Raw genomic sequence first — 115343 nt, 5'->3', positions numbered from 1 at the left:
GCGCCGACGTGTGCCGCCGTTTCCCATTGATTAACACCAGAATCTGATTGGGAGCCATGTTCCGCAACTGAACCGGGTCAACGTGCGAATCAAGGTCACCGCCCTGCGACCGAACGGCGTTAAAACTGGGCGCTACATAAGCCAGAATCTGGGCAAGGTCCATCTGTGGCAGTTCGCCCATCATGTCTTTGATGGAAATCACATCAACGGGCACCGGTGTTTCCAGAATGGTACGTCCGGTATTACGTGTTCCCGTTACTATTAGCTCGGTTAGCTGAGTGGCGTCTTCATCGAGCGATACGGAAAAATTGCTTTCGTTGCCAACAGTGATTTCCTTTGACTTGAAGCCTATGAAGCTGAAAACCAGTACGTCACTTGGCGATGCTTCCAGCGAAAACATGCCTTTGTCATCGGTAATGGCCCCTTTGCGTGAGTTCCCTTTTACCAGTACGTTAACTCCCTGGATCACTTCAGCGTTAACAGCCGTTACGACTTTCCCGGTGATTTTTTTGGCTTGTGCCAGAGCGGTCAGTGGCGATAAAGCTATACATACGCAAAAGTAAAGGCATAGGAATACCGCATTACGAGTCCGTAATCTTTTTTTCATGGTTGTATTATGGAGTTAAGTTGGAAGCTTGTTAGTTGCGTCGTGCACGCGTACTAGCTGCGATGCTGTTCTCTCTTCGAATGATATTGGATACCCGTTTGTTGCTGACGCTGTTCGCTGCGTGTCCCAAATGGGTTAACGACCGGAGAGGTCGGGGAAGAATACTGCATAATGCCGGGCGTGTAGCTTCGGCGACCTGAAAACGTACCTGTAGCGTTGTATCGTCTCATGATGCTGATGAATTAGGTTGAATAATTTTAAAAAAGGTAATAGATTATCTATCAGGCATTTATGGGCCTGCTCATGAACGTAATACATAAACTGAAAACGGGTAATCAGCCAGCCTGTTGACTGGAAAATGGTGACTGCAAATGCCCTGAATAGCGAAACTCTCCGTAGCGCTCAAATTAATGAGAGGAGAATACTATTTTGTTGTACTTAATCAAATATGCCAATTAAAATTATGTTTGTCAAGTAATAGTCAATATAAAATATTGCATTGTTTGAATAGTGCAATAGAAAAATATATATAGTCTATTTTCCGGCGAATTTTCGGGGCTTTATATTATTTTGTAGATACTTTTCCTGGTGCTTTGGTAAGTAAATAACTACTGAGAAGAGCTGTCATTCCCAGTAGTTATTTACTAATCAAATTCATTTCAACTGATTCGTACCCCTGAAGCCCACACATTTTTGGTATTAAGCAACTTATCTACATGAAGCAGATTTGCTACGTATCCCGTCTGAATTTTCCCTAATTGATCGCCCATGCTAATAATTTCGGCCGGAATTACCGACGCCATACGTAGTGCGTTCGTTAGCGGAATTCCTGCCTGCTCCACCGCAATGCGAACGCAGTCGATCAACGTAATGGCTGAGCCCGCCAAATTTCCTTCGTCATTAACGTAGCGGCCGGGGCCACCGGCAGGGTCAGACTCGAAATGTACCACGAACTGTCCTAGCTCAAACGTAGGCCGGGGTGGGTTGGCAAACAAAGCGTCTGAAATCAGAAAAAGCCGTTCGCCCATAAGCCGATAAGCAATCCGTATCGTAGTTGGATTGCAATGATAACTGTCGGCGATGATGCTAGCACGTACCGACGGATGATCGAATACCGAGCCCACTACGCCCGGTTCGCGACTTTCGAAACCACGCATGGCGTTGTAGAGGTGCGTAGCCAGCGGAAAACCGTCGTTGAATGCCGACGTAGCCTGCTGATACGTAGCATTACTGTGCCCAAGCGATAGCAACGTAGTACTGGCTTTCAGTTGTTTAAGAGTTGCCAACTGCTCAGGTGTAAGTATTTCAGGAGCCAGTGTCAGAATACGTATTACGTCGGCGTTGGTGCTGAATAAGGCTTCCAGTTCACCTTCAGCGGGTGTGCGAACGTAAGCCATGCTGTGAGCCCCCCGTTTAATCGGATTAAAATACGGTCCTTCGGCGTGAAGGCCGGGCACGCCAAATGGATTTTCGTCACGTACCACTGCTACAGCCGCCATCGACTGCTGCATGATTTCGAGGGACGTAGAATGTATCGTGGGCAGTAACGTAGTGGTGCCGTTGCGGGCGTGTGAGTTGTAAATATGCCGGACGGTGTCGGGCGTAGGAACATCGTTCAGGAACAAATCGGAGCCGCCGTACAATTGCAGATCGATCAGGCCCGGAACAAGGTAATCACCGTTGAGGTCGATAGTATCTTCGCCAGATGAATCTGGAGATACGCTAACTTCCTGAATACGACCGTTGTCGACACGGACGGATGCGCTGGTCAGCCATTCGTCGCCGGTAAAGACGGTGGCATTAATAAACTGAGTCATGGGATAAAACGGGTTGCCTATGATTAGACAGGAGAATAATGGCCGGAATCTACCCGAATTTTCGTTTTTTTGCGAACAAATTTGTTTCAGTACCAATCTGTTTTGCCTTTGAACGCTGCCCGTTTATCTCCTCTCGCTACGTTGACGAACCCTGGTTTAGTCCAGGCTACTATTCCGCTGGCTTCCTCGAAAAGTGAAAGTAACCGCGCCCTGATTATTGATGCCCTGACGAGTTTTCAGTGTGACCTTACCAACCTATCAACCGCCCGCGATACGCAGACGATGATACGTTTGCTGAAGTCAGACGTTGCAACCGCCGACGTACTGGACGCGGGCACAACCATGCGTTTTCTAACGGCCTATTTTGCCGTTACAGGCAAACAGAAAACCATGACCGGCACCCCGCGCATGTGCGAGCGACCCATCGGTATTTTAGTCGATGCGCTACGTTCGCTAGGTGCCGACATTACGTACCTGAAAAACGAGGGCTATCCACCGCTACAACTGAACGGGTTTACGCCTTCGACCACGAATCGACTAAGCATTCGAGGGGATGTGAGCAGTCAATATATTTCGGCGCTGTTAATGATTGCCCCCATGCTGCCCAATGGCTTAACGCTGGCGCTAACTGGCGCTATTGGTTCGCGGCCATATATGGAGATGACCATCGAGCAGATGATTTATTTCGGGGCAGACGTGCAGGCTGATTGGGACGCAAAAACCATTACAGTAGCGCCAAAACCATACATCCCAAAACCTTACGCCATTGAATCCGACTGGTCGGGCGCGAGTTATTGGTACAGCGTAGCGGCTCTGGCAAAAGATGAGACGGCCGTAGTTAATCTGTTGGGGCTCAAACCAAAATCGTTGCAGGGCGATAGCGCCATCGTAGATATTATGCGTTCCCTTGGGGTCGAAAGTACGTTTACTGAAACGGGGGTTAAACTGACTAAAGGAACTAATAGCGATTCGCTGGCGTGGGATTTTACGGACTGTCCGGATTTGGCGCAGACGGTTGCGGTTTGTGCAGCTGTCAAAGGTGTTACGTTACATTTAACAGGTATCGAAAGTTTGAAAATTAAGGAAACAGATCGAGTAGCGGCACTACAGGCAGAATTACAAAAAATTGGGGCTGAACTCGTTGAACTTGAGCCAAATCATCGGTATGAAGTACATCGGCTTACGGGCGAACATTCAGTTCCGGCAACTATCAAAACCTACGACGACCACCGCATGGCGATGGCGTTTGCTCCCGTGGCCATGCGCGAGGAAATTATTATTGACGAACCTCGTGTAGTTGATAAATCGTACCCAAGTTTCTGGGACGATCTGGCGCAAGTGGCCAAAGTTGAGTTTACCGATTCAGTGAATTAAATTGCTTTAGAGAACCTTACGGCTATGACAAGACGGGACCAATTTGAACAACAAGGCTATTTAATCGTCCGTAACGTATTTACGCCAGATGAAGTAGACCAACTGCGTAAGTCGGCCTATACGTATCGTGATCAGCAGCAGAAGCTTGGTCTGGTGAAGCAGGTGAAACAGGCGGCTTCCGTAAAAGGTGATCTGCTAAGCAAAGAAGGATTGGGCTGGGTGATTTACGATCCACGTATTGTCAGTATTGCTACCGAACTTCTGGGCGATACGCCCGTTTATTTCTCCGATAGTACGTATCAGATTGGCACCGGAACCCGTGGTTTCCACCGGGATAACATTGACCGTTACCAGTTTGGGCAAGGCGCTGATTGGGATGGAAATTATCCACTGATTCGTTTCGGTATTTATTTGCAGGATCACGATACGTATAGTGGTGGCATCCGGTTTAAATCCGGTAGCCACAACGCAGCCGATGGTGCCGATGTGTTTGCCGATACTCGTGCGGGCGATATTGTAGTCTGGAATATGCGTACTTTACACAGCGGCAACGCCCGTCGACTGAAAGTTTTGACTAGCTTACCGTTGCATATAGGTCTGGAAAACCGCCTTCCTGATTTTCTTTTCCGTGAGCAGCAGGGGGAACGCGTATCGATGTTTTTTAGCTACGGGCTTGAAGGCAAACATCTTGACCATTATCTGGAAAACCACATCCAGAAACGGGCTGACATGCAGGAAAATGTGCGCTTATCCAATTACTCACCCGAAACGCTGAAAAAAGCCGATCAGAATAAAATAAAAGTATTGGATGTGAAGAAATTGGTTGGTTAACGTTCTTTGAATTCGTGCTCGCGTTCGAGGATGAAACGTAGCGCGACGCCAAAACCCCAGCCAGATCCATCAGACTTAATCAACGACTGCTGCTCTGTCACATTGTTTACTTTGTACGTAATTGTTGATTGGAGGGCATTGCCAATTCCCCAATACTTGCGCGCGTAAAAGCCCATTTCTACCGAAGAAGCAATCCGGACGGTATACTCAGCGCCCAATTCCGCCATCCCTGTGAACCGATTGGCAATGGACGTAGTAATGTCGAGCTGGAGCGTATCGGCAGCTTGATTCCGCCGTGGAGTGCTACGTCCTGTTAAACGCAATGGATCAATCTGGCCACTGCCGTTAGGAATCAGCCAGGCCCCTCCTGTTAGCCAAAATCCGGTATTATTTAAGGAACGTTTGCCAGAGCCAATACGTCGTTTCATACGTACCGTAGCGCCATTACTACTATTTTGATAATTATAAGCGAGTGGTCTGGAACCATTGGCGACAGTGACATTCAGACGAATAGGCAGGTAACCGTAACCGGCCTCAATCGCCCAGTTGTTTTGAAAACTATACCCTAGTAAAACGCTCCAGTTAGTTTTCATAGGTAAGTTGCTGATGATCAATCCATTCAATGAGCTGCTTAACGTACTGACTTCGTTTCGAAGTCCGCCTTCTACGTTTATCGAAAGCGTACGTATTTCTTTTAATCGTTGTGATTGTAGATAATCAGCTCGTTTGTCATCAGCAGTACGAAGTTTGCCGTATCGCAAATCGTCGACCCGATCATTTGGATCAGCAGTCAGGCGTCCGTGAACGCGCACTGGTGGAGGGGCAACATCACTCGTATCGATGACGACCTCCTGCGCTTGTGCGGAAAGGAATGAGCCCAGAAAAAGAAAGATAAAGAAAATGTGTTTCATCGTAATCGCTTGGTTAACAGGAAAGATCAATCATAGAGTGAGTTCTATGATGATTACGCTTTTTCTGTTTCCAGTGTTGCGAGTAGCGAAAAATACGGGTAATTGTGCTTCACTTTTTCGCAATCCGTCAGTCTGTTTTCATGTTTCGTCAGCGACCACCTGATCTTTGCGCATGACCTTTGTGATGTACTAATTGACTCGCAAACATCATGAAAACGCTTTTAAAATCGGAAGAACTAATTCAATTTCTGGGGGCTATCTACCTGTTTTCTCAACTGAATTTCGCATGGTGGTGGTTTCCGGCACTGATTCTACTACCCGACATCAGCATGATTGGTTATCTGATAAATCCGGCAGTAGGCGCAGTATTGTATAACGTAGTGCACCACAAAGGGTTAGGCGTTGTTATCGGTTTGTTGGGCTTAGCAGCGGGGAATCAATATCTCATGCTGGCGGGTGTAATACTTTTCGCCCATTCAACTATGGATCGCACAATGGGATACGGCTTAAAATACTTCGACAGTTTCAAACACACGAGTTTAGAAAGTCTATAGCGTGGCCATTCGGTAAGCACCCGGTGTTTGTCCTGTCCATTTTTTAAACGACCGGAAAAATACACTTGGTTCCGCAAAACCAAGCAGATAGGCAATATCGGTAGTACTGAGGTTAGGCTCACGTAAATGACTGACGGCAAGTTCTTTGCGAGTTTCATCGAGCAACTGCTGATACGTAGTACCGGCTTCTTTCAAGTGAAGTTGAAGCGTACGCATTCCCATCGCCAAACGGTCGGCAATGGCGGCTAATGTGGGCTCTTCGCCTTTCATCATGGCAACGATTTCTGTTTTGACCCGTTTGCTCAATGTGGGCGTTTTAAGTCGGTCCAGACTAGCGGCTGCGTGTTTTTCGAAAAGGTCCAACAACGTAGCACTGGCATTCAGAATAGGCAGATCGAGTAACGTAGCATCGAGCACCATAGCCGTTACGTTGGCGTCGAAAATCAAACGGGCAGGGGCAAATACCCGCTCATACACACGCGTGTCAATTGGACATGGATGGACAAAATGGACTTCACGCGGTACTACGTCCTGGCCGGTCAACGCACGCATTGCCGAAAGATAAATTGATAGCTCAGAGTTAAGCGTGTGCTGAGGATAAATAATCGAATCACTAGTGATCTGAAGCGATAGAACGTATTGCTTTTCGCCGGTCGCCGACGTAGTGAACTGCCCCGTTGTGCGAACTCCTTCGCAGGCAATATCCTGATACTTACAGAGCTTTTCCAACGCTTTTCCTAACGTAGGCGCGTGCATCATTACGTAGGCCAGCACGCCAAGAGTTAACGGATTTACCAATTCGCCGAGTTTCAGCGCTATGTCAGCATCACCAGTCGCGTTCACAATTTCATGCCAGAGCGATTGAACTTTTGAAATTGACACGCGTCCGTCTGGATCGCGAAGTTGCTCTGACGTAATGCCAATCGTGCGAGCCAGCTTATCGGCGTCAGCTCCGCATCGTTTGGCCGCATACAAAATCAGGTTGATCGAGCCAATAGAAAGCGTATCAGTAGTAGCTGGCATCTAACGGAAAATGCGTTCGTGCGAAACAATCAGGTCGGGAAAAATACGACTCGGAATTTCACCCGATTCATAAACATCGACCAGCGCGTACTTACCATCCTCAAGTACATAGACGTTCACCGTCTTTTCTTTAGGCTGTACAATCCAGTATTCCCGCACGCCCGACTCTTCATAAAGATTGAATTTCTCATTAAAATCGTTTTTTGTCGTTCGGGGCGACGTAATTTCAATAATCCAATCTGGAGCACCTAAACACCCTGCGTCATCTAGTTTGGACGTATCGCAAATCACACAAAGATCAGGTTGAACGACGGTATGTAGTTGATCAGGTTTACGTTCGTTACGTACAGGCAACCGCACATCGAACGGGGCAGTATAAATTTCACATCTTTTGTCGCCGAAAAAACTACCAATGTCAATTAGTAAATGGCTGACTGCTGACTGATGTGCACGCCGGGGTGCCGGCGATATCCGGTATATTTTCCCTTTAATCAATTCGACACTTTCGTCGAACTGCCATTTCAGGTAGTCGGCGTAAGTGTAGGTGCCGTTAGGGTCGAGTTGCGAGATATCGGTAATCATACGCGTAGATTGTCGATTTCGTTACGCAAGTTCCTAAAATAGTCCGACGACCGCAACAATCGACTTCCGTACCACGAAAACAACTCACCATCTACCAACATCACCCGCGCCGATGGGCACATTGCCTGAAATTCTGCTACGTGTTTTTCGGCAAAGGGATAGGGTTCGGAGGATAGAAAAATAAGGTCGGGCTGGGCAGTTTGAATGTCTTCAACTGTCACTTCTGGATAGCGGGTTTGATGGACAAACGCATTTTCGAAGCCCGCTACGTTCAGCATGGCGTCAATGAACGTATCACTGGCGGCCACCATGTACGGATTTCGCCAGATGAAATAAGCAACGCGTTGGCGAAGGGAAATGGGTGTGGGACGTAGCGTTTTTTCAAGTTGCTTCGCGATAGCTTCGGCTTCCTCATTTTTTCCAACCGACGTACCGACTTCACGGATCATTGCAACCGCATCTCCAAGCGTTGTTACGTCAGTCAGGTGAACAACGTAGTGACGTTGTAGTTCTTCAATCTGTTCGCGGGTATTTTCTTCTTTGTTGGCTATAATCAAATCGGGACGTAGCGCCTGTATTTCGTTGAATTTTAATGTCTTAGTGCCACCTACGATGGCCTTATGCGTAACTTTATCAGTCGGGTAAATGCAAAATTTTGTGAGGCCAACGATCTCGTCGTCCAGACCTAATTCGAAGAGGAGTTCTGTGATGGATGGAACCAGAGAAATAATGCGTTTGGGCTGCATAGCGTAGCATTTAGCGGGCAAAATAACCGACTCGGAACCGATTTAGCTGCTTTTAACAAGATTTTCGTCCTCAGTTAAAAAAAATGTGCAACGTTTACACTAAGAATCTCTCATTTCGCTATGAAACAATTCATTTTTGCCTGTTTATCAGCCGGGCTTTTTAGCGTATCAGCGCTGGCGCAGACCAGCGTATCCGGCAAAATTACGTATGAAGGTATGCGCCAGATCGACCGGTCGCAGATGCGCATGGTTATCAATGGCCAGGAAGTTCGGTCGGATAGGCCGGGTGCCCCTGATGCGCCCGAAGGTATGCCTGACGTAATATCATTCACGCAGAAATTGGTCTTCTCCGGCACGATGGCTAAAGAAGAAACCGACCGTCCGGGTGGAAATATGATGTTTCGTCGTCAAATGGATGGTGGTCAGGGAGGATCGGGTGGACAGGGTAATCGGCCACGCGAGATGCGGATGACCCCGCCACTTGAGCAACAGTCGTATCTTGATTTAGCGAATCGGCAGCGAATCGACGTTGTGACCATAACCAAAGATTCGGTAAAACAGGTATATCGGACAGAGCATCCGCTAGCTAAATCCGAAGGATGGCAATTGTCGGACAAGACCAAAAAAATTGCCGGTTACGTTTGCCACAAAGCTACGGTCGCTTATACTCCACAACGCCGGATGAACCGTGAACGGAACGGGGCAAATGGAGGCAGTGGTACTGCTGATGCCAGCGCCAATGCGCAAGCTCAGGCACCTCAGGCACCCGCTGAAAACTATACAATCTGGTACACAACCGACCTGCCTTTTACCTATTCGCCAGTGGCGGCCCTGACGCCGGAAAAAGGGGTTGTATTGCAGATTGAATCTGATAGTCAGTCGTTTAAAGCAACGAACGTATCGATGGAGGCCGTAATTGAAGCCTCTGTTCAACCGCCTAAGGATGCAAAAGCCATCTCAGAAGATGAAATGAATCAGATACGTCGAAAAGCAATGGCCGATTTTCGTCAGCGAATGATGCAGAACAACCCGTTCCCGAGAAATTAATTAGGCACCGACAGGCTCTGGCTGTCGGTTGTAGTTACAATTAGCCGCTATCGCGTCTCCAACAGCCAGAGTCTGTCGGCGCCGGTCAATCAATGAATAACGAATGTAAAATGAACACTTCCCTATTTATATCGAAGCGATTTCTGATTGGCACATTTGTCATCATCCATTTTGCATTATTCATGAATACCGCCTTTGCTCAGTCATCGGGCGTTATTCGGGGGGCAGTGGTCGATTCGGTGAGCCGGAAGCCGTTGCTTGAAGCGTCGGTGTCGTTACTGTCGGCACGCGACTCGTCGCTGGTGTCGTTTGGGATTACGGACGGCGACGGCAAATTCGAATTTCCGAAAGTGGCTGAAGGTCAATACCGCGTGCTGGTTTCGTATCTGGGGTATCGGAGTCGGGCGAAACGCGTGTCAATCACAAAAACCGATTTGACTGCCGACGCCGGAACGCTTGAACTCGTAGGCGAATCGCAGACGCTGAACGAAGTGTCGGTGCAGGGCGAACGCGCGCCCGTAGCCGTGAAAGGTGACACGCTGGAATTTAACGCGGGTTCGTTCAAAACCCGCCCGAATGCGCAGGTCGAGGAATTGCTCAAAAAACTCCCCGGTGTTGAAGTCGACCGCGACGGTGCTATTAAAGCGCAGGGGCAAACGGTAACAAAGGTGATGGTCGATGGAAAACCATTCTTCGGGAATGATCCCAAAATGGCGACCCGGAATCTTCCCGCCGATATCATTGACAAAGTACAGCTTTTCGACCAGGCATCTGAACAGTCGGCCTTTTCGGGCGTAGATGATGGCGACCGCGAGAAAACAATCAACATCACCACTAAAAAAGACAAGAAGAAAGGCTCCTTTGGGCAGCAGTCGCTCGCTGTGGGACCCAAGCCCGGCGATAATGCCCGTTATTCGGGTCGGGTGAGCTTCAATCAGTTCAATAATGGCCGCCAGATTTCGATGCTGGGGATGGCTAACAACATTAATCAGCAGGGCTTTACCGCGCAGGATTTAGGTCTCGGCAGCAATTTTGGCGGTGCTGGTCAGGGTATGGGCGGTGGTGGCGGTAGCAACATGGTTCGGGGTGGCGCTGGTGGCGGTAGTTTTGGCGGGGGCGGTCAGGTGGGTAGTAATGCCATTACGCAGTCGTGGGCGGGAGGCATCAACTACCGCGACGGCTGGGGCAAGAAAATCGACGTAGTGAGCAGCTATAACGTCAGCAATACCAATACATTGACCGACCAGAAAAGCCACCGTGAGAACGTAGTGCCAACGGGTACGACAGGGCCAACGCGGGCCGATGCGGGTTTTATTCGTGACCAGGTCAACGGTTCCGACAATACCAATACGAATCATCGGTTTAACCTCCGGTTCGATTACCGACTTGATACGTTGACAACCATTCGGGTAATTCCAAATTTATCATGGCTCAACTCCAATTATAATAACCAGAGTTCGGCTACTACGTTGACCCGAGAGGGGGTGCTGGCCAACTCAAGCCAGACGAATTACGTATCGGATGGCGATGGTTTTAACGGGAACAATTCGCTGTTGTTATTCCGTAAATTCCGGAAAAAAGGCCGGACGTTTTCGGTAAACTGGAACATCGCCTTCAACAACCAGGACAACGAAGGCATCAACCGGTCATTGAATCGGTATAATGGTTCATCGACTACGCTGACATCGGGCGTAATTACAAAAGATACGTTGACCGGAATCACGACTCAGGCGATTAACCAACGTAACAATCAGATAACCCGCTCGATGACGAACTCGGTGAATGTGAGTTACACAGAACCGCTTTCGCTGCGCCAGACGCTGGAATTTCACTACAACCTGTCGAACAACCACAATACATCGAACCGGGCGGTGAATGATTTCAACGCACTCACGAACCAGTACGATTTGCTGAACGGACAGTTGAGCAACAATTTTATCAACGACTACGTAACGAATCGGGGCGGGCTGACCTGGCAGACGAAACGGCTGAAATACACCTATGCACTGGGCGTTGATGCGCAGCAGGCCAGTCTGAATTCGGATAACCTGAGTCGCGAAACGCATCTGAACCGGTCGTTTACGAATATTCTCCCGAATGCGTTATTTACCTACAATTTCGGGAAACAGCGCACACTACGTCTCAATTACCGGACACGTATCAATGCACCTTCAGTGAATCAGTTGCAGCCCGTTCCGAACAACACCAATCCGCTGAATATACAACTGGGAAATCCGAATCTGCAACCTGAATACAGTCATACTATATCATTGAATTTCAACCGGTTTAATTCCGCTACGTACCGTAATATGTTTGCATCCGTGAACCTGAGCCGGACTGATAACAAAATCGTAAACGCGACCAATTTCACATCGTCAGGTGCGCAGACGACGCAGCCGGTTAACACAAATGGCTATTATACGCTGAATGGGTCTCTGGTATTCGGGCAGCCTGTTACAATTGGTTCGCAGAAAACGAACATCAATTTAACAACCAACGTAACGCACAATCGCGGGCAGAGCTTTGTGAATAATCAGCCCAACGAAGCCAAAAACTGGCTGGTTGGTCAGGGCGTACGGATCAGCTCGAATTTCTCGGAAAAACTGGATTTGAACCTGGGTGGTAATGTCAACCTGCAATCGGCGAAGTATTCACTGCAACCACAGCAGAATACTACGTTCCTGAATCAGACTGTTACGTTGGATTTATACTACCAACTGCCGCTTAAGTTTACCTTCTCGACCGATGTGTATTACAATAACTATAGCGGTAGTGCGGGCTCTTATAATCAGAAGTTTACGCTCTGGAATGCTACGTTGTCGCGGCAGTTATTTAAACAGAATCAGGGTGAAATCCGGTTTCAGGCGTTCGACTTGCTAAATCAGAACCGCAGCATCGTTCGGAACGTAACGGATACCTATACTGAAGAAGTGCAGAGCCGCGTGCTGAACCGGTATTTCATGATCAGCTTCGTGTATAACCTGCGCAAGTTCGGGGCGGGCGTTACGGCCCCGCGTGATCCGTTCCAGCAGCGTGAACGTGGCGGTAATCGTGGTCAAGGTGGCGGTTTCCGCCGGAATGGGTAATCAATGAAATCACTGACTAAAATCTATTCGAATAGCTTCTTGGCTAATTCTTCTTTGGTCAAATTAAAATGCGCTGAGATATTTTTGAGGATGTTATTCAGGGTGCCAATTTTGATTGGGTCATGTCGAGGGATGGTTTCACAGTGCTGACCATTTTGCATGGTTTCAATCCTGATATGGCTCCCTGTTTGACGAGTGACTTCGTAACCCAATGCCTTTAACAACTTTATTAATTCAAGACCAGTCAGATTGCGCGGTATTCTCATAGCGCGAACACTTCGTCTTTTACGAAATGCAGCCGTACAAGTTGTGGCCACTGAGATGGGTTATCATAGTGGCAATCAATGGCATCCCGAATCATTGTTTTTAATTCAGCCATTGATTCTCCCTGCGTAAAAATATTTTCGCCAACAGCCTGCGCTGTATAACCGCCCTCTGGGTCTTCTTCAACTAAAAAGATTAGTTCTTTCATATTGATAAGACAATTGATAGTCTACAAGGTAACAAAAGAAGCCGGAAATTTATCCGGCTTCTTTTTCATTTCATTTGATATATCGGAAATCTTCGTTGCCTTTCAACGCCAGCAGGGTTTCGTACATGAGTTTAATGACGTTCTGTACGTCGTCCATGTGAACCGTTTCTACGGTCGTGTGCATGTACTTGAGGGGCAGCGAAATCAGGGCTGAGGCAATGCCTTCCGTGGCGTAGGCAAAGGCATCGGTATCGGTGCCGGTCGAGCGGCTCACGGCTTGCCGTTGGAAAGCGATTTCTTTCATTTCGGCCACAGCAATCATAAAATCCAGTACGTTGTTCTGCACCGCCGGACCGTAGCATAAAACAGGACCATCGCCACATTTCAGATCGCCCTGTTCTTTTTTGTCGTACTTCGGCGATTGCGTATCGTGCGTTACGTCGGTACAGATAGCGAGGTCGGGTTTTAGGCGACGGGCGATCATTTCGGCACCGCGCAGGCCGATTTCTTCCTGAACTGCATTCACTACGTAGAGCGTGAACGGCAGCGTTACGTTGTTTTCTTTCAACAAACGAGCCACTTCGGCAATCATGAATCCGCCCATGCGGTTGTCCAGCGCCCGACCAACGTAGTAGCGATTGTTCATTTCCGTCAGGCCATCCACAAACGTGCAGACTGTACCGACGTGAATTCCCATGTTCAGCACTTCCTCTTTAGTTGCAGCGCCCACGTCGATGAACAGGTCGGTTACTTTCGGAGCGGTGTCTTTAGCCAAGTCGCGAACGTGAATGGCTGGCCAGCCAAAAACACCTTCCACTGTGCCTTTTTTGGTGTGCAGATTTACACGCATTGAGGGCGCAATGAGGGCATCGGAACCGCCGTTACGCCGGACGAAAATATAGCCATCATCGGAAATGTAATTGACGAACCACGAAATCTCATCGGAGTGAGCTTCGATGACTACTTTGTAATCTTTACCAGAACCAATTACGCCAACAGCCGTGCCATACGTATCGACAATATATTCGTCGGTGTAGGGTTTAATGTAATCCAGCCAAATCTGCTGTCCCGACGATTCAAAACCGGTGGGGGAGGCATTATTGAGGTACTTATACAGAAATTCTTTACTGTGTTCGTTCATGAAAACTAGGAGCTAATTGCGGATTTAAGTAAACGGCGTTTCATTCACGTACTACGCCGTTCAAGATTCAATAATAAAGCAAAAGAGCCAAACGACATGCCCTTTTTTGTAATTCAATGATTGCGTTTTCTTGACTGATGGGACTACAGATTTATTTACCGCTTTGCTTCTTCGACGGTAGGTACAAAATTCACCTGAGTGCCTTTGTTGCTTTCAAAAATGAAATCGCGCAGACTTTTGCTTGTGTACGACGAGAAGTCGCCAACGATAGCCAGCCGAACGCGATACGTTGAAAACTTTTGAAGAATATCGCCCGCAAGCCGGGTCTTTAAGTCGAAAAAGTCAGGGGCAAGATTGCGCTGATGGAGAATTATTTTATCGGCTCCCTGATAGGCACAGTTTGCCAGTATGTCCAGCGCGTCATCCGTAGACTGGATAAGTACGTCATCTGACTTGACTTCAGCGATGGTTGTACCCTGAATAGTTGCTAACTCTATCTGCATGCTGATTTAGAACCCGATACGTTCCCGTTTTTCTTCCATACCCATCGAACGTAGCAAATCAAACGCCACTCGCTCGTCGTATTTGCGTTTCCAGTAGTCGGCTTCCAGACGAAGCTTGTCCAGTTCAATTTGCTGTTTTTCAACCAGTAGACGTAGCGTTTCCAATTCGTGGTGAACCACTACGTTCGGTTTTTCTTCAATAACTTGTGCGGGAATGGCCTCGTCGGTCAGTAAGGTTAAGGGCGATACGTCGAGAGCCTGCGCAATCTGAGTCAGGCGGGAGAGCGTCAGGTCGGTTTTACCACGCTCAATGTCGCCGTAAGCCGTAGTCGACAGGTTAAGTAAATCGGCCATGTTTTCCTGCGATAAACCGCGCTGGAGCCGCTGTAAACGTATTTTTTCGCCGATGGAATTTTTCATATCAAGTAACAACGATAAAATCTAAACCAAAACCGACAGGGTTTTTCGGTTTCATAACGCAAATTTGTAACGAAACGATTCTCGAACTTACACCAGCTATTTCTGGTTTTCAAATTAACGGATAGAAACCTAATTATGAATTACGAAAAAGAATTCCGCAAATTCGCCGTACACCACATGGGTCTTAACGGACTGACGGTGGATGGCTACATGAACCATACGGTAAACAACCTACAAGTTGAAAACATGACTCGGTCGGTCATTGAAGAACGGCCGATGAATTTCCGTGAAGTTGACGTGTTCTCGCGCCTTATGGCCGACCGCATCATCTTCATGGGCTTACCTGTCGATGACAATATCGCCAACATTATTGTGGCGCAATTGCTTTTCCTCGAATCGGCTGATCCGAAGAAAGATATTCTGATGTACCTGAACAGCCCCGGCGGCTCGGTTTACGCTGGTCTGGGTATTTACGATACCATGCAATACGTTCGCCCGGACGTAGCGACGGTTTGCACGAGCTTGGCGGCTTCGATGGGTGCTGTGTTGCTGGCTGGTGGTGCTGCCGGAAAACGGTCGGCTCTGCCCCACGCACGTATCATGATTCACCAGCCATCGGGTGGCGCACAGGGTCAGTCGGTTGACATCGAAATCACCGCTCGCGAGATTGTAAAACTTCGTGAAGAGTTGTACCAGATTCTGGCTGATCATTCTGGTAAATCGGTTGAACAAATCGAAAAAGATTCGGATCGTGACAAATGGATGCGGGCCGATGAAGCGAAAGAGTACGGTTTGATCGACGAAGTACTACGTCGCGAAAAAGCGTAAGCAAAATCTGCTCATAACCAGAGCGATACGTATAAAAAAGGCAGGCGTTACGAATTGTAATTCCTGCCTTTTTTTGTGTATATAGCGGAGGGTATATAACTCTTTCCTGATGGTGTGGTTATATAATCCCAGCGTGAAAACGCGCTAACTACCCATAACGATGAAACGTACCGCCCCATTTTGCTGGCTTATTGGCCTGATGATGCCCTTTTTTTGGGCGGGTTGCTCAAAGCCAGCCGAGGTTGACGGTCCTGTTACGCCGACACCAACTACCCCTGATCCTGCTACGTCTGTACGGCTGAAACAACTTCAGATTATTAACCGGGTTGCCTCGTTTGTCGATTATACGTACGATGCTCAGGGACGTCAGGAAACGGTGCAGACTTACAGCCAACGTAGTGGCGAAAGTAAAGACGAAAGCCCGACCACGCTTGTTACGTATGATTCCCAAAATCGTCTCTTAAAAACAGAAGACGGCTGGTTCACTCTTGATGCCAATAGTCACAGTGTCACGAAGAAACTGATAACTCAGTGGCAGGAATTTGCGCATCAGGGGGGTGTTATGTCGATAAAAACATTTCTGGTTGATCCGGCAGCTTATAACAACAATCCGGAAATGATAATTGAGTCGAACGCGCAGGGGCAGATTGTGAAACAGGTGCAGCAAAAAGCCGACGGTTCGACCATCGAAACTACCTTTCGGTATGAGCGTGAGAACGTAGCACAGTGCGAACAAGTAGTACGTAGCAAATCGGGAGATGTGAAAAGCCGGTCGCGCAGCCTATACGTGTATGACACCAATCCGAATCCGTTACGTGGTTTATTAGGGCCGTTTGGCGGACTGAATGTGCAGTCCTGTGCCAGTAAAAACAACGTAACAAAATGGACATCACAGAGCCTTTCACCCGATACGGGTTCAGTGCTTTCGGAAGTCAGTACGTATTACGATTTCAATTATTCCGAAAAAGGCTGGCCCATTAGCTACGAAACGCCTACGGCCAAAATGACCTATATTTATTACTAAACGTAGTGAAACAGCTAGTAGACTTGGCTGTTTGCCGCCAGATTGATAACTTTGTTTATTCCAGTTTGCTCAGACATATCGGGCTTTTTTTGCCGACTCGTAAAATTGATTGCCTGCCATCGCCGTAACGTACTGGTTATCCGTTAAATATACTTATTTACACTGCAAACGTTCATGCCACAAATAAGTTGCTCGTTCTGTGGACGACGCAAAAATGAAGTGATGGTGCTGTTGTCGGGTATCGACGCGCACATCTGCAACTACTGCATTGAGCAGGGGCATCAGGTTGTACTCGAAGAAATGCGCCCCCGAAAAAGCGAACCTTCTGAAATCCACATCAACCTCATCAAACCCATTGAGATGAAGCGCCACCTCGACCAATACGTTATTGGTCAGGATGATGCCAAGAAAGCCATTACCGTAGCTGTTTACAATCACTATAAACGGTTGATGCAGCCCAAAACCAATGACGACGTAACGATTGAGAAATCGAACATCATCATGGTGGGCGAAACGGGAACCGGCAAAACGTATCTGGCGCGTTCGATTGCAAAAATTCTCGAAGTGCCGTTCTGTATTGCTGATGCTACGGTGATTACCGAAGCCGGCTACGTAGGTGAAGACGTAGAAACGATTCTGACACGCTTGCTGCAAGCGGCTGATTACAACGTAGAAGCGGCCGAACGCGGAATTGTCTACATTGACGAAATTGATAAAATCGCCCGCAAATCGGATAACCCAAGCATCACGCGCGATGTAAGTGGCGAAGGTGTGCAGCAGGCGTTGTTGAAACTGCTTGAAGGATCAGTTGTGAACGTACCACCGCAGGGCGGGCGCAAACATCCCGACCAGCGACTCATTGCGCTGAATACTGAAAACATATTGTTTATATGCGGGGGCGCTTTCGATGGTATCGAACGACACATTACAAAGCGCGTAAATACCCGGCCCATTGGCTTCTCGGGCGACCGCCGATTAAACGATACGTTCGAGCGGGGGCATTTGATGCGGTATATTTCGGCACTTGATCTGAAATCGTTTGGTTTGATTCCCGAGTTGATCGGCCGTTTGCCTGTACTCACCCACCTCGAACCCCTCGATCGGAAGGCATTGATGCAGATTCTGACGGAGCCGAAAAATGCCATCACGAAGCAGTACGACAAACTGTTTCGCATGGAAGGTATTACGCTGCACTGGGACGATAGTGCGTTGAATTACATTGTCGATCAGGCGCTTCTCTATGGGTTAGGCGCTCGCGGGCTGAGGTCTATCTGCGAATCGATTATCACCGATGCCATGTTCGAAATGCCGTCCCAGACCGGCGTTACCGAACTTACCGTGAGCCTGGAATATGCCCAGGAAAAATTCGGAAAATCCACTACGTATCAACTACGATCAGTAGCGTAAGGAGTAGCGATAAGGCATACCTTGTCTCAGTAACAACCCTATAACATCTAAAAAAATCCCGCCGGTTGCACGTAGCAGAACCGGCGGGATTTTTTGTGTCGTTTATTTTTTTGTGTCGGCGTTAACAAATAAAGGCTTCGGCGGTTTTACCCATTGAAACTTTATTCGTTACACTTAAAACCAAATTTGTTATGAAAAAGAACTCCAGTCAATTACTGGCCAGCCTGTTCATGATTGCTGTATTTGCTGCCTGCAGCCGACCAGTCGCTTATTTTCAGCCCTCTGCCCGCGAACATTACACCCAAGCTCCCGCAAAATCTGAAGTCGTAAGGCCTATTGAAGTGACTGCACCAGCTGTTGCTGCTCCTGTCGCTACTCCTGCTGAGCAAGTGGCTCAAGCCAATGCTCAACTTGATAAAGTTGATGCACTGGTACGTAACGACAGCAAATTGGCAGCTGACAAAACAGTACAAAAACGACTGAATCGTATTCGGGCATTGGTGGCGTCAACTTCGGCTAAAGCCAGCGTAGCATCGGTAGAAAGTGGTTCGACCAAAAAAATGAATCTGATGGAGCGCATGATGCTCAAGAAGATGAACAAGAAAATCAGCAAACAACTGGCACCAGCTAATCCTGAAAAAACCATGATTAGCTCTGGTACCTTGGCTACAGGCGCCGTGCTTGTGCTGATCGGCTTGTTACTGCTGCTGCTCACCACCGGAACCGGCGCAACTCTTGGTTTAATTGCGTTGATAGTTGGTGCGGTCTTACTGCTGGTTGGTTTGTTATAACATTTAAATCCCCATCAGTTTCTATTTACCGATACCTGGTTAGAAACGTATATCCTCATCAGTTCACACTCGATTTGTAAACCATGGTTTGGAATACGGTGCCTAATTATTTTGCTCGATACTGGACTGGTGGGGATTTTTCTTTATAATTTGAGACCGTTTTTAAATTTTTTTTAATCTCAACCCAACAAACTTGCAACCTTGCAGTTGTTGTGAGAGAAAATCAATCATTCACATTAAAACGTACTTTATGAGAACGCTTACTAAGCATCTCCTTGCTGCTTTAGCAGGTCTTACATTCATGGCTTCATGCAGCCGTCCTGTAGCTTATTTTCAACCCAGTGCACGGGAAAACTTCAAATCTACTCCTGCAGCAACGGTTGCCGTAGCTACGCCGAGTGAAACAGAAGCCTTGCAACCCGCCGTCGAAAGTGTTTCTGCACAACCTGCTGAATCAGCAACGCAGGTGGCTCAGGTGAAGGAAGCGGTAAATCAGGTAGAAGCCTACGTACGTAACGATAACAAACTGGCTTCTAATAAAAAACTCACCAAGCGTATGGCGCGTTTGAATGAGGTGCTGACCGAGGCTAGCAGCAAAGCAATTGTAGCGACTAATTCTGCTACGTCGACCAAAAAGCTGTCGCTGGTGGAGCGGACGTTCCTGAAAAAAATTGATAAAAAAATCAAAAAGCACGTTGCTCCATCCGAAACGAAGGTCATGAACAGCAATGTACGGCTAGGTCTGATCATCGGTCTGATTGGCTTAGTGCTGTGGCTGTTAGGAGGAGGTAGTGTTCTGTCACTCATTGGTCTGATCGGATTCGTAGTTGGTCTGGTACTCGTTCTGATCGGTGTTATTAATTCCTAATCAACGGAATATAAGTTATTGATAATGAATCAATTAGAGGCTATTTGTCTGATTCATGGTCACGGCGTAGATGCCTCCATCTGGGATGGCATCTACGCCGATTTGGCTTCTAATGCCCTCGTTCTGAAACCCGATTTCTCCCGACTCACCAGCCACGTCTCCATCGAAGCATATGCCGAAGATCTTTTTGCTCGATTGCAGGCAACGCAGGCGCAGAAGGTGATTCTGGTGGGTCATTCGATGGGAGGGTACATTGCGCTGGCTTTTGCTGAGCAACATCCCGAGATGGTAGCGGGGCTGGTTCTTTATCATTCCACAGCTACTGCCGATGATGAAAAGAAACTGGAAGCCCGTCGGCAGACCATAGAGAGCTTGAAAACCGAAGGAACAGCGCCATTTATTCAGCAGCAGCTGCCAAAAATGGTCGCTGCTACGTATCCGTCCGATAAAACGCAGGCATTGATTGACCGTTTTCTCAACTTACCGGCCGATGCACTTGTGGCGGGTATGAAAGCCATTGCGGGCCGCCCCGACCGGACGCACGTACTACGTAATGCTACGTATCCTGTGCTTCTGCTGTTAGGTAAAGACGATCAATTAATTCCGTACGAAAAAACGGCACAACTGGCTGATTTATCACCCCAAATTCAAGTTGCTGCTATTGAGAATGCAGGGCATCTGAGCATGATTGAACGACCAGAAGAATCACTTCAGACGCTACGTTCGTTTCTGGATAAGCTTTAATTTTAGCCTACGATGTAAAAAAGGGGGAGCTTGATAGCTTCCTTTTTGCGTTTTAACCCCATTTTCAACAGATTATCCGTAAACTTGCAGCCTTATTTTATGAACAACACCGGTAGGCAACAGCGCCGGTTTATGGTTTACGCAAATGGCTGAGTTATTTAACGTTTATCCGCTTTACGACATTGAGCCCGTGCGCGCACAGGGCAGCTACCTTTGGGATGTCGATGGCACCCGCTACCTCGACCTTTATGGTGGGCATGCGGTTATCTCGGTTGGGCATACGCACCCGCGCTACGTACAGGCGCTTACCGACCAGTTAAACAAGATCTCGTTTTATTCGAACTCAGTCAGGATACCGAAGCAGCAGGAATTGGCCGACAAATTAGGTGCTCTCTCGGAGCATCCTGACTATGCACTGTTTCTGTGTAACTCAGGTGCCGAAGCGAATGAAAATGCGCTGAAACTGGCATCTTTCCACAACGGTCGGACGAAGGTAGTTGCGTTCAGAAAGAGCTTTCATGGACGTACCGCCGGAGCCGTAGCTGTAACTGATAATCCAGCTATCGTGGCGCCGGTCAATTATAATCAGCACGTTACGTTCTTGCCTTACAACGACGTAGAGGCCGCTTTAGCTGGTATTACGTCGGATACGTGCGCCGTTATTATCGAAGGCATTCAAGGCGTTGGTGGGATTCAGGTCGCTACGGATACGTTCCTACAAACGCTACGTCGTCGCTGCGATGAAACAGGTGCGGTGCTGATTCTGGATGGTGTGCAATGCGGTTATGGCCGTTCAGGAAAGTTTTTCTCGCATCAGTTTAGCGGAATCAAAGCTGATATTATTTCTATGGCCAAAGGCATGGGTAACGGTTTCCCGATTGGCGGCATCCTGATTTCACCGGATTTCAAAGCCAGCTACGGATTGCTCGGCACTACGTTCGGGGGAAATCACCTGGCCTGTACGGCGGCCGTTGCCGTGCTGGACATCATGAAAGAAGAAGGCTTGATGGAAAATGCCGCCAAGATGGGTGACTACTTCATGGATGGTATTCGCCAGATTGGCGGCTACAAAGAGTTGCGTGGGCGTGGACTGATGATTGGTATCGAATACGATTTCCCGGTTGATACGTTGCGGAAGAACCTTTTGTTCGATCATAAGCAGTTTACGGGAGTAGCCGGAAAAACAATTATTCGTCTGTTGCCTTCGCTGGCCGTTGGCGTTGATGAAGCCGATCAGTTTCTGGAAGCGATGGAAGCGTGTCTTAAGACTGTGGCTGTTTAGTTTATTTCCTGCGCGATACGTTGTTTATATACACCAATGACCAATTTTATTTCTCTTGCCGACGTAACCAATATTGATGCCCTCATTCAATCTGGTCTAGATGCCAAAGCTAATCCGTTTGCCGATCAGCATCTTGGTAAAAACAAAACCATCGGCCTGATTTTCTTTAATTCTAGTCTCCGTACTCGGCTCAGTACGCAAAAAGCTGCTCAGAACCTTGGTATGAATGTCATTACCATGAATGTCGGGCAGGATAGCTGGGGCCTGGAAATGGAAGAAGGTGTGCTGATGAATGCTGATAAAGCGGAACACGTTCGGGAAGCGGCCGCCGTAATTGGTCGTTACTGTGATGTGATTGGTATTCGGGCGTTTGCCGAATTGCAGGATCGCGACAAAGACTATCGTGAGCAGGTTATGCATCAGTTTGCCAAATATGCAGGTGTTCCGATTGTCAATCTCGAATCGGCAACGCGCCACCCCCTGCAATCGCTGGCCGACTGTATTACGATAGAAGAAGCCAAAATTGTGAAACGGCCTAAGGTTGTGCTGACCTGGCTTCCCCATTTCAAACCGTTGCCCCAGGCTGTTGCCAACTCATTTTGTGAATGGATGAACGTTCGGGCGGCAGCGGGTGAGGTTGAGTTTGTAGTAACGCACCCGGAAGGATATGAACTAGCTCCTGAATTTGTGGGCAATGCACACGTAACACATAATCAGGACGAAGCCTTCGCCGGGGCCGATTTTATCTACGGTAAAAACTGGTCTTCTTATACGCACTATGGGCAGGTACTTACACAAGATTCATCGTGGGCGGTAACCATGAACGATCTGAAACTGACCAATAACGGGCGGTTTATGCACTGCTTACCTGTGCGTCGAAATTTGAAAGTATCGGATGAAGTGCTGGATAGCCCCTACTCGCTTGTGATTGAGCAGGCAGCCAACCGGGAATGGTCGGCGCAGGCAGTATTAAAAGAAATCCTGAGTAATATTTGATGTAGGAGGTAAGATAACGACCAGACAGGAAAGTAGCCTGTTGCATATATTATACCTCCTACATCATATCACTTGCATCATACATTTAATAAAATGCCCAATACCCTTACCGTTGTTAAAATAGGTGGTAACGTAATCGACGATGCCACGGCTTTAAAACGTTTCCTGACTGCTTTCGCTAGCTTACGTGGAGCAAAAATTCTTATTCACGGTGGTGGCAAAATTGCGACGCAAGTAGCTGATAAGTTAGGTATCCAGACTACTATGGTCGATGGGCGACGTATCACCGACCAACCCATGCTCGACGTAGTGACAATGGTGTATGGCGGCTTGGTTAATAAGCAGATTGTCGCTAAACTTCAGGCGCTGGATACGAACGCCATTGGTTTGACAGGCGCCGACGGCAGCACTGTGCTGGCCAGAAAACGCCTGGTAAAAGATATTGATTACGGGATGGTAGGTGATATTGAAGAAGTGGATTCGGGCCAGATTCAGTTTTTTTTACGTCAGGATTTAACGCCCGTTTTCGCGCCGATCACCTATAACAAATCTGGCGATTTACTAAATACCAATGCCGACACAATGGCTTCCGCAGTTGCTGTCGACATGACGAAACATAACGACGTAACGCTGGTGTATTGCTTCGAGAAAAAAGGCGTGCTGAAAGATCCTGCCGATGATAACAGTGTTATCAATGAATTGACACCTTCGCTCTATGCCGATTACAAAGCTGCTGGAGCTATCAATAAAGGTATGATTCCTAAACTGGATAATGCCTTTAAGGCACTAGAAAACGGGGTGTCAAAAGTGATTATTTGCCACGCCGATGAACTGACAACCGCCCTGGAGCAGGGAGCCGGAACGACTCTCAAAAAGTAGGCCATACGTGAGTGCGTTGATCGTAATCGCACTATTTTTCTGCTAACATATGAGCAACACGCCGGATGCCCATAAAGCGCCGTTGGTAATAACTGGCGTGAAGATAATCGTAGCGGACACCGCCGTTCCAGGCCGAGTGAATGAATTTTATCTGGTCGCCAATCACTTCCGTGATTAGCCCAACATGACCAATGTGGCTGCCTTTAGCACTATGTCCTTTGAAAAGGATCAAGTCGCCGGGTTGAGCCTGCTCTTGGTTGATGGCTTCACCGACATTGCCTTGCGCTGCGCTGGAATGAGGCAGTAATAAACCAAAGTGATTGAAACAGAAGCGGGTAAAACCTGAACAATCAAATCCGCGTGTACTAGTACCACCAGACCGATATCGAGTGGATAAGTGTTCTTTGGCGAAGCTAATTACATCCTTTACGAGCGGAAGTTGTTCATAAAAAGGAGTTTCAGTTACGGTAGGTACGTTGGCTTCAGTTACGGTGGGTACACTATTTAAAGCGGTGGGTACGGATTGTGCTTTAACAATGCCAAACGAGACAGTACAAAATACTGCCAGGAGCATCTTTTTCGTCATAGAGTTACGGTTAAATGCAGGCTAAGTGTTATAAAAGTAGGCAATTTAGATAGGCGAGCCAATTTTTATGAGGAAAATTTTCTACACTTTTTTAACAAATAGCCAAAAATGAAAAAATAATTTATTGATTATCAGTAATATATATCTATGGGTCTTATACCAAATTTTCTTAGAAAAAATTATGCCAATCCATTACGATTATTTCTTGTTTTTATTAATTGGCAATAAAATGTTACTAAAAAAGGCTACTCTGCCAATTATCGCAATAGCAGAATAGCCTTTAGTTAGAATTACGCCTGGATAACTGGTTTAAAACCAGCCAGCCTCCGGAATGCGGAATGGCCAGGGTATAGATGCCAGAATTAGCAGAAGACCAATTCCATAAAAAATACCGATCAACCGATGTTTGACGATTGGTTGACTAGCTCGTTTAGAGCGCGAGTATCCAATAGTAATCAAAATGATGGCCAGCAACATACCTGTTGTATGTTCAACACTATAGAACCGGTATAATTTTTCACTCAGCATGCTGAAATTGACTTTCGGGCTAATAAAGAGGAGCACTAGTCCCAACAGAAGCTGCGTATGTACTGAAATCAGCGTAAAGAGATATAATTTACGATTGCCTTCGGTATAACCGCTCTGACTTTGCCACCGGCTGATAGCGGTTACGGTAGCAGCCAGTAACAGAACAAAGGCGATCCAGCGAAGCCCTGAGTGGGCATGTACTAATCCAGAATACATAGGTCGATTGGTTAATAGACGAAATGGTTAGGCAAATAAACAACCAAATGGTCAACTTCCACCACTGATTCGGGGTTAAAAGGTATATGATTGTTTATAATACGACCTACAGCGTAGCAACCGAAGTAGCCGACGATTGGCTGCGATGGATGAAACGATTCTACGTACCTGCCGCCCTTGCTACCGAACTCCCTCTGAGTCATCGGATTTTTCGCTTATTGACCGAACTGGATAATGGTGGAGTAACGTACTCTGTTCAGTTAGATTTTAATACGTTGGACCATTATAATACGTATCTGGAACAACACGCCGACGCGCTACGGCAACGTATTCAACACCGTTTTGGCGGACAGTACGTATCGTTTGATACGTTGCTGGAAGAACAGTAAAATACAGTTCTGCTACGTAGCGGCACAAGCCGTTAGTACTTCTTCATTATCTTCACTAGTTGCTTGGTAATCAGTTCGTAACCTTTGTCGGAGGGGTGTAACCCATCATACGTTCGGTCGATGGCTTCGATGGGGTAGGGGTATTCATCCGTTTCTGGAGAGAACGGAATATCAATGAATTTCGGGTAGCGATAATTAGCGTAAATACCTGTTTTTGGGTCTTTCAAACGCTTGAATTTGACCAGTTTCTTATGGGCCAAACTTTTCATGTGGTAGAGATCAACCACAGGTAATTTTTCATACTGCCCAATGGAGTCGATGGCGTTGGCGAATGCTTCGAGCAACTGGCCATTTTTAGCTTTGTAAGAGCCGTAAGCGTTGTTTTTGAAATTGGCTATATAGACAAAATCAACTCGCTGCATAGGTGTAATAAATACGATAGGTGCCTCTGGGTTCAAGCTGCGAAGTTTGTTCACAATTGTGCGGAACGCGCCATAGACCGTACCATTTCCTGTGTTTTGTTTGTAGTCCTCAAAACGCCCTAGCGGGCGTCCTGACCACCAGTCATTAGTGCCCAGAAAAATCGAATAAACGTCGGCTTTGGTGATCCCTAATTTTTCAATTTCCTGCGCGATTTTGACGGCAGTCCAGCCATTATGTCCCTGGTTCGTATAATGTATATACGGCAATTTTTCCGTCACACGGGTCATGTAGCCTTTGGTAATCCGGTCGCCAGTTTCGTTCCGGTGATCGTTCAGGTACGTAATGGAATCGCCAATGGCAACCCAATTCAACTTTTTGTGACTGAATGAACTGAGTAGACAAATTAGAAGGGCGAATACGGCGAGTTTTTTCATTGCTTGAATAGTACTACGTTGCAGCAGTAGTTCTCAAGAAAAGCAAAAGAACGTAGCATTCTCACATTGCCGTGGGCAACTTTTGGGCTTTTTGCCGTTTTTTATCCACTGTGAGCAGGAAGGCCGGCAGCAGAATCAAGTTCGACGCCATGCCCATCAGCAACGTAATGGATACCAGAATCCCCAGCGCCACTGTTCCCTGGAACGTAGAAGCCGTAAAAATGGCAAAGCCCGCAAACAGAATGATGGCTGTATAGAACATACTGATACCCGTGTAACGGATGGTTTCGGAAACGGCGCGGTCCAGACTAAGTTTCTGATTACGAAGCTCGTCGCGGTATTTCGTGATGAAATAAATGGTGCCATCCGACGAAATGCCGAACGCAATACTGAAAATCAGAATAGTCGATGGTTTCAAATGGATGCCGCAGAACCCCATAATACCCGCTGTTACGATGAGTGGCACCACGCTTGGCAGAATGGCGATCAGGCTCAGACGGACGTCACGTAGCAGAATGACCAGAATAATCGATACCAGCACAACGGCCCATACAGTGCTTTCGGCCAGGTTTTTCAGCAGGTAATCGTTCCCCCGTGTGAACACTACGCTGTTGCCCGTGATACTCACATCATATTGCTCGTCGGGCGAAACACGTTTGCCGGTGCTGCGGTCGATATTAAAAATAGAATCAGCTTTGGGCTGGAGTTCGCTCAGGAGCTGCTTGGTACGTACCGTGCCGACATCGGGCATTTGAAAACTGATGCGTGTGTACCGTCGGGTACTGTCTAGATACGCTTTGAAGCGATTTTCGGAGCCTTTCAGTTGAGGAACGTAGCTGGCTAACTGACTCAGTTCGAGAGCACCCGGTAAGGCAAAATATTTTGGGTCGCCACCGCGATAGGACTGATAGAAAAACTTAATCGCTTCCACCAGCGAGAGTGGCCGGGTAAACTCGCCGTATTTGCTGAATTCGCGCTCCAGTAGTTTGATTTTCGTGAGTGTCTGCGGAGTCAATACCCGGCCTGATCGTTTGGTATCAATACTCACTTCAAACGGCATGACACCCTTGAACCGGCTTTCAATGAATTTCAGATCAGTATAAATCGGGTCGTTTTTGGGAAGATCATCAACAACGAAGCCAATCGGATTGATACGTAGTGCACCCACAATCGCAGTCAACGTAACAATGGCGATGAACGTATAGATAGCCGTGCGTCGATGGTGCACCAATTGATTTACCCAATTCAGAAAACCACTGATCTGCCGACGTTCGAGGTGGCCGCGTTGCTTTACAGAAGGCTCTGGTAAGTAGCTGAATATGATGGGAATCAGCACCAGCGACACTACGTAGGTAGTCATGATACCACAGGCTGCTACCAGCCCAAATTCGAGCAAAAGCGGGCTGCCAGTGAAGTAGAAAACAAAGAACCCGATGCTGGTCGTTACGTTGGCGAAGAACGTCGTTTCGCCCACTTTTTCGGTGGCGATACGTAGGGCGTCGGTTTTGCTACGTTGGCGATTGAGTTCTTCGTGATACCGATTCAAGAGGAAAATAGCGTTCGGTACGCCAATAACAATGATTAGGGGCGGAATCAGGCCCGTCAGCAACGTAATGTCATACCCAAACAGCTTGATATAGCCCGTGGCCCAAACTACGCCGATACCAACTACTGCTAAAGCTGTGAGAACCACTGTTGGTGAGCGGAAAAAATAAAGGAGAATGAGTGCCGTAACCAGAAACGCCAACCCCATAAAGAGCGTCATTTCTTTACTGACTTTCGCTGAAAACTCAGTACGGATATAGGGCATCCCCGACATATGCACGGTATTGTCCAGCAACTTATGTTGTCGACCAAACGAATCGGCCACGGCTTCCACTTTGCGCACAACTCCAATTCGATTTTTGCTGTTAATCAGCTTCGACTCGAACGAAATGGCCATCAGGTGAGTGCGTCCGGTGCTATCCGTAACCAATCCCCGATAAAACGGTAATCGACTGATACGTTCTCGCAAACTGTCGACTCCTGCCTGCGTCGTGAGCGGTCGCGCTACCAGCGGACGAATCCGAAACGTATGCGCCGAATCGTCACGGAGAATGCTATACAGATTGGCATTCGACACTACGTCTTTTATGCCTTCAATGCGTTTGATTTTCTGGCTCAGCGCATACCAGTCGTTAAAAAAACGGAGCTGGTACATACTGTCGGTTTCAATGCCCAGTACCATTACGTTGCCGTCCTGACCAAACTGGGTTTTGAACGTTTCGTAGCGCTGAAAGTCGGGGTCGGAAGGGGGAAGGATTTTCGCGATTTCGTAGGAGAGTCTGACTTGGCTGGCCTGGTAGCCCATGAATGCTGTACCGAGGAGTACGATGACTACCAACGTAATCCGATTCTGAAAAATAAACGACGAAATACGCTGCCAAATCATGCTTTACTAACGCAAAGTAAGGCCGCAAGGTACGCAAAAACGGTCGTGTTTAAGAAAATTAAGGCTAATCGTAAACCATTCTGGTACTCTGAAATCAAGTAGCCGGCTTATATTTTCCTAAGGGCGTATTCTCAAAAAAAGGAAAAATTGGATAATAGGTGGATAATGACCAATTCCTTACTTTTTAGCGATAAACTGAGCCGTTAGCCTAAACAAAATCCTATTTCTGTTGATTATACTAATTAAGATAAATACAGTTAATCCATCTCTAAATATGAACCCATATAGCCTCCGTACCGAAACGGCCACCAATCTACATACCGGGCACCCAGGGTCGGATGCGTCATTTGAGTACAACCCAAAGAACGTAGCGTTTATTGGTGATTACCTCCCTCGCCAGTGCGGAATTGCTACGTTTACATCTGATCTTTATAAATCCTACGACTCATTTATTCCGGATGCGAAGGCGCTTGTTGTTTCGGTTAACGATACACCTGAAGGATACAATTACCCCAGCGAAGTACGCTACGATTTTTACCAGCACGATCAGGACGCGTATCAAAAAGCCGCTGAGTTCCTGAATGCGAAATCTGTAGACGTAGTATGCCTGCAGCATGAATATGGTATTTTCGGTGGACCTGCCGGGAGTTACATCCTGACGCTGCTCCGGAACCTGACCATGCCCATTGTTACTACGTTCCATACCATTCTTAAAAACCCCGACAAAGATCAATTGGTAGTTCTGAAAACCATTGCTGATTTATCGTCGCGGGTGGTTTGTATGTCGGAGAAAGGGCGTGATTTTTTGATCAATATTTACGAAATTCCTGAAGAAAAAATCGATCTGATCGCCCACGGTATTCCCGATATGCCCTTCGTCGATCCGCATTTTTACAAGGATAAATTCGGCATGGAAGGCAAACAGACGCTTCTTACGTTTGGTCTGTTATCGCCCAACAAAGGCATTGAAAACGTAATCAAAGCGCTTCCACGTATCGTTGAGCAGCATCCGAACGTAGTGTATATGGTGTTGGGAGCTACGCACCCGCATCTCATCAAGCACGAAGGCGAAGTGTATCGCGACAGTTTGAAAAAACTAGCCGCTGATCTAGGCGTTCGCGATAATATCCGGTTCTATAATCAATTTGTGGAACTGGATGATTTACTGGAATATCTTGGTTCGGCCGACATTTATATAACGCCTTACCTCAATCCGGCGCAAATTACGTCTGGTACGTTATCGTATGCGTTTGGTTGCGGGAAAGCGGTTGTTTCGACGCCTTACTGGCATGCCGAAGAGTTATTGGCCGATGGTCGGGGTGTATTGGTGCCCTTTGGCGATCCAGAAGCTATTGCCACTGAAATATCCCGTTTGTTGACCGACGAGCCTACTCGTCATGCTATGCGGAAAAAAGGCTATCTGATGGGCCGCGAGATGATTTGGGAACAGGTCATCAAAGCATACAACCGCTCATTTGGGAGAGCCCGCCAGGAGCGCATGAGCATTGTTGGCAATCAGGCACCTTACACAATGGGAGCGCACAGCAGCTCCGTTTTTAAACTTCCCGCCCTTCGGCTTGATCATTTATTCCGGTTGACGGACTCAACCGGTATTGTGCAGCATGCGCGTCATCACCTGCCCTTTTACGACGAAGGTTACTGTACCGATGATAACGCACGGGCTCTGATTTTGGCGCTTAACCTGCAAAGCATTGGCATTACAGATACTCGTCTGGCGCAGGTTGTCGATACGTACTGCGCATTCCTGAATCATGCGTATGCCGATGATCATCGCCGGTTCCGGAACTTTATGAGCTACGACCGGCGCTGGCTGGAGGAGTTTGGCTCGGACGACAGTACAGGTCGGGCCATATGGGCGCTAGGTTGCTGCATTGGCCGGGCTTCCGATCTGAATTCGGTAAGCTGGGCAATGAATCTGTTTGAGAAGGTATTGCCTAGCATTAGCGAGATGACTTCGCCCCGGTCGTGGGCTTTTGCGCTGCTGGGTATTTACAATTATCAGCAACGGTTTAACGACGATCGGCTGGCCAAAACGATTCAGCGACGATTACTCGATAGATTAGTGTTCCGTTACACTGAAACGGCTACCGACGAATGGCCCTGGTTCGAGAATACGCTTTCGTACGATAACGCGTTGCTAGCCCACGTGATGATTCGTTCGGGTGAGGAACGGCTCGTTGCGATTGGACTGAATTCGCTACGTTGGCTGATCGACCTTCAGACAGCGAAGCAAGGCCATTTTCAGCCGATAGGTTCCAATGGCTTCTATACGAAAGGCAAACCTCGCGCTTATTTCGATCAGCAACCTCTTGAAGCACAGAGCACGTTATCGGCTTGCCTGGCGGCTTTCGACGTAACAGGAGATGAAGAATGGCACCGTACCGCCATCCGAATCTTTACCTGGTTCACTGGCCTCAACGATCTGGGATTGCCACTTTATGATCAGCAAACAGGTGGTTGCCGCGATGGGCTGCACATCGACCGGGTGAATCAGAATCAGGGCGCTGAATCGACGTTGTCGTATCTGCTGGCGCTGGCTGAACTTTATTACGTTCAGAAACAACGTACTACGTTAAAGCCAGTAGCTGCTACGTCGTCTACGTTGGTGAACGCGTAATTTTATAAACGTAGTGACCACTACTGGGGCCAGGACGTCGGAACAAAATGTCGTTATTTGTTAGCGGCTATCTTGATTTCGGCGTCTTTGTCGTTCTATTTTGTGTTCAGAAACACCTGATTTTTGCCAAATGAGTATAAAAGCCACGCGAACTGGTATTGTGCTTCAACCGGACCCTACCCGAGTTCTGTTTCGTCCGTTTGAGCTGGGTAGTACGACCCGAACCCTGAAAATTATTGCCCGTGTGGGTAGTATGACTGATGAAGAAGTTGATAGTAAGTTGGATGAAGTCGTTCGGGAGTTTGGAGGGCGGCATTATAAACATGAGCGGTTTCTGCTTCAGCGCTTCGAACAGATAAAAGCTCATCTGCTCACCGACGAACCGCTCACTGAAGACCGCAAATTGTTGCTGGGTGCGTATTTCACGATGGAATATTCGTTGGAGTCGGCAGCTTTGTTTAACCCATCCATGATCTGGCACCCCGACCAGACGAACCTGCCGCCAGGTTACAAGCGATTTATTCTGAGCCTCCGGGCAACGGGCGAAGGGCACGTATCGTCTATCTCGTTCCGAACGGGCTACATCGATGAATCGGGGAAAATCATTGTCCGAAAGCCGTCGCGGTACGTTACGTCTCCGGAAATTGTTCCCAACCACCGATTCAAGCGTTCTCTTTTCGAACGGAAACTTTATGAGCTTCGGCTGGAGAACAGCATTCAGGAAAAAATGATGGCGGGCCTGGGTGACGAATTTAGTCTCACTGAACTGGATGCACAGGTTAAACGGGTGTTGGCGCAGTACCGATACAACGCTGAATATGAGACTATTGCGGGTGGTCTGCTAGCACTGGCCAAATCGAACTACGAAATTCACTTCGAGGAAGACCAGAGTCTGGACGAGCGGTGTATTTTCCCGACTTCGCCCAACGAAACAAACGGTATCGAAGATGCTCGTTTTGTGGCATTTACAGATGATGATGGAGACGTAACGTATTATGCTACGTATACGGCCTATAATGGTCGTGTTACGTTCCCGCAACTGCTCGAAACCAAAGATTTCTCCAATTTCAGCGTCAGTACCCTTAACGGGGCTGAGGTTTCGAACAAAGGGATGGCTTTGTTTCCACGTAAAATTAATGGCAAATACGCCATGATTTCGCGGCAGGACGGCGAGAATATCTACCTGATGTATTCCGACGACCTATACTTCTGGCAAACGAAGGAAATGCTCTTGAAACCAACGTATCACTGGGAATACGTGCAACTTGGCAACTGCGGATCGCCGATTGAAACAGAAGCGGGCTGGCTGGTGCTTAGTCATGGCGTAGGCCCCATGCGGAAATATGCGATTGGCGCTTTCTTGCTTGATCTGGAAGATCCCAGCAAAGTGATTGGCCGCACGGTTGAGCCATTATTAAGTCCAGACGAAAACGAACGCGAAGGCTACGTACCGAACGTGGTGTATAGTTGCGGGGGCCTCATCAACAACGGCGAACTCATTATTCCCTACGCCATGGCCGATTACGCAAGCAGTTTTGCTACCGTAAATGTGAAAGAATTACTGGCTGAACTCACCGGCCAGAAAGCTTTGGAACTGGCTCAGATTCAACAATTGGAACAGACCATTGAGAATAAGTGACGCGATGTCAACCCGAAGTTGGTGATTCCTGACTTCGGGTTGACATCCGTATCATTCTTCTAGATAATCAAGATCTTTTTTGAACGTTTCGTCGAGAGAAGAGAGAGCTATTATCGCCAGTACCATCGTCAGCAAACCGACCGCCAGCGCACTGTAAATTGTGCCCAGTGATGGCTTCAGGAGGACGAAAAGCGAACTTAATGGAATGGTAGCACCACGGACAAAATTGGGTACAGTGGTTGCTACCGTGGCACGGAGATTAGTACCAAATAGCTCGGCGGCTATCGTAACGAACAATGTCCAGTAGCCATTGGCGAATCCTAAGCAGACGCAAACAGCATAAAAAACGGTAAGATCGCTCAAGGGGGCTAGCAGATAGACCAGCATGAACACGAGCGAAAGCAGCATAAACAAGCGAATGACCCGCTTGCGGCTCTGCATCGACTGACTCATGAAACCGCTGACGATATCACCCAGCACCTGTCCCGAAAAACTGAGCATCACCGCCTTACCAGCTACTACAGGAGCGCTCAGCCCCAACGCTTTACCTAACTCCGGTGAAAATGTAATCAGAATACCCACCACAAACCAGATGGGCAGCCCAACGAGGATGCATTGAACGTAGCGTTTCAGCCGATTGCCATTGGTAAAAAGCATACCCAGACTTCCGCGAGCGATGGCCCTTTGTTTGGTTTTCACGTAAAGTCCCGATTCCATTACGTTGATACGTAGTATCAGCAGCAGAAGACCCATTCCTCCACCAATAAAATACGAAATGCGCCAGTCGAAAAGGTCGGCCATAAAGTACGCCAGAATTGCCCCAATGACACCCATCGTAGCAACCAACGTAGTACCATAGCCACGAATTTCTTTCGGTAACGTTTCGGTAACCAACGTAATACCTGCGCCCAGCTCGCCCGCCAGCCCAACGCCCGCAATGAATCGAAGAATGACGTACTGATTCAGCGACGTAACAAAACCGTTGGCTATATTGGCCAGTGAATACAGTAGAATCGAGCCGAACAGTACGGAAAGTCGTCCGCGTCGGTCGCCCAGAATACCCCAGAAAATACCGCCAACCAGCATACCCGCCATCTGACTGTTCAGCAGAAGGATTCCCTCGCTCAAGAGTCGGTCTCCGTCGATGCCAAGGGCTTTCAGGCTCGGGACACGTACCACGCTGAATAAAAATAAATCGTACATGTCGACCAGATAACCGAGGGCGGCCACCAGCACAGGAAGTTGTAAAAGATGGCCGATAACAGACTTGTCTGTCGGTTCGGGAGTGGTAATTGGTTTCATCAGGTTGTAGGAATTTCGGGCAAGAGAAGAGGTTATAAAGTTATAGAGTTGTAAGGTTATAGAGTTAGCTGCCTTATGGGGATGACTCCTGCGTCAGCCAACTTTATAACTCTACAACTCTATAACTTTACAACTCAAACAATTACACTTTTTCAGGCACCAAAAACGGCGCACGGTATTTCCGGGTGAGCATCTGATTGGCTTCCTTATCACCAACAAATACTTCGTTTTTGGGATCAAAATGAAGCGTACGTCCTAGTCGATATGCAATGTTGCCCAGATGCGCAATGCCTGAGGCTAGGTGCGCCGTTTCGACGGGACCATTCTGCTTCGATTTATCGCGCGACCGTACGCAGTCGATGAAATTGGCGTAGTGATCGCCCCCTTCGTTGCGCGCCGGACCGGGTGTCCGTTCTTTACCCAGGAAGGTTTTGTAATCCGAGTAGCCATTGATAACCATATAGCCTTTGTCGCCGTAGAACAGGTTACCGATTTCGACTCCATCTTCCTTGTTGGTCATCCACGGGCGAACCTCAAACTGAATGACTTTGCCCTCTTTTGGGTATTTATAAACAGACGTGAGCGTTTCGGGCGTTTCCTTACAGTCTTTCCACAAAAATTTGCCTCCCGCCGATGTGATTTCTTCGGGCAAACCTACGTCTAAGCCCCACATACAAAGGTCGGTTTCGTGAATGCCCTGGTTGCCAATGTCACCATTGCCATAGTCCCAGAACCAGTGCCAGTTGTAATGAACGTAGTTTTTGCTGAACTCCTTTTCCTGGGCGGGTCCTTGCCACATATTCCAGTTGAGTTCGGATGGAACGGGCGATTTACCCTGATCGCCAATGTCGGGACGCCATTTATACACCAGACCACGCGCCATATAAACCTTTCCAATCAGACCGTCGCGCAGGTGCTTGATGGCTTCCTGAATGGCGACCGAGCTACGTAGCTGAACCCCGTGCTGAACAATCCGATTGTATCTATGGGCCGCTTCGACCAGTTTCCGGCCTTCGTAAAGGTTGTGCGCGCCCGGTTTTTCGACGTACACATCTTTTCCCGCCTGACACGCCCAGATAGCCGCCAGTGCGTGCCAGTGGTTTGGCGTCGCAATGCTGACGGCGTCGATGTTTTTGTCCTCATACACCTGTCGCAGATCAGCCATTGTCTGAACTTTGCGGTTGTACTTCTTTTCAAACTCAGCTGCCCGCTGCTGCAATACGTTGCTGTCAACATCGCAAAGGGTTACCACTTCTACGTCTTTCAATCGCGAAAAACCCTGAATATGGTCTTTCCCGCGACCGTTTACGCCAATTACGGCCACCCGAACGCGATCATTGGCCCCAAAAGCGCGGGCTGGAATAATGGTGGGAATGCTCATCACAGCCAGCGAACCTACGGCTGCGGATTTAATAAACGCTCTACGAGACTCGGTCTGGCTATTCATGTTAGTTCAATGAATAATGGTTAAGGAGTGAAGGCCCCGACAGGCTGAGCCTGTCGGAGTTGCGTCAGCGACTAACTATAAACTATCCGGCAACTCCGACAGCCGGAGCCTGTCGGGGCCTTCACTCCAATAAAGGTTTGGAACGGGTAAAACTAATCGGGGATGCTCAACTGATTATCAAAATCTTATAAACGTGGTATGGTCATGCCTCCATCAACCATAATCACCTGGCCAGTAGAGTAGGGGAAGTCGCCCCGCGCCAGAGATGTTACGACTCGTCCAACATCGTCGGGTTGTCCCCAGCGTTTTTGTACGGTAAGTCCATTGGCAATCAACGTATCATATTTAGACGTAACGCCCGCCGTCATATCGGTCTGGATAATACCTGGCCGAACTTCATACACTGGAATGTTAAACTCGCCAAGCCGGGCTGCAAAAAGTTGTGTTGCCATACTTAGCCCTGCTTTCGCTACGCAGTATTCACCTCGATTAACCGACGCAACCGTAGCCGAAACCGACGATACGTTGATAATGCATCCTGCGAACGTAGCGTCGTTACGTTGCTGCTCAATCATCCAGTTGGCAGCTGATTGTGTCAGAAAATAAGCGCCTTGCAGATTGGTCGAGAGAACGTAGTGAAAACTTTCTTCGGTGGCTTCCAGAATATCGCGCCGTTCTTTGGGCGCTACGCCAGCATTGTTCACCAGTACGTTTAGCCGCCCAAAATGGGCCTTTGTTTTTTCTAGCATGGTAAGCCGATCTTCCGGTGAAGCAATGTCTCCGGGACAGTAAATGACTTCGGCACCTAACGTCCGCAAGCCTTCCAATGCTTCCGTTACGGCTTCTTCAGGCCGAACGCCGTTGATGGCAAGATCGAAACCGGCTTTTGCCAGATGCTCAGCAATGCTGTACCCAATCCCCCGACTCCCGCCGGTTATCAATGCTACGTGTTTCATTAGCTATCTTTATAAGCTTTGAGCTGCTCAGCTTCCGGGCTCTTTTTATACAGTGGGTCCAGCGGGTAGCAGCCCGAAATCAAACCGTTACGTGGCGCGGTTGTGCAGTCAGAAAATGTACGACAGATGAGGTTTCGAACCAGTGTTTTACCAATTGTCATGTCGGCGGGCATGGTTGGATAGGAGAGTACCATCCGACCAAAACCGATGCTGTCGGCCATGGAGTTACGTAGTGCGTACTGTGCTACGTTAGGCAGCCACTCCTGCAAATACGAATAGCCGGACCCGATAATAACCAGTTCGGGAAATGTCTGCTTCAGTTCGTTTGTTATATCGAGATGACGTTTTACGCCGATAAGCGGGTCTTCGGGTGGAAGGTAACCGTCAGATGGCGGGAACAGCGCTGGGCGTGTCAGGTGAGGGTTGTAATATGGACTGCCTGCTGTAATGCAAATGATCTGAATACCAAGCGATTCGGCCAACGCTAAAAATGCTTTCGTTTCTGTGAGATCAAAACTCAGCCCGTTCGGTTGACCGCCGAATGCAAAACGATACTGATCCGCTTCTTCGGGAACGCCCGTGCTGGTTGGTCCTTTTTTGAACGGAAGCATATCGACCGCACTCAGCCGGATACCCATTTCTAGCCCTGGAGCGGCCTCTCGGATGCCCGCCACGATGTTACGTAGGTAGCGTGTACGGTTTTCAAAGGAACCACCATATTTTCCCTCCCGACTGACCGCACTCAAAAACTCGTGCCCCAAATACCCGTGGCAATGCTTTACATCCACAAAATCAAAACCAGCCTTCTGCGCCAGCACAGCTGCATCGACGTAGTGTTGAATAATTTGGTCGATGTCGTCGTCCGTAAGTGTTGGGTAATCGGCCGGCATGCCGAATTTGCCGTTCAGAATCGGGTGGCTATACAGAATTTTCGACTCAAATTTTTTGTGGCTATTCGGTTTGCAGAATCGTCCGGAGTGAGTGAGTTGTAGGCCAATCACCAACCCGTCCGTATTGCCGAACGCCTGTGTATGTTCGTCCAGAATTAATTGCCGCAATGCGACAAAATCATCAAACGTATCCTCATTGAGTACCAACTGATTCGGGTTGGCTTTGCCTGAGTGACAAACGGCTACAGCTTCGCAACCGAACAGCAGTTTAGCTCCACTAATGGCAAATTTCTTCCACCGATTCCGGGTAAAATCCGTCGGCCTACCGTCGGTAGTTCCATCCCAACCTTCCATCGGTAAAATGCAGAGGCTGTTTCCAACCGTTTTGCCCGATTTTAACTGAATTGGTTTGTTGAATGGACTTTCATCTGGAGGCAACAACGTATCATCAAATGGTAGGTCGATTTGATGCGTTGTCAGGTAATTTCGCAGATCGGTCGCCGTTTTCATCTGCGCCATCCGCGGAAACTGGGGTTTATATTTCTCGCTCATTTTATTGGCAGACATGGTCCGGCAATCCGGTTGAAAAAGGTATAGTAGGGTTCGTTACGGATGATACGTTGCACATACAGCGCGACTTCGCGAATGTGATAATCACCCCACATGCTCGATTCGCCATTGGCGATTTTGCTGCCCGGCGGTACGTAGTCCCAGCCATTCGGTTGATGGTAAATCGAATGCAGAAGCAAACCCTGATGCGTCGGCGATGTACTGAGATAAGGCTCTTTCAGCAACGTATCAAGTGCTGTCAGCCCTGCCTGAACGTAGCGCTGGCCCGACGTAGCATCGCCTTTCTCCGTTAAATAGTTGCCCAAACGTAGCAAGCCCTGCACACCAATGGCCGCAGCTGTACTGTCTACCGGCTCAAACTCGTTATAGGGATCAGCTGGGCGGTTAAGGTAATCGCCTAATTTGTACAGATTTGGCGCTCCCGCATCCCAGTACGGAATGCCGTCGGTTGGGGTATTTTCGATGAAGAAATCACACGTTGCAGTGGCCGCTTTGAGCATGTAAGATTCAATAGTACTACGTCCGCCGAATGGCTCTAATTCGGCGTCGGAACACGTAGCGAGCCATTCGAGTTGTTCGGTGAAACCGCACATGGCCCAGGCTAAACCGCGCGTCCACGTAGTGAAACCCGAATATCCCTGCTGCGAATTCGGACACCGAAAATTGCCATCCTTCACGTTAAAAACGCTTTCGTGGGCGGTACGTCCCCACATATCGTATGAATCGCGGCCTTCCCCGTAAAATACAGAGTAATCGGCGGTGGCTTTGATGTGCTGCAACGCACGTTCAAGCAGACTGATTTTTACATCGCCTTCGCCCTGAAAAACATGGCCTAACGCATGACTCAGTACCAGCGCTCTGCAAGAACGTATCGTGTCGACAAACAGCGAATGGGGACCGTTGAACGAGCTGATGAAGCCACCGCTTTTAATGGTTGTCCAGCGGCTGGCCTGTACGGCACCGGAGATTTTTAGCGCCAGTTCGTAAAAATTGGCTTCCCAATCATTCGTCGGAATCCGGCCTTCGCGCATGAGACGTAGCAGATTTCCATACGTACTGACGTTGTTGAAGCCGTGGTCATGCACGCCGATATGGCTCACGTGTGGAGCCATGACACGTAGTGTCTGCTCACGACCCATCTCCAGAAAACGCGTATCGTTAGTAGCGTCGAACTGCAAAATGGCCGACCCAAACTGAAAACCCTGCGTCCATTCTGTCCAGCCGCGCGTACTGTATTTTCCGGCCACCGTAAACACCGGTGACCCTTTTGTTACGTCGTATTCCTGATCAATAAGGTCTATTTTCTGACCGGAGAGTTCCCAGAAACGGGCAAGCTTAGAGGTGAGGTCGGTGGGTTGAATCGAGTGGTTAATCTGCATACAAGAAAGGTAGCTGTTGGGCAACAAAGCCAAAAACTGCCTAAACCTTACTCACTACCGACGTTCATACGTAACGAAATCGAAGGAAACGGCGTGTCGTTCGTCTGCGGGGTGGGTGATACGTTCCATTTCCTGCCACACGCTTTTGTCAAATTTGGGGAAATACGCATCTCCCTCGTAAGCCTGATGAATTTCAGTTAAATACAACGTAGTAGCGATGGGAAGCGCCATTTTATAAATCTCAGCTCCGCCAATCACGAAAATTTCGCTGTTGTTAATTTGTTTCGCTACGTTAACCGCTTCCTCAAGCGTATGCACCACCGTTACGTTTTCAGTCTTAAAGTCCTGATTACGTGTTAAAACGATATTCGTCCGGTTTTTTAAAGGCTTACCCAGCGATTCCAATGATTTACGGCCCATTATTATGGGGTGATGGCTGGTTTTTCGCTTGAAAAACGCAAAATCGTCGGGCAGATGCCAGGGTAATTCGTTGTTACGTCCGATGACGCCGTTCTCAGCCACTGCCGAAATGAGACTAATTTTCATGATTTATAATGAGCGAAAGAGCGAATGAGTGAAACCGGGCCGCCGGAGCGAAAACCATCCGACGCTAGTACCATTCGGCAGAATCGCTCTTTCACTCATTCGCTCTTTCACAATTTTTTACGTCTTTCCATCAACTCCCGCCAGGTAGTGACGATGATGCCTTCTTTATCTATATATGCTTTTAGCGCCGGGTCCATCATGCCGAGCATATCGCCTTTGCGGCTTTGGCCTGTACTGCTAATCAAGTCAAAAGTGGGCGTTGGGGCGGTGCAGTGCATAATGATGTACGTTAAACCGGGTTTTGCTGAGTTTAACAGTTCGATGAACTTCCCGGTTTTGAATTTTTGTAATGCATCGTCGCTGGCTCCGGCGGGTAGGTTATTGCTGGTAATACTCCCGTCGAGATCGTCCAGAACCGGCAAACCAGCATCCCAAAGCTGCTTCCCGACCTGTTGGATGATTGGCTGCATATTGGCGGCTACTTTGTTAGTTTTGGTAATCAACGTAGCGTGCCCACCCGGAAACAGAATCGGGACTTTTTCCTCAATCGCCACCTTAACGTAGCGCGGTAAAAATTTCGGTTCGAATAACGTACCCATGTGCGAATCCATATGGGTTGGCTGAAGACCAAACGCCCGGTACTGAGCCAGTTGTGCACGAACTTCTGCTTCTACTTCATCGGCCGATGCGTGTTCCACTACCTGTGCCACGGCGGGCCAGAAATTGCCCTGTTCGTCGTACAAACCGGGTGCTTTTTCTTTCTCGACCAGCGGGTGCCAGCGGTAATTTTTCCATTCCGACGTTAGTGTCAAATGAACGCCAACATCCAGATTTGGTTTTTTCTTGAGGTAATCAAAGAAATGAGGAACCCAGCCGCAGGGCATCATCACGCTAGCCGAACTGGCGATACCTTTATCGAACGCATTAATGGTTCCCATGTTCGACTCGTAGCTCATACCAGCGTCGTCGACATGGAAAATGACTACTTTTTTGCCTTTGGGAAAGCCTAACTTCTCGGCATACGTTTGAGTATCCTGAGCGAACGTAGTAAAATGTGTGATGGTGCTAAGTAATATGCAAATGAAGAGTTTTTTCATTTCTGAACCGGGATTTAGCAGATTTAAGGATTTATAGGATTTTGTTTTTCGCTTCGAAGAAGCGCATCAATCTAATGAAAACAAAATCCTATAAATCCTTAAATCTGCTAAATCCTGGTTCATAACTTATTCCCTCGCAAAAACTCCTCTGCAGTCATGCGTCGTTTGCCTTCCGCCTGTAGGGAGTCGATCTGGAGCCAGCCATCGACGGCACGTATCAGAATTTTGGTTTTATTGTCGCTATAAGCCTCGCCCGGTTCGGCGGCAAAGGGCGACTCGTTGGCCAACGTAGCACCGAAAATTTTGAAAACTTTGTCGTTGATGAGTGTCCAGGCGCTCGGGTAAGGCGACAAGCCTCGTATAAAATTTCGGATGGCAATTGACGGTTGATTCCAGTTGATTTCGGTGGTTTCGCGGCTCAATTTAGGAGCCGGACGTAAGTTATCAGCGTTAGTTTGAGTATTGCGTGGATACTCGCCTGATTCGATAGCCTGGACTGTTTTCAAAACCAGATTGGCCCCACGTTCCATGAGTCGGTCGTGCAACAAACCCGCCGTGTCGTCGGGATAAATGGGTTCAGAATCCTGAAAAATCAGTTGGCCGGTGTCAATTTCTTTTTCGATGAAGAACGTAGTGACGCCCGTTTCGGTCTCGCCGTTGATGATCGCCCAGTTGATGGGAGCCGCACCTCGGTAGTTTGGCAACAGCGACGCGTGCAGGTTGAACGTACCGATCGTAGGCATTGACCAAACGACTTCGGGTAACATTCTAAAGGCAACAACCACTTGAATGTCAGCTCGATAACTAGCTAGTTGTTCCAGGAAAGCTGGCTCGCGCAGTTTTTCTGGCTGGAGTACCGGTAAGTTGGCGGCTTCAGCAGCTTTTTTAACGGCTGATTTCGTCAACTGCAAACCACGGCCGGATGGGCGGTCGGGGGCCGTAACGACGGCTACTACGTGGCAACCGGCACCTAACAAACGTTGTAGACTGGGTACGGCAAAATCGGGGGTACCCATGAAGATAATGCGAAGCGGCTGCGGCATGAAGCAATAAATTAGATTTTAGCGCGTAGACTACTTACGTATTGAAATAGCCGGGAAGTCTTTCTATTTTTGTCGAACGGATGCGAAAAGGTTTACGTATCCCGTCCGAAAAAGACTGGCCCACAATGGCCTTGCCTATGCGACGAGACATTGATTATATTCCTAAACCCCTCGCTTCGAGTATTCGACGGCGATACTGACGCGACTGCAAAGAAAACCAATTTGGTTGCAGAACGGTCGGTGTACCGTTTTTTTGTTTTTAAGAGCCATCCCAAATATTGAGAATCACAGAGTAAGTTAATGTAGTTATGGGAAAAATTTCATATTATACCGAAGAAGGTCTAACGCGGCTAAAAGCCGAATTAAATGACCTGAAAACAAAGGGCCGGGCCGAAATTGCCCGTCAGATTGCGGAAGCCCGCGATAAAGGTGACCTCAGCGAAAATGCCGAATATGACGCAGCCAAAGATGCTCAGGGTTTACACGAACTAAAAATATCGAAACTCGAAGAAGTGGTTGCCAATGCCCGGATTCTGGATGAATCGACCATTGATACGTCACAGATTTCGGTGCTGTCGAAAGTGAAAATCAAGAACAAGAAAAATGGCGCCGAAATGAATTATACCCTTGTTTCGGAAGAAGAAGCCGACCTGAAAACGGGCCGTATTTCAGTCAGTTCACCCATCGGTAAAGGGCTTCTGGGTAAAAAAGTTGGCGATACTGCCGAAATCAAAGTGCCCGCCGGTGTATTAGAATTTGAAGTAGTCGAAATTTCACGATAGGCTAATGAATGGTTAATGAATCATGCCGAATGAACAATGAGCTTTGGGCTCAATTCGTGCATGATTCATCATCCATTTTACACTATTCATAATTTATGCCTTCTATTTTCTCACGTATTGTGGCTGGAGAAATTCCGGCGCATAAAATTGCAGAAACCGACGATTATCTGGCTTTTCTGGATGTTATGCCGACCGCAACTGGACATACGCTCGTTATCCCAAAACAGGAAATCGACTATTTGTTTGATCTTGACGATGAGCTATATACCGGCCTAATGGCATTTGCTAAAAAAATTGCACCTGCCATTGAGAAAGCGATTCCCTGCAAACGTATCGGTGTGGCTGTAGTCGGTTTGGAAGTGCCTCACGCACACGTCCATTTAATTCCGCTTAATTCCATGTCCGATATGAATTTCAGCCATAAACTGAAGCCGACTCAGGAGGAGTTAGCAGCTACTGCCGAAAAGATTCGGAGCTTTTTGTAAGCCGCTTTAACTTTTTTATCATTCTGAGCCGGGCGCCCGGCTCAGAATGATAAAAAATACTACATCAAAATATTATTGACCGGTTGAAGAGCAGTCGGAATCTCCTTTTCATCAAGCATTTCGCGCAGGTCGATTTCAATACCGCGACTCATACCTGTAATTGGTACGTCGTTCGGGCCACCTTCAAATGGGTTTTCAGTGCTTTCGCCCACACGTTCCATCGAGTTGAAAACCCACGACACCAGTACGCTGAACGGAATGGTGAGCCAGACGAAATGCCCTCCCAATTTTGCGAATTCCTGCAGCAGGCCAAACGGAACAAGCAGCACAAAAAGCCGAATAAAAAACAGGTTGATGCTGGCAAACTGGCGGGGGTAGGGAAAGTTCTTGATACGTTCGCACTTGCCCTGCTGGTCATATAAATCTTTCAGTAGTTGAGCCATTTCTATGTGCCGTAAGTCGGTTAATAGCCCTTGGTCAACTAATTCGCCTAGCTGCTTCGATTGCAGACTGATCAGATGAACGGCGCGGTTTTTCTTGCTCAGAACGTATTCCGAATCCTGAACCCAAAGCAGCGGCTTTAGCTCTTCTGCCAGATTGCTTTCCTTTTCCGGAATTTTATAAAATCGCTGATATTCTTCATTATAGATCTGGTGGGTATTTTCCCAGGTACGTTCTTCCCGCAATTGGAAACGTAGCGCCGTGAGCCAGGCAACATGACGCAGTATGAGTTGTTGATGGATCGAATGAAGATCTTGACCGGGAGTCGATACGTTAGCAGGGTTGTTTCGGACAAAATCTTTGACCATAATTCCCCAGGTTCGGCTGAGGTTCACAATGCCACCGTAAATCTGACGGGCCTCCCATAGGCGGCTATACGTAGCGTTATTTTTAAAACCCACAATAAAAGCCGCAGCCGTACCGATCATAGCAATCGGCACCCACGGTATGGCAAGCCACTTCCAGCCGAGAACCTGATAAAGAACAGTAGGTATGGTGGCCAATCCAATGAGCCAATAAATATCTCGCCGTGTCCAGACGATAAACTCAAATAGACTGTATTTTCTTCCTGCGTGCATACGTAGTGAATGGTAATTTTCTGAAGCTGAAGCAAAGTACAACTGAATATATAAATGCTGGGTTTTAACCAGCTATTTTCTCACTGCTGACCCATCGATGCTATGAAGTTGCGGGCATCAAAAGGGCTAATTTATTAAATTATATACCTTTAAGTAGAATGGCGTTTACAAATTGCCAATACTTTTATCTGGCTTAAAAACATAGTTATATTTAAGAGCACTTACTTAATACACCAAATGAAAAAACTTGTACTTGTACTATGCGCCCTATGGGTTGCAACCGCATCATTATCATTTGCTCAAAAGAGCGCAGAACAGGCGATAATAGACTCTATCAATCACACATTTTCGTATCAGACAGGAACTATCCAACTTAACGATGGCAAAGCAAAGTTGACCGTGCCAAAAGGATTTAAATACCTGGATGCTGAGCAAAGTAAACGTGTTCTGGTGGACATTTGGGGAAACCCGGCCGACATTGCTGCTTCTACCCAAGGCATGTTATTTCCAGTTGCCGGAGGGCCGTTGGCTGATAAATCCTGGGCGTTTAACGTTACGTATGATGAAATGGGGTACGTCAAAGATGAAGATGCGGATGACATCAATTACAATGACCTCCTAGGGGATATGAAAGAAGGAACCGAAGAGGCCAGTAAAGAACGCGTGAAAAATGGTTACGAGTCGATTGCGTTAGTCGGATGGGCATCAGCGCCTTATTACGATAAGACAAATAAAGTACTTCACTGGGCCAAAGAAATCAAATTTGGCGACAGTGCTACGGTTAATACGTTGAATTATGATGTGCGAATTTTGGGCCGTAAAGGCGTTATGAGCCTCAATGCGATTGCCAGCATGGATGAACTCCCCTTAGTAAAGCAGCAGATTCCAGGTGTGATTGGCAGCGTTACGTTTGAGTCGGGGAATAAATATACCGATTTTGATCCAAAAATGGACGAGGTGGCCGCCGTTGGTATTGGGGGACTGGTCGCCGGGAAATTATTAGCTAAAGCCGGTTTTTTTGCTCTGATTCTTAAATTCTGGAAAGTACTTATCATGGCTGTAGCGGGCGGTTTTGCCGCACTACGTCGAATGTTGGGTGGTAGAAAAGTTATTGATGAACCAGCAGGGGAAGCTTCCTGAATTTTATGGCGGTGGACACTCTGCTTGAATGTCCACCGCCATAAAAAGCACATTACCCCAGCCGGTTCGCCTTCCACTTGCTCGACGTAGTGGTTCTGGTAGCTGTTCCCAATGACTTTGGTTTAGTTGTTTCCAGCAGATAAGCTGCCAGCACAGCTGCTAATTCAGTTTCTTCAGCATCGACTTCCGGGATGAGTTTATCGGGCGTGAAATACGTAGCGACAAAACCCGTATCGAACTGACCGGAGCGAAAGGCTTCGTGCTCCATGACGTAGCGGCAAAACGCCAGCGTAGTCTGGACACCCGAAATCTGGTATTCATCTATGGCACGTATCATTTTCTGAATGGCCTCCTCACGACTGTCGCCATACGTAATGAGCTTGGCAATCATGGGGTCGTAATAGATCGGGATGGCCATGCCCTGTTCGAATCCATCATCGACCCGGACACCGTTTCCCTGCGGCCGTACATACGTATCGAGCGTACCGACGTCGGGCAGAAAATTGTTGGCCGGATCTTCGGCATAGACGCGGATTTCAACCGCGTGCCCTTTTATCTGTAAATCTTCCTGCTTGATGGTAAGCGGTTTCCCTTCGGCGATGTAAATCATCTGCTTCACCAGATCGACGCCCGTAATCTGCTCTGTAACGGGGTGTTCTACCTGAAGCCGGGTGTTCATTTCCAGGAAATAAAAATCGAGTTTATCGTTCACAATAAACTCTACCGTTCCGGCGCCGTAGTAGCCACAGGCCCGTGCTACGTCGACGGCAGCCCGCCCCATTGCCTCGCGAATTTCGGGCGTAAGAATGGCCGAAGGTGCTTCTTCCACGACTTTCTGATGCCGACGCTGAATGGAACATTCTCTCTCAAACAGGTGAATAATGTTACCGTGCTGGTCGCCCAAAACCTGAATTTCTACGTGCCGGGGCGACGTTACGTACTTCTCAATGAATACCGACCCATCGCCAAACGCCGACAGTGCTTCGCTAACAGCACGATCCATTTGTTCATCGAAATCGGCTTCCTGCTCCACAATACGCATGCCTTTACCACCGCCACCGGCGCTGGCTTTTATTAAAATCGGATATCCAATTTGGGCAGAAATCGCTTTGGCTTCGGCCCGATCGGTGATAGCAGAAGGCGTACCGGGCACCATCGGAATGTTGTAGTTGGCAACCGCAGCTTTAGCCGCCAGTTTGCTGCCCATAACTTCAATACTTTCGGGCGAGGGGCCGACGAAAACCAGTCCGGCATCACGTACCTGTTGGGCGAAATTGGCATTTTCAGACAGAAACCCGTAGCCGGGATGAATGGCATCGACGTTAAGTTTTCGGCATATATCGATGATAACGTCGGCTTTTAGGTAGGATTCCGACGAAGGAGCTGGCCCTACACAAACGGCTTCGTCGGCGTAGCGAACGTGGAGCGCGTGGCGGTCGGCTTCGGAATAAATAGCAACGGTACGTATGCCCATCTCACGGGCGGTACGCATGATACGCAAGGCAATTTCGCCCCGATTGGCAATTAGGAGTTTCTTTATAGTCATCAGCTGGCTATTCAAAGTCAGATTTAGTCAATTATTGATGTTGGATAGCCCTTACTACCAAATCGTATTCATTGTATTAATAACAATAAATGGCTGTCTATTACCAATAGTATGACAATTGACAGTCAATAATACAAAATGATTATCGAATTGAATTTTAGAGGTAGCCTTTGCGCTACCAAAAGATAACCGTATTTTTGCACTTACCTTATAAACAAACAAGGCTTTTGCCTGATAAACACCAGTATAAAGTGGATTTATTTGAGAAACTACGTAACAACTTAGGACCTATCGGTTCGCCAGCGCGTGATTTTAACGGACACCATTATTTCGCGTTCCCAAAACTAGAAGGCGAACTAGGTCCGCGTATGCGTTTCCGGGGGAAAGAAGTGCTGAACTGGAGTCTGAATAATTACCTGGGTCTGGCGAATCACCCTGAAATCCGGAAAGCAGATGCGGAAGCTGCTGAACAGTGGGGTTTAGCCTATCCGATGGGTGCCCGTATGATGTCGGGAAATAGCGACCTGCATGAGCAGTTTGAGAAAGAACTGGCCGAGTTTGTAGGTAAAGAAGATGCATTTCTGCTAAACTACGGCTATCAGGGCGTTATGTCGGCCATTGAAGCGGTGGTTGACCATCGCGATGTAATTGTGTACGATGCAGAGTGCCACGCCTGCCTTATCGATGGTATCCGGCTTCATAAAGCCAAGATGGGTGAATATTACAAATTCAACCATAACGATATTCCTAGTCTCGAAAAGAATCTGCAACGAGCCACCAAACTTGCCGCCGAAAAAGGTGGTAGTATTTTGGTGATTACCGAAGGCGTATTCGGGATGTCGGGTAAAGTAGGTAGCCTCGACAAGATTGTTGCGCTGAAAGAAAAGTACGAATTCCGGTTGCTGGTTGATGATGCGCACGGCTTTGGTACGATGGGCGATACGGGCGCTGGTGTAGGCGAAATGCTTGGCTGCCAGAACGGAATCGATTTGTATTTCTCGACCTTCGCTAAGTCAATGGCTGCGATTGGTGCCTTCATTGCCGCCGACCACGACATTATTATGTACCTAAAGTATAATATGCGGTCGCAGACGTACGCGAAAGCCCTACCAATGCCCTACGTAGTGGGCGGTCTGAAACGGCTCGAAATGATTCGCAACTCGTCGACTTTCCGCGATAAGCTGTGGGAAAATGTGCGTGCATTGCAGAGTGGTTTGCGGGAACGTGGCTTTGATATTGGCGATACGCAGTCGCCGGTAACACCAGTATTCCTGCATAATCTGGATGGTGGTGTAGCTGAAGTTGCTACGTTGACTAAGGACTTACGGGAAAATATGGGTGTGTTCTGTTCCATTGTAGTGTACCCTGTTGTGCCAAAAGGGACCATTATGCTACGTATCATTCCAACGGCTGCGCATACGCTTGAGGATGTGGAATATACGCTCAATGCTTTCTCTTTAGTAGGCGATAGACTGTCAAAAGGTTACTACAAGCAAAATATGGCCTTTTCAGCCCCAAAAACGCTGGAAGTGTCTGCCGAAGCATCCGCTGAATAGACTTTTTACAGAAAAGTTGCATTTTTCGACTATTTTTTTGGCTTGGCTATTGCGCTGTATGAGAGAATGACTAAATTTCAGCCGAAAACCGCGTTTTTAGCGGAATTTGGGCATTTTTCACAAACTTAAACCCATACGTATCGCTATGGCACGATTCGATGAAGTAAAAAATTTGGTTATGTCGCTGGAAGGTGATTTCGAGAAATTCTACGAAAAAAATAACCAAGCTGCCGGTACCCGCGTTCGGAAAGGAATGCAGGACTTGAAAACTCTGGCACAGGAAATTCGTTCAGAGGTGCAAAATACCAAGAACACCAAACCAGCTTAAGTAACAATCAGGCTGAAAAACAAAAACTCCCTCGCTAGGCAAGACCTCGGCGGGGGAGTTTTCTTTTTGGGATGTTGTATCGAAAAGACATGCCTTGTTTATACTGCTATATCTTTTCCCGGTGCATCAACGTAGCAACGCCACGAGTTGTCACTTTGCCGGTTTGCACATCCCGAACTTCGCCCAGAATTTGTGCGGTATGCCTGGCTTCGTCAATAGACTGCACCGTGAACGTAGCTTCGTAATCAGTATCGACAAACATGGGCCGCAGGAACTCCAGCGTCTGACCCAAGTATACCGAACCATAGCCTGGAAATTCCGTGCCTAGTACTTTCGTGAATACGCTGGCTCCCAGCATACCGTGAATGATTGGTCGCTTAAAGGGGGTCTGAGCTGCAAAGTCGGGATCGAGATGCAACGGATTATTGTCGCCAGTGACCTGCGCAAAAGCAGCTACGTCGGCCTGCGAAAACCGAAACGTGTACCGATGAACGGCATTAAGTCCAAATTCCATAAACGAGTGATAAACGATATATGATGAGCGATGAATGTGCTGCAAATAAAATTACTTTCCGTTGATTTCGATTAAACTCATCACGCATCGTTCATCACTCATCACGTATCTTCGTAGCCAATTATGGTTAAAGAACTGCTTTCGCTTGATACGGCGGCTACGAAGCGCGTATTTGGATTAGATGTGATGCGGGCAGCCGCTATCCTGATGGTAGTGGATTCCCATGCGACCATTGCCCTGAAAGAATATTATAGTGGGTTGTTCATCCATCATCTGCTCCCCGACGGCGTCGAATTGTTTTTCGTGCTGAGTGGCTTCTTAATCGGGGGTATTCTGATACGTTCGTACGAGAAAAAAGGCTTTTTCGATGGGCAACTGCTGCTCAATTTCTGGACGCGCCGGTGGTTTCGCACCTTGCCCAATTACTATCTGGTGTTGACGGGGATAATCGTAGTGGCTCTGCTACGTGCCTGGCGTAGCGGTCTTCAACCCATGCTTCCCAGTCAGGGTACATTGCTAAAATATTATCTTTTCGTACAGAATTTCGCTACGTATATTCCCAATTTTTTCGAAGAAACGTGGAGTTTAGCTATTGAGGAGTGGTCGTACCTTACGTTGCCGCTGCTACTCTGGGTAATGCACCGACTGCTGGTCAATCGGATTCCCCGGCAACGTATCGTTTTCTTCACCATTCTATTCGTTATAGTCGGCACTAATTTATACCGGCTTGTTTTGGCGCTTCAGGTGCCTATTTCAGAAGGCGAATTAGGGTTTCGGGGTATTGTAACGACGCGCCTTGATGCGATTTCCTACGGCGTTCTGGCGGCTTATGCTAAACACTACTTTCCCGCAACCTGGACCAATCCGGTGCTACGTGGTCGTTTGTTGATAATTGGGTTATTGCTGACAGTACTGGCCGCTTTCTCAGCCTCAATTTTCATTATTTCGTTTTACTATCAGATCGGTATTGGCGACGCTTACACATTTTATAAACGCACTTTCTATTTCCCGTTCATTGGCTTGAGCATGGCGCTGCTGGTACCCTATATGGATGGCTGGCGTACTGCAAAAGGCGGCTGGGCACGATTTGGGATTAGCCGGGCTATTACGCATATCAGCCTGATTTCCTATTCGATGTATCTGCTCAACCTAACGCCTATTATGCAGCACATCATCGAACGTATTCCTACTACGTCTCTGGCAACTGGCTGGCTGAAAGTGGGTCTATTCTGGGGGCTTGTGCTTCTTTTATCCACGCTGCTCTACAAATATTTCGAGAAACCCGCTACCGAACTCCGCGAACGTATATCTGCCAAGGAGCCAACGGAGCTTAAAGAGCGAAAGAGCGAAAGCGTGAAAGAGTAAAAGATTTAAAGAGCGAAAGAATGAAAGAGCGAATGAGCGAAAAATCGTCCAGAAGATTCGCCATTCGCTCTTTCATTCTTTCGCTCTTTAACTAGAATGGTCACTCACGATAACCCAGCGGTTTTTGATTTTGCGCCAGAGGAGCGTGAAATGCCCCTCAGCGTCGCCAACCTTTGGGCGAGTGAGGTGGAATCGTCCGATGACATACGCTACGTTAGGTGCATGAAAATCCAGTTGCAGAATATCAAATTTGAGGGTGCCCATGGAGGCCCGGTCAGGATACCGCTTTTTGTAATTGGCCAACGTGGCCTGATAGCCATACGTAACGCCCGCTTTGCCAATAAACGTGAGCGAATCGGAAGGCCAGTAGCCAACCATAAATTTATCGACTTTACCAGCGTTCCAATCCTGAGTTTGCCGTTTCAGAATGGCAAGAATAGCTCGTCGGTCGTGGTTGGCTGGGTCGGTAGTGGAAGCCTGTTGACCAAAAGCAGGTTGAATAAACAGGCCCAGCAAAGCAAGGAGAAGAAGACGGTTCATGGATTTGGGATTTTAATTAGGCGAAGGTACGTATTAAACCGTGCCGGGGTTGACCCATCTCAGGATTTCTGAAAACAGATGTTACTTCGATACGTCTTATCTTTACAGCCAAATTGCTGACAGACGATTTATGAATAAGATTCAGAAATTTTACAATGAGTACAAGCCGTATATTTTTTCGGATGGCTGGTACTACGTCTTTATCGTCGTCTTCATCATCTTTCTGTTCATTTTCTTCTCCTGATTCAAGGGAAATTTATCTCAGCACGTGGCGAATCGTTCATCTGTTCTGGCCATTATCAACCCCAATTCCGGTACTACGTCGGCCGAGCAGAAAGCGTTACTACGCGATGCTTTTCTGCGACAGGCCGATGCGTTCGGCTTTAACCCCGACGTAGTACAAACAACGCATCCCGGACACGCTACCGAAATTGCGAGTCAGGCGGTAGCGCAGGGCGTTAATCGAGTTATTGCCATCGGTGGCGATGGTACGATCAACGAAACTGCAACTGGCTTACGAAAGTCTGCTACGTCGTTGGGTATTGTTCCTATTGGATCGGGCAATGGACTGGCCCGGCATTTAGGTATTCCGCTTAAACCAATGCAGGCAATCGAACGGGCACTGAAAGGTCGGCCCGTCATTATTGACAGTGGCGAAATCAACGAATATCCATTTTTCTGTACGGCCGGAATGGGCTTTGAAGCTTACGTAGCCCATGAGTTTGCGAAGGAGCCAGTACGGGGTTTGCCTACGTATATACGTACCGCCTTTCGTTCGTTCTGGGGTTACAAGCCCCAACGATTTAACGTAGCAGGGCAGGAAAAAGAACTGTTTTCGATGACATTCGCCAATGCAGGGCAGTTTGGTAACAATGCCTGGATGGCTCCTACCGCCAATATTTCTGATGGGAAACTCGAGCAATGCGAAGTCAGGCCCTTTCCGACTCAGGCTGCGGGTATGCTTACCTGGCAACTGTTCAACAAATCTCTGAATAGATCAACGTATTGGCGCGGGCATTCCATCACCAAATCGACAGTTGAGGTAGATGGTCCGTTGTTGATCCACGCGGATGGTGAACCGTTGATTTTACCCTCTGGGAAAGCTGAGATACGTATATTGCCGGGAAGTTTACTCGTATTGTTATAAGTCTATCAATATGCCTGCTGCTAAACGTAAAGTTGTTGTTTCGCTCGATACGTATCTGAGTATTCTGGCGGTTGTGTCCAGCTTTTGCGCCATTGGTATTACGTTCTACCAGGCATATTTGCAACGGACGCAGCAATATGCGTCGGTCATGCCGATAATGGATAGTTATCTGAATGAAGACGATAGTAATAATTCTTTTCATTTAGAATATGTGTTCATCAACAATGGTGTAGGACCAGCCATTATCCAACGAACGTTAATTACCTATAAAAAGAAGGAGTATAAAAATCTGCGCGATATTGCCAGGGTTATTGTCGAGGACAAGTTAGCAGCGAAAGAAATTAAACCCGAAGACGTAGAAGATTATACCGTGACAAAAAGCGATCTCTGGCCTAAGCGTGTAATTGCTCCTGGGCAAACTGTTGTGCTTTGTAATATCGACCATAAATACGTAGCACGCTGGATGGATGAAGCCATTGGAGCAGGAGATATTCGAGTGAACGTTTTATATGAATCAATTTACGGCGAACAATGGCGCTTTGATCCTGCTACTGAACGAATTGAATTGAGAAATGAGAAGGTGAATTAATGGTAAGTTTGATTAACCAGCCTACTGATTAAGTAAAGTCGTCTAAAACGTTGACACACAGTAACTGGAAATAGTAGAAAGCAAATTGCCCCAAAAGTTCATGAAAATTAGTTTACTCGCTCTACTCACTATTCTTTCCTACGTTGCTTCTGGTCAGGTACCAACTACACATACGCTTCGCGTTCAGGGCGATACGGTCCGGTGGGAGTTTAACGCTACCAATTCCACAGAGGTGATTCGCTTCTCGAAGATGGATTCTGTGGACAATTACAATTCTCCTCAAAAGTATGAGGGTAAGCTATGTTCATGGGTATTTGCGACCGGTAACCAACGTATCACAGTTGGGCATAACGATGGTAAATTAGTGGCTCAGCGTATTGCGCTAACTGACGGTATTACGACGAAATACATTCAGGTTAACTTTTTTGGCGATTTGTCGGCTCATTTTCCAGAGTCTTATCAACGTCGATTTCGAGGAACGGTTACGTACGAAATTCCTGAAGCATACGAACTCGCTAATGTGGCGATGGCATTGACTGAAGCAGGTCAGGCCGATGCGAACATGATTCAAAAAGAGGGAAATTACTTTTCACGAGTGAAGCAGTACTTCGCAGCATTCGTCAAGCACCCGCTTATTCTGCGGTTAAATGAGCGCTTGAAAAGCGATGGCGGCAATTTTTATTATGGTGTTCGTGAAAATGCCTACGCCATGGAATTGAGTAAAGACAATTTCCCAGTTAATCGGGGAGTATACAAGGCAATCTGGCCAAGGCTTAACGATATGGCTCAATATCCTGACCAGTGGGCCGACTTCGTTCGGAAGTCAGGGTTTCGCAGGTTCTACAGTAATAATCAAACGTTTTACAAAGACGACATTGCTGATGTGACACGATTGTTGCCGGTTAAACGCATGCAATTCTGGTTAGAGGCTCAGTTTCCGGGTATACGCTATGATGGTATGCGGGTCGTATTTTCGCCACTTATCAATGGCTCTCATTCCGCTCAGAAGTTTACCGATCAGGGCTATCGGGAAAGCCTGATGTTTATATGTGATGCCAAAGGATTCAATCGGAGCCAGTATACCGAGCCACAAATTGAAGGCATTTATTCGGGTGTAGTCTTTACAGAAATTGACCACAATTTTGTTAACCCTGTCAGCGACAAGCATTTACAGGCTATTAATGAAGTGTTTAGTAATCGTGATAAGTGGACAAAAAAAGGGGATACCGATCATTACGGAGGGGCTTATGAGGTATTTAACGAGTACATGACCCATGCTGTGCACGTGCTTTACATTAAAGACCAATACCCACCTGACGTATACCAGTTAGTTCGTCAACGTCGCGTCAGACTTAATGGGGAACAACGCGGATTTTATCGTTTTGAATCCTTTCTGAACGAACTGCAACGACTTTACGACAGCAGAAAACCAGGGCAAACTGTCTCAGATTTATTTCCGGCCATATTGAAATGGGCAGAGGATGTCTAATCAAGGGAAGATCGATTTGCTGGCTTAACTTATAAAATGTGTTGAATAGGATAAAAACGAGAGTTTGACCATAGTACATTGGCAGGATGAAGCCAAGCCGTCAGGTGCGGTGATATTCGGGTGAAAAATTTTATATGAATCGATTTACAGCGAACAATGGCGCTTTGATCCGGCTTCCGAACGTATTGAATTAAGAAATGAGAAAATAGAATAAGCAGAAATTAGTGCGTTTTTAGGCTTTTCATAGCCTCCATTAATGTGCTGTATATGTCGCTGGGTTTTGAATTATGCCAGTCCGTATTGGCTTCATTTTTAGCTTGTTCACTCTCCTTAATTCTCTCATACAACCACCAAATATTTCCAAACGGGTCTTTAAATCTGGCTAAATTAAGACCATTATAAAATGGACTGACTTTTGTAACAATTGTGCCACCAGCTTGCTCGGCCCTATCTAATGTTTCCTGCGCATTATCTACATAAACTTGTAAAAAAGCGGGCGTAAATGGCCAGTCTTCTTTCGAGTCTGCCAGTAAAATCATAGCGTCTCCAATTTGAATTTCTGCGTGTATAAGCGAGCCATCTTTATCCGGTGTACGTATTGATTTATTTTCTTTAGCTGAAAAAACGCTTTCCACAAATTCAATAAATTTTACCGCTCCGCCTTTTACAAGTACAAACGGATTGACTGTATTATAATGTGGTTGCTTTTGTTGTGAAGATTCTGAAGTCATGTTTATACCTATTTAGATGTCAATTTGGTTTTTAGTCAATTGCCACTGACATTCAACGTATTGACGTAGCAGATAACTTAAATAGTATTACTCGATAGCTCTGCAAATGTTCAGCTACTTGAGCGAGTTTCTATCTGCCAGATAATACGTTCTTGAGATGGATAGCTAACCCCAATGTCATAAATCCACCTGTTTCCTTGAAAAAACGAAACGATGTTACGTAACGTCGGGTTTTTCGTGAAGATGACCGATATTTGCCCCTCCAAAACTAGACTGATTGCCAGACACTACGTTGTTTGGCGTCTCTTATCCGATGTCTCAAAAAGTTGTTCTTGCCTTTAGTGGGGGTCTGGATACCTCCTTCTGCGTTAAATATTTGTCTGAAGACCGGGGCATGGAAGTGTACTCGGTGCTGGTCGATACGGGCGGTTTCTCCGATGACGAACTCAAAGCCATTGAAGAACGGGCGTATTCGCTGGGCGTTAAATCGCACAAGACGATTGCCAAAACGGATGATTACTACCAACAATGTCTGAAGTTTCTGGTATTTGGTAACGTACTGAAAAACAATACGTATCCGCTGAGCGTCAGTGCCGAACGTATCTTCCAGGCTATTGCCGCTGCTGAGTACGCCCGCGAAATTGGCGCGTCGGCTATAGCTCACGGCAGTACGGGCGCTGGTAACGACCAGGTTCGTTTCGACATGGCGTTTCGGATCATTGCGCCCGACGCCGAAATCATTACACCCATCCGCGACTTGCGTCTGTCACGTGAGGCAGAAATTGAATACCTGAAAGCGAAAGGCGTTGATCAGGAGTGGCACAAAGCGGCTTATTCGATCAACAAAGGCCTCTGGGGGACGTCGGTGGGCGGAAAAGAAACGCTGACTTCCGACCAGTTTCTTCCCGAATCGGCCTGGCCAACGCAAATCACGAAAACTGAGCCTGAAACCATTACGTTGACGTTTCAACACGGTGAAATCAAAGGAATCGGTGACGAGAAGTTTGCCAATCCAGTAGATGCCATTCGGAAAATCACTGAGTTAGCAGGGCCGTTTGGCATTGGTCGCGATATTCACGTGGGCGACACCATTATTGGTATTAAAGGGCGCGTAGGTTTTGAAGCACCGGCACCGCTGATTCTGATTAAAGGTCACCACGCGCTCGAAAAACACGTACTGGGCAAGTGGCAATTGTACTGGAAAGAGCAATTAGCGAACTGGTACGGCACCATGCTTCACGAAGGGCAATTTATGGACCCGGTGATGCGTAATATCGAAACATTCCTGGCTGATACGCAGGCACACGTAACGGGTAAAGTGCACGTATTGCTGGCTCCACATCGGTTCCAGGTGCTTGGTATTGAATCGGAACACGATCTGATGTCGTCGAAATTTGGCTCGTATGGAGAAATGAACAACGCCTGGACAGGCGACGATGTACGCGGCTTCTCAAAAGTGGCGTCGAATCAGGTCATGATTTACGAGAAAATTAACAATCAGTGATTGGTAAATCGCGAAAATACTGCGCTCCACGGAGTGTTGCTTACCCCCTGCGCTTACTGGACGTAGCAGTCGATCAGTATGCGCGGGGAGGCTACAGCCGTCGGCAATACAGTGCTGTTAACAACGTAGCACCGGAAATTCTGCTGATGACATCGGGACATTTGGGCGATGCGTTGATTTTGTCATATGCGTTTCCGCTAATTCGGCAGCAGTTCCCAATGGCGCAAATCGACGTATTGGCGGGCTCCTGGTGTGATCCGATCTGGAAAAATAACCCGTACATCCGGCGGGTGGTACACCTGAATCACGTCACTACGAATCGTCGGCCATTGACCCGATTTCAGAAGTGGCGTGAGTTTTTTCGTACCAGTCGAGCGGCCATTCAAACGCTACGTGACACGGTATATGATTACTCGGTAGATGTCCGGTTTTCGGATTCGCCGATGCACTTTGTGTTGCCGTATCTGAAAGTCAAACAAAAAATTGGTTTCGGCACGCGTGGATTTGGCGGACTGCTTGATCATGAGTTTTTTATGCCCGACGGCGAGGTTCATAATTTCGACCTGATTCTTGAGTTGCTCAGGCCGATGGGTATCAATGCCGATCTGCGTTCGATTCAACCCTATTTTGTGCACCCAACATTGACACCGGATGCTTTGTGGCGAAAGTTGGATCGCCCGTTTCCGAGCGGAAAACCTATTCTTATTTTTCCTGAATCGGGTAATCCTGTGCGGATGCTGTCGGTTGACTTCTGGCGTGAACTGGCCAGTCAACTTCTGGCAGAAGGCAATAATCCGCTCGTATTTGGTGGACAAACGGCTTTCACAACCCAAGTTTATGAGCGTGTTTTGACTGATAATCCTGGTGCCGCTGACCGATTAGCGCCAGCCGTTGGCAAGTTAACGCTTCAGGAAATTGCCAGTTTAAGCGAACAATCGCAGGCGGCTTTTACGCTCGATTCGTTGCCGATGCACCTGTGCTGTTTAGGCTGCCCGACCTGTTCCTTTCAAAAAAACGGCATGGGTATTCAGTTTTTCCCGATTGCTAGCCAACCGACACTCGTACTGCACAATCATGCTCTGAGTAGAGAATTGGTGCTAGATCGATCTGGCTTCGTAAGCGAATACGTAACGACTTTTGAGAAACCACAGATTGACCGGGCTATGGAATGGTTTCGTGGTCTGGATGGTTAAATGAGAAGTTATAAAGTTATAGAGTTGTAGGGTTATAAAGTTGATTGCGCACGGATGAAAACTTTACAACTTTATAACTCTGCAACTCTACAACTTCAGAAAAGTATGGATAAAATCAACGTAGGAATTATCGGTGGGGCGGGGTATACAGGTGGCGAACTGCTACGTATTCTCCTGAATCACCCGTTTGTCAATATCGCTTTTACGCATAGTAACAGTCAGGCGGGAAAGCCCGTTTGGTCGACGCATACTGATTTGCTTGGCGATACTGATTTAACTTTTTCAGGTGGCGAAACCGCCGAATTAGTAGCTCAGGAAGGGCTGGACGCTATTTTTCTTTGTTCTGGTCACGGGGCATCTGCTACGTTCATGGCTAACCACGACGTATCAGACGATGTCATGGTAATTGATCTCAGTGCTGACTTTCGCGACGAACACGATGATTTTGTGTATGGCCTTCCGGAACTCCAGCGCGAACGTATTCAGGAAGCGACACGTATCGCCAATCCGGGCTGCTTTGCGACCAGTATTCAACTGGCGCTCTTGCCATTAGCGAAAGCTGGAAAATTGACCAGCGACGTACAAATTAGTGCCATTACGGGAAGTACGGGCGCTGGTCAGGCGTTGGTGCCAACAACAGGTTTTACGTGGCGGAATAATAACGTATCGATTTATAAAGCGTTTACGCACCAGCACTTAGCCGAAATCCGCCAGAGTTTAACGCAACTTGAACCTGAATTTAAGTCTGCTATCAATTTTGTGCCGTACCGGGGCGATTTTACGCGGGGCATCATGGCAAACGTATACACGCCTTTTTCAGGAACGCTGGACGAAGCGAAACAACTCTACAAAAGTTATTACGACGGCCATCCGTTCACTCACGTAAGTGATACGTCCATCGACATAAAACAGGTTGTGAACACCAATAAATGCCTGTTACATCTCGAATTGCATGATGGTCAATTGCTGATTACCAGTGTTATTGATAATTTGACCAAAGGCGCGTCGGGGCAGGCCGTGCAGAATTTGAATCTGGTATTTGGCTTCCCAGAAGACACGGGTCTCCGATTGAAATCCGTAGCATTTTAGAGCGCACAAACAGGCTCCGGCTGTTTGCAATAAATACGTTTATTAAACAGCCGGAGCCTGTTTGTGGCAAGGCTATGATCTCCACTGACCGATTAATTATCCGAAAACTTGCACTTGAAGACGCTTCATTTATTATTGAGCTACTCAATACGCCCGGTTGGTTGCAATTCATTGGTGATCGAGGTATTCGCACGCTCAACGACGCCCAGGCGTACATCCAAAATAGTGCACTAAAAAATTACGAGGAGCTTGGGTATGGGCCTTACTTGATTCATCATAAAGCAGATAATCAATTAATTGGCATGTCTGGGCTTTTCAAGCGGGAAACGCTGGATTACCCAGATGTTGGCTTTGCCTTAATGCCTGACTACATGGCAAATGGATACGGTTACGAAGCTGCATCGGCCGTCATCGAATATGCCAAAAGTGCGCTCCAGTTGCCCCGCGTTTACGGCATTACCAACCCAAGCAATAATCAATCAATCAAATTGTTAAAAAAGCTGGGCATGATCCTGGAAGGATCGTTTGCCTTCGGTCCTGAAAAAAAGGAGACGCTTTTATTCAAGTATGAAATGTAATGTATGAAGTAAGATACATGATGCAGAAAGCTGATATTACAAAATACACCATACTTTATACATCATACATTCTTTAATACTCGTACCACTCTCCCCACCACTTTTGCAGGCTTCGGCGGATTTCGGCTTCGCGGGCGTTGTGGCCGGGATCGTAGAGTTTGTGTCCTTTCAACGTATCGGGTAGGAAGTTTTGCTGGACAAAATTGCCTTCGTGGGAATGAGCGTATTGGTAATCTTTGCCGTAACCAATTTGCTTCATCAACTTGGTAGGCGCGTTACGTAGGTGCAGCGGAACCGGCAGATGAGCCGTTTGCTCGGCCAGCGCCAGAGCCTCATTAATGGCAACGTAGCTGGCGTTACTTTTGGGCGATGTAGCGAGATAGACCGCTACCTGGCTCAAAATGATACGTCCTTCGGGCATACCGATAGCTTTGATAGCCTGTACGGCTTCGGATGCCATAATCATGGCAGTGGGGTTAGCATTCCCGATGTCTTCCGAAGCCAGAATCAACATGCGTCGGGCGATGAAAACCGGATCTTCGCCAGCAATAATCATCCGGGCCATCCAGTAGAGGGCTGCGTTCGGATCAGAACCACGTAGCGATTTGATGAATGCCGAAATGATATCGTAATGTTGCTCACCGGACTTGTCATACCGGGCAATGTTCTGCTGCGCCACCGTAGTGACCATTTCGTCGGTAATAACCAATGGATCGGCGGATACGTGTGCCGAGGCCACTAATTCCAGCAAATTGAGTAGTTTTCGTCCATCTCCACCTGACAGATGTAGCAGCGAATCATACGAATCAACCGTTATATTTTTCGATTGAAGAAATCTGTCCTGCGCAATCGCCCTGTCAACAACCTGAATCAATTCGGTGCGGTCGAGAGCTTCCAGAATGTATACCTGGCTGCGTGAGAGCAAGGCGCTGTTTACCTCGAATGATGGGTTTTCGGTGGTGGCCCCAATCAACGTAATCTGCCCCTTCTCGACGGCTCCCAGAAGAGCGTCCTGCTGACTTTTGTTGAATCGGTGAATCTCGTCAATAAATACAACGGGCGGAAACATTCCGCTGGGGCGGCTTAATACGTCCCGAATTTCTTTTACGCCTGAATTAATCGCGCTCAGAGCAATAAACGGTCGATTGACGGCTTCCGCCAAGAGTAAGGCAAGCGTCGTTTTACCGACGCCGGGCGGTCCCCACAGAATCATGGATGGCAACCTCCCTGCGTTTACAGCACGACGTAGCGCACCATTTGGGCCAATAAGTTTTTGTTGTCCAATAACATCGTTAAGGGTGCGGGGACGAACCCGCTCGGGTAGGGGCGTTGAGTCTGTGTTCATTTGGCGAAGTTACGTAACGCGGACATCTTGTCCGCATGGCTGTATCGATATAACCATGCGGACAAGATGTCCGCGTTACAAACAAAAAACCCGGTAGCTAAGTTAAGGCTACCGGGTCTGGTCAGGTTTAGGAATAGACAGCGTCAGAGCGACACATTTTCGAGCGTAACATAACGCTTGAGGTTGCTCATGGCACCGAAAATCAGGTTATAAACCGATTGAATATTGATTTGCATGAGGGCGGAAATCTCTTCGTTGCTCATGTTCTGGAAATAGCGAAGATGAACCGCTTCACGCTGACGACGGGGCAATTTTTCAAGTGCCTGATGCAGACAGTCGTTTATAAACGTATCTTCTTCAAAAGCAATCATCAGGTTTTCGTGCGATGGATCGGCTCCGGGAAGCATATCGCCAACGCGACGACCATTACTCATATCATCCTGACTAATAAGTTTTTGTTCGGCGGTCAGGTGCCGAACCAATTTCCGTTTGATGGAAGCCATCAGGTAAAACCGCACCGACGTGGTAGGACCAATTGTAGTACGGTGTTTCCAAAGTTCGACAAACAGGTCGTGAATGCAATCTTTGATTAGAGCCCGATCGGTGGCAAAGTGGGCGCAGTAATGATAGAGGGTTTGAACATAATTTTGATAGAGTCGGGCAAACGCATTTTCATCACCACCGCGAAAAAGATTCCAAAGGGTTTCATCGTCGGGGCCGGTTTGGGTACGAGAGCGAGCCATGCTAGATAGGAAAAGTAAAGGTTAGGAATAGCCTTGAAGTGTGTAAACTTACCGATAAAAAATAGAATTAAAAAAAGTAGTTAAATAAAAATTTTTTTAACTGTTATTTCACTATTTGAAGAGGAGAGAAAGTAAACGTTTTTCCGTCGAATAACCCCTGGTCACTCAGCTTTAGGTTTGGAATGACCAATAACGCCATAAAAGAGAGCGTCATGTAAGGGGCTGATAACGTACTGCCTAACTCCTGTTTGGCAAATGCATCGAGCGATGCATATTCGCCGGCTACGTCGAAACCGTCATTGTCGGTCATCAGTCCGGCAACTGGTAGCGACAATAACTGCGTTTCGGGTGCGGTGGTGATGTGCAAAAACTCCCGGCGGCTCATTACGTCGGTGGCTTGTTCATCAGCAGCCTTGCCCGCAACCGCCGACAGGCCTCCTTTGGCCTCAATAATCAGATTTACAGCCTGGCAGATGCTCTCATCATCGCAGCCGACAGCGGTAATATTGTGAGAATCATGCCCAACTGATGAAGCGATGGCGCCGTGTTTCAAACCGAAATTTTTAATAAACGCCACTGCCGGGGGGGCATCCTGGTATCGGTTGACGACCACCAGTTTCAATATGTCGCGTGTCGGGTCCGGTACGATTTGGTTATTTTCTACAGATGCTTCGAGTTGAAGTTCGTTTGTGATTAACTGACCGTCTAAGGCTTCAATGACACGTATCATTAGTACTTCTCCATTTGCTTCGGCAGCGGGAACGGCAAAATCGGCGGGTGTTTTTGGCTTACAATTGAAGTGATTGATGTGTTCGCTACGTAAATCTGGAATATGCGTTTGGCCATTTTCGGCAACAAGCTCGCCATCGATGTAGGTTTGCTGCACACGGAAGTCCTTTAAATTTTTCACGACAATGTAATCAGCAGGGTCGCCTTCACGTAGCAAACCAACGGGTAGTCGGTAATGAAGCACCGGATTGAGGCAGGCCGCCCGCAGCACATTCCACAGAGAGTGTCCTTTGCCCAGCGCCCGCATCACCAACTGATTAATATGTCCGGTGGCTAACGTATCAGGGTGCTTGTCGTCGGAGCAGAACATAATTTGCGACGGAAACTCATCGATCAGCGGAATCAAGGCATCGAAATTACGGGCTGCACTACCTTCCCGAATCAGGATATTCATGCCCCGCTGCGCCTTATCGAGCCCTTCTTCATACGTAAAACATTCATGATCGGTGGTAATACCCGCGTCGATGTATTTCTGGGCATCGTCGCCCATCAGGCCGGGAGCGTGTCCGTCGACGGGTTTGTTGAAGGCTTTCGCGAGGGCAATTTTGGCCATTACGTCGGAATCTTCCTGCAGAACGCCCGGAAAATTCATCATCTCGGCCAAATATCCAATCTCCTTTAAGCCAAGCAGTTGTCGAACATCTTTTACGCTTATTGTAGCCCCTGCCGTTTCGAACCTAGTAGCCGGCACGCACGATGGCGCGCCAAACATGAATTTGAACGGAACGCGCTTCGCTTCGTCGATCATGTATTTTACGCCCTTTACACCCAGTACGTTCCCTATTTCGTGTGGGTCCGATACGGTCGCTACCGTTCCGTGCAAAACGGCCAGCCGAGCAAACTGCGGGGGGGTAAGCAGCGAACTTTCAATATGTACATGTGCATCCACAAAGCCCGGAAGCACGTAAGGAACGTCTGGACGTTCGGGACCGAGTGGCGTGATACGGGTAATTCGACCATTCTCGATGGTCATTGTACCGTAAAAAATAGTATGGTCGAAAAGATTGAGTAAGTTGGCGGTAAGCATACAGTCAGATTCGGATAAAGAGTTTTCGGCGGTACATCCAGAGAAGAATCAGGTAAAAAATGCCCAGCGCGGCCAGACCGATCAATAGCGGCTCGAACGGGGCACCCAAGATCTGAAAAATACCGTGGCCCAGATGCGTATAAAATGACGTAACAATAAAGTTGTCGATCAGGTGTACCAAACAGTAAATAGTGATGGAATTCATACCGACCACCACTAATGGAAATGCCCATTTCTGGTATTTCGCTACGTCGATAATTCCATAAAATAACGCCAGCAACCAGAAACACCAACCGCCACTAAACAGTACCCAGGCTGGCGTCCAGATACGTTTTACCACCGGACAAATGCCCGCTACGTGTAGTAAAACTCCGCTGGCAAGACAAATTACGCCGGCTATTAACAGGCGTTTAATCAAGTCACGGGCAGACATTCCTTTGCGTAGCCAGCGCCCAGCCTGCAAGCCCAGCAACATGGTTCCCAGTGTCGGAATGAAACTCAACGTAGCATATCCTCCGCCATTAAAGAGAAAAAATTTGGCGCGTGGAAACAGATTTAGAAACCACGTATCAAATGCCCAGGCCAGGTTGCTGTTTTTATTGAAATGCGCCATCAAACCTGTATAATGTTCTGACCAATCGGGTGGTACGTTAACCGCGTTGTAATCGAAAGAGGAACTGGGTGCCGGATATAAAATGAACGCCAGCCAATACGCAAACAAAATACCTCCGAACGCGACCCACGTAGTGCGGGGAGACGTATGGCCCAGCAGAAACAGAAATGGATAGCCTAAGCCAATCTGCGTCAGCGTATCCTCAAATGTAAAATTGGTCTGTTCGGCGTGGGTTGATCGCAGGAAAATGCCCAGCAAAATCAGGATGAGCGACCGACGTAGCGCGTGACCAAATTGATTCCCGAACGAATGTGTCTGTGCGGCCCGGCTAGCGATGGAATAGGGGAGGGCCACGCCAACCAGAAACGAAAAAGAAGGCTGTATTAAATCGTGGAGCGAACAGCCCGCCCACGCTACGTGACTCTGATGATGCGTAAGAAACGCCCAGAACGAACTGTCTGGAAAGGCTTCATGTAATTTATGAAACCGAAGGATTTCGGCCGCCATCAACGTCATCACAAAGCCTCGATAGGCGTCAATGGACATCAGGCGGCCGGCCGGAAAGTCGGTCTGTACATGTTTTGCCATAAACAGGGTTTAGGATTGTGAAGCGAGTTTGGGTTGAAAAGTTTTATAGTCGTAAGGTTATAAAGTTGCTATTTGCAACTGAACGCTGTAACCCTACCTTATAACTCAACAACTCAAACCGTTTCTTAGCCTTAAAACTTGGTAATGGCGGTCACATTCGCAAGAACGTTGGCGAAAGTTTTTGGTTGAGTGGTATATTTCGGGTCAATACGTCTCTTTACTATAAAAAAGTTGTCGAATGAATGCCCGTGTCCTGAAAGTTCATCCTGCCGATAACGTCATTGTGGCGTTACGTAACCTGTCGGCGGGTGAACGAATTGAATTTGAGAATGAAACGTATGAGCTTCCCTATGCGGTGGGAGCCAAGCATAAATTTGTGACCGAAGATCGCCAGCCGGGTGAGCCGATTACGATGTACGGTGTGCTCGTTGGGAAGGCCACGCAGCCGATACGTCGGGGCGAACCGATCACTACGTTCAATCTCAAACACGATGCCGATCGCTATGGTCTCGAAAAAAAGCAACCTTTCGCCTGGCAAGCTCCCGACGTAGCGGCCTGGCAAGATCGCACGTTTATGGGGTATCATCGGGCCGACGGCAGTGTAGGAACGCGCAATTACTGGGTAATTGTCCCGCTGGTTTTTTGCGAGAATCGTAACGTACTGATTCTTAAAGACGCATTTGAGCGTGAGCTTGGTTACGCCCAACCCGAAATCTACCGCGATCAGGTTCACGAAATGCTAAGTCTGTATAAAGCAGGCGAAATGGACGTCGTGAAAAAGATGCAGCCTTTTGTGGATGCCTCCCAAAATCAGACACTCCAGCATAACACTAACGCGCCAAACCGGCCTTTCAAAAATGTAGATGGTATCAAGTTCCTGACGCACGAGATGGGTTGTGGCGGTACGCGGCAGGATTCAGGTTATTTATGTTCGCTGCTGGCCGGTTTCATCAACAATCCAAACGTGGGTGGGGCTACTGTCCTGAGTCTGGGATGTCAGCATTTGCAGGTCGATATGATTTCGGAGGAAATCAAACGGCAGAATCCGAAGTTTGATAAACCGCTGCTGCTGTTTGAACAACAGGCAGGTACGGAATATGCGCTGATGTCGCAGGCCATCAAAGAAACATTCCTCGGTCTGGTCGAAATCAACAAAATTGAACGGCAGCCAGCTCCGCTTAGTGCGCTGACGGTAGGGCTGAAATGTGGTGGTTCGGATGGTTTTTCGGGAATTTCGGCTAATCCGGTTCTCGGACATTTATCTGATAATCTGGTTGCGCTGGGCGGCAAAACCGTTCTGGCCGAATTTCCTGAACTGAATGGCGTTGAGCAAGAACTCATTAATCGGACTCCTGACAATGCTAAGGCTCAGAAATTCATTACGTTGATGGGCGACTATTCAGCGCAGGCTGAAGCTGTTGGTTCCGGTTTCGACATGAATCCGTCGCCCGGTAATATTAAAGATGGCCTGATTACCGACGCTATTAAATCGGCGGGGGCTGCGAAAAAAGGGGGTACAGCACCCGTAGCTGACGTACTGGACTACGCCGAACCCATCGTTACGCCCGGCCTGAATTTGCTCTGTACACCCGGCAATGATGTAGAAGCCACTACCGGCATGGCTGGTTCAGGAGCAACCGTCATTCTGTTTACAACCGGACTTGGTACGCCGACTGGCAACCCTGTTTCTCCGGTAGTGAAAGTGTCGACCAATACCATCCTAAAAAACCGGATGCCCGACGTTATCGATTTTGACAGTGGCCCGGTTGTCGATGGTGAGCAAAGCATCAGCCAAAACGCCGACGAACTGCTGGAATACATCGTCCGGCTGGCTTCTGGCGAAGTCATTACGCAAGCCGAACGTTTAGGCCAAGACGATTTCATCCCCTGGAAACGCGGGGTATCTCTTTAAAATAGCGAAAGAGCGAAAGAGTGAAAGTGCGCCTACTCGGCCCATCACTCTTTCGCTCTTTCATTCTTTCACTCTTTATGTTTTCTCTCAAGAACAAAACCGCCCTCATTACTGGGGGAGCCAGTGGTATTGGATTAGCGATTTCGCAGACGTTCGCGCAGGCAGGCGCAAGTGTGCATATCCTTGAAATCAACGCAGAACAGGCGCAGCAGGTAGCGGCTGATATTAAGTCAGCTGGCGGTCTGGCTGAAGCACATGCTGTTGACGTATCAAATCAGGAACAGGTTGCCGACGTCATCGGGCAGATTGCCGCACAGGGACCGATTCATATTCTGGTCAATAATGCCGGTGTGGCGCATATCGGCCGGGCCGATACTACGTCGGAAGCAGATTTCGACCGGATTTTCCGCATCAATATCAAAGGCGTCTATAACTGTCTGCACGCGACCATTCCGCACTTCAAAACCAACGGCGGTGGCGTTGTGCTGAACATGGCGTCGGTGGCTGCTACATTAGGCATCGCTGACCGGTTTGCCTATTCGATGAGTAAGGGAGCCGTTCTCAGCATGACGTTGTCTGTAGCGAAAGACTATCTGGCTGATAATATTCGCTGCAACTGCATTTCGCCGGGGCGAGTGCATACGCCTTTTGTCGATGGATTTATAGCGAAGAATTACCCCGGTCAGGAAGCCGAAATGTTCGCCAAGCTCTCAAAAACACAGCCTATTGGTCGTATGGCGAAACCTGAAGAGATTGCCGCTCTGGCACTTTACCTTTGTTCCGACGAAGCAGGGTTCGTTACCGGCTGCGATTACCCAATCGATGGTGGTTTCACACGGTTGAATTCGTAATCCGGTTATGCTTTTTTGTCATTGTGACGAAGCCAAGCGGGCGGATTCGTCACAATGACAAAAAAGGTAGCTAATGAATTTTACTTACCTGCTTTCAAAAGCCGAATAGCCCGCCGTTCTTTAGTCTCGTACTGGATATGGAATAGATACGAACCGGCCGGAAGCTGCTCCCCAAATCGAATCGTCTGACCTGCTTTTGCAGCACTTAATTTCAGACGATTACGTCCTAGCTCGTCCACTACGTTCATCGACTGGATATCCCGATCGGCTACGAATGAAAATGCGTCTGTAGCTGGGTTGGGGAAGACAAGATTGTCGGACACTTCACTCAGTCCGGTTCGTGCCCCGCAAACCGTTACGTTCTTGCAATATTGCGAATACCACGGAGCGGCTGAATAATTGATTCCCACACAAACTTGTCCGCCGGTAAACCAAGGCCCAAAGCTGTAGGTTGCTTTGCCGGGTTGCGTAGGCGTTATGCTGCTGGTCGAACCAGTGCACCACCACGAGAAATTCGTCGCGTTGGCCAATTTTGCTGGATTCACTTCATAAATCTGTACCGCGTTGACCCCTACACAGTTAGGCCCGATCAAGTCATCGCCGGGATTGTTGGGCGGAGTACCAGCAATCACCGTAATAGTAACTCCTGCCGACGTAGCACTTGCTCCCGAATTGTCGAAAGCTTTGGCCGTTAGTGTATACGTTCCAATTGCTACGTTGTTCCAGCTAAATGTATAAGGCGACGTAGCATCTTCACCCAGTTTGGTCGAACCATTGTAGAATTCAACTTTAGCGATAGTACCGTCTGAGTCACTGGCGTTTGCGGCCAACGTAACAGTAGCAGGTGCGGTGAACGTAGCGTTTTGAGCTGGTGATGTGAGCGTTACCGTTGGGGCCTGATTTACAGGAGCCGGGTTGTTCACCTGAATAGTGATAGCACTCGACGTAGCGCTTGCTCCGGCATTATCTGTTGCTTTGGCAGTCAATACGTAGTTGCCAGCGCTCACATTGTTCCACACAAATTGATAAGGAGAACTACTAGTTTCACCCAACTTGGTCGAACCATTGTAGAACTCAACCTTCGCTATGTTGCCATCAGAGTCAGTGGCCGAAGCGGCTAACGTAACGTTAACAGGAGCCGTGAACGCAGCATTCAGGGCGGGTGACGTTAAACTCACCAGCGGTGATTGATTTGTTGGGTTTGTCGGAGGAGTGCCGGGACAAACCGCTACGTTCTTACAAAACTGCGAATACCACGGAGCCGCCGAATAATTGATACCCACACATACTTGCCCACCCGTGAAGCTTGGACCAAAATTGATGGTTGCCTTTCCCGGTTGAGCAGGCGTAATGCTGCTGGTCGAGCCGGTACACCACCATGAGAAACTCGTTGCATTTGGAAGCTTGCTGGCATTGACTTCGAATAGCTGCGTCGCGTTCTTAAACACACAATCAGGACCAATCAAATCCGCAGTAGGGTCGGGGCTTCCCTGACTATAAACCTGTACAGTTACCGGCGATGACGTCGTCGTTGCGTTTTGATTGTCAGTCGCTTTAGCCGTGATCGTATACGTACCGACGGGCACTCCCGTCCAGCTAAATTCATAAGGCGACGTAGCGTCTTCACCTAATTTGGTTATGCCGTTGTAGAATTCAACTTTTGCTACGTTTCCATCGGCGTCGCTGGCAGTGGCAGTTATCGAAATAGTAGCTGGCGCTGAAAATGCTACGTTATTGGCGGGCGAAGTCAGGTTAACCGTTGGAGGCTGGTTAGGTACCGGAGCCGCCGTTACCTGCACTGCCGAGGACGTTAGATTCCCGCTGCTAACGAGCGCTTTAGCTGTAAGAGAGTAACTACCTTGCTGAATGTTCGTGATCGTCCAGGAGTAAGGCGACGTAGCATCTGTTCCCAGTAACGTAGCGCCGTTGTAAAACTCGACGCCCGTTGCTGTAGCATTAGTGACGCTGGCATTGATAATCAGATTTGCGCCAATAGCAATGGTGCTATTAGTAGCCGGACTGATAATTGAGACAGAGGGCGTTGGTGGGCCAAAATCATCGGCTGGATTGAGAATGTGATCTTTCACCCAGGTTCCCGACGTACTGGTATTGTTCCACTGTTGGCCACTACAAGCTCCACCGTTCAAACCCGCCGACGATTCGCCCGCATCGGAAAATGTCCAGTTGCTCCAACTAATTTTCTGACTTCCAGGATTGTTGCCCGCCATTAGGTCAATCCAAGCCTGGCTATTGTTGAAATCCAGACTACCACCACCTGTATAGGTACAAGTGCCCCATTCGCTACAAAACAAGGGCAATACGTTCGTCACCGACCGAATGTCGCTCTGGAAAAAGTGCGACGCTGCATAGTAGTGAAAGGTGTACATGATATTGTAAGCGTTGGCTCCGCTCAGTGGGTTCGCCAGTACGTCCTGCGGACGTTGGCACCATTGGGGCGTTCCGACCAGAATAATAGCTTCAGGGTCATACTGCCGAATGGCTGGAATCACCTGATCAGCATACGACTTAATCGTATTCCAGTCTACTCCGTTTGGCTCGTTGCAGATTTCGTAAATGACGTGCTTCTTCCCCGCATGCGTCTGGGCCATTGTTTTAAAAAAATCGAGTGCGTAGGAAAGGCGATCGTTCGGGTTGCCGGGATTTAATACGTGCCAGTCGATGATGCAGTACACGCCCGCCTGCGCCGTCCAGTCGACAATCTGATTGATTTTGGCGCGAAGTCCGCTCTGATTGTTCAAATAACCGCCCTCATCTACATACATGGCGGCTCGGAAAACATCGGCGCCCCAATTTGTTGCCAACGCCTGCACAGACGCCTGCGTGTAACACTGATCGAACCATTGCAGCCCGTGCGAACTCATCCCCCGGAGCTGAATGGCTTTACCGGATTCATTTGTCAATTGATTTCCAGTAACTTTCAGTCGACCGTTTGCTGCTAAGGGGGAGGTTTGTGCCAGTAGAAAACGGCTATATAACAGAAAGATAAGAGTAAGTATAACCTTTGTTTTCATAAGTTTATGGATTTTGTTTTGGCTTGAATCTAGTAATAAGATGCGCTCGCAATTGTCATTTAAATTAATCAAATATATATTTTGTTAACTTATTATTTATAATTTCTGCAAACGAATAATATTTGAATGCCTCGATAAAACCTGTATAAGCTACTCAGTATAGATCACAGACTGGTAGATCAGCCGATTTTGACCTGATACTTGCTGAATAATGGTTAAACTTGCAGCCTCACAAGCTTTTCCAGGTCAACGTATACCATTCTGCATGAAACTCTTCCGCTTCGGCTCGCCCGACCATGAACATCCCGGTGTTGAATTACCTTCCGGCCAACGCATCGACGTAACGCACTTTGGCGAAGATTATGACGAATCATTCTTTGCCAGCAACGGCCCTGAACGACTGGCACATTGGCTTACTGCACACGCCCATACCTGCCCCGGCGTAGTAGCCGACCAACGTATTGGTTCCTGCATCAAACGACCATCCAAAATTGTGTGTGTTGGTCTGAATTACGCTAAGCACGCAGCCGAAACCGGTGCTACACCACCTACCGAGCCAATTTTGTTTTTCAAATCAACAACCGCGCTCGTTGGGCCAAACGATAACGTAGTAATTCCAAAGCGTTCTGAGAAAACCGACTGGGAAGTAGAACTGGCGATCATCATCGGCAAACGGGCCAGCTACGTTGAGTTGGATAATGCGATGGATTACATTGCGGGCTATGCGCTGCACAACGATTACAGTGAACGGGCCTGGCAATTAGAACGTGGTGGTCAATGGGTGAAAGGAAAAAGCGCTGATACGTTCGCACCACTGGGGCCTTATCTGGTTACGAAAGATGAAGTTCCTAATCCGAATGCGCTGAATTTGTGGCTCAAAATCAACGGTGAAGAATTGCAGAATTCGAACACCGACGATATGATTTTCGACGTACCGACGCTTGTGAGCTACATCAGCCAGTTCATGACTTTGCTACCCGGCGACGTTATTTCAACCGGTACGCCAGCTGGTGTGGGTATGGGTCTGAAACCGCAACGTTACCTTAAACCGGGCGACGTAGTAGAATTAGGCATCGAAGGGTTAGGTGAGCAGAAACAAACAGCGGTGTCGTTCGTCTAACTATCTGAACCAGGATTTTAACAGAAAAGATTTTCAGGATTTTGTTTTCTGCCTTTTAATCCTGAAAATCTTTTCTGTTAAAATCCTGGTTCAGACAATCTTTAAATCCCGGTTCTGATGACCATTGACGCGCACCAACACTTCTGGCATTTTGACCCCATTCGCGATAGCTGGATAACCGACGATATGGCTGTTATCCAGCGCGATTTTCTGCCGGCCGATCTTGAGCCTGTACTGGTAGAGAACGGTATTGATGGCTGCGTGGCTGTGCAGGCGTCGCAGTCGGAAGAGGAAACGATGTTTCTGACTAAGATGGCCCAGAATTACGACTTTGTGAAAGGTGTAGTCGGTTGGGTCGATTTGCAGTCTGCGCAATTGACTGAACGGCTTGACGCGTTTTCGCAATTTCCAGAAATAAAGGGTTATCGACACGTAGCACAAGCTGAACCTGACGATTTTCTGGCGCGTCCGTCGGTTATTGACGGTATTCGAAAATTAGCCGATTTTGGCCTGACCTACGATATTCTGATCTACCCGTCTCAGCTTAAGGCCGCGTTGCAACTCGTAAAAGCTGTTCCCGAAGGCAATTTCGTAATTGATCATCTGGCAAAACCGTACATTAAGAAGCAGGAAATCAATCGCTGGTCGAATTTTATGACCGAGATTGCCAAGCACAAGCATGTTTCCTGCAAACTCTCGGGTATGGTTACCGAAGCCGACTGGCAAAACTGGAGCAAAAAAGACTTTTTTCCCTATCTGGACGTAGCGTTCGAGCAGTTCGGCCCTGATCGATTGATGTTTGGATCTGATTGGCCCGTTTGTTTAGTGGCGGCTAACTACACACAGATGAAGAATATAGTTGAAGACTACGTAGCGCCCTGGGGCGATGAAGTTCGAGCGAAAGTGTTCGGAGGTAATGCTACGTTGTTTTATAAGTTGTAAAGTTGTATGGTTGTAGTGTTATGAAGTTACGATTTTTTGAATACCTCAATCAACTTTATCACCCTCTGGCTCTATAACCTTATAACTTATTCGTTTATCAGACTATGAACTGTTACATCGGCGTTGACATCGGAACGACCAACGTAAAAGCCCTCGCCATGCTGCCGGATTTGAGCAAAATTCTGGCGCATGCGTCGGTTCCGGTAACAACGCTTAATCCTGAACCGGGTTACGCTGAACAAGATCCTAACGAAATCTGGTCAGCATTTGAACAGGTAATGGCTGAAGTAAATCGGGAATTGAAAAAAGATGGGCATACGGCCACACATGTAGCGTTTTGCACGGCCATGCATAGCCTGCTGCCAATGAATGACGATGGGAAGGCTCTCGGAAACGCCATTCTCTGGTCTGATAACCGGGCTGAAGCGCAGGCGGATGAATTACGCACCACACAGGCTAAGTTAGGGAAAGCGATTCATAAAGAGACAGGTACGCCCATTCACCCAATGATTCCGTTGTGCAAACTGGCCTGGCTTCGTCAGCACGACCCTCGCGCCCTGCATCGAACCCCTCGGTTCGGGTCTATCAAAGAGTATTTATGGCGAAAACTGACGGGTGAATTTGAGATTGATTTCTCGATGGCTACGGCAACAGGTCTGTTTTATGAACAGAAACGAAAATGGAGTCAACGGGCAATGGACTACGCCGGTGTCCGACCTGACCAGTTATCAACCCCCGTTCCAACAACTCATCAGCGGGCTTACCAGCCTAAATCCGAAACCGAAAAGACCGGGCTTACTGCTGACGTAGCGTTGTTAATTGGCGCTTCAGACGGATGCCTGGCTAATTTAGGAGCGGGTGCCATCAAACGAGGAACCGCTACGTTGACCATTGGCACGAGTGGGGCAATACGCCAGACCGTTCGAAAACCGCTTCGTGATGCCAAAGGACGGCTATTTTGTTACTACCTGGACGAAGGTTACTACGTGGTTGGCGGTCCAACCAATAACGGTGGCAATGTATTGGAATGGGTAACTGAGAAACTAACCCAGCAGGAAACTCGGGCAGTTTTCGATGAAGCTGCTACGATTTCGCCTGGCTCCGACGGGTTGGTTTTTCTGCCGTATCTTCAGGGGGAACGGGCACCGTTATGGGACGCTTCAGTACGTGGTGCCTATTTGAACGTAGACTGGCAGCACACGCGGGCGCATTTTGTCCGAGCTTCTTTAGAAGGTGTATTGTTTAACTTGCTCAATATCAACGAGCTGTTGATTGCACACACTGGCTCTGCTCAGGTAATTCATGCAAACGGCGGATTTGCCCAATCGAAATTTTGGGTGCAGATGCTCGCCGATATGGCAGGCGTTCCGGTACGTCTGAATGCCAGCAACGAAAGTGGCTCAATGGGTGCTATTCTGCTGACAATGAAAGCGGAAGGTACTCTAAAAAGCCTGGACGATGCCGCTGAACAGGTAGCTTTTGGCGATACGTTCAAACCAAATATGAGTCGTCACAAAGCATACCGGAACGCATTTCAGCGCTGGGAGGAAGGTCTGAGAAAGTTGTAAAAAGTAGATTTAATTATAAGTCTATAAGCTATTCTGCGATGTCCACGTAACGCAGTTATTAGCGGCTGAACGCTTTTTGACGAAAGCGTAATATGTAGAATGTTTAAGCTGCCCCTGACAATTAGCCCCTACTTCAACAATTAAACGTTGATAATTTGTAACCAGACTGTCGGGCACCACAAACGTGTTTGCGGCAATCATTCTGATTTTTTCGTCTTTAGGTGTCCAGCCATTAACCCGTGTTGTGTCCTTCAGTGCTACGAAACTCCATTCGAAACTTAATGGGGTATCGCCGTAATCAGTGGCAGTAAACTTTAGCCCATTACCAGCATAGCATTCTGAATCAACCGTTATCCGTTGGGGGGCTCCACAGGGAGTTGCTTTCTCTTGGCTACAGCTTGCTAAATAGATGAGGAACAAGCACCCGAGATAAAAAGGGAAGCGTTTCATAACGAATTGAGTTTAGTACTAATACAAGACCAAATGTACTTATAAATGGTTGTAAATACGGTTAACTACATTCGTTAGAAACTCATTAAAATTTTACCATCAAACAAGTTTAGTGGAAATTACCACCGCACCTGGCCATCGCCAACCACAATCCATTTCTCGGTTACGAGTTTTTCCAGCGCAAACGGGCCGCGGGCGTGAAGTTTTTGCGTCGATATGCCAATTTCGGCACCGAGGCCAAATACACCGCCGTCAGTGAAGCGAGTAGAGGCATTGGCGTACACAGCTGCAGCATCCACTTCTCGCAAAAACTGGTCGATCAATTCCTGATTTTGGGATACGATAGCTTCTGAATGGCGTGATGAATACGTTTGAATATGCGATAGCGCTTCTTCCAGACCAGCCACTACTTTCACTGCAATCTTGTAATCCAGAAATTCACGGCCGAAATCTTCAGATTGAGCATGTTGCAGTTTTGGGTAAGCCGACTTTTCAAAAATGGCGTAAGACGTATCATCAGCAAAAACCTCTACGTTCCATTTGGCGAAACCATCAGTCAGCATCGGCAAAAAACGGTCAGCGATGGCTTCGTCGACGAGAACGCAATCTAGTGAATTACAGACTGAAGGGCGTGAAACGCGTCCGTTAATAACGATAGCAGCCGCTTTGTCGAGATCGGCAGTTTGCTCTACGTAAGCGTGGCAGACCCCTGCACCCGTTTCGATGGTCGGCACCAGCGAGTTTTTGCGAACATACTGAATTAGTGATTCAGAACCGCGTGGAATAATAATGTCGACGTAGCGAGTAGCCGTTAATAATTCATTGACAACGGCCCGGTCGGGTGGGAGCAACGTAACGGCGGCTTTGGGTACACCGAATTCAGTCAATACGTTCTGAATCAAGCTGATAAGATAACGGTTCGAGAAATCTGCTTCTTTGCCGCCTTTTAACACACACGCATTGCCGGACCGTAAACACAGTGACGCTACGTCGACCGTTACGTTCGGACGAGCCTCGTAAATAACTCCAACCACACCCAACGGCACAGCAATTTTTTTGAGTTGCAAGCCCTGTTCAATGCTACGTTCTAATAGCAGTTCACCGGCTGGGTCGGGTAATACGGCTACGTCCCGAAGGCTTTTAGCCAAGTCATTAACCCGTGTTTCGGTGAGTTTTAACCGGTCGTACTTTGGATCGGAAGTGGGCATCCGATCAAGGTCTTTCTGGTTTTCGGTTAGTACGTCGGCGGAGTGAGCTTCCAATACGTCGGCGAGCCGATTGAGCAGGTCGGTTTTCTGAGCTGGGCTAAGTCGGCGAACAGCTGCAGATGCCTGTTGAGCCGATTGAAGAAGGGGAGTGATGGGTGTCATAACTACAAAAGTACAATATCATTCGCATTGGCGACTTCCACGTTCTGCTGACTGAGTTGCTGGGCCAGGCTTTCCGATGAAATACGCGCTCTGGCAACGGCCACCGTTATTTGATGTTCGTCCCTAATTTCGAGCATTTCACCAGCCGCAAATTCGCCCGGAATTGCTCGAACACCAACCGCCAGCAAGCTACGTCGTTTTTGTAACGCCTTCACCGCTCCCGCATCAACCACCACCTGACCAACGGCCAGACTACCACTGCCTAACCAGCGATTACGGGCCGACAACGTATTGGTTTGTGGGGTAAAATCCGTTCCGGTTTCACCACGTAACGCCCGACCAATGCTGTCGGGTTCGTTCACACCAAAAATAACGACCCGGATACCCATGCGCGTGGCGAGTTTGGCAAAGGTTAGTTTAGAGGCCATTCCCCCCAGACCCAGTGAGGATTTGTCGGTACGTACTACGCCAAAAACCTGCTCATCGAACGTAGTAACATGCCGGATAATATGTCCTTCAGCATCCAGTAAACCGCCCACCGAGGTACAGAGCATCAAGACTTTAGCCCCAAAACCCACGGCTATTAATGTAGCCAGTTCATCGTTGTCCGAAAACTTTAATTCTCGACTGCTTACTACGTCGTTCTCGTTCGCAATTGGAATTAACCCGTTGGCCCACAGTTCCTCATAGGTTTGTTTGAGTTGCAAAAATTGGTCGCGGTTGGCGAAGTGATGGCGTTCGCACAGACTTTGGGCAATGGAGATGCCGTAAATAGCAAAAAAACGCGAGTACTGGTTGAGTAGCAGCAGGTTACCAACAGCCGCAGCCGCTTTACGCTGGATAATGTCACCCCTGAAGTCCCGAATCAGCGATTTGCCGGCCCCCACAGCCCCTGACGATACCAGCACAATCCGGTAATGCGGATGCAGTGCCGCCACCTGTCGGGCTATGTCGACCATAACAGGTTCGTTGGGTTCGCCGGTAGATTTTGTAATAGAAGCCGTGCCGAATTTGAGGACAAGTACAGGTTTTGACATGCCCGCAAAGATAGGGATTTGGGTTGTAGGGTTATAAAGTTGTACGGTTGTAAAGTTATAGGGTTATAAAGTTGTAAAGTTGGCTGGCGCATGAATTGCTTTCGCGCCAGCCAACTTTACAACTTTATAACCCTATAACTTTACAACCCTATAATTGGTCGCTGAGCAACGTATCGGCCGATGACGTAACGAATTTAGCTTTATGTTTAAGCGCCGTTCGAAGTTGCCGGAGGTAGTCGGCTTTCGGAATTTCAATGGCACCGTAGCGCCGAACGTTATCGTTTATGAACTGAGTATCGAGCAACGTAAACTTCTGTTTACGAAGAATTTCGATTAAATAATGAAAGGCCACTTTTGAAGCATTGGGCTCCCGATAAAACATGGATTCACCAAAAAAAGCCGATCCCAGCGCCACGCCGTATAATCCCCCAACCAACCGATTATCCATATACGTTTCTACGCTGTGCGCCAGTCCCATTTCATACAATTCTGAGTAAGCGTCGATGATTTCTTCCGAAATCCAGACACTGTCGTAGGCATCTCTGGGGAGCGAACAAGCCCGCATTACGTCCGTAAAAGCCGTATTGATACGTATCTCGAACTGATTCCGGTTCAAAACAGGACGTAGCGATTTGGCCGGTTTATACGTATTGATCGGAATAATTGCTCGTGGGTCGGGCGCATACCAGTAGAGCGTACCGTCGGCGTCGGCCATTGGAAATATGCCGTTGATGTACCCATAAATCAGGTCGTCGGCGGTGAGCTTGTTCATAAGTGCTGGTATCGTTCAGACAAATATAGTTAATTCAGGTCGTGACTAAAACCGGCTATTTCCGTCTTACTTCGACCAGCTAAAGAATAAGTTGATTCTATAAAAATGGAAGAGTAGTAGACATAATTTGTAGATATTTCACCGAAAACATATATTGCCGATACGTTCATAGTTAAGAAATATCCACCGTTCATGTTCTCTACTTCTCTTGGCTTCCGATTAAAGGGGCTGCTTGTTTGCTGGTTGTTTGCCGGCCTTACGCTAGCCGTTGCGCAAAAAACCACTGTTAAATCACCTGATGTAAAATTAGGCAGAATCTCTCCCGATCAATTTACTGGCCCCAAGACTGATTCTACCGCCGAAGCGACTGTCCTTTATGAGCTCGGAGAAGTATCTTTTTTGGAAAATAGCAACCAGCTTTGGATGCATTACAGATGCCACGTGCGAACGCAAATCCATAAAAAATCGGGCTATAACCGAGCCACACTTCAGCTGTACACCCGACGAGGTAAAGCCGGGCAGCATGAGTTTGTGAGTGATTTTGTCGGTAATACGTATAACCTGGTTGGTGGGCAGGTTCAAGTTGATAAGCTCGATAAAGCAGGCCATTTTACCGAAAAAGCGTCAGAGCAGATCTGGCTGGAGAAATTTACGCTCCCCAATGTTCGCGAAGGTTCCATTATCGAATATAGTTATGTTATCCAGACACCCCTAAGCGTTGGTGTTAATCCACGAACCTGGCGTTTTCAACAGGATGTGCCCGTCAACTGGAGCGAATACCGCATCACCATTCCTGATTATTTTTATTACAAAATTATGATGGGGGGGTATTTGCCGCTGATTATCAATGAAAACAAACCGACCAACGTTGACCTGCTTCCGGGCCACAATGGAGCTGGGGCAACTGCCTATCGGTTTGCAATGAAAGATGCTCCCGCTTTTCGTAATGAAGCCTTTGTAACAACTTCCGACGATTACGTAGCCAAGATTGACTTTGAACTCGCTAAGTATCAGTTGCCTAACGCCGTAGCACATGATTTCTCGGTAAGTTGGGAAACGCTGGACCGAACGCTACTTGATGAAGCAGATTTTGGTGGACAGATTAAGCGTACAGGTTTTCTGCACGAAACCGCTAAGACTATACTGAACAAGCACTCAGATACGCTGGCACGTATTACGGCTGCTTATGACTTTGTCCGTCAGAATATTAAATGGACCAAAGAAGCCTCACTTAGTTCGGACCTGGGTATTCGAAAAGTATTTGAGAATAAAAAAGGTGATGCCGCCGGCATTAATCTGATGCTGATTGCCCTCCTGCGGGAGATGGATATGGAAGCAAATCCGGTTATTCTTAGTACGCGTTCGCACGGACGTATCAGTGAAGAGTATCCGTTGCTCAGGCGGTTTAACTACGTAGTGGCGCAGGTAGCGGTGGGTGGAAAAGATATGTTGCTCGATGCTACCGACGTATTGCTACCGCCCGGAATGCTGCCCGTTCATTGTCTGAATGGGAAAGGCCGGTTGATTCACTCGAGTAAATCTCGCTTTATTTCGCTAGCCCCTCAGGAGCGGGATATTGAATCGTATACGGGTGAATTCGTAATTGCTGACGATGGCGAAATTACGGGTACGTTCAAGCGTTCGCACGGCGGATATAGTGCGCTGAAAGCCCGTACAGAATTTTCTTCGGAAGGAAAAACGAAGTATTTAGATGGCATCCGAAAAACGCGGCCCGCCTGGCAAGTCGAGAAAGCTGAATTTTCGGGTGCCGATCCTACGACCAGTGCTTTTAATGCCGATTTTAGTATCACGATTCCAGAAGCCTGTGGCCGTGCCGGGGACCGACTTTATTTACGGCCCATGCTGACGGAAGGCTACGGAACGAATCCGTTTAAAGAAGCGAATCGAGTTTATCCGGTAGATTTTGGTTTTCAGAAAGAACAGACGTTTGTTGCTACGTATACGCTGCCCAAGGGATATAAAATCGAAGAAATGCCCAAACCTGTTTCTATGGTTTTGCCAGAAAACGGTGGTCGGTTTATGTATCAGACGGCCATGAACGGCGATAAACTACAGATAATCAGCCGGATCCTGCTACGTCGCCCCTTATATTATGCCGAGGAATACGGCGCGCTACGTGAATTATTCACGCAGGTGGTTGCTAAACATGCCGAACAAATTGTGCTGAAACGTGGGGAGCTAGTTGAGAAGAAATAATCATGAAATATACTTTCTGGATAATGCTGCTCACGGCGCAGGTTGCGTGGGCGCAGAACGAATATAAAGCGTCGGCTATTGAGGCATCGCTGAAAGAAAACGCCCATAGCGTAATACGTCGTCATGAGACAGTCTTCACGGTTAAATCGCCGGGAGAAGCAACCGAGCGCACGCATACTGTTGTTACGGTGCTTGACAAAGAAGCAGATGATCAGGCGAAAAAAATGATTTATTATGACAAATTTTCGAAGATAAACTCATTTGAAGGCGCTCTTTATGACGCGGAAGGCAAGCTGATAAAACGCCTGAAAAAGTCTGATATAGAAGATTATAGTACGTTTGCAGACTACAATCTGTTTGACGACCAGCGAGTCAAATCGGCTTCGTTTCCCAAACAGCCGACCTATCCCTATACGGTCGAATTCCTGATTGAGTCAACTGAACGTAATCTGATGTTTTATCCAACCTGGATGCCGCAACGACAACAGTACGTAGCCGTCGAAAAATCGACGTATACAGTACAGATGCCAGCCGGGCTCGCACTACGTTTTAAGGAAATGAATCTGCCTGTGCCAGGAGTTGTCGCAGATTCGCCAGGGGGCGGGAAAACGTATACCTGGAAATTAACGAATCAACCTGCCATTGAATTTGAGCCACTGTCGCCCCCTGCCAGAGAAATACTACCGGTGGTGTATACGGCTCCAACCGAGTTTGACGTACAAAATCATAAAGGAAAAATAGCGAGCTGGAGCGACGTAAGCCGGTTTTATCATACGCTCAACGACGGCCGGGATATCATTCCCGACGCCTTGAAACAGCGCGTTCAGGAACTGACCAAACAGGAAACGACAACTGCCGGTAAAGTTCGGAGCCTGTATAAATTTTTGCAGGACCACACCCGCTACGTTAGTATACAATTGGGGATTGGTGGCTGGCAAACCATTGAAGCCGAAAAAGTTGCGACGCACAAATACGGCGATTGTAAAGCGCTGACCAATTATACGCTGGCCCTGTTGAAAGCGGCTGGCGTTAAGTCATTTCCGGCATTGGTACGTGCTGGCGATGATGAGCCCGATTTGCTGGTCGATTTTCCTAGTTTCCAGTTTAATCACGTGATTTTGTGCGTTCCTGATGGACGTGATACGTTGTTTCTGGAATGTACCAGCGGCCATGGTCCGGCTGGATACATGAGTGACTTTACCGGCAACCGGCACGTATTACTGATTTTGCCCGATGGCGGCCGCCTGATCCAAACACCAACGTATCGACCGACCGATAATCGACAGCAGCGACGTATCAACGTAAACTTGACCGAGCAGGGTGATGCAGCGGCAAACGTACTAACCTGTTACACAGGCCTTCAGCAGGATGATTATGCCAGCGTAATACAACGTCTGAATCGTGATGACCAACGTAGCTGGTTGCTCAAACGTATCCACATTCCTGCTTTTGAACTGAATAGCTTTGCCTACACCGAACAGCCTGGAACATTACCTGCCGTTACAGAAAAGCTAGAGTTAACTGCTCGTCGATGGGCCACCGTCAGCGGAACTCGTCTTTTTTTACCTTTAAATCTGCTATCGGCTTTGTCGCCCGCCGAACCACTGACGCAACCGCGCCGAGCAATGGTCAATCTGGATGCAAGCTACGCATATGAAGACAGCGATACGGTTGTATATCAGCTTCCAAAAGGGTACATACCGGAATACAGAATAGAACCTGTTTCAATCGACTCGAAATTTGGTCGCTATAAATCAGAACTGGCCGTAAATGGTGATCGTGTTACGTATGTTCGTCATATACAGATGAAAGGAGGGCGTTTTCCGGCAACAGCCTATTCAGAATGGGTTGATTTTCGGAAGAAAGTTGCCAAAGCCGATCGGGCGCAGCTGGTGTTTATAAAATCGAATTAAACCAAACACTTTGCCCGCTGTCGAATGTTTATAACGAAATGAATTGAACGCTGATATGAAAAAAACACTTGTTTTAGTCCTGCTCGCCCTGCCGCTGCTTTTCAGCCGTTGTGGTGTGAATAAGCAAATTTCGCAGGCGAAAGCACTGGGTGATTGCCGATATAACATTGTTTCTGCCGATAGTGTCTATCTGGCCGGTATTGACATTCGTGAGTTTCGGAAGCTTGAAGACCTCAATGTGGCTCGATTTCCTCGGCTAGCAACGGGTTTGTTGACACGTAACGTTCCACTCGATGCCCGTATCAATCTCGATATTACCAATAATACCAACAAATTAGCAGGTATTAATCAATTGGAATACAGAGTTTTATTAGCGGGTCAAGAGCTATTTAATGGCTTTTTGAACCAACGTATCGAAGTGCAGCCCGGCGGTGGTAAAACCCGCGTTCCGATTAAGCTTAACACGAACGCTTATCAATTGATCACCGATGCTAAAACCCGCGACGCTTTTACGCAACTGGTTCAGAATCTATCGGGTTCGTCTAATTCGCAGCCCTCAAAACTGACGATCAAGATCAAACCGACGTTATCTTTGGGTAGTAAAGCGATTAATTATCCCGGCTACATCACAATTGATCAAGAGGTTACCAATAAAATTTTGATGGGAAACTAATCTGGTCAATGAGTGCCATTACTTGGTGTAATGTCATTCGTATGTCTCTCAATGAACGTAGCATCGAAAACACTAAAAGTCGATACTGAACGTAGTAAATTGGTGTCATTTTGTTTTTGTGCGCACTTGTTTCAGTAGCATTTTATTGACCCCGGCTTTTTTAGGCTGGGGTTATTTTTATGATGCCGCCTGAAAACGAAAAACATACGTCACTTAAACAATACGCTGATGCGTCAACTATTTATTGCCTGTCTGCTTGTGGCTTCTGCTATGCTGAGTCAGGCCCAGAACCGTATCCAGATTGCACCGAACGAAGCCCAAAAGCGCGTAACGGTTACAGTTGATGGAAAACCTTTCACGGCTTACATCTATCCGGGACCTACGGTTTTGAAAAAGCCGGTTTTATACCCAATCCAATCGGCTGGAGGTAACTTAATCACACGGGGTTGGCCGCTTGATCCACGTCCGGGCGAACGTATTGACCATCCGCACCATGTTGGTATGTGGTTCAATTACGGCGATGTGAACGGCCACGACTTCTGGAACAATTCGAACGACGTTGGAAAAGATCATAAAGGGCCTTTCGGTACGATTGTTCATACTGGTATCAAATCCATGAAAAGCGGAAAAGATATGGGGCAGTTAGTCGTTACCGCCGATTGGCTCGATAAAGACGGCAAGGCAATGTTGCAGGAAACGACCACTTTTGAGTTTCGGGCAGGTACTAATAATCGCATCATCGACCGGACTACTACGCTGAAAGCGCTTGACAAAGAGGTGGTCTTTGCAGATAACAAGGAAGGTTTTATTGCCCTTCGTCTTGCGCGTCAGCTTGAACAGCCCTCAACTAAGCCAGAAGTATTTACCGACGCGCAAGGGGTAGCTACTAAAGTTCCCGTGCTCGATAATGCGGGCGTAACAGGTCATTACAAAAGTAGTGAAGGCGTTGAAGGCGATGCTGTTTGGGGTACGCGGGCTCCGTGGGTTAAACTGACGGGTACTATTAACGGAGAAGCCTTAACACTGGTTCTGTCCGATGATCCGAAGAATGTTGGCTATCCAACGTACTGGCATGCGCGTGGTTACGGATTGTTTGCCGCTAACCCGCTGGCCCCATCTGTATTTAGTAACAACAAGGAAAAGCCTATGAATTTTACACTTCAGCCTGGTAAGGACGTTACGTTCCATTACCGAGTTCTGATTCAGTCGGGCAATGTATCAGATACAGAGCTTACTACGTTGATTAAGTAATTGATTGATTATTAAGTTGCAATTTAGACGAGCCTACGCAGGTTTTTCAACCATTTGCGTAGGCTCGTCTATTTTTTATGGCTGGTAAGCAGTATATTAGCTACTTCGTGCGTAGTGCATAAAAACAACTGACGGGTCTTACGCTCCTTTTCTAAGTTGACCAAAAACGAAAATAAACGTCAAAAGAGGATAGTTAGTGGGTCTGTTACTAGTAAAGATGTGCTTTAGCCAATAAATCTGTTTCCAGGTATCGCAATTCCCATAATTGATAATAGAATTAAATTGAAAAACAGTAACAATAAGTCTTCATTTTTTTGGCATGTTATTTGTGAGACGGCTTCACTAGTGCATCTAAACGCACTGGTGCTTATGCCTTATTTCCCATATTCTAAACGATTTTCTCGGTTTGGTGCCATTCTGATTGCCCTGGTGATGGTGCAGGAAATAATGGTTGCTCAGCCTAGGTTCTCTACTAACCCCCGTACGAACTCACCCGCTGCCCGTCAGGGCGCGCCCACCGATGAATATACCATTGAAAATGGTCAGATTAAGGTTGGGGTTAGCACGGCCTATGGTGGCTCTATTACGTATATGGCTTTTCTTGACAGCAAAGGAGGAAAGGTACATACGACTAATATGGTCAATAACCCAGACCTCGGCCGCCAGATACAGATCGCCATTTACGGTGGACCCAAAGATTATTCTAGAAATGGAGATCCAGGTTGGGTAGGCTTAGGCTGGAACCCGATTCAGGCTGGTGATGTTTACGGAAACCCGTCGCAGGTGGTTTCAATCCAGAAGCAGTCGAACCTGATTTATGTTAAAACGATACCAAAACAATTTGCCTACAACAACGAGCCTGGAGAAGGTACCATCGAGCATTGGATTCGGCTGGAAGGTAACGTAGTGAAGGTTCACGCCAAGGTTGTTTTATCACGTTCTGACAAAACCCAATACGCAGCTCGTCAGCAGGAAATGCCTTGTATGTACCTGAATTCCGATTATAAGACAACTTGGTATTACAAAGGCAATTCGCCATTTACAAATGCTCCGCTTGATGCTTTAAAACCAACATTTCCCAATAATTATGTTTACGGTGAGGCTAGTCCGACAGAACCCTGGATGGCTTCGGTGAATGATAATGGATACGGTGTCGGTCTCTACGTACCGAACAACTATGAATGGAAATGGGGCTATTTTGGCGATCAGGGCAATAACTCTGAGTTCAGTACGTCGTCGTCATACGTAGCGGCTACCAATTTCGTTCTGCTCGATCATAACATTACGCACGAATGGGATTATGAGTTTGTGCTAGGGCATTATAACGAGATTCGACAGTACGTTTATACACAAACACGCCCGGACGCCGGCCCAAATTATAAGTTCAGTTCAACACGTAATGGCTGGTATTATTATACGGCTAGAGACAGCGGTTGGCCCATTAACAACAAATTGCATATCCTCCTTGAAGATCCTGAAAATGACCATATTAAATCCCCCTATTTTTTCTGGAAAGGTCGTGATACGCCAAAAATGTATATTCGGGGAGCTTTCAAAACACAAAGTAGCAGCTTTAGATTAAGCTGGCGTCGGGTAGAGGATAAAGTACTAGACCGTGATCCTAGTCGATATATAGAATTTCCAGTAACCAACGACGGTCAGATGCGAACCTACGTGGTTGACTTGAGCCAAAATCCGAACTGGCTGAACTATAACATTGGTCAACTGGAGCTACGTTCTGTATCAACAGCAAAAGGGGCTGACGACTGGGTTGAATTGGAATGGATCGCTCAAAGTGCCAATGGTCCCAATGATACACCCGTCGTGGTTCCACCTGATCCTAATCCCCCACTTGTTTGCCAACCAGGTTGTATACCTATCGTAGTGAGAAAAACTAAATACATTATGGCAAACCGAAAGCGATAATTAAGTTGCCACACAAAAAAGGGAAACGATACGTATCGTTTCCCTTTTTTATGAATGATCAACAAGTAATCTCTGTTTATGGCACCACTCGTTGTTATATATTAATTCAGATGGAGTAACGCTGACCGATAAACGCGACCCTGAAGCGATGCCATCCAGTTACGTAGTGAATCATTCTCAGTAGTGGCCCGATTTAGTTCTGTATCAATTTGACGTAGCAGAAAAAATAACTGATGAATATGCATCCACTGGCTGGCCAAACGGTTGCTGGATGCTGGAGTCTGCTGACGGGCTTCCTGCGTAAGTTGACGCAAACTCATCTTGAGATGATAACGTAGCATAATCAGCCGTCCTGCCATTGGAAGATCACCGGGCTTTCTTTCCATCTGGGATATACTCTTGGCTAATACGTTATTACGTTGCTGAAGCTGATCAGAGACAATCATCCAGGCATGTTCAGCCTGTAGTGATTCGTAAGAGATTGTTTGCATAAGGGCGAGTACAATACGGTTTTAACAAATATACTCAAAAGGGCCACATAAAAAAGCGATTTATAGCCTATTTTAAAAATTATTATTGGTCAAGTAATTACTTTGCCAACTAATCAATAAGTGTTGTTATTTAAGGCGGAAGGTTACCAAAGTTTGATGAATAGTCTATTATAACAGGAATCTACTATAATTGTAAATGAGTCAGCAGTGAAGCCGATTTGTTGTAGTTATGAACAGCGTATCGGGCGATTTGACGTTTAAATTTTTACATCGAACTCCAGCCTCGAATCCAAAATTTGATCATGGACCCTATTTATCGTGCGCTAATCGTTTGCACAAATCACACTGATTATCCGGGTAAATCACAGAAAACGGGCCTATGGTTGAGTGAGGTTACTCATTTTTATGATGAATTAGCCGATAGAAATCTCCCTTACGATATTGCCAGTCCGATGGGCGGCCCCGTTCCAATTGACGAACGTAGCATCGACAGGCGCGATACAACGAATGAAAAATGGTACAATAATCCTGCATTCCGTGCGAAACTGGATAATTCACTACGTTTAGATGCCGTCGATTCTTCAAAATACCAGATTCTTTACTTGGCAGGTGGTCACGGTTCCATGTGGGATTTCCCAGATGATAAGTCACTGCAATCGATTGTTCGGCAGGTTTACGAAAATGGTGGTATGATTTCGGCCGTATGCCATGGAGTAGGTGGGCTGCTGAACGTTACGTTGTCAGACGGAGCTCTGCTCATCGCCGGGCGGCAACTGACTGGATTCTCCAATATGGAAGAAAAACTGGTTCGCCTGGATACAGAAGTGCCGTTTCTGCTCGAAGATGCCTTACGTGAGAAAAAAGCGCTTTACAGCAAAAATTTAATTCCGTTCTTACCTTATATCGAAGTCGATGACCGAATGGTGACGGGACAAAACCCACTGTCGGCCAGGAAAGTAGCCCGAAAAATTCTTGAGGAAATGTATGAGAAATAAGTGGGAAGGAAATAATTAATAGTTTAATCATCAATGCCTATTTACAGTCAGTTATAGAAAACAATACATGACTGTGAATAAGCAGCGATGACGTATTTTATACAACAGCCTGCGGGAAAACTTCCCGTAACAGTTTCAGTTCCTGATCTTTAGAAGATACAATCGGATCTTTAACACCCCAGTCGATGTTCAGGTCAGGATCGTTCCAGATAATGCCCGATTCAGAAGCTTTGTTATACACATTGGTGCATTTATAGCTGAAAATGCTGTCTTCCAGCGCTACAAAACCATGCGCAAAGCCTTCCGGAATGTAAGCCATGTTGGCTAGTTTGGCATCGAGCAAGAACGTTTCATATTGTCCGAATGTAGGGGAGTCAGGCCGTAAATCGACGGCAATATCAAGTACCTGTCCGGTAATAACACGGACTAGTTTACCCTGTGCAAAGGGTTCGTTCTGCATATGCAGTCCTCGCAGAACGCCTTTGGTTGAAAACGACTGATTATCCTGCACGAAATCCATCGGCAAACCCAGCGAAGCAAAAAGTGGCTTATTGTAAGATTCAAAAAAATGGCCACGCTCGTCTTCAAATACTCTCGGAATCAATTCAATCAGGCCCTCAATCGCTGTCTGGCGCACTTGCATATAAATAGCGGCTATATATTCCCTGTTGGTTTTCTGGACAAATTTATGAAACCGGCGTCGTAAGTCGTACTTTTGAGCGGCATCATTTTAGTTTATGGTGCCACAAGATGGTATGACGTATTCAGAATTAAGTGAGCAAATAGCTCAAAAACAGTCGTATTTGTGCGTTGGTCTCGATACTGACCCTCGCAAAATTCCCAAACATCTGCTCACTGAACCTGACCCGGTTTTTACGTTTAACAAAGCTATTATCGATGCTACGGCCGAATTTGCGGTAGCCTATAAACCAAATATTGCGTTTTATGAAGCTCAGGGACCGCGTGGCTGGGAAAGTTTGCAAAAAACGCTGGACTACATTCCAGATACCTGCTTTACAATAGCCGACGCCAAACGAGGTGATATTGGTAATACGTCGGACTTGTACGCACGTACTTTTTTCGACCCACAAGCAGCTGGTTTGTCGTTTGATTCGGTTACAGTTGCGCCATATATGGGGCACGATTCGGTGATGCCTTTCTTGGCTTATGAAGGTAAATGGGTCATTCTACTTGCCTTAACCTCCAACGTTGGCAGTGCTGATTTTCAACGTCAACCAGTTGGCGAACAGGAGCTTTTTGAGAAAGTGATTGAAACCGCGCAAACCTGGGCAGGTCCAGAAAAACTAATGTTTGTGGTTGGCGCAACGCAGGCCGATGAGTTAAGCCGAATCCGGGAACTGGCTCCTGATACCTTTTTGCTTGTGCCCGGAGTAGGTGCCCAGGGCGGTAACCTGAAAGACGTATCGAGCCGGGGACTGACGCCGGATGGCGGGTTACTGGTCAATGCGTCAAGAAGTATTCTGTACGCTTCTGACGGAACCTATTTTGCTGATAAGGCCCGGTATGAAGCTGAATCACTACAACGTGAAATGGCTCAGTATTTAGCTGAATACCAGAAATAGTAACGTATTACAGATTTGTGGGTGACCTTGTAAGTCTAGTCTATCAAGCAACCTGCTGAAAGTTTTTGTAGCGTAGTGATACTTTAAGATTCCTTTAGCGTCAGAAGGGCAAATTTATTACGTTTCCCAATCCTTCGCTGTGCCCGAATCTTTACTGTATTTTATCTGGCAGTTTCAGTACTTCGCAAAAACCGAATTACGTACGACTGATGGCGAGTCGATCCAGATACTACATCCTGGCTTCCGAAACAATAACGCTGGTCCTGATTTTACGCATGCACGCTTGCTCATCAATAATGTAGAGTGGGTAGGTAACGTTGAAATGCATACACGCACGTCGGACTGGCTGGCGCACGGACACCAGTACGATCGTGCCTACGATAATGTCATTCTACACGTTGTATGGCAGGACGATAGTGCTGTGAAGGGACAGTCAGTAAAACGAACGAACGGCACGGTGCTGCCTACGCTTGAGTTGCAGCTTCGCACTGAAGAATCATTAATATCTCGTTATCAGATTTTTATCGATTCACGTGAGACAATACCCTGTGCCAACCTGTTTCGGTCGGTGTCGCCCCTTCGTGTTACGTCGATGCTCGATAAAGCGATGATGCAGCGCCTTGAACGGAAGGCCGCCGACGTACTGACTATTGTTGAGCAAACGAATGGTGACTGGGAAGAAACAACGTATCGGTTATTAGCATTAAGCATGGGTTTTCGCATAAATGCCGAACCGATGTCGCAGTTAAGCCGAGCTATACCGCTGAAGGTAATACGTAAACACCGGGATGTGTTACCGCAAGTTGAGGCTATGCTTTTTGGGGCGGCAGGAATGCTAGACGAAGATGAAACTGATGAGTACGTAGTGATGCTACGTCGTGAATACCAGTTTTTGGCAGCAAAATATGAGTTGGGCAGTCAGCAGCTGGAAGCGCATAGCTGGAAATGGGGACGCTTACGTCCGGCGAATTTCCCAACACTACGTATCGCTCAATTAGCCCGATTACTAACGTATCACGTCAGTTTATTTTCTCTTTTTATCGAAACCAGCGATGCTGCTACGTTGCTTGATGAACTTCAAGTAAAACCGGCTACCTACTGGCAATCGCATTATCGATTTGGGAGATCGGCGGAGAAAACAGTTGCTACGTTGGGCGAGCATTCGGCCGCTGTTATTATTATAAATGCAGTTGCTCCCTTATTGGCTGCTTATGCACAGCATCGGGGTGAACCTGCTTATATTGATCGGGCTATTACTCTGCTGGAACAATTACAGGCAGAAAAAAACCACCTGACCCAAAGCTGGAACGCGCTTGGACTGAGCGTGCGTACAGCTTTTGATTCGCAGGCGGCTATTGAACTACATAATGAATTCTGCGCTGTAAAAAAATGCCTGAGTTGTCAGATTGGCGCAGCGCTTATAAAAAATGTATGAAGTAGGATGTATGATATATTGCCAACAAGATACATCCTACATCCTACTCCATACATGAAAAATTAGCTTACTATTACGTCCTGTTTAGTCGCATCCCATGTCACACGTTTGCCGGTGTGGAGCGCCATTGTCGCCATGATATTGGCGACGGAGTGGTTGAAACCAACGCGGGCTGGGGCGTTTGGCTCCTTACGGCTACGAACGCACTCCATCCAGTTTAGCATGTGTAGCGAGGTCATAGGATCGCCACCGGTATTGGCCGAGGTTTCCATTTTTGCCGCTTCACCCAGCGACATTGTGGGCAGCATGTTCGCTTTCATGCCCATGTCTTTGGCGTATTTTTCTTCTAAACCGCCTTCGGGTGAAATTTTATTCGTATCGAGGTTTATCATCCCTCCGTTCGAATAGTAATATTCTTTCACTCCACCTGCTTCATTGTTCATTCGTGATGAATACAGTACCTGAAAACCTTTGGATTTGTCATTATCCGGACCGTAATCAAATACGGCAGTGAACGTATCGGCGTTGGTACGTCCATCTTTCCAGGAATAGATTCCGCCATTGGCTACTACCGAACGTGGATGATCTAAACCACTAAACCAGTGTACGGTATCAATCTGGTGCGACATCCATTGCCCTGGAATACCTGACGAGTAGGGGTAAAACAAGCGGAATTCAAGATACTTGCGTGGGTCCCATTCTACTTTAGGGCGGTTTAACAGGAAGCGATTCCAGTCGGTATCTTCTTTCTTGATCTCAGATACGAGTTTAGCCCGTCGCCAACGGCCTGGCTGGTTTACGTTCCAGGTCATCTCTACCATCGTAATGTCGCCAAATTTACCCGATCTGATGAAGTTGTTGGCCGCGTGATAGTTAGGCGCCGAACGCCGTTGTGAACCAACCTGAACGATACGTTTCGAACTCTCTACTGCTTTTAGTGCTTTACGGGCATCGTCCAACGCTTCGGCGAAGGGTTTTTCACAGTAAACGTCGCGTCCCGATTCAACGGCGGCTGCACAATGGAGCGCGTGCTGAAAATCGGCCGTGCTGATAATAACGGCATCAACGTCTTTCCGGTCGAGAAGTTCGTCGTTGTTACGTGCCTTGAAGAACGAACTATCGTTTAAACCCTTACCTTTCAGGAACGCATCAGCCTCATCACGACGGCGATTCCAGATGTCGGATACGCCCACAAAGGCGAAGTTCTGAGCTTTAGCATGCTCGGAAAAGGCGGGGGCCAGCGACTGCCGGAAACGGTCTGAGAAACCGATGATACCGACCCGAACGCGTTCGTTGGAGCCGAGAATACGTGCGTAGCTGCTGGCAGAGAAACTCATGCCGAGCCCAGCTAGTGCTGATTTTTTTATGAATTCGCGACGGTTTTCCATAATAGAATGTGTTAGGAAACAGATGACAGTTATAAAGAGAAAGGCGTTTTTCTGTAAAGTTCAACGCCTGATAATCAGTTTACTTTAAAGTGTTTTGATTTTCATATTCCGGAAATACACCCGGTTGCCGTGGTCCTGAAGCAGAATATGTCCCTTAGGCGCTTCGCCAAACCGTCCGGCAGAGTTGTAGCTAGGTGCTTTATATTTACTCATGGCTACCAGTTCACGGAATTTTTCGCTTCCTCGTTCATATTCGACTACTTTTTTGCCATTGAGCCAATGTTCAACATGTTGGCCTTTCGATACTACCCGACCTGTGTTCCATTCGCCAATAGGATTTGCTTTTTTGTTGCTGGCCGGTATTAAATCATATAGTGAACCAACAGTACGATTGCCGTTACGTCCCATTTTGGCATCGGGGTGTTTATCGTCATCAAGTACCTGATACTCCAGGCCAAACGCTGAGCCCTTTGGCTTAGGGCTTTGCTCGGCTACAAAGTATTTAAGGCCACTGTTGGCCCCTTCGGTTAGTTTGAAATCAAACATCAGGTCGAAATTGCTGTACTCTCCATCGGTAACGATGTCGCCAAAATTTTCAGATTCACTTCCATCTGATTGCTGAATAGTCAGCGAACCATCTGTAACTGTCCAGCCTTTCTCCGGAAATTTGTCGGCATAAGCCCCTCGCCAGCCATTGGTAGTTTTGCCATCGAAAAGCAGTTTCCAGCCATCTTTCTTTTCTTGTGCGGTCAACGTGTTCGGAGCTTGGGGGCCTTCGGCGGCTACCAGGCTTAGCAGTACTAATCCAGAAATAATTAGTTGTTTCATGATAATGAGTAAAATAGTGAATGATCACTCCGGCAGACCGGCCATTCACTGCTTTACAATTTTAAATGTAATGTTTTTGTGATGTACTCTTTATTAATTTCAGCGCATTGAGCAGGAGTCTTGTCTTTGTCCGGAACGCCGTCCAGCTCAACAACCCCCCAGCCGCTGAATTTGATGTCTTCCAGTGCTTTCATCACCGCCGGTACGTTGACATTCCCTCGACCCAACTCTACAAATTTATACGCTTTAGGATCTTCTGGCTTGTCGGGCCGGGGCGACATGGTATCTTTTAAATGCAGGGTATGAATAATGTCTTTGTATTGCTTTACGGCTTTCTCAGGCTCGCCACCACCTTGCTTGTAGTGGGCAATGTCGAGTAGGAGTTTGCAGTATTTTGGGTTCAGTGCCTGCACAATTACGTCCACTTCTTCGGGTGTTTCGCCCAGCTGATTCATATGGTTGTGATACGTTGCCTGAACACCCATATCAGCTGTCTGCTTACCAACTTCATTCATCACGGCTGCTAATTGCTTTAGCTCATCGGTGGTTGGCAGCCGGTCTTTTTGACGGAGACTGTTTGTCATCTGAAAAGCTGATCCACCCAATGCTTTCACAAAACTGGCGTGTGCTACGTGGGTATCAATGGTACTCTGTTTTTTAGCTGGGTCAATCTCTACGTTACCGCTCGAAAACATAGCTAGAGTAAGCTTATGCTGGTCAAGCATCGCTTTTAATTCGGAGGGTTTGGCTTTGTAAGGGCCGAACGTATTGCTACGTAGCTGAATGCCCCGGTAGCCCAATGCCGATAAGTCGGTAATGGCCTGAACTGTTTGGGCATCTGTGTTCCCCCAGGTAATGGCCGAGTAACCAATTTTTAAACCGGCTGGAACACCTGTACCAGCAAACAGTCGTTTTGAAATCGCTACCAGCGATAGAGCTGAGAGGCCGGTTGTTGTGAGAAACTGTCGTCGGTTTACAATCTCCTGCATGACCTAGAAGGATAATAAGTAACCGGCAACGATGCGATTACCAATAGTGAGACGAATTTTTTGGTTAACAATCAGGTAAAACAAGCCTGTTGAGCGGGTGTTCTACTCATACCAAAACAGCAAAAGAGCGAATAGGTATTCGCTCTTTTGCTGTTTTGGTTATTAAAATCCTGCATTCTGCGTAAATCCTGCATTCTCCGTTCGGTCGATCTGAGTTTGCGGAATCGGCCGAAGGTTGTGCGTCTCTTTTACGTTAGCAGCACCATCCGGGTTGTATTTTTTAACCCGTTCCACCAAAATTCCCCAGCGCTTAAGGTCCATCCAACGGGTTTGCTCACCAGCCAGTTCGCGGGCGCGCTCTTCGTAGATTGTTTCCATCGTTACGTCAGAAGCTTTCAGTTCCATAGCAGCTTCCTTGCCAGCATAAGCGGCCCGACGACGTACTACGTTAAGCGCGGTAGTCGCTTCGGTCGTTTTACCCTGCTTCAGTTGCGCTTCGGCCAGAATCAGATACGTTTCGGCCAAACGGAAGGCGATGAAATCGCGGCTACCCTGCTCGTAGGTAAGGTCAGGACGGTTCGGATCGAGGAACTTCTGCAAGGTTGGGAACAAAGCGGCAGAATAAGCACTTGGCACCAGAACCTGGTAAGGCTTAGCAGCCCGCTGTGCCATTGTCCACTCAACACCTGGAATATAAATGGCTGTATCGCCCGATTTCAGTGTGATTTTAGCTTTACTATTATCAAAAGACGTATTCAAACCCGTGCCTGGGTTGTTGCTCAGCCACGTATCCTTGAAGGTTTTCTTGTAACGCGAGTCGTTCACGCGATCTTTGAAAACGGTTTCAAGCAAATAGGTCGTTGGGCGTAGCCGTTTGAACGGACGGTCGTTTGCAATGTCGCGTTTCATACCAGGCTGCACATCGTACTGCATCCCGAAATACAGGTGCAGCTTGTTGCCGTCCCCGTTATTCGTATTTGCGGTGTTGATGTTGGTCAGCGGATCAGATGTATACTGCACCGAGAAAACTACCTCGTCGTTAATCTCACCAGCACCTTGAGCAAATACGCTGGCAAAGTCAGGCAATAATTTCAGACTGTAATTAGCAATTACGTTCTGCGCATAGGTGGCCGCTTTTGTATAATCATCAGCGGCTTTAGCCGACGACGTAGCTTTGGTCAGATAAACCTTGGCCAATAAGTGTTCTGCAGCCGATTTTGTAGCGCGTCCGTAATCGCTGGCGCCCTGTGCTGCTGCTCTAACCGCTGGCAGATCAGCAAGTGAGGATTCCAGATCAGACGTAATCTGCTTGTAAACATCGGCTTCGGAGGCTCGGCTAGTGGCTTTCGTTGGTCCCAGCGTTTCTTTTAACCGCAGGTCGAGGGGGCCAAACTGTTGCACCAGAATAAAGTAGTAATGAGCCCGCAGAAATTTCATCTCAGCGACCCGTTGTTTCCGGATAGCATCCGATACGGCAGCCGCCGGAGCCCGCTCAATAACCGCATTCGTCGTGTTTATTCCTTTGTACAATTCCTCCCAAACTTGCTGGATAATATCGACGAAGCTGTTCATCTGGGTATCGTAAAAGTGAAACCCTTTGTAGCTTCCGTCGGCACCAGCCTGGTAGATATCCGTACCGTATTCCGACATAGTCAGGCCACGTTCCGACGCATAAAAATTTCGCAGCGATGAATAAGCCGCTTTACTGGCATCTTCAAAGCCCTTAGGCGTATTGATGTAATCGTTGCCGATAAGCGAGATTACTTTTTCATCCAGTATGTCCTTACAGGCCTGACCGCTCAGCATTAGAGCCGTAAGCGCCAGGATTCGGAATGGTTTTGGCGAAAAAAATGAGTTCATAGTTTTAAGATCTATTACGGTTAATGGATCATGCGAAATGGTTAATGTCGGCGTACCAACGTATTGACCACGTATCACCCATTATTCAGTGATTAAAATTTAACGTTCAAACCAAATGTGGTCACACGGGTAGCTGGCACAACACCATTGCTAACTACGCCATCACTTGCGCTTGTTTCAGGGTCAACACCATTATACTTCGACCGGTACGTCGAAAAGATAAACGGCTGCTGGATGCTGGCAAACAGACGTAGCGACTGCATGCGGAGCTTCGACGTAATGCTTGCCGGGAACGTATACCCAAAGTTGATATTCCGCACTTTCACGAACGAACCATCAAAGTAGAGAATAGCACCGTTGTAGACGGGGAACTCCTGGCTTGAGTTAGGCCGCGGGAATTCATTCGTTGGGTTATTGGGCGTCCAGTAATCCACTTTAATCTGCTCGTAACGGCCTGCCAACTGGTTGTTATCACGGTGAAAACCACTGAGGATCGTCTGGCCAATCCGGGCATAAATGAAGAAGTTCAGGTCAAATCCTTTGTAGCTGAACCGGTTGGTAATCCCGCCACTCCAGGTTGGAATATCGGAACCGAGGTATACACGGTCATCGGCCGTAATTTTACCGTCGTTATTGGTATCCTGCACTTTAATCTGACCAACTGCACTTTGGTAAGATTTGGCTGCATCGGCTTCGTTTGTTTGCCAGATACCCGCTTTCTTATAATCATAGAACGCAGTCAGCGGTTTGCCAATGAAACGTTTGTTACCTACATCGTCAACCGCGCCATTGAAAAGCGATATGATAGCTTCGGTGTTTTTGGTAAACACAATGTCGGAAGTCCACTTAAAGCCGCTCTTCGTGTTTACGTTCACAGTCGAGATGCTTGCTTCAATTCCTTTGTTGTTGGTTTCGCCGATATTTTTAGTTACAGCATTAAAACCAATTGACGTTGGAAGCAGGTCAGATAGCAGCAGGTCAGTCGTCCGGGTGTTATACAATTCAATAGAGCCCGCTACCCGGCCCCGCCATAGACTAAAGTCGACACCGAAGTTGGTGGTTGTAGACGTTTCCCAGCGCAGATCAGGGTTACCAATCGTTTCTGGACGGTACCCGTAAGCGGGCGTAGTGCCAAATGCGTATACGGTACGTCCCAGCAGCCCTTGGGTTTGATAAGGAGCAACCCCCTGGTTACCAACTGATCCCCGGCTAACCCGAAGTTTCAGCAGATCAACCCATGAAGAGCCTTTCAGGAAATCTTCATTGCTGATGTTCCAGCCCAGTGCAATACCCGGAAAGTTACCGTACTTGGTGTTTTCGCCGAACCGGCTCGATCCATCCCGACGAATTGTGGCCGTCACTAAATATTTGTCTTTATAATCGTAGTTAACCCGACCCATGTAGGAGTTGATCGTCCACTGAACCAGACCACTGGAAACACCCAGCACCGAACTGGCATTTCCTACATTGTAGAACGACTGTGATTCGGCCGGAACGCCCTGCACGTTGATGAGATTGCCTTCGTTATTGTCGCGCTGAATAGATTGCAGAACGGTTAAACCAAGGTTATGATCACCAAACTTTTTATTATACGTCACAACGTTCTCGAGGGTGTAGTCGAAATTGAAGGTGGTGCCGTTAGAGGCTTGTGGATCACCATATTTCCGAGCATTTGTCTGAGCGCCGATAAAGCGGCCATACCGGTTAATCGTAAAATCAGGACCGAAATTAACCCGATATTTTAGGCCGTCGAGAATGTTTACTTCAGCGTATACACTGTTGAAAATCCGGTATTTTTTCCGTTCTTCTATTTGTGCACCTGGTATAACTTCCGCGAGCGGATTGGTAAGCAACGCATCATTCGTAGGCGAGAAGATCAGGTTGCCGTTATCGTCGTAAGGCCGACCCAGCGGGTTTTGCTGAAGGGTGAAGTTGTAAGGATTAAGGTTCTCGCCATTGCGCACGTAGTACATCATGTAGGAAGAAAGACCTACTCTGAGTACTTTATTGATCTGATGATCAATATTGGCACGTAGTGAATAACGGGAGAAATCCAGCCCCGGCATGATTCCTTTATCCTGGAAAAAACCCGCCGAGATGTAGAATTGGGTTTTTTCGCTGCCACCCTGAACACCAATGGTATGGTTCTGTTGAAAGCCCTGCTTAAGAAGCAGCGATTGCCAGTCGGTATTCCGGTTAGCGGCTAAGCCAGCTGCTACGTTCGGGTCACCACCTAGTACCGCTACTTTCGAATCGGCATAAGCATCAGCAACGCCTGTTGGCACAGGATTACCGTTTGCATCTTTATAGTTACCCGTGGTGCGGTAAGCTTCTCGAACAAATTCGGCAAATTCAGGACCACTAAACAGGTGAACTTTATCTAGTACGTCAGAAAACCCCACGTAGTTATCGTAGGTAACGGTTGTTTTGCCGTTTGCATTTCCTCGTTTGGTGGTAACCAACACAACCCCGTTGGCACCCCGCGCACCGTAAATAGCTGTTGCCGTGGCATCCTTCAGAATTTCCATGGAGGCCACATCATTTGGATTGATGTCCTCATATTCCCGTGCCAGCGGAATGCCGTCCACTACATATAAGGGATCGTTACCGGCATTGAACGAACGACGTCCCCGAATCCGGATCGTCGGTACAGAACCGGGACGGCTACCCGACTGCGATACGTCGACACCGGCAACCCGACCCTGCATGGCCTGACCAATGTTGGTAATAGGTTGTTCGGTGATCTGCTTAGGCGTAATCGACGAAATAGCGCCGGTGGTCTGGCTTTTCTTTTGGGTACCGTAACCAACTACCACGACTTCGTTTAAGGAGCGGTTGTCGGTCTCAATTGTAAGGTTAAGCGTAGACCGGTTACCAACAACTACTTCTTGCGTTACAAATCCGACCGATGAAAAAACCAGTACAGATTGATCGTTTACTACGTTGATTCGGTACGCTCCATTGGCGTCGGTTGTGGTTCCGCGCGACGTACCTTTTACGGTCACGGTAACACCAGGTAGTGGATTGTTGTCGTCTGATGAGACAACTTTTCCGGAAACGGCTCGTTCCTGAGCCGGGTTAGTGCCTGTCGGCGGACTGCTTGGCACGGCACTGAATGCCGGTTGACCAATGAGCGCGAGTGCGGTCAGGCCAAGCATAGGAAGCCACGTTTTACGTAGCAAATGAGTAGTAGTTGTACACATTATAGGTTGGAGTAAGAATTAATAGAAATTGATTAAAAGCAGGTTACGGTAACGGTTTTATCGGGCTGGTTGGGATTTCAATCCATTCGCCGGGTTGGAGTCTTACCGGATTATGATGCTTGACCAGCAGATTAACGCTTCCGGAAGTTAACGCCACTGAAGTACTACGTGGCTGTTGGCGCACTCGAAACGATGTGCCCAGCGCTTCGATGGTCAGGTCGCCGGTATGCACCCGAAACAGACGGGCCGATGACGTATCGTTTCGGTGTTTCACAAAAAAATCAGCTTCACCATTCAACCAGACTGCTCGTGGTGTTTCGTCGTTCCATTGGCGTACATACCGCACCGAACTGTTTGGGTAAAGCGTCATTATTGAGTTATCAGGGAGTTTGAGTTCCCGGGTTTGATTATCCAGTGTACTAATTGTTGAAAGTCCCTGATTTGGGCCGTACTGCATCCAGAGTGCCCAGCCAATCAATAAAACAACCCCCATTGCGGCAGCAACTGTACGTATGAAATACCACCAGCCTACTACAGTCCGTACGTCGGGTAAGAGAGGCCGGACATCTTCCATCGTTTGCAGCGATACACGGATACGTCCCCAAACTGATGAAATCTCCTCCGTCGACAGTGGCATGTCTGGCATCTGACTGCTGACAAGGATAAGCTTACGGGCTGTTTCAACCTTATCCGCACAATCGGGATTCTGAATAAGCCAGGCCTGCCAGTAGGCTGCTACCTCATCGTCGTCAGGGTGCTGCACCCAACGAACGAACAGGTCGTCGAGTGTAAGCTCCTCGATGGTGTAGTCAGCGTATGGCTTGTTCACGGCATTGTATTGTTTCGTGTAGGCCAAAGCGTCTGAACTAAGGGTTTCTACTTATGGAACAGCGAACATATAGACTGAATTGTGATTGTATTATGGTCTTTACTTTATGGATTATTCTTTGTTACTCGTTCTCTTATTTGACTTATTTTTTGAGTAAATGTTCTTATAATGTTTAGAATAAAAATAGATATTATAAATAAAAAATCTGATTTTTTTTATGCAAGCGTTACCGGGAACGTTCCCGGTAACACGCTATAGATCAGTAGGAGAGAGGAAATGACCAATATTCAAAGCCCTAGCGTGATTCTACTGATAAGCTGACTACCTGAAAAAATGAGTATAGAAATTGTACTTATTTGAGAACGTCCTTAAAGCTGACCGTTTAACTAAAGAACGAATAAAATAAACCATGCAGGCTATATAACGTAAAGTCTGGAGTCGAGAATAGTTTAAAAAACGTACCTACTATGAAAAAAACCGATAGTTTTTGATCTGGCGGGCAGCACATACTAACGCCCAGGAGCCTGTGAGCTCAGAACCATTATGTCTATCCATCGTTATAACGGTATCAACGTTCTGAAAGCTATGCGTTTATTATTTAGCCTGAGCTTATTTCTTATATTATACCTGCTGGTCAATGAAGTTGCTTCTGGTCAGGCCAAAGTGTCGGTCAAGGAAACAACCCGACTAACGAACGCATCAACTCTTGAAAATCAACCTGATACCGTATCAACTACGCAGCCAAAATCATTAACCTTCACGGCTTCGACAGACCAGCGTTTTTTCTTTTTTAATGATACCCGTACCGAAGACAACCGGAGGGTTCCCGTGAGCGTATACGGGATACGGGCAGGTTTTTTATTTCCTCCTCGTCAGCGAAGAGCTAATTTAACCAGTGGCAGGTCTGCCAGTTTCAAGGCTGGCGTTGGTTTTTATTTTGTTAATCAGCACCTTGATCAACCAGGTTTGTTGCCTAATTCATCTGAATCAATCACGCGTCGATTGCGGATGGCAACGGTTTATTATGAACGATATCTGCTACGGAAAGGCCCATTTGAAGTTAGTCTACCGCTTGAATTTGGATACGGGCATTCGCGCTACGAACGTAACGACGATGGTGCCGAACGGCATGAACTGGCGCGAGGGGTTTTCCTGCCGTTAGGCGTAGGTGTTTCAGCTGCTTATCAATTTCCAATGCTGAAATGGCTACGTCCATTTCATTGGTTCGGCTTAAACATGTTGGTGGGTTATCGTTTTATTCTCAAAAAAGATATACCAGAAAGTCAGATCAATTATACAGGACTTTATCTCTCAGTAGGCCCGTCTTTTTTCTTGGAGAACCTTACCGCCGACATCAAATACTGGCGTCAGAAGCACAAACAGAAGAAGTTAAAAAAATAAGTGTTTAACGTAGCGCAAGTTTCTATTTGCGCTACGTTAAACACTTACACCAGCTTCCCATCGAATACTGACGGCTTGCTCTAGGTCGGGATGAAGGCTGATAGCTACGGGGCAGGTGTGCGCAATTTTTTCGAGCCGAGCCTTAGTTTCATCGTCGGGTAGGAAAGGCTCTCCATTGCGATTAGCACGTAGTACTAGGTTGACTTCAATACGGGCAATACGTCGGGGCGGTTCGTTACTCATAACCTTTGTTACGTCGAGTGCGCTGCCAGTAAGGTCGATACCATCGCGTCGGGCAAAAATGGCCATAGTAGTAATAATGCAGGAACCCAGAGCGTTGGCTACTAAGTCAGTCGGTGAAAATGCTTCACCCCGCCCCTGATTATCGGTCGGTGCGTCGGTATTTATGTGGGTTCCTGATTGCAGGTGCTCGCAATCGGTACGTAAATTGCCTTGATAATCAATGTGAATCGTTGCCATTTGATATAAATAATGAGTCGACTACAGTAGGTTGGCCCGCTGACTAACTTACCAATTGACCCTAAACATAAAATAATTGGTGTTGTTACGCTAATACTTGTAGATGATTTTGTGAAGCAGCCTAAAAATTTGTAGCTTTAATTCAGGATTTTACGAAAATGCGAACACTTTACGGATTACTTGCGCTTACGTTAGGTTGTCTGGGGCTATTTGTTCCGGTTGCTCAGGCACAAAATACAGATACTGAGGACGAAATATATCCGACCGAAACCACATTTGGCATCACAACCAATACGAATGCTGGTGTTATAGGGGGCGTGTCGTTTCGTCAGTCGAAGCTATTATCCGGTACGTTGTTTGGATTGCCTCAATATCGGTATTTAAGCATAGAACTGGTTAACGTAAAGCATCCTAAAGAACTTCAGTCATCCGTCAATTCGATTGGTTCCCGTTATATTGATGGGAAAGAAAATTACCTGTTTGTGCTACGTCCGCAGTATGGTCGCGAAGTAAAGTTATTTCAGCGCAAATCCGACGAAGGTATTGCTGTGAGTGGCATTCTGGCGGCTGGACCATCGCTGGGTATTATAAAACCGTATTATCTAGAAGTTGTCTTAGGAAATAATAGCCGTACTGCCCCTGCTTCGCAGGTTAATGCCTCACCCACTGGCGAAACCGTTATTGGTTCAGGCGGTTTTCTGGAGGGCCTTGGTCAATCGAAACTAACGGTAGGACTTAACGTAAAAGCGGCTCTTAGCTTCGAACTGAGCGCTTTCCGGGCTAATACAACCGGTGTCGAAATCGGCTTTCTGGCCGAAGCCTTTCCCAACACCATTGTGATCATTCCCAGTACAAATCCGAGTGGCGATCGTGAACAAGGCAATCGGAGTTTTTTTACATCTGCATACATTACCCTGTTTTTTGGGAGCAAAAAATAACGTAACAAAGGGCAGAGGGGTAAAGGTATGGCGTAAAACCCTCGCCTTTACCCCTTTCTCTTTCGCCTTTTCCACAATCCCTATACCCTCTGCCCTTTCGTGAACTTTACGGCCGAAAAACGAATTCTGAGAGAAAGTAATGAGGAGATATGATTGAATTACCGGTAATTCCCTCCGAACAACAACGTAGTAGAAAACGCCCCGACTGGCTACGGGTCAAATTGCCCATTGGTCCAGAATATGCAAAAGTGCGTAAACTGGTTGACGAGCATAAACTGCATACAATCTGCGAGAGTGGCAACTGCCCCAATATGGGCGAATGCTGGGGCGCAGGAACGGCTACGTTCATGATTCTGGGCAATATCTGCACTCGGAGCTGTACGTTTTGTGCAGTAGCGACAGGTCGCCCGAACGAATACGATACCGACGAGCCACGCCGTGTTGCTGAAGCCATTGTGCTGATGAAAGTGAAACACGCCGTTATTACGTCGGTGAACCGCGACGAACTAAAAGATCGTGGCGCCGAAATCTGGTATCAGACTGTGCGCCTTATCAAAGAAGCGTCGCCCACTACAACCATCGAAACGCTGATTCCCGATACCAAAGGCAATTGGGAAGCCCTCGAACGAATGATTTCGGCTGGTCAGGAGGTTGTGTCACACAACATGGAAACTGTCGAGCGGCTTTATCGTCGGGTACGTCCGCAGGCTCGTTACGAACGTAGTCTGGAACAGATCCGCCGGACGAAAGAATATGGGCAACGTACCAAATCAGGTATTATGCTTGGCTTGGGCGAAACGCATGACGAAGTGTTTAAAGCAATGGACGATCTGGCGACCAATGGCCTGGACGTATTAACGCTTGGGCAGTATCTGCAACCGACCAAAATGCACCACGAAGTTATTGAGTGGATTCACCCTGATACGTTTGCCATGTACCGGGAAGAAGGTCTGAAACGCGGTTTGAAATATGTAGAATCAGGCCCATTAGTACGTTCTAGCTACCATGCTGAAAAGCATGTAAACGTCTGATTATGGATAGAAAAATTAGGATAACATTTAATGATACAAACGAATTTTATCATTAATTATCCATTTTTCATTATTCATTGTTAAAACAATTAAGCATATTTATTATTTAAAGAATAGAGTCCGGACTTCGGTTCGGACTTTTTCTTTGCTTCATGAAAAAATACGACTTCATCATTGCGGGGGGAGGAATGGCCGGTCTTAGTCTGGCTTATTACCTGACGCAGTCTCCTCTTCGCGATCGAAGTATTCTAATTATTGATCGGGAGCAAAAAGATCGTAACGACAGAACTTGGTGTTTCTGGGAGCGAAATCCCGGTCCGTTCGAGTCTATTTTATTTCGTAAATGGAAAACAGTCTGTTTCCATGGTACTACGTATACCGGTCCCGTCGACATGGGCGATTATACGTATAAAATGCTACGTGGTATTGATTTTTATGAGTTTGTACAAAATGAACTTGCCAAACATCCGACCGTAGAATTCAAGCAAGCAACCATTAATCGAGTTAAAGAAACTCCCCAGGGTGGCTTTCTGATTGCTGATGACGAACCTTACATCGCTGATTATATCTTCGACAGTACGTTTGCGTTGAAATTAAATCAGCCCGAAAATCATAACCTGCTACAGCATTTCAAAGGTTGGGTCATTACTTCTGAAAAGCCCTGTTTTAATCCCGAAAAACCGCAGATTATGGATTTTCGGGTTGAGCAGCATGGCGATTGCCGGTTCGTTTACGTATTACCGTTCGATGAAAAAACCGCGCTTGTTGAATTTACTTTATTCAACGAAAAACTACTTACCGATAGCGATTACGACGATCAGCTACGGCAATACATCGACCGTTTTCTGGATACCGGTACGTATCAAATTGCTGAGACTGAATATGGTGTCATCCCTATGTCGGATGAATTAACACAGGAATACCCTTCCGAACACATCGTTCGAATTGGTACGTCGGGCGGCTTTACAAAGGCGTCAACGGGGTATACGTTTCAGCGTACACAGCGCTACCTGAGTGCTATCGTTAAGAATCTGGTGGAAACGGGGAAGCCAACGCGCCCGGAATCGTGGTTTCGCCAGCGGTTTAAACTATATGATAGTATATTTCTGAACGTATTAGAAAATAACCGGCATCCAGCCGATGATATATTTACCAGAGTGTATACGCAGAACCCCCAGCGCGTTTTTACATTTCTGGACGAAGACACTCACTTTCTGGACGAGCTTCGCCTATTTGCAACCATGCCGTTCTGTCCATTTTTAATTGCATTTTTTGCGGTTCTCCGCCGAAAAATTGCTGGCTAGATTTTTGCACCGCTCCTTATTTGTTTGCCGCCTGTTTAGAAACTCGTAGCTTTGTAGTTGCAAACCAAGTCATATAGATAACGTAATGCCGTATCTTTTCACTTCTGAATCAGTCTCTGAGGGACATCCTGATAAAGTAGCCGACCAAATCTCTGACGCCCTGATTGATAACTTTCTGGCGTATGACCCATCGAGTAAAGTTGCCTGCGAAACGCTGGTAACGACCGGTCAGGTTGTGCTGGCTGGCGAAATTAAAACCGAAACGTATCTGGACGTTCAGAAAATTACGCGTGAGGTTATCCGTAAAATCGGTTACACCAAAAGCGAGTACATGTTCGAGGCCAATTCGTGCGGAATTTTCTCGGCCCTGCACGATCAGTCGGCTGACATTAATCAGGGGGTGGATCGGGAAGTAGCGAGCCAGGATTTCGAAACGAAAGCCAACGCACAAGGAGCAGGTGACCAAGGCATGATGTTTGGTTACGCAACTAACGAAACGGATAACTACATGCCGTTGCCGCTTGATCTGGCCCACGCCATTCTGCGCGAAATGTCGCACATTCGCAACAACGAAAACCAGTTGATGCCCTATCTGCGTCCGGATGCGAAGTCGCAGGTGACGATTGAATATTCTGACGACGACCAGCCGATACGTATCGATACCATCGTAGTTTCGACGCAGCACGACGATTTCGCTGACGATGAAACGATGCTAGCGAAAATTAAGGAAGATATCATTGGCATTGTGATTCCCCGTGTGAAAGCGGCTCAAAAAGCCGAATTGCACAAGCTGTTTACCGACGATATTACGTATTACATCAACCCAACCGGCAAATTCGTGATCGGTGGTCCACACGGCGATACGGGTCTGACAGGTCGTAAGATCATCGTTGATACGTACGGCGGCAAAGGTGCTCACGGTGGTGGCGCTTTCTCCGGTAAAGATCCCTCGAAAGTGGACCGTTCGGCGGCTTATGCTACGCGGCACATCGCCAAAAATCTGGTAGCTGCCGGTCTTTGTGATCAGGTGCTGGTGCAGGTTTCTTACGCCATTGGCGTGGCTAAACCTTGCGGGCTGTACGTAAATACTTACGGTACGTCGAAAGTAGATTTGCACGATGGCGAAATCGCTGAGAAAGTTGGGCAGATTTTCGATATGCGCCCCTATGCTATTGAACAACGGCTCAAACTGCGTAACCCGATTTATTCGGAAACAGCCGCTTATGGCCACATGGGACGTAAGAACGAAATTGTAAAGAAGAAATTCGGCTCAAATGGCCAGGCGAAAGAAGTTGAAGTTGAGCTGTTTACCTGGGAAAAACTTGATTTTGTTGATAAAGTTAAAGAGGTGTTCTCGCTATAATTCGAGGATTAATTAATACCTATATTAAAGCTAAAAGCCACTCCAAATGGGTGGCTTTTAGCTTTCTTGGATTAGTAAATTGGTTATAACTCGTCGGTTTCGATAACCTCTTCTTCTTGCATGAATTTGGCCTGGGTTATGGCCGGGCTGGAAATGTCGTTTCGTTTTTGCTTACACCGAACGAGTTTGTCTTTCAAAACATCCAATACGCGGTCGGTGGCGCTTTCGAAACTTTTGTCGTGTTCTTTCACGAACAGCTCTTTACCTGGAATCAACAATCGAACTTCGACTATTTTTTCCTTAACCTTGTTGGAATCAGCTCCTTCGAGCCTTAAAAATACCTCTCCGCTAACAATCCGGTCGTGAAAGGTATCCAACTTGTCAAGTTTAGCCTGGATGAAATCTAACAGGCTCTGGTCGGCTGTGAATCGCACAGCATGAATTTGTAGTCTCATTGTGTCGCCTTTAAGGTGAATAAACTAAGAACATCAATGGACTATCTAAGTTTGAGCAATTGAACCACAATGTCAACCCCTTCTAAAAAAGATACAAATCTGTTTCACAGATTTTAGGCTATGCATAAGTCAAAGATTTGATACAGGTGTATTTTGTCGCGTTCGTGGAACGGTACCGAATAAAAAATCTTCAAAAAATATAATTACGATGTCACGTTAAATTTATGTAAATGGGTCTGTTTGGACGTAACGTAATTAATGGCTTCGTGTCAATGACCTGATTGTTTACCTGGATAACGCCGAATTTCCGGACAAGCATAGCGAGTAGAATCTGCATTTCCATAAGCGCAAACTGATTGCCAATACACAGGCGCGGCCCCCCACCAAATGGTACGTACGCATACGCATGAGCCTGATCTTTTTCTCCACCCGGCGCGAACCGGTCTGGATTAAATTGCTCAGGTTCAGACCAAGACGCAGGGTTGCGATGAAGAATGTACGGACTGACCAGCGCCGTTGCTCCAGCCGGAATAGTGTAAGGCCCGATATGGTCATTTTGATGAGCCAGACGACTCATAATCCAGGCGGGGGGATACAGACGTAATGATTCCTGAATGACCTGCAGTGTATATGGCAAAGCCCGGAAAACATCCGGTGAGGGCGTGCGAGTATCACCTAATACTGATTTAACTTCTGTTTGCAGACGTAGCAGTACGTCGGGATGCTGTGTTAGTAAGTAAATTGTCCAGGCCATCGACACGGCTGTGGTTTCGTGGCCTGCTGAAAACAACGTAACACACTCATCGCGCAATTGCTGATCCGACATGCGCTCGCCCGTTTCTTCGTCTTCAGCGCTGAGCAGCATGCCCAGCAGGTCGCTACGTTGCTCATTTTCGGCTAGCGGGTTTTTTCGTCGCTGGTTTATTACGTCGTAAATGAACGTATCGACTAATTGGCCTGCCTGCCGGAACCGATTGTTAGCCGGAGTCTTCCAATGCATCGGAAACCGGATCGGCGACAATAATCGACGGTTAGCCATATAATTCAACGTATCGAGTGCCTGCGATAAACCCGTTAGTTTTCCGGCTGTATCGGAGCCAAACAATGTTTTGCAGACGATACGCATCGTTACGTCCATAAATGCCTGCGATACGTTAATGGGCTTGTGACGCGGAAGTTGCTGAAGTTCGTCGATCCAGTCAGCGGTCTCCGAAATCATGGTCTCGGTTAGTGCTGCCAGTTTTTGCCGGTGAAAAGCAGGTTGAGCCAGTCGCCGTTGCCGACGCCAGAAATCGCCATCACTTGTAAGCAGACCATTGCCCAGAAAAATTCGAAGCACTTCAAACGCGGGCGAACGACCGTAGTTTCGATGATTTTCCTGCAAAATATGCTTGGCATCTTCGGGATTGAATACCAAGTATTGATTACGTCCGCCAATCTGGAGGTGTACGATACGTTCATATTCCTGCCGAAGTGAACGTAGCGTTTTTAGTGGATTGTACAAAAATGCAAGCGTATTACCCAAAATGGGCAAACCTGCGCGTCGGGGAACTGGAAGAGGAGACGTAGCAACAGTTTCCATATAAAAAGCTTTCACAGCGTTTAGCTAGAGCAACTATAAAGATACGAATAACGATTCAGGAAGCTTGTGATACGTAGTGATTGATTACTACGTCTAGACTGGTTATATGGGTTAGTAGAATGAAAGTATTTGACCCTGGCGATGTGAATTCGTAATATAGCATTCAAAATACTGCTACGTATGAATATCAACGGCGATGCAAAAGCCGCTCGTACCTACGACGCCATCGTGATTGGATCGGGTATCAGCGGAGGTTGGGCGGCTAAAGAATTGTGTGAAAAGGGTTTGCGTACGCTCGTCTTGGAACGCGGACGCGATGTTCGGCATATTACGGATTATCCGACAGCACAACTGAACCCCTGGGATTTTCCGCACCGGAACCGAATGCCTGAAGCGTTTGATAAAGAAAACCCGATTGCGACCAAATGCTACGCCCTCGATGAAAGTACGCAGCAATTTTTTGTGAAAGATGCCGAACATCCTTACGTTCAGGAAAAACCGTTCGACTGGATTCGTGGCTATCAGGTAGGAGGGAAGTCGTTAATTTGGGCGCGGCAGACGCAGCGTTGGAGCAAATTCGATTTTGAAGCAAACGCTCGTGACGGGGCTGCTGTCGACTGGCCGATACGTTACGAAGATTTAGCACCCTGGTATAGTCACGTCGAAAAATTTGTAGGAATTAGTGGCAATAAAGATGGCTTGGAAACGCTGCCGGATGGCGAATTTCTGAAGCCCTGGGAGTTAAATTGCGTTGAGAAGCACATTCAGAAGCGCGTTGCCGAACGCTATAAAGATCGCTACGTTATCGTTGGTCGCTGTGCTCATCTAACAGAGCCTAAACAGATTCACTTCGATCAGGGCCGGGGACAATGTCAGGCCCGGCATTTGTGTTATCGGGGATGTCCTTATGGTGGATATTTCAGCTCAAATTCGGCTACGTTGCCCTGGGCGGCCAAAACGGGTAAACTGACGCTACGTCCTGATTCGGTCGTTCATTCCATTATTTACGACGAAACGAAAGGGAAAGCCACCGGTGTCCGGGTGGTTGATGCGCATACGAAAACGATGACGGAGTATTTTGCCCGAATTATTTTCGTAAATGCGGCTTGTCTAAATTCCAATCTGATACTACTCAACTCAACATCCCGACGTTTCCCAAAGGGCTTAGGTAACGATAATGGTTTGCTGGGTCGCTACGTAGCGTTTCACAATTATCGGGGAAGTATTACGGCTGACTATGAAGGTTTTGACGATGGCTATTACTACGGTCGGCGACCAACTACGGCGTTCATGCCTAATTTTCGGAATGTCCGAAAACAGGAAATGGATTTTCAGCGGGGGTATATGGTCGCGTTTAGCGCTTCCCGAACACACTGGGGTAGGGGCAACGCTCAAGCCGGTTTCGGCGCTGAATTTAAGGAAAAACTAACTCGGCCGGGCGCCTGGAATGTGTATATGATGGTTCAGGCCGAAACGGTTCCGCGCTACGAAAACCACGTTCGGATCAGTTCTGACCAGAAAGATCCTTGGGGAATTCCACAACTCGTTACGTCTATTGACTACACGGATAATGACCAGAAAATTTCCAAAGATTTTCTGGAACAGGGAGCCGATATGCTCGAACAATCAGGCTGTGTTCGCATTACTCCTTATCTCGATAATCGTAATCCCGGACTCGACATTCACGAAATGGGTGGTGTGCGCATGGGCCGTGACCCGAAAACGTCGCTGTTGAATGGACATAATCAGCTTCATGCGGTAAAAAACGTATTCGTTACGGACGGTGCGGCTATGACCTCGACCGGTTCTCAGAATCCATCCATTACGTTTATGGCGTTAACGGCGCGTGCTGCTACGTTTGCTGTAAACGAATTAAAAAAGAAAAATCTGTAGCGTGGCCGATACGTATCAAGAAACGAAAATTGCTCTATTGGGCTTATGCGAAGCTTATGTCCAGCAGCGTATTGACACCGCCCGTCTGGCTATGGAAGCGGCTCAGGAAGCGGCCAATTCTGAATCGAAAAGTAGTGCCGGTGATAAATATGAGACAGGCCGGGCGATGGCGCAACTCGAACGAGACCGTCATGCTCAACTGCTGGCTGAAGCATTAAAGATACAGCAGGATGTAAATCGACTCGTTGTTGAGAAACATTACGAGACGGTGCAGCCTGGAAGTCTAGTAATAACCAATCGAGGGCAGTTTTTTATTAGTATCAGCGCCGGGAAACTGACGCTGGCGGGAAAAGACTACTTCGCAGTTTCACCCGCGTCGCCGATTGCTACGTCGTTATTGGGCCGAAAATTGGGCGATAGTGTTACGTTTAATAAGCTGACGTATCAGGTCTTGGGTGTAGACTAATACACGCGTTCACCACCAATCCAGGTCTGTTTTACTTTGGTCTGACGTAGCTTTTCGTTGGGCGCAGTCATGATGTCGCGGTCGAGCACGACAAAATCGGCTTGTTTGCCAGGGGCGATGCAGCCGCGGAGATGGTCTTCGAAACAGGCATAAGCGGCCCAGCGAGTCATGGCTAGTAAGGCTGATTTACGGTCGACGGAGTTTTCCATCTGGTAGCCCCCGGCTGGATAATTTTTCGCATCCTGACGAGCTACGGCCGCATGAAAGCCAAAAAGCGGGTTAACCGCTTCGACAGGAAAATCGCTGCCAAACGCAATCAGGCTATTTTGCTTCATCAAATCGTTAAACGCGTAAGCTCCTTTCACCCGCTCTGGCCCCAGCCGGTCGCCGGCCCAGTACATATCCGACGTAGCGTGTGTAGGCTGAACCGACGGAATAATTGAATACTGGCCAAATTTCCTGACATCTTCGGGTGATACCACCTGCGCGTGCTCGATACGCCAACGTCGGTCATTCTTTTCCTTCAGCAATTTGCCGTATAAATCGAGCATCAGGTGATTGGCTGAATCGCCGATGCAGTGCGTATTAGCCTGAAATTTAGACTTAATGAGCAACGTAGTGATACGTTCCAGCTCGGATGGACTTAACAGGAGAAACCCACCCGTTTCGGGGCGGTCGCTGTAAGGCTGGCGCAGGCACGCTCCCCGCGAACCTAGCGCTCCATCGGCATATAGCTTGAACGAACGTACCGTGAGTCGGTCGGTCTGGAATGGGCCGCGCTGGAGGAAATAATTTATATTAGGTTCGCCCAGACTAACCATGGCGTAATCACGAATTTTGAGCTTTCCGGTACGTTGCAGGCTGTCAATCAGGTTAATTTCATCTGGATTTATACCGGCATCTGATACGGTTGTCAATCCTAATGCAACACAGGCTTTCTGCGCATTGAGGAGCATGCGGGCTTTGTCAGATGCATCGGGGCGGGGGAATACCCGTTTGATAAACTGCATGGCATTGTCGACCAAAACACCCGTTGGCTGATCGTTTTGAAGAAGAACCTCGCCACCGGGTATTTTCGAGCCAGCCGTTACGTTAGCCAACCGGAGAGCTTTTGAGTTGACAAATAGCGCATGTCCATCAATACGTGTCAGCGCCACTGGTACGTTAGGAAAAGCCGCATCCAATTTTTCTTTTGTTGGAAAGGCTTTCTCCGGCCAGTCATTCTGGTCCCAACCACGGCCCATGAGCCAGGAAACATTGGGGTGAGCCTGATAAAACGTTTTTAGTCGTTCGATGACTTCATCATACGATTCAGCACCGACCAGATCGGCTTGATCAAGCACCTGGCCGAGACCTAAAAAGTGGGAATGCGGATCATAAAAACCGGGGTAAACAGGCAAGCCATTAAGATCGGTTTGGGTAGCCGCTTCGTATTCATCAGTAAGTTCTTTAGCTGAGCCAACCGCCAGAAATTTTCCATCTTTAACTACGAAAGCATCGGCCATTGAAAAACTCGAATCGGCCGTGTAAATGTGGGCGTTCGTGACGAGTAAATCCGCCTTTTTTTTGAATGAACAACCGGATAACAGTAGCGTAAGAGTAGAAAGCAGCAGGAAAATACGTTTCATGGAGTCTGGGAAGAAAGGCTGCAAGATAAATGAAAGGCGGAAAAACTGACGGGCCAATCGCAGATTCCCTTATTTTTGTTGTAATTGTTTTTGCTAACATTAATTCAATGAAACTCAGCCACTGGCTTTTTTTAGCTTGCCTCCCTCTTTCGGTCTTTGCTCAACAAACCCCCAACGCTATTCAACGTGCTCAGCAACGAAGTTTTACGGTTGCAACGATTCCACAGCCTGGCGAGGTATTGACACTCCAACAGGCTGTACAACAAGCGGTTGATAAAAATTATCAGATACATATAAATCGCTCGCAGGAAGAAATAGCCAGAAACAATTATACAAAAGGAAACGCAGGCTACTTACCTGTAGTGACTGGAAATGCGAACTCCAACGGAGGTTTGCAAAGTTTTCGGCAAACTTTTATTGATAACATCCGCCCTCCCCAGGAAGTAAAAGGCATTTTCAACCGGACATCAAACGTAGGTGTCAACTTAAACTACACCGTTTTCAACGGGTATGCTCGCCGGACTTTATACACGCAATTAAAACAATTGCTTCAGATAAGCACGGTAAATACGCGCGCTAATGTAGAAGCTACCATTGCTAATGTCGCCAGCAGTTATTATGACGTAGTACGGCAGTTACAGCGGCTGATTGCCTTTACACAGGCGCTTGATATTTCGCGGGAACGTCTTGAACTTGCGCGGGCTAACTATGAAGTAGGTACTCGCTCGAAAGTGGATTTTTTAAGTGCGCAGGTCGATTACAATACCGACAGTGCAGCCTTGCTTTCGCAGGAGCAGGCATTACGTAACGCCAAAATATTTCTGAATACACTGCTGGTACGTGATCCACAAACCGAATTTGCCGTTCGCGACACAATCGTTGCCCGGACTGATTTGCAGTTAGGGCCTTTGCAGCAATCGCTGTCAACTAACAACCCACAACTAGCCTCTGCCATACTCAATCAAAGCGTGGCTAGCCTGAACATTGAGCTTGCAAAAGCGCAGCAATTGCCGCTCGTTACGGCTCAGACAGGTTATAACTATCAATTCATTGATAACCAAGGCGGATTTGGGGTTGCTACCGGGCGTACGAGTGCCATAACCTACAACGTAGTGGCGTCTATCCCGATTTTTAACGGATATAATCTAAAACGTCAGATTCAGAACGCACGGGTAAACACAATCATCGCACAGGATCAGGTTAGTGATCAGAAACTACAATTACAGTCGGCCGTCGCGCAAACGTATCATAACTACCAGAATAGCCTGAAATTGCTTAATCTGGAGGTTCAGAATAACCAACTCGCCAACCAGAACGTCGATATTGCGTATGACCGCTACCGGATTGGTAACTCTACGTTCGTAGAATTTCGAAACGTACAACGTACTGCCATCGATGGACAAACACGTCTGATTGAAGCAGAATACAATGCAAAAGCCGCTGAAATAGAACTACTTCGGCTTAGCAGTACCATCTCACAGGAATTGGGTTTGTAAAACACTTGCTAGTAGTCTGGGTTATTGATGATACGTATCAATAACTCAACCGCTATGCCCTGGTCAAAAAAGGATTACCCTGTCTCGTTAAAGAATTTCATGGCTCCTGTTCGGAATAAAGCCATTGAAATCGCAAATGCGCTGCTCACAGAAGGCGCTCCCGAAGACCGTGCCATTGCCATTGCTACGTCCAAAGCTGAAGAATGGGCAGAAAATCGGGGTATGAAGATTCGAAAAGACAGTGCGCCGGAGCTGAAATAAACAGACTTTGTCACTCTCTACATTCAAACAAATCATCTCCTTTTGCTGCCAGAAATTTCGCAGCCGTAAAGTGTGCTACGTATAATCTACTCTGAATTAGACTCATGAAAGAACCGGTCAAGCCCTTCGACTGGGAGCGGATATTGCTTGACGATTTCCCCTGGTTATATCTGGGCGAAGTCGCTTTCCGGACCCTCTGTATGTTTCTGATTCTGTTGATCGCCCTTAAAATTTCCGGGAAGCGGCAGATTAAGCAACTGTCTGTATTTGAGCTTGTTTTAGTAATTGGTTTGGGGTCAGCCGCGGGCGATCCTATGTTTTATCATGACGTACCACTGGCGTCTATAATCGTGGTATTTACGGTCATGATGGTTTGCTATAAACTAATTACAACTTTGTCCGATAAGAATCTTCGTGTGCGGGAAACGTTGGAGGGTAAGCCCGTGTACGTGATTGAAAATGGCTGTATTCTGATCAAAAATTTTAAGGATGAAGATTTAACGCAGGATGAACTGTTCACTGCGCTACGTCTGGAAGGCATCAGACAACTGGGTGAAGTTGAATATGCCATTCGCGAACCTACGGGCGAGGTCAGTATATTTCCGTTTGATGGACAGGGCAAACGAATAGGACTGCCGATTTTACCAAATGATCTGAAAAAAGCCGTTACTGAAATAAGCGAACCTGGCGTTTACGGATGCTGTATTTGCGGTAATTTACAAACGTTCGGTGTTGAAAATCAGCCTATTTGTAAGAACTGCGAACACGATCATTGGGTAAAAGCAACGCTGTAAATACTACGTTGCCTTAACGCGGCTTTTTTACTACGTCCTTAACGTGATCTTTCAGAAACGTCAGCAATAATTTCTCCACACCGTCGAGGCCATGCGGGCTGGTTTTACGAAATCGACTGCTACGTTGAATGTACGGATTTAAATCCTGACACTCGTAAGATTCCAGAATCTGTGGGTGAACGTAGTGTTTCCGGCAAACGGTACGTGTGTTTCCTAACTGGCTGGCTACCTGATCGAGCACCGTATTCACGTTTTTCTTCAGCTCTTTTTCGCTATTGCAGGGTTCCAGCTCGACCAAGAGACGTAGCGCGTTGACCGTGCCCGCCCAAGTGCGAAAATCTTTGGCCGAAAAATCGTCGCCCATTGTTTCCCGCAAATAATCATTGACCATGCCCGAATCGATTGGGTG

At 47.4% G+C, this 115343-nt stretch carries 103 protein-coding genes (2 of these 103 running past the window's edge); 53 read left to right on the top strand and 50 right to left on the bottom strand.

Features of this window, described 5'->3' with window-relative positions; genetic code table 11:
* Both ACYVF1_RS17605 and nagA read right to left on the bottom strand, forming a co-directional pair.
* On the bottom strand, positions 1–607 hold the 5' end (the start) of the coding sequence (locus tag ACYVF1_RS17605) for a TonB-dependent receptor (protein ID WP_461081168.1). 2348 nt of this gene lie to the left of the window's left edge; the window shows 607 of its 2955 coding nt (coding positions 1–607); the start codon lies at positions 605–607; its stop codon lies beyond the left edge, outside the window.
* A gap of 659 nt (positions 608–1266) precedes the next feature.
* Positions 1267–2424, bottom strand: a complete 1158-nt coding sequence (gene nagA / locus ACYVF1_RS17600) for an N-acetylglucosamine-6-phosphate deacetylase (protein ID WP_461081166.1) — start codon at positions 2422–2424, stop codon at positions 1267–1269.
* Positions 2425–2532: 108 nt separating this feature from the next.
* Here nagA and ACYVF1_RS17595 point away from each other — a divergent pair, with 108 nt between their 5' ends.
* Together ACYVF1_RS17595 and ACYVF1_RS17590 are read left to right on the top strand one after the other, a co-directional pair.
* Positions 2533–3798, top strand: coding sequence for a 3-phosphoshikimate 1-carboxyvinyltransferase (locus ACYVF1_RS17595; RefSeq protein WP_461081164.1), 1266 nt, complete (start codon positions 2533–2535; stop codon positions 3796–3798).
* A 24-nt stretch (positions 3799–3822) separates the two neighbouring features.
* Positions 3823–4629 (top strand): phytanoyl-CoA dioxygenase family protein, encoded by an 807-nt coding sequence (locus ACYVF1_RS17590; protein ID WP_461081162.1) that lies wholly within the window; start codon positions 3823–3825, stop codon positions 4627–4629.
* On the opposite strand, the gene ACYVF1_RS17585 is transcribed toward ACYVF1_RS17590, so the two are convergent.
* Positions 4626–5540, bottom strand: coding sequence for a hypothetical protein (locus tag ACYVF1_RS17585; protein ID WP_461081160.1), 915 nt, complete (start codon positions 5538–5540; stop codon positions 4626–4628). The two genes, ACYVF1_RS17590 and ACYVF1_RS17585, sit on opposite strands and share 4 nt — an antisense overlap.
* Before the next feature lie 209 nt (positions 5541–5749).
* On the opposite strand from ACYVF1_RS17585, the gene ACYVF1_RS17580 reads away from it, so the two are divergent.
* The gene (locus ACYVF1_RS17580; protein ID WP_461081158.1) at positions 5750–6094 is read left to right on the top strand and encodes a DUF4260 domain-containing protein; all 345 of its coding nucleotides are present in this window, start codon (positions 5750–5752) and stop codon (positions 6092–6094) included.
* Here the strand turns inward: ACYVF1_RS17580 and ACYVF1_RS17575 are convergent.
* Genes ACYVF1_RS17575 through ACYVF1_RS17565 form a run of 3 tightly spaced genes read right to left on the bottom strand, consistent with a single transcriptional unit; the run spans position 6089 to position 8445 of the window.
* The gene (locus ACYVF1_RS17575; protein ID WP_461081156.1) at positions 6089–7117 is read right to left on the bottom strand and encodes an AraC family transcriptional regulator; all 1029 of its coding nucleotides are present in this window, start codon (positions 7115–7117) and stop codon (positions 6089–6091) included. The genes ACYVF1_RS17580 and ACYVF1_RS17575 overlap by 6 nt on opposite strands.
* On the bottom strand, positions 7118–7699 hold the full coding sequence (locus ACYVF1_RS17570; protein WP_461081154.1) for a Uma2 family endonuclease: 582 nt from the start codon (positions 7697–7699) through the stop codon (positions 7118–7120).
* Positions 7696–8445 carry a helical backbone metal receptor gene (locus ACYVF1_RS17565; protein WP_461081152.1) on the bottom strand — a complete coding sequence of 250 codons (750 nt, stop codon included), beginning with the start codon at positions 8443–8445 and terminating at the stop codon, positions 7696–7698. The genes ACYVF1_RS17570 and ACYVF1_RS17565 overlap by 4 nt, the downstream gene beginning before the upstream one ends.
* A 120-nt stretch (positions 8446–8565) precedes the next feature.
* Between ACYVF1_RS17565 and ACYVF1_RS17560 the strand changes: the two genes are divergently transcribed.
* Together ACYVF1_RS17560 and ACYVF1_RS17555 are read left to right on the top strand one after the other, a co-directional pair.
* A complete protein-coding gene (locus ACYVF1_RS17560; RefSeq protein WP_461081150.1) occupies positions 8566–9492 on the top strand; it encodes a GLPGLI family protein in 927 nt (308 codons plus the stop codon).
* Between the two features lie 110 nt (positions 9493–9602).
* Positions 9603–12578, top strand: coding sequence for a TonB-dependent receptor domain-containing protein (locus ACYVF1_RS17555; RefSeq protein ID WP_461081148.1), 2976 nt, complete (start codon positions 9603–9605; stop codon positions 12576–12578).
* Positions 12579–12601: 23 nt separating this feature from the next.
* Here the strand turns inward: ACYVF1_RS17555 and ACYVF1_RS17550 are convergent, their stop codons facing one another.
* The 5 genes from ACYVF1_RS17550 to ACYVF1_RS17530 form a co-directional block, all read right to left on the bottom strand.
* A complete protein-coding gene (locus ACYVF1_RS17550) occupies positions 12602–12844 on the bottom strand; it encodes a type II toxin-antitoxin system HicA family toxin (RefSeq protein WP_461081146.1) in 243 nt (80 codons plus the stop codon).
* Positions 12841–13050 carry a type II toxin-antitoxin system HicB family antitoxin gene (locus ACYVF1_RS17545; RefSeq protein WP_461081144.1) on the bottom strand — a complete coding sequence of 70 codons (210 nt, stop codon included), beginning with the start codon at positions 13048–13050 and terminating at the stop codon, positions 12841–12843. Before ACYVF1_RS17545 ends, ACYVF1_RS17550 begins: the two co-directional genes overlap by 4 nt.
* A gap of 70 nt (positions 13051–13120) precedes the next feature.
* Positions 13121–14191: a M42 family metallopeptidase gene (locus tag ACYVF1_RS17540; protein ID WP_461081142.1), complete on the bottom strand. Its 1071-nt coding sequence runs from the start codon at positions 14189–14191 to the stop codon at positions 13121–13123.
* A gap of 155 nt (positions 14192–14346) precedes the next feature.
* Entirely contained in the window at positions 14347–14694 is a 348-nt protein-coding gene (locus ACYVF1_RS17535; RefSeq protein ID WP_461081140.1) for a DUF4180 domain-containing protein, read from the bottom strand.
* A 6-nt stretch (positions 14695–14700) separates the two neighbouring features.
* Entirely contained in the window at positions 14701–15114 is a 414-nt protein-coding gene (locus ACYVF1_RS17530) for a helix-turn-helix domain-containing protein (protein ID WP_461081138.1), read from the bottom strand.
* Between the two features lie 135 nt (positions 15115–15249).
* Here ACYVF1_RS17530 and ACYVF1_RS17525 point away from each other — a divergent pair, with 135 nt between their 5' ends.
* From ACYVF1_RS17525 to argB, 9 genes are all read left to right on the top strand, one after another.
* Positions 15250–15942, top strand: a complete 693-nt coding sequence (locus tag ACYVF1_RS17525) for a ClpP family protease (RefSeq protein WP_461081136.1) — start codon at positions 15250–15252, stop codon at positions 15940–15942.
* A gap of 160 nt (positions 15943–16102) precedes the next feature.
* Positions 16103–16966: a hypothetical protein gene (locus ACYVF1_RS17520; RefSeq protein WP_461081134.1), complete on the top strand. Its 864-nt coding sequence runs from the start codon at positions 16103–16105 to the stop codon at positions 16964–16966.
* Between the two features lie 174 nt (positions 16967–17140).
* Entirely contained in the window at positions 17141–18373 is a 1233-nt protein-coding gene (gene clpX, locus ACYVF1_RS17515; RefSeq protein WP_461081132.1) for an ATP-dependent Clp protease ATP-binding subunit ClpX, read from the top strand.
* Between the two features lie 191 nt (positions 18374–18564).
* A complete protein-coding gene (locus tag ACYVF1_RS17510; RefSeq protein ID WP_461081130.1) occupies positions 18565–19164 on the top strand; it encodes a hypothetical protein in 600 nt (199 codons plus the stop codon).
* Between the two features lie 250 nt (positions 19165–19414).
* The gene (locus ACYVF1_RS17505) at positions 19415–20032 is read left to right on the top strand and encodes a hypothetical protein (RefSeq protein ID WP_461081128.1); all 618 of its coding nucleotides are present in this window, start codon (positions 19415–19417) and stop codon (positions 20030–20032) included.
* 24 nt (positions 20033–20056) lie between these two features.
* Entirely contained in the window at positions 20057–20776 is a 720-nt protein-coding gene (locus ACYVF1_RS17500; protein WP_461081126.1) for an alpha/beta fold hydrolase, read from the top strand.
* A gap of 145 nt (positions 20777–20921) precedes the next feature.
* On the top strand, positions 20922–22058 hold the full coding sequence (locus tag ACYVF1_RS17495; protein ID WP_461081124.1) for an aspartate aminotransferase family protein: 1137 nt from the start codon (positions 20922–20924) through the stop codon (positions 22056–22058).
* A 36-nt stretch (positions 22059–22094) separates the two neighbouring features.
* Positions 22095–23054 (top strand): N-acetylornithine carbamoyltransferase, encoded by a 960-nt coding sequence (locus ACYVF1_RS17490; RefSeq protein WP_461081122.1) that lies wholly within the window; start codon positions 22095–22097, stop codon positions 23052–23054.
* A 93-nt stretch (positions 23055–23147) separates the two neighbouring features.
* Positions 23148–23933, top strand: coding sequence for an acetylglutamate kinase (gene argB / locus ACYVF1_RS17485; protein ID WP_461081120.1), 786 nt, complete (start codon positions 23148–23150; stop codon positions 23931–23933).
* 31 nt (positions 23934–23964) lie between these two features.
* Here the strand turns inward: argB and ACYVF1_RS17480 are convergent, their stop codons facing one another.
* Both ACYVF1_RS17480 and ACYVF1_RS17475 read right to left on the bottom strand, forming a co-directional pair.
* Positions 23965–24519 (bottom strand): C40 family peptidase, encoded by a 555-nt coding sequence (locus ACYVF1_RS17480; protein WP_461081118.1) that lies wholly within the window; start codon positions 24517–24519, stop codon positions 23965–23967.
* 309 nt (positions 24520–24828) lie between these two features.
* Positions 24829–25263 carry a cytochrome B gene (locus tag ACYVF1_RS17475; RefSeq protein ID WP_461081116.1) on the bottom strand — a complete coding sequence of 145 codons (435 nt, stop codon included), beginning with the start codon at positions 25261–25263 and terminating at the stop codon, positions 24829–24831.
* Between the two features lie 86 nt (positions 25264–25349).
* Between ACYVF1_RS17475 and ACYVF1_RS17470 the strand changes: the two genes are divergently transcribed.
* Positions 25350–25652 (top strand): DUF4286 family protein, encoded by a 303-nt coding sequence (locus ACYVF1_RS17470; protein ID WP_461081114.1) that lies wholly within the window; start codon positions 25350–25352, stop codon positions 25650–25652.
* A gap of 32 nt (positions 25653–25684) precedes the next feature.
* On the opposite strand, the gene ACYVF1_RS17465 is transcribed toward ACYVF1_RS17470, so the two are convergent.
* Positions 25685–26509: an SGNH/GDSL hydrolase family protein gene (locus ACYVF1_RS17465; protein ID WP_461081112.1), complete on the bottom strand. Its 825-nt coding sequence runs from the start codon at positions 26507–26509 to the stop codon at positions 25685–25687.
* 61 nt (positions 26510–26570) lie between these two features.
* A complete protein-coding gene (locus ACYVF1_RS17460) occupies positions 26571–28940 on the bottom strand; it encodes an efflux RND transporter permease subunit (protein ID WP_461081110.1) in 2370 nt (789 codons plus the stop codon).
* A 274-nt stretch (positions 28941–29214) separates the two neighbouring features.
* On the opposite strand from ACYVF1_RS17460, the gene ACYVF1_RS17455 reads away from it, so the two are divergent.
* Positions 29215–31578, top strand: a complete 2364-nt coding sequence (locus tag ACYVF1_RS17455; RefSeq protein WP_461081108.1) for a glycosyltransferase family 4 protein — start codon at positions 29215–29217, stop codon at positions 31576–31578.
* A 130-nt stretch (positions 31579–31708) separates the two neighbouring features.
* Entirely contained in the window at positions 31709–33217 is a 1509-nt protein-coding gene (locus ACYVF1_RS17450; RefSeq protein WP_461081106.1) for a glycoside hydrolase family 130 protein, read from the top strand.
* 51 nt (positions 33218–33268) lie between these two features.
* On the opposite strand, the gene ACYVF1_RS17445 is transcribed toward ACYVF1_RS17450, so the two are convergent.
* From ACYVF1_RS17445 to fmt, 8 genes are all read right to left on the bottom strand, one after another.
* Positions 33269–34519 carry an MFS transporter gene (locus ACYVF1_RS17445; RefSeq protein ID WP_461081104.1) on the bottom strand — a complete coding sequence of 417 codons (1251 nt, stop codon included), beginning with the start codon at positions 34517–34519 and terminating at the stop codon, positions 33269–33271.
* Between the two features lie 142 nt (positions 34520–34661).
* Entirely contained in the window at positions 34662–35966 is a 1305-nt protein-coding gene (locus tag ACYVF1_RS17440; protein ID WP_461081102.1) for a Gfo/Idh/MocA family protein, read from the bottom strand.
* A gap of 185 nt (positions 35967–36151) precedes the next feature.
* Positions 36152–36922, bottom strand: a complete 771-nt coding sequence (locus ACYVF1_RS17435; RefSeq protein ID WP_461081100.1) for a 3-ketoacyl-ACP reductase — start codon at positions 36920–36922, stop codon at positions 36152–36154.
* Complete coding sequence (locus ACYVF1_RS17430; RefSeq protein WP_461082292.1) at positions 36922–38364, bottom strand: oxidoreductase; 1443 nt, start codon at positions 38362–38364, stop codon at positions 36922–36924. The genes ACYVF1_RS17435 and ACYVF1_RS17430 overlap by 1 nt, the downstream gene beginning before the upstream one ends.
* The gene (locus tag ACYVF1_RS17425; RefSeq protein WP_461081098.1) at positions 38361–39761 is read right to left on the bottom strand and encodes a glycosyl hydrolase; all 1401 of its coding nucleotides are present in this window, start codon (positions 39759–39761) and stop codon (positions 38361–38363) included. The genes ACYVF1_RS17430 and ACYVF1_RS17425 overlap by 4 nt, the downstream gene beginning before the upstream one ends.
* Positions 39762–39815: 54 nt before the next feature.
* Positions 39816–40307, bottom strand: coding sequence for a dihydrofolate reductase (locus tag ACYVF1_RS17420; RefSeq protein WP_461081096.1), 492 nt, complete (start codon positions 40305–40307; stop codon positions 39816–39818).
* Positions 40308–40414: 107 nt separating this feature from the next.
* Positions 40415–41404, bottom strand: coding sequence for a polysaccharide deacetylase family protein (locus tag ACYVF1_RS17415; protein WP_461081094.1), 990 nt, complete (start codon positions 41402–41404; stop codon positions 40415–40417).
* A 119-nt stretch (positions 41405–41523) separates the two neighbouring features.
* A complete protein-coding gene (fmt, locus tag ACYVF1_RS17410; RefSeq protein ID WP_461081092.1) occupies positions 41524–42447 on the bottom strand; it encodes a methionyl-tRNA formyltransferase in 924 nt (307 codons plus the stop codon).
* Positions 42448–42755: 308 nt separating this feature from the next.
* Here fmt and greA point away from each other — a divergent pair, with 308 nt between their 5' ends.
* The gene (gene greA / locus ACYVF1_RS17405; protein WP_461081090.1) at positions 42756–43229 is read left to right on the top strand and encodes a transcription elongation factor GreA; all 474 of its coding nucleotides are present in this window, start codon (positions 42756–42758) and stop codon (positions 43227–43229) included.
* A gap of 95 nt (positions 43230–43324) precedes the next feature.
* Positions 43325–43714: an HIT family protein gene (locus ACYVF1_RS17400; protein ID WP_461081088.1), complete on the top strand. Its 390-nt coding sequence runs from the start codon at positions 43325–43327 to the stop codon at positions 43712–43714.
* 59 nt (positions 43715–43773) lie between these two features.
* Here ACYVF1_RS17400 and ACYVF1_RS17395 read toward each other — a convergent pair whose 3' ends face one another.
* A complete protein-coding gene (locus ACYVF1_RS17395) occupies positions 43774–44793 on the bottom strand; it encodes a bestrophin family protein (protein ID WP_461081086.1) in 1020 nt (339 codons plus the stop codon).
* Positions 44794–45030: 237 nt separating this feature from the next.
* On the opposite strand from ACYVF1_RS17395, the gene ACYVF1_RS17390 reads away from it, so the two are divergent.
* Complete coding sequence (locus ACYVF1_RS17390; RefSeq protein ID WP_461081084.1) at positions 45031–45933, top strand: DUF2167 domain-containing protein; 903 nt, start codon at positions 45031–45033, stop codon at positions 45931–45933.
* Positions 45934–45985: 52 nt separating this feature from the next.
* Here ACYVF1_RS17390 and accC read toward each other — a convergent pair whose 3' ends face one another.
* Positions 45986–47479: an acetyl-CoA carboxylase biotin carboxylase subunit gene (gene accC, locus ACYVF1_RS17385; protein ID WP_461081082.1), complete on the bottom strand. Its 1494-nt coding sequence runs from the start codon at positions 47477–47479 to the stop codon at positions 45986–45988.
* 251 nt (positions 47480–47730) lie between these two features.
* Here accC and ACYVF1_RS17380 point away from each other — a divergent pair, with 251 nt between their 5' ends.
* Positions 47731–49035 (top strand): aminotransferase class I/II-fold pyridoxal phosphate-dependent enzyme, encoded by a 1305-nt coding sequence (locus ACYVF1_RS17380; RefSeq protein WP_461082290.1) that lies wholly within the window; start codon positions 47731–47733, stop codon positions 49033–49035.
* 145 nt (positions 49036–49180) lie between these two features.
* Complete coding sequence (locus tag ACYVF1_RS17375; RefSeq protein WP_461081080.1) at positions 49181–49363, top strand: histone H1; 183 nt, start codon at positions 49181–49183, stop codon at positions 49361–49363.
* A gap of 106 nt (positions 49364–49469) precedes the next feature.
* On the opposite strand, the gene ACYVF1_RS17370 is transcribed toward ACYVF1_RS17375, so the two are convergent.
* Positions 49470–49877 carry a MaoC family dehydratase gene (locus ACYVF1_RS17370; protein ID WP_461081078.1) on the bottom strand — a complete coding sequence of 136 codons (408 nt, stop codon included), beginning with the start codon at positions 49875–49877 and terminating at the stop codon, positions 49470–49472.
* A gap of 123 nt (positions 49878–50000) precedes the next feature.
* Between ACYVF1_RS17370 and ACYVF1_RS17365 the strand changes: the two genes are divergently transcribed.
* On the top strand, positions 50001–51242 hold the full coding sequence (locus ACYVF1_RS17365; protein ID WP_461081076.1) for an acyltransferase family protein: 1242 nt from the start codon (positions 50001–50003) through the stop codon (positions 51240–51242).
* Positions 51243–51329: 87 nt separating this feature from the next.
* On the opposite strand, the gene ACYVF1_RS17360 is transcribed toward ACYVF1_RS17365, so the two are convergent.
* Complete coding sequence (locus ACYVF1_RS17360) at positions 51330–51782, bottom strand: YybH family protein (protein WP_461081074.1); 453 nt, start codon at positions 51780–51782, stop codon at positions 51330–51332.
* 268 nt (positions 51783–52050) lie between these two features.
* Here ACYVF1_RS17360 and ACYVF1_RS17355 point away from each other — a divergent pair, with 268 nt between their 5' ends.
* The 3 genes from ACYVF1_RS17355 to ACYVF1_RS17345 all read left to right on the top strand — a co-directional run bounded on the left by ACYVF1_RS17355 (position 52051) and on the right by ACYVF1_RS17345 (position 55007).
* Positions 52051–52929: a diacylglycerol/lipid kinase family protein gene (locus tag ACYVF1_RS17355; protein WP_461081072.1), complete on the top strand. Its 879-nt coding sequence runs from the start codon at positions 52051–52053 to the stop codon at positions 52927–52929.
* Positions 52930–52939: 10 nt separating this feature from the next.
* Complete coding sequence (locus tag ACYVF1_RS17350) at positions 52940–53518, top strand: hypothetical protein (protein WP_461081070.1); 579 nt, start codon at positions 52940–52942, stop codon at positions 53516–53518.
* Positions 53519–53618: 100 nt separating this feature from the next.
* Positions 53619–55007: a DUF4932 domain-containing protein gene (locus ACYVF1_RS17345; RefSeq protein WP_461081068.1), complete on the top strand. Its 1389-nt coding sequence runs from the start codon at positions 53619–53621 to the stop codon at positions 55005–55007.
* Positions 55008–55228: 221 nt separating this feature from the next.
* Here the strand turns inward: ACYVF1_RS17345 and ACYVF1_RS17340 are convergent, their stop codons facing one another.
* Positions 55229–55738, bottom strand: a complete 510-nt coding sequence (locus tag ACYVF1_RS17340; protein ID WP_461081066.1) for a VOC family protein — start codon at positions 55736–55738, stop codon at positions 55229–55231.
* A 313-nt stretch (positions 55739–56051) separates the two neighbouring features.
* Between ACYVF1_RS17340 and argG the strand changes: the two genes are divergently transcribed.
* The 4 genes from argG (at position 56052) to ACYVF1_RS17320 (ending at position 60102) form a co-directional block, all read left to right on the top strand.
* Positions 56052–57242, top strand: coding sequence for an argininosuccinate synthase (gene argG / locus ACYVF1_RS17335; protein WP_461081064.1), 1191 nt, complete (start codon positions 56052–56054; stop codon positions 57240–57242).
* The gene (locus ACYVF1_RS17330) at positions 57239–58435 is read left to right on the top strand and encodes a glycosyltransferase family 9 protein (RefSeq protein ID WP_461081062.1); all 1197 of its coding nucleotides are present in this window, start codon (positions 57239–57241) and stop codon (positions 58433–58435) included. The genes argG and ACYVF1_RS17330 overlap by 4 nt, the downstream gene beginning before the upstream one ends.
* 105 nt (positions 58436–58540) lie before the next feature.
* The gene (gene argC / locus ACYVF1_RS17325) at positions 58541–59524 is read left to right on the top strand and encodes an N-acetyl-gamma-glutamyl-phosphate reductase (RefSeq protein WP_461081060.1); all 984 of its coding nucleotides are present in this window, start codon (positions 58541–58543) and stop codon (positions 59522–59524) included.
* Positions 59525–59598: 74 nt separating this feature from the next.
* A complete protein-coding gene (locus ACYVF1_RS17320; protein WP_461081059.1) occupies positions 59599–60102 on the top strand; it encodes a GNAT family N-acetyltransferase in 504 nt (167 codons plus the stop codon).
* 73 nt (positions 60103–60175) lie between these two features.
* On the opposite strand, the gene ACYVF1_RS17315 is transcribed toward ACYVF1_RS17320, so the two are convergent.
* The 4 genes from ACYVF1_RS17315 to ACYVF1_RS17300 all read right to left on the bottom strand — a co-directional run bounded on the left by ACYVF1_RS17315 (position 60176) and on the right by ACYVF1_RS17300 (position 65207).
* Positions 60176–61447 carry a replication-associated recombination protein A gene (locus tag ACYVF1_RS17315; RefSeq protein WP_461081057.1) on the bottom strand — a complete coding sequence of 424 codons (1272 nt, stop codon included), beginning with the start codon at positions 61445–61447 and terminating at the stop codon, positions 60176–60178.
* Positions 61448–61590: 143 nt separating this feature from the next.
* On the bottom strand, positions 61591–62190 hold the full coding sequence (locus ACYVF1_RS17310; protein WP_190885223.1) for an RNA polymerase sigma factor: 600 nt from the start codon (positions 62188–62190) through the stop codon (positions 61591–61593).
* Between the two features lie 103 nt (positions 62191–62293).
* Entirely contained in the window at positions 62294–64006 is a 1713-nt protein-coding gene (gene ade, locus ACYVF1_RS17305) for an adenine deaminase (protein ID WP_461081055.1), read from the bottom strand.
* Positions 64007–64010: 4 nt separating this feature from the next.
* Positions 64011–65207 (bottom strand): acyltransferase family protein, encoded by a 1197-nt coding sequence (locus tag ACYVF1_RS17300; protein WP_461081053.1) that lies wholly within the window; start codon positions 65205–65207, stop codon positions 64011–64013.
* A 238-nt stretch (positions 65208–65445) separates the two neighbouring features.
* Between ACYVF1_RS17300 and ACYVF1_RS17295 the strand changes: the two genes are divergently transcribed.
* Entirely contained in the window at positions 65446–67119 is a 1674-nt protein-coding gene (locus tag ACYVF1_RS17295) for a UxaA family hydrolase (protein ID WP_461081051.1), read from the top strand.
* A gap of 77 nt (positions 67120–67196) precedes the next feature.
* The gene (locus ACYVF1_RS17290; protein WP_461081049.1) at positions 67197–67970 is read left to right on the top strand and encodes an SDR family NAD(P)-dependent oxidoreductase; all 774 of its coding nucleotides are present in this window, start codon (positions 67197–67199) and stop codon (positions 67968–67970) included.
* A gap of 80 nt (positions 67971–68050) precedes the next feature.
* Here ACYVF1_RS17290 and ACYVF1_RS17285 read toward each other — a convergent pair whose 3' ends face one another.
* Positions 68051–71002, bottom strand: coding sequence for an Ig-like domain-containing protein (locus ACYVF1_RS17285; protein WP_461081047.1), 2952 nt, complete (start codon positions 71000–71002; stop codon positions 68051–68053).
* Between the two features lie 265 nt (positions 71003–71267).
* On the opposite strand from ACYVF1_RS17285, the gene ACYVF1_RS17280 reads away from it, so the two are divergent.
* From ACYVF1_RS17280 to ACYVF1_RS17270, 3 genes are all read left to right on the top strand, one after another.
* Entirely contained in the window at positions 71268–72122 is an 855-nt protein-coding gene (locus tag ACYVF1_RS17280; protein ID WP_461081045.1) for a fumarylacetoacetate hydrolase family protein, read from the top strand.
* A gap of 117 nt (positions 72123–72239) precedes the next feature.
* On the top strand, positions 72240–73064 hold the full coding sequence (locus ACYVF1_RS17275; protein ID WP_461081043.1) for an amidohydrolase family protein: 825 nt from the start codon (positions 72240–72242) through the stop codon (positions 73062–73064).
* A 104-nt stretch (positions 73065–73168) separates the two neighbouring features.
* Positions 73169–74632 (top strand): gluconokinase, encoded by a 1464-nt coding sequence (locus ACYVF1_RS17270; RefSeq protein WP_461081041.1) that lies wholly within the window; start codon positions 73169–73171, stop codon positions 74630–74632.
* A gap of 21 nt (positions 74633–74653) precedes the next feature.
* On the opposite strand, the gene ACYVF1_RS17265 is transcribed toward ACYVF1_RS17270, so the two are convergent.
* The 4 genes from ACYVF1_RS17265 to aat all read right to left on the bottom strand — a co-directional run bounded on the left by ACYVF1_RS17265 (position 74654) and on the right by aat (position 78261).
* The gene (locus ACYVF1_RS17265; RefSeq protein ID WP_461081039.1) at positions 74654–75082 is read right to left on the bottom strand and encodes a hypothetical protein; all 429 of its coding nucleotides are present in this window, start codon (positions 75080–75082) and stop codon (positions 74654–74656) included.
* Between the two features lie 119 nt (positions 75083–75201).
* Positions 75202–76452 (bottom strand): glutamate-5-semialdehyde dehydrogenase, encoded by a 1251-nt coding sequence (locus tag ACYVF1_RS17260; RefSeq protein WP_461081037.1) that lies wholly within the window; start codon positions 76450–76452, stop codon positions 75202–75204.
* A 2-nt stretch (positions 76453–76454) separates the two neighbouring features.
* On the bottom strand, positions 76455–77489 hold the full coding sequence (proB, locus tag ACYVF1_RS17255) for a glutamate 5-kinase (protein WP_461081035.1): 1035 nt from the start codon (positions 77487–77489) through the stop codon (positions 76455–76457).
* A gap of 148 nt (positions 77490–77637) precedes the next feature.
* On the bottom strand, positions 77638–78261 hold the full coding sequence (gene aat / locus ACYVF1_RS17250) for a leucyl/phenylalanyl-tRNA--protein transferase (RefSeq protein ID WP_461081033.1): 624 nt from the start codon (positions 78259–78261) through the stop codon (positions 77638–77640).
* A gap of 441 nt (positions 78262–78702) precedes the next feature.
* Here aat and ACYVF1_RS17245 point away from each other — a divergent pair, with 441 nt between their 5' ends.
* The 5 genes from ACYVF1_RS17245 to ACYVF1_RS17225 all read left to right on the top strand — a co-directional run bounded on the left by ACYVF1_RS17245 (position 78703) and on the right by ACYVF1_RS17225 (position 86241).
* Positions 78703–80478: a transglutaminase domain-containing protein gene (locus ACYVF1_RS17245; protein WP_461081031.1), complete on the top strand. Its 1776-nt coding sequence runs from the start codon at positions 78703–78705 to the stop codon at positions 80476–80478.
* A gap of 2 nt (positions 80479–80480) precedes the next feature.
* Positions 80481–82391, top strand: a complete 1911-nt coding sequence (locus ACYVF1_RS17240; RefSeq protein ID WP_461081029.1) for a DUF3857 domain-containing transglutaminase family protein — start codon at positions 80481–80483, stop codon at positions 82389–82391.
* Positions 82392–82446: 55 nt separating this feature from the next.
* On the top strand, positions 82447–83064 hold the full coding sequence (locus ACYVF1_RS17235; RefSeq protein WP_461081027.1) for a hypothetical protein: 618 nt from the start codon (positions 82447–82449) through the stop codon (positions 83062–83064).
* 228 nt (positions 83065–83292) lie between these two features.
* Entirely contained in the window at positions 83293–84315 is a 1023-nt protein-coding gene (locus tag ACYVF1_RS17230; protein ID WP_461081025.1) for a DUF6807 domain-containing protein, read from the top strand.
* Between the two features lie 369 nt (positions 84316–84684).
* Positions 84685–86241 (top strand): hypothetical protein, encoded by a 1557-nt coding sequence (locus ACYVF1_RS17225; protein ID WP_461081023.1) that lies wholly within the window; start codon positions 84685–84687, stop codon positions 86239–86241.
* A gap of 101 nt (positions 86242–86342) precedes the next feature.
* On the opposite strand, the gene ACYVF1_RS17220 is transcribed toward ACYVF1_RS17225, so the two are convergent.
* The gene (locus ACYVF1_RS17220) at positions 86343–86732 is read right to left on the bottom strand and encodes a hypothetical protein (RefSeq protein WP_461081021.1); all 390 of its coding nucleotides are present in this window, start codon (positions 86730–86732) and stop codon (positions 86343–86345) included.
* Between the two features lie 302 nt (positions 86733–87034).
* Between ACYVF1_RS17220 and ACYVF1_RS17215 the strand changes: the two genes are divergently transcribed.
* The gene (locus ACYVF1_RS17215; protein ID WP_461081019.1) at positions 87035–87727 is read left to right on the top strand and encodes a type 1 glutamine amidotransferase domain-containing protein; all 693 of its coding nucleotides are present in this window, start codon (positions 87035–87037) and stop codon (positions 87725–87727) included.
* Between the two features lie 97 nt (positions 87728–87824).
* Here ACYVF1_RS17215 and rfbC read toward each other — a convergent pair whose 3' ends face one another.
* Entirely contained in the window at positions 87825–88370 is a 546-nt protein-coding gene (rfbC, locus tag ACYVF1_RS17210; protein WP_461081017.1) for a dTDP-4-dehydrorhamnose 3,5-epimerase, read from the bottom strand.
* A gap of 112 nt (positions 88371–88482) precedes the next feature.
* On the opposite strand from rfbC, the gene pyrF reads away from it, so the two are divergent.
* Together pyrF and ACYVF1_RS17200 are read left to right on the top strand one after the other, a co-directional pair.
* Positions 88483–89310, top strand: coding sequence for an orotidine-5'-phosphate decarboxylase (pyrF, locus tag ACYVF1_RS17205; RefSeq protein WP_461082288.1), 828 nt, complete (start codon positions 88483–88485; stop codon positions 89308–89310).
* Positions 89311–89449: 139 nt separating this feature from the next.
* Entirely contained in the window at positions 89450–90745 is a 1296-nt protein-coding gene (locus tag ACYVF1_RS17200; protein ID WP_461081015.1) for a DUF2851 family protein, read from the top strand.
* Between the two features lie 62 nt (positions 90746–90807).
* Here ACYVF1_RS17200 and ACYVF1_RS17195 read toward each other — a convergent pair whose 3' ends face one another.
* The 6 genes from ACYVF1_RS17195 to ACYVF1_RS17170 form a co-directional block, all read right to left on the bottom strand.
* Entirely contained in the window at positions 90808–92133 is a 1326-nt protein-coding gene (locus tag ACYVF1_RS17195; protein WP_461081013.1) for a Gfo/Idh/MocA family protein, read from the bottom strand.
* A gap of 84 nt (positions 92134–92217) precedes the next feature.
* Positions 92218–92961 carry a 3-keto-disaccharide hydrolase gene (locus tag ACYVF1_RS17190; RefSeq protein WP_461081011.1) on the bottom strand — a complete coding sequence of 248 codons (744 nt, stop codon included), beginning with the start codon at positions 92959–92961 and terminating at the stop codon, positions 92218–92220.
* 53 nt (positions 92962–93014) lie between these two features.
* Positions 93015–93950, bottom strand: coding sequence for a sugar phosphate isomerase/epimerase family protein (locus tag ACYVF1_RS17185; RefSeq protein ID WP_461081009.1), 936 nt, complete (start codon positions 93948–93950; stop codon positions 93015–93017).
* Between the two features lie 162 nt (positions 93951–94112).
* The gene (locus tag ACYVF1_RS17180; RefSeq protein ID WP_461081007.1) at positions 94113–95810 is read right to left on the bottom strand and encodes a RagB/SusD family nutrient uptake outer membrane protein; all 1698 of its coding nucleotides are present in this window, start codon (positions 95808–95810) and stop codon (positions 94113–94115) included.
* 92 nt (positions 95811–95902) lie between these two features.
* The gene (locus ACYVF1_RS17175) at positions 95903–98968 is read right to left on the bottom strand and encodes a SusC/RagA family TonB-linked outer membrane protein (RefSeq protein WP_461081005.1); all 3066 of its coding nucleotides are present in this window, start codon (positions 98966–98968) and stop codon (positions 95903–95905) included.
* Between the two features lie 88 nt (positions 98969–99056).
* Positions 99057–99842: a FecR family protein gene (locus tag ACYVF1_RS17170; protein WP_461081003.1), complete on the bottom strand. Its 786-nt coding sequence runs from the start codon at positions 99840–99842 to the stop codon at positions 99057–99059.
* A 543-nt stretch (positions 99843–100385) separates the two neighbouring features.
* Here ACYVF1_RS17170 and ACYVF1_RS17165 point away from each other — a divergent pair.
* Positions 100386–101243, top strand: a complete 858-nt coding sequence (locus ACYVF1_RS17165) for a hypothetical protein (protein WP_461081001.1) — start codon at positions 100386–100388, stop codon at positions 101241–101243.
* Between the two features lie 36 nt (positions 101244–101279).
* Here the strand turns inward: ACYVF1_RS17165 and ACYVF1_RS17160 are convergent, their stop codons facing one another.
* On the bottom strand, positions 101280–101723 hold the full coding sequence (locus ACYVF1_RS17160) for an OsmC family protein (RefSeq protein WP_461080999.1): 444 nt from the start codon (positions 101721–101723) through the stop codon (positions 101280–101282).
* 158 nt (positions 101724–101881) lie between these two features.
* Here ACYVF1_RS17160 and ACYVF1_RS17155 point away from each other — a divergent pair, with 158 nt between their 5' ends.
* The 4 genes from ACYVF1_RS17155 (at position 101882) to metK (ending at position 106359) form a co-directional block, all read left to right on the top strand.
* Entirely contained in the window at positions 101882–102661 is a 780-nt protein-coding gene (locus ACYVF1_RS17155) for a hypothetical protein (RefSeq protein ID WP_461080997.1), read from the top strand.
* 149 nt (positions 102662–102810) lie between these two features.
* A complete protein-coding gene (gene lipA, locus ACYVF1_RS17150) occupies positions 102811–103692 on the top strand; it encodes a lipoyl synthase (protein ID WP_461080995.1) in 882 nt (293 codons plus the stop codon).
* 152 nt (positions 103693–103844) lie between these two features.
* Positions 103845–104996, top strand: a complete 1152-nt coding sequence (locus tag ACYVF1_RS17145) for a lycopene cyclase family protein (protein ID WP_461080993.1) — start codon at positions 103845–103847, stop codon at positions 104994–104996.
* Between the two features lie 85 nt (positions 104997–105081).
* Positions 105082–106359 (top strand): methionine adenosyltransferase, encoded by a 1278-nt coding sequence (gene metK, locus ACYVF1_RS17140; protein ID WP_461080991.1) that lies wholly within the window; start codon positions 105082–105084, stop codon positions 106357–106359.
* Positions 106360–106442: 83 nt separating this feature from the next.
* Here metK and ACYVF1_RS17135 read toward each other — a convergent pair whose 3' ends face one another.
* Complete coding sequence (locus tag ACYVF1_RS17135) at positions 106443–106814, bottom strand: HPF/RaiA family ribosome-associated protein (protein ID WP_461080989.1); 372 nt, start codon at positions 106812–106814, stop codon at positions 106443–106445.
* Positions 106815–107025: 211 nt separating this feature from the next.
* On the bottom strand, positions 107026–108411 hold the full coding sequence (locus ACYVF1_RS17130; protein WP_461080987.1) for a cytochrome P450: 1386 nt from the start codon (positions 108409–108411) through the stop codon (positions 107026–107028).
* 165 nt (positions 108412–108576) lie between these two features.
* On the opposite strand from ACYVF1_RS17130, the gene ACYVF1_RS17125 reads away from it, so the two are divergent.
* Together ACYVF1_RS17125 and ACYVF1_RS17120 are read left to right on the top strand one after the other, a co-directional pair.
* Entirely contained in the window at positions 108577–110289 is a 1713-nt protein-coding gene (locus ACYVF1_RS17125) for a GMC oxidoreductase (RefSeq protein WP_461080985.1), read from the top strand.
* A 1-nt stretch (position 110290) separates the two neighbouring features.
* On the top strand, positions 110291–110755 hold the full coding sequence (locus ACYVF1_RS17120) for a 3-oxoacyl-ACP synthase (RefSeq protein ID WP_461080983.1): 465 nt from the start codon (positions 110291–110293) through the stop codon (positions 110753–110755).
* Here ACYVF1_RS17120 and ACYVF1_RS17115 read toward each other — a convergent pair.
* A complete protein-coding gene (locus ACYVF1_RS17115; RefSeq protein ID WP_461080981.1) occupies positions 110752–112383 on the bottom strand; it encodes an amidohydrolase in 1632 nt (543 codons plus the stop codon). The two genes, ACYVF1_RS17120 and ACYVF1_RS17115, sit on opposite strands and share 4 nt — an antisense overlap.
* A 107-nt stretch (positions 112384–112490) precedes the next feature.
* Here ACYVF1_RS17115 and ACYVF1_RS17110 point away from each other — a divergent pair, with 107 nt between their 5' ends.
* The 3 genes from ACYVF1_RS17110 to ACYVF1_RS17100 all read left to right on the top strand — a co-directional run bounded on the left by ACYVF1_RS17110 (position 112491) and on the right by ACYVF1_RS17100 (position 114934).
* Positions 112491–113879 (top strand): TolC family protein, encoded by a 1389-nt coding sequence (locus tag ACYVF1_RS17110; RefSeq protein ID WP_461080979.1) that lies wholly within the window; start codon positions 112491–112493, stop codon positions 113877–113879.
* A 54-nt stretch (positions 113880–113933) separates the two neighbouring features.
* Entirely contained in the window at positions 113934–114140 is a 207-nt protein-coding gene (locus ACYVF1_RS17105; protein WP_461080977.1) for a DUF2188 domain-containing protein, read from the top strand.
* Positions 114141–114244: 104 nt separating this feature from the next.
* Positions 114245–114934, top strand: coding sequence for a DUF421 domain-containing protein (locus ACYVF1_RS17100; RefSeq protein ID WP_461080975.1), 690 nt, complete (start codon positions 114245–114247; stop codon positions 114932–114934).
* 13 nt (positions 114935–114947) lie between these two features.
* Here ACYVF1_RS17100 and ACYVF1_RS17095 read toward each other — a convergent pair whose 3' ends face one another.
* On the bottom strand, positions 114948–115343 hold the 3' end of the coding sequence (locus tag ACYVF1_RS17095) for a DNA topoisomerase IB (protein WP_461080973.1). The gene runs 684 nt beyond the window's last position; only the last 396 of its 1080 coding nucleotides appear in the window; its start codon lies off the right edge, out of view; it ends in the stop codon at positions 114948–114950.

Source organism: Spirosoma flavus, assembly GCF_054778555.1.
Note: the sequence above shows the minus strand (reverse complement) of the source record. Positions and strands in the feature narration are given on the sequence as shown.

What these genes read in the sequence shown, in the direction of transcription:
- ACYVF1_RS17570 (WP_461081154.1), bottom strand. Translation starts at nt 7,699, where the DNA reads ATGATTACCGATATCTCGCAACTCGACCCTAACGGCACCTACACTTAC.
- ACYVF1_RS17185 (WP_461081009.1), bottom strand. Translation starts at nt 93,950, where the DNA reads ATGCAGGAGATTGTAAACCGACGACAGTTTCTCACAACAACCGGCCTC.
- ACYVF1_RS17265 (WP_461081039.1), bottom strand. Translation starts at nt 75,082, where the DNA reads ATGAAACGCTTCCCTTTTTATCTCGGGTGCTTGTTCCTCATCTATTTA.
- ACYVF1_RS17160 (WP_461080999.1), bottom strand. Translation starts at nt 101,723, where the DNA reads ATGGCAACGATTCACATTGATTATCAAGGCAATTTACGTACCGATTGC.
- ACYVF1_RS17465 (WP_461081112.1), bottom strand. Translation starts at nt 26,509, where the DNA reads ATGAAAAAACTCGCCGTATTCGCCCTTCTAATTTGTCTACTCAGTTCA.
- ACYVF1_RS17320 (WP_461081059.1), top strand. Translation starts at nt 59,599, where the DNA reads ATGATCTCCACTGACCGATTAATTATCCGAAAACTTGCACTTGAAGAC.
- ACYVF1_RS17535 (WP_461081140.1), bottom strand. Translation starts at nt 14,694, where the DNA reads ATGCAGATAGAGTTAGCAACTATTCAGGGTACAACCATCGCTGAAGTC.
- ACYVF1_RS17420 (WP_461081096.1), bottom strand. Translation starts at nt 40,307, where the DNA reads ATGAAAATTAGTCTCATTTCGGCAGTGGCTGAGAACGGCGTCATCGGA.
- proB (WP_461081035.1), bottom strand. Translation starts at nt 77,489, where the DNA reads ATGTCAAAACCTGTACTTGTCCTCAAATTCGGCACGGCTTCTATTACA.
- nagA (WP_461081166.1), bottom strand. Translation starts at nt 2,424, where the DNA reads ATGACTCAGTTTATTAATGCCACCGTCTTTACCGGCGACGAATGGCTG.
- ACYVF1_RS17495 (WP_461081124.1), top strand. Translation starts at nt 20,922, where the DNA reads ATGGCTGAGTTATTTAACGTTTATCCGCTTTACGACATTGAGCCCGTG.
- metK (WP_461080991.1), top strand. Translation starts at nt 105,082, where the DNA reads ATGCCGTATCTTTTCACTTCTGAATCAGTCTCTGAGGGACATCCTGAT.
- ACYVF1_RS17430 (WP_461082292.1), bottom strand. Translation starts at nt 38,364, where the DNA reads ATGAGCGAGAAATATAAACCCCAGTTTCCGCGGATGGCGCAGATGAAA.
- ACYVF1_RS17195 (WP_461081013.1), bottom strand. Translation starts at nt 92,133, where the DNA reads ATGGAAAACCGTCGCGAATTCATAAAAAAATCAGCACTAGCTGGGCTC.
- ACYVF1_RS17215 (WP_461081019.1), top strand. Translation starts at nt 87,035, where the DNA reads ATGGACCCTATTTATCGTGCGCTAATCGTTTGCACAAATCACACTGAT.
- ACYVF1_RS17315 (WP_461081057.1), bottom strand. Translation starts at nt 61,447, where the DNA reads ATGAACACAGACTCAACGCCCCTACCCGAGCGGGTTCGTCCCCGCACC.
- ACYVF1_RS17295 (WP_461081051.1), top strand. Translation starts at nt 65,446, where the DNA reads ATGAATGCCCGTGTCCTGAAAGTTCATCCTGCCGATAACGTCATTGTG.
- ACYVF1_RS17425 (WP_461081098.1), bottom strand. Translation starts at nt 39,761, where the DNA reads ATGCAGATTAACCACTCGATTCAACCCACCGACCTCACCTCTAAGCTT.
- ACYVF1_RS17445 (WP_461081104.1), bottom strand. Translation starts at nt 34,519, where the DNA reads ATGAAACCAATTACCACTCCCGAACCGACAGACAAGTCTGTTATCGGC.
- fmt (WP_461081092.1), bottom strand. Translation starts at nt 42,447, where the DNA reads ATGCCGCAGCCGCTTCGCATTATCTTCATGGGTACCCCCGATTTTGCC.
- ACYVF1_RS17460 (WP_461081110.1), bottom strand. Translation starts at nt 28,940, where the DNA reads ATGATTTGGCAGCGTATTTCGTCGTTTATTTTTCAGAATCGGATTACG.
- ACYVF1_RS17390 (WP_461081084.1), top strand. Translation starts at nt 45,031, where the DNA reads ATGAAAAAACTTGTACTTGTACTATGCGCCCTATGGGTTGCAACCGCA.
- ACYVF1_RS17135 (WP_461080989.1), bottom strand. Translation starts at nt 106,814, where the DNA reads ATGAGACTACAAATTCATGCTGTGCGATTCACAGCCGACCAGAGCCTG.
- ACYVF1_RS17110 (WP_461080979.1), top strand. Translation starts at nt 112,491, where the DNA reads ATGAAACTCAGCCACTGGCTTTTTTTAGCTTGCCTCCCTCTTTCGGTC.
- ACYVF1_RS17585 (WP_461081160.1), bottom strand. Translation starts at nt 5,540, where the DNA reads ATGAAACACATTTTCTTTATCTTTCTTTTTCTGGGCTCATTCCTTTCC.
- ACYVF1_RS17285 (WP_461081047.1), bottom strand. Translation starts at nt 71,002, where the DNA reads ATGAAAACAAAGGTTATACTTACTCTTATCTTTCTGTTATATAGCCGT.
- argB (WP_461081120.1), top strand. Translation starts at nt 23,148, where the DNA reads ATGCCCAATACCCTTACCGTTGTTAAAATAGGTGGTAACGTAATCGAC.
- ACYVF1_RS17340 (WP_461081066.1), bottom strand. Translation starts at nt 55,738, where the DNA reads ATGACTTCAGAATCTTCACAACAAAAGCAACCACATTATAATACAGTC.
- ACYVF1_RS17450 (WP_461081106.1), top strand. Translation starts at nt 31,709, where the DNA reads ATGAGTATAAAAGCCACGCGAACTGGTATTGTGCTTCAACCGGACCCT.
- ACYVF1_RS17105 (WP_461080977.1), top strand. Translation starts at nt 113,934, where the DNA reads ATGCCCTGGTCAAAAAAGGATTACCCTGTCTCGTTAAAGAATTTCATG.
- ACYVF1_RS17510 (WP_461081130.1), top strand. Translation starts at nt 18,565, where the DNA reads ATGAAAAAGAACTCCAGTCAATTACTGGCCAGCCTGTTCATGATTGCT.
- argC (WP_461081060.1), top strand. Translation starts at nt 58,541, where the DNA reads ATGGATAAAATCAACGTAGGAATTATCGGTGGGGCGGGGTATACAGGT.
- ACYVF1_RS17375 (WP_461081080.1), top strand. Translation starts at nt 49,181, where the DNA reads ATGGCACGATTCGATGAAGTAAAAAATTTGGTTATGTCGCTGGAAGGT.
- ACYVF1_RS17220 (WP_461081021.1), bottom strand. Translation starts at nt 86,732, where the DNA reads ATGCAAACAATCTCTTACGAATCACTACAGGCTGAACATGCCTGGATG.
- ACYVF1_RS17165 (WP_461081001.1), top strand. Translation starts at nt 100,386, where the DNA reads ATGTCTATCCATCGTTATAACGGTATCAACGTTCTGAAAGCTATGCGT.
- ACYVF1_RS17350 (WP_461081070.1), top strand. Translation starts at nt 52,940, where the DNA reads ATGCCTGCTGCTAAACGTAAAGTTGTTGTTTCGCTCGATACGTATCTG.
- aat (WP_461081033.1), bottom strand. Translation starts at nt 78,261, where the DNA reads ATGAACAAGCTCACCGCCGACGACCTGATTTATGGGTACATCAACGGC.
- ACYVF1_RS17180 (WP_461081007.1), bottom strand. Translation starts at nt 95,810, where the DNA reads ATGAACTCATTTTTTTCGCCAAAACCATTCCGAATCCTGGCGCTTACG.
- ACYVF1_RS17280 (WP_461081045.1), top strand. Translation starts at nt 71,268, where the DNA reads ATGAAACTCTTCCGCTTCGGCTCGCCCGACCATGAACATCCCGGTGTT.
- lipA (WP_461080995.1), top strand. Translation starts at nt 102,811, where the DNA reads ATGATTGAATTACCGGTAATTCCCTCCGAACAACAACGTAGTAGAAAA.
- accC (WP_461081082.1), bottom strand. Translation starts at nt 47,479, where the DNA reads ATGACTATAAAGAAACTCCTAATTGCCAATCGGGGCGAAATTGCCTTG.
- ACYVF1_RS17580 (WP_461081158.1), top strand. Translation starts at nt 5,750, where the DNA reads ATGAAAACGCTTTTAAAATCGGAAGAACTAATTCAATTTCTGGGGGCT.
- ACYVF1_RS17400 (WP_461081088.1), top strand. Translation starts at nt 43,325, where the DNA reads ATGCCTTCTATTTTCTCACGTATTGTGGCTGGAGAAATTCCGGCGCAT.
- ACYVF1_RS17395 (WP_461081086.1), bottom strand. Translation starts at nt 44,793, where the DNA reads ATGCACGCAGGAAGAAAATACAGTCTATTTGAGTTTATCGTCTGGACA.
- ACYVF1_RS17440 (WP_461081102.1), bottom strand. Translation starts at nt 35,966, where the DNA reads ATGAATAGCCAGACCGAGTCTCGTAGAGCGTTTATTAAATCCGCAGCC.
- rfbC (WP_461081017.1), bottom strand. Translation starts at nt 88,370, where the DNA reads ATGCAAGTGCGCCAGACAGCGATTGAGGGCCTGATTGAATTGATTCCG.
- ACYVF1_RS17275 (WP_461081043.1), top strand. Translation starts at nt 72,240, where the DNA reads ATGACCATTGACGCGCACCAACACTTCTGGCATTTTGACCCCATTCGC.
- ACYVF1_RS17455 (WP_461081108.1), top strand. Translation starts at nt 29,215, where the DNA reads ATGAACCCATATAGCCTCCGTACCGAAACGGCCACCAATCTACATACC.
- argG (WP_461081064.1), top strand. Translation starts at nt 56,052, where the DNA reads ATGTCTCAAAAAGTTGTTCTTGCCTTTAGTGGGGGTCTGGATACCTCC.
- ACYVF1_RS17310 (WP_190885223.1), bottom strand. Translation starts at nt 62,190, where the DNA reads ATGGCTCGCTCTCGTACCCAAACCGGCCCCGACGATGAAACCCTTTGG.
- ACYVF1_RS17435 (WP_461081100.1), bottom strand. Translation starts at nt 36,922, where the DNA reads ATGAAACACGTAGCATTGATAACCGGCGGGAGTCGGGGGATTGGGTAC.
- ACYVF1_RS17175 (WP_461081005.1), bottom strand. Translation starts at nt 98,968, where the DNA reads ATGCTTGGCCTGACCGCACTCGCGCTCATTGGTCAACCGGCATTCAGT.
- ACYVF1_RS17155 (WP_461080997.1), top strand. Translation starts at nt 101,882, where the DNA reads ATGCGAACACTTTACGGATTACTTGCGCTTACGTTAGGTTGTCTGGGG.
- ACYVF1_RS17525 (WP_461081136.1), top strand. Translation starts at nt 15,250, where the DNA reads ATGAATTACGAAAAAGAATTCCGCAAATTCGCCGTACACCACATGGGT.
- ACYVF1_RS17550 (WP_461081146.1), bottom strand. Translation starts at nt 12,844, where the DNA reads ATGAGAATACCGCGCAATCTGACTGGTCTTGAATTAATAAAGTTGTTA.
- ACYVF1_RS17500 (WP_461081126.1), top strand. Translation starts at nt 20,057, where the DNA reads ATGAATCAATTAGAGGCTATTTGTCTGATTCATGGTCACGGCGTAGAT.
- ACYVF1_RS17260 (WP_461081037.1), bottom strand. Translation starts at nt 76,452, where the DNA reads ATGACACCCATCACTCCCCTTCTTCAATCGGCTCAACAGGCATCTGCA.
- ACYVF1_RS17370 (WP_461081078.1), bottom strand. Translation starts at nt 49,877, where the DNA reads ATGGAATTTGGACTTAATGCCGTTCATCGGTACACGTTTCGGTTTTCG.
- ACYVF1_RS17545 (WP_461081144.1), bottom strand. Translation starts at nt 13,050, where the DNA reads ATGAAAGAACTAATCTTTTTAGTTGAAGAAGACCCAGAGGGCGGTTAT.
- ACYVF1_RS17470 (WP_461081114.1), top strand. Translation starts at nt 25,350, where the DNA reads ATGATTGTTTATAATACGACCTACAGCGTAGCAACCGAAGTAGCCGAC.
- ACYVF1_RS17360 (WP_461081074.1), bottom strand. Translation starts at nt 51,782, where the DNA reads ATGAACCGTCTTCTTCTCCTTGCTTTGCTGGGCCTGTTTATTCAACCT.
- ACYVF1_RS17530 (WP_461081138.1), bottom strand. Translation starts at nt 15,114, where the DNA reads ATGAAAAATTCCATCGGCGAAAAAATACGTTTACAGCGGCTCCAGCGC.
- ACYVF1_RS17300 (WP_461081053.1), bottom strand. Translation starts at nt 65,207, where the DNA reads ATGGCAAAACATGTACAGACCGACTTTCCGGCCGGCCGCCTGATGTCC.
- ACYVF1_RS17230 (WP_461081025.1), top strand. Translation starts at nt 83,293, where the DNA reads ATGCGTCAACTATTTATTGCCTGTCTGCTTGTGGCTTCTGCTATGCTG.
- ACYVF1_RS17345 (WP_461081068.1), top strand. Translation starts at nt 53,619, where the DNA reads ATGAAAATTAGTTTACTCGCTCTACTCACTATTCTTTCCTACGTTGCT.
- ACYVF1_RS17475 (WP_461081116.1), bottom strand. Translation starts at nt 25,263, where the DNA reads ATGTATTCTGGATTAGTACATGCCCACTCAGGGCTTCGCTGGATCGCC.
- ACYVF1_RS17480 (WP_461081118.1), bottom strand. Translation starts at nt 24,519, where the DNA reads ATGACGAAAAAGATGCTCCTGGCAGTATTTTGTACTGTCTCGTTTGGC.
- ACYVF1_RS17270 (WP_461081041.1), top strand. Translation starts at nt 73,169, where the DNA reads ATGAACTGTTACATCGGCGTTGACATCGGAACGACCAACGTAAAAGCC.
- ACYVF1_RS17100 (WP_461080975.1), top strand. Translation starts at nt 114,245, where the DNA reads ATGAAAGAACCGGTCAAGCCCTTCGACTGGGAGCGGATATTGCTTGAC.
- ACYVF1_RS17125 (WP_461080985.1), top strand. Translation starts at nt 108,577, where the DNA reads ATGAATATCAACGGCGATGCAAAAGCCGCTCGTACCTACGACGCCATC.
- ACYVF1_RS17290 (WP_461081049.1), top strand. Translation starts at nt 67,197, where the DNA reads ATGTTTTCTCTCAAGAACAAAACCGCCCTCATTACTGGGGGAGCCAGT.
- ade (WP_461081055.1), bottom strand. Translation starts at nt 64,006, where the DNA reads ATGCTTACCGCCAACTTACTCAATCTTTTCGACCATACTATTTTTTAC.
- ACYVF1_RS17190 (WP_461081011.1), bottom strand. Translation starts at nt 92,961, where the DNA reads ATGAAACAACTAATTATTTCTGGATTAGTACTGCTAAGCCTGGTAGCC.
- ACYVF1_RS17145 (WP_461080993.1), top strand. Translation starts at nt 103,845, where the DNA reads ATGAAAAAATACGACTTCATCATTGCGGGGGGAGGAATGGCCGGTCTT.
- ACYVF1_RS17505 (WP_461081128.1), top strand. Translation starts at nt 19,415, where the DNA reads ATGAGAACGCTTACTAAGCATCTCCTTGCTGCTTTAGCAGGTCTTACA.
- ACYVF1_RS17560 (WP_461081150.1), top strand. Translation starts at nt 8,566, where the DNA reads ATGAAACAATTCATTTTTGCCTGTTTATCAGCCGGGCTTTTTAGCGTA.
- ACYVF1_RS17555 (WP_461081148.1), top strand. Translation starts at nt 9,603, where the DNA reads ATGAACACTTCCCTATTTATATCGAAGCGATTTCTGATTGGCACATTT.
- ACYVF1_RS17240 (WP_461081029.1), top strand. Translation starts at nt 80,481, where the DNA reads ATGAAATATACTTTCTGGATAATGCTGCTCACGGCGCAGGTTGCGTGG.
- ACYVF1_RS17225 (WP_461081023.1), top strand. Translation starts at nt 84,685, where the DNA reads ATGCCTTATTTCCCATATTCTAAACGATTTTCTCGGTTTGGTGCCATT.
- ACYVF1_RS17235 (WP_461081027.1), top strand. Translation starts at nt 82,447, where the DNA reads ATGAAAAAAACACTTGTTTTAGTCCTGCTCGCCCTGCCGCTGCTTTTC.
- ACYVF1_RS17520 (WP_461081134.1), top strand. Translation starts at nt 16,103, where the DNA reads ATGAAACGTACCGCCCCATTTTGCTGGCTTATTGGCCTGATGATGCCC.
- ACYVF1_RS17490 (WP_461081122.1), top strand. Translation starts at nt 22,095, where the DNA reads ATGACCAATTTTATTTCTCTTGCCGACGTAACCAATATTGATGCCCTC.
- ACYVF1_RS17365 (WP_461081076.1), top strand. Translation starts at nt 50,001, where the DNA reads ATGGTTAAAGAACTGCTTTCGCTTGATACGGCGGCTACGAAGCGCGTA.
- ACYVF1_RS17415 (WP_461081094.1), bottom strand. Translation starts at nt 41,404, where the DNA reads ATGAAAAAACTCTTCATTTGCATATTACTTAGCACCATCACACATTTT.
- ACYVF1_RS17565 (WP_461081152.1), bottom strand. Translation starts at nt 8,445, where the DNA reads ATGCAGCCCAAACGCATTATTTCTCTGGTTCCATCCATCACAGAACTC.
- ACYVF1_RS17115 (WP_461080981.1), bottom strand. Translation starts at nt 112,383, where the DNA reads ATGAAACGTATTTTCCTGCTGCTTTCTACTCTTACGCTACTGTTATCC.
- ACYVF1_RS17590 (WP_461081162.1), top strand. Translation starts at nt 3,823, where the DNA reads ATGACAAGACGGGACCAATTTGAACAACAAGGCTATTTAATCGTCCGT.
- ACYVF1_RS17575 (WP_461081156.1), bottom strand. Translation starts at nt 7,117, where the DNA reads ATGCCAGCTACTACTGATACGCTTTCTATTGGCTCGATCAACCTGATT.
- ACYVF1_RS17540 (WP_461081142.1), bottom strand. Translation starts at nt 14,191, where the DNA reads ATGAACGAACACAGTAAAGAATTTCTGTATAAGTACCTCAATAATGCC.
- greA (WP_461081090.1), top strand. Translation starts at nt 42,756, where the DNA reads ATGGGAAAAATTTCATATTATACCGAAGAAGGTCTAACGCGGCTAAAA.
- clpX (WP_461081132.1), top strand. Translation starts at nt 17,141, where the DNA reads ATGCCACAAATAAGTTGCTCGTTCTGTGGACGACGCAAAAATGAAGTG.
- pyrF (WP_461082288.1), top strand. Translation starts at nt 88,483, where the DNA reads ATGACGTATTCAGAATTAAGTGAGCAAATAGCTCAAAAACAGTCGTAT.